This window comes from Nostoc sp. FACHB-133, from assembly GCF_014698055.1.
Lineage (GTDB): Bacteria > Cyanobacteriota > Cyanobacteriia > Cyanobacteriales > Nostocaceae > Nostoc.
In genome coordinates, this window is sequence record NZ_JACJSH010000009.1 from 57,672 (window position 1) to 173,014 (window position 115,343).

Consider the following 115,343-nt stretch of genomic DNA (forward strand, 5'->3'; position numbering starts at 1 on the left):
TAGGGGTTTGCTTTCTAGCAGTGCAAACAGCAGTTATTCATGGCTGGCTCATCGGTTCTCTAGCAAATCGCTGGAACGTGAAAGCAGGGAAATTACCCTACTTTCTGAAAGTAACTATCTTCGCGCTACCGAGTTATGCAATTCTAGGAATCACCCTGAGTATTTTAGTCTTAGCAATTAGTTCACTGCGTCAAGTCGCTTCGCTCCAATTAAAAATTAAAAATTATTAATTAAAAATTGTAAGACGCGACGCTCCTGCGTCGCTAACGCTTCGCTATCGTGAACTCGCTTGCCGCCGTCGCTATCAGTGGGAGCTTGTAATCCAAATTAATTAAAAATTATTATCCTCCTTAATTTTTAATTAAAAATTAAAAAAGGTCAAAAACCAATACAGTTCAGTTAAGCATTTCTTCCTTCTGTTTTTTCTCTTCCTTCGTGTCCTTCGCGTCCTTCTCTAACGAGACGCTGCGCGTAGCTTGCTTCCCCGAAGGGGTATGCGGTTCGTTAAAAAATAACTTTGACAAAAGGTTTTAGCATTAACTGAACCGTATTTGGTCAAAAGCAGATTTTAAAATTTGAACCTTAAAATCCAATACGTTGCAAAGCGCTAGTTGTACAAAATCGTGGGTTTTGAGACGCGATAAATCGCCGTCTCTACAAGTATTTTGGTCTTATCTGAAGTGTATTGCCTTAAAATCTTTACCACTGACAATCCCTGACCATTGAACTTTTTTCTCTTTCTCTCGGCGATAAGAAAAGAAATGCTCTGGAGTTTGGAAAGTACAATAAGGTGCGATCGCAATTTGTTCTGCACTAATTCCCATATTTTCCAGTTGTAAGGTATTCACTCGCCGCACATCCAGCCTTACTTTTCCTGGATCGGGGTCTTCTAGTAAAGGTGAATTTGTTAACTCATGTAATGCACTTACTATTTTTTCTTCGTCTTCATCTGGTATAATGGTAGCCCCGATTTCAGCAGCCACTTCGATAGAGACTTGGTAAACCTCACCAGAGATCGCAGGGCCCAGTGCAATGCGTAAATTATCAAGTTTGCTGCCTTGAGATTGTAATCTAGCGATCGCTAGGGGCACAATTTTCTTGGCAGTCCCTCGCCAACCCGCGTGTAATGCTGCCACCCGTCCAGTTTTCACATCCCCAATCAACACGGGTGTACAATCTGCACTAGCTACCCAAACGGCTTGGAGAGGCTGTTCGCTCATTAAACCATCTGCCGATGCTAAATCATCCTCAGCAGAGCTTAAGAAGCTTTCAACTTCTTGGGGGGTGAGAACAGTATTGCCATGAACCTGCTTTAAGCGATAGACTGATGCCTCTGGTTGCAATACTTCTGTGATAACTTGTGGCGATCGCGGCCAAAACTGCTGGGTAAAGAAGCCGTGATGCCAATGTTCCAGAATACTACAAGTTAGATAAGGCAGTCCTTCCCAATTGCGCCAGTGCCAAGTGTGCATCTTCAACCAAACCTAAACAAAAATCACTCATCAGCCAATCAATGCTAACTTGAACAACGGAATTTGGGTTAACTGCTGTGGGATTTAATCTGCAAAACTTGGAATCAGCCTTGAAAGCAGGGCGTAAGCATACATATTTACCATTTTCCCTCCACTTTTTTGAAAGCGTCTCCTCAACAAACCAAACCCTCTGGAACTTACTCCACCAAGGGGCTATTTCAGGAACAGTAGTCATCGCAACTCAGCAATCTGCTGGGCGAGGACAATGGGGACGCGAGTGGATTTCTCCAGTTGGGGGATTATATGTTTCCGTGGCGATTTCTTTCGACCACAAAATAGAAGCTACTGACAGCTACCAGCTAACTTTCGCTACTGCTTGGGGAATTGCGTCTCAATTGCGCCAATGTGGTATAGATGTTGGGATAAAATGGCCCAATGATTTAGTTTTAAATAGTCGCAAACTAGGCGGCATTTTGACAGAAACCAAAGTAAACAAAGGACAAATCACCCAAGCAGTAATTGGTGTTGGTATTAACTGGACAAATCCAGTACCCGAAACTGGAATTAATCTGGAATCGTGGCAAGCTTCCCAAGATTTCAGACCAATCTCTTGTCTGGAAATACTCACCTCTACAGTCTTACTGGGAATAGAATCCGGTATGGAGTGCCTTCAACAAGAAGGAGTAAGCATACTCTTGTCTCGCTATCTAGACTTGCTTACAAATATGGGCGATCGGGTTTATGTCAATAATCTTTTTGGTACTGTAGTTGGGGTGACACCTCAAGGAAATTTACGAGTTGATTTAGAAACATACAATACAAAGGAACTAATTACACCGGAAATTTATATTGAACCCGGTACAATCAGTTTGGGGTACCATAAATCTTCCGTTTAAATTTGAGGTTTGTTCAAAATTTCGCTCTTTGGGCAAGACAAACCACTAGCATCATCTCTTTAGGCTAATTACACACAACTGAGAGAACAAATGACGCAGCGCAATAATTCTGCCCATCATCGTTTGCATTTATGGCAGCAAGGTCTAACAAAAAAACGTTTTGCCTCAACACTACCAGCTCAGAGCCTCTGTTGGCTGAGTAGCGTCAGCCTCCTTAGCGGCGGCTTTGTGTTTGCCCAAACGGAAACACAAGTAGATAACATCGTTCCCACTGTTGAAACTTCCCAGCCAACAGTAGTTCCAAATCTAGTAAAAAAGCAGGCTGTTGCGCCCGAAGCAGTTCAAGCACAACCGGAATTTTCCCAACGGCGAGCCAGGCTCAAACAGAGACTACGCAAGCCAGAGGTAGCTCAATCAAAAGAACCAGTTAGGCAATCTACACCCAAAATTGAAGCTGCTGAACCTGTTGTTATTATCAGACAGTCAAAACCTAAAGTAGAAACCTCCCAGGTTACTCCTGCAAGGGTGAGACAGGAAAAACCCAATACCCCTGTCCGCTATGCACCTGAAAAACTCCCAGAAGTTGCTCAACCATCGAATAACTCCAACAGTTCTGTTAGTGCAACGCCAGGTAAAACCAAGGATTATAATAACGCCTATATTGATCCTAATAGTTATGACAGTGGTGCTACAGGTACTTATCAAGCACCAAATTCTGTAATTCTCACAGAACGCTCTAGTGGTTGCCGAGCCATTTTGCCTTCAGGACAAAGCGTATTAGGCGGCGTTTGCGCCAAAGTACCCCAAAGGAATGTAGCTGATTCTAATGGTAAAGCAGCACCTAATTGGCTAAGAAGAAGTCAAAACGCACAACTGCCAGTAGTTCCAACCGCGCGGCAAGTTGCAACGACTGGCAACAACAGCAGATGGCGTGCTACTCAAAATGGTTATAGTGGTGACACCAAGACCGCATATCGCCCGAATCGGTTTATCCCGAGTCCCAGCGAGTTCAGCCCCACAAGAGTGAGTGCAACTCCTATCGCACCCAGTGGTGGGACTTTACCGCCACCAATGGCAGATGGCAACATTGCACCCCGTCCAAGTAACGTAGCTTACGACTTCTCACTAGCATCGGTATTGCCACAAATTCCCTACACAGGGGCAGTTGCCTATAATGGGACGGGGATGATGTATCCCTTGTCTATACCCGCTCCCATTACCTCGTTGTTTGGTTGGCGAGTTCATCCAATTACAGGTAATCAACGCTTCCATGCTGGTACAGACTTAGGTGCGCCTACGGGAACACCAGTTCTAGCAGCAGCAGCTGGTCAAGTCGAAACAGCTAACTGGATGGGTGGATATGGTTTAACCGTTATCCTGAATCACAAATCGGCTGAACAAACTCTCTACGGTCACATGTCAGAAATCCTTGTTCAACCCGGTCAATGGGTACAACCTGGAACTCTCATCGGCCGAGTTGGCAGCACCGGGGCATCCACAGGCCCTCACCTGCACTTTGAAGTCCGCCACCTAACACCTAACGGTTGGGTTGCTACTGACCCAGGCGTGGAATTACAAAGTGCCCTCAGCCAGTTAGTACGAGGCTTACAAACCGCTCAGGTTAGTCAAGAACCAGGCAGCTAGAAGAAGCTGAGGGGCAGGGGAGGCAGGGGAAGCAGGGGGGCAGGGGAAGAATAAAAAATTAGCTCTTTCCCCTCTTTCCAATGCCCCATACCCAATGCGCAGTGCCCAATGCCCAATTCCCCATTCCCCATTCACACTTACAAATACCCGTGTTCTGCTAAGAATGCGGGTGTAATGCCATCTAGACTTGTTTCATCATGGGTTGTGGTGTTTGGGTTGCCAGAGTAAAGGAATTTTTCGACGTATTTGCCGAGAATATCCCCTTCTAAATTCACCAAACTCCCAGCAACCAAATAGCGAAGATTTGTCTCGCTGTATGTGAGGGGGATTACCGCCACCTTGAACTGAGAGAGTTCTGAGTCATAAGCGGCTACTGTAAGACTGATGCCGTTGACAGCTATGCTACCTTTGGGGACAATGTATCGTGCGATCGCAACGGAAGCAATAAAGGTCATTTCCCAAGAACTAGCCGTTTGTTCTGCCACTAGCAATCGACCGATGCCATCTACATGACCCATCACAAAATGACCGCCAACTTTGCTCCCCACCTTTAGCGACGCTTCTAAATTGACATATCTCTGTTGTGTTTGCTCACCTCCCAACGTCGTGCGGCGTAGCGTTTCCGGTGAAGCTGTGGCGATAAACCCGTCTTTTAAAACTTTTTCCACTGTCAAGCAAACGCCATCTACTGCAACACTGTCACCATAAGCCAAATCTTGCATAATTACTTCACCAGAATGGCTTACACAAGTAATTTGCCAAGAATCGCCCCCCAAGGGTTCTATCGTTCCTAATGCTTGGATTAATCCTGTAAACACGGCTTTTTTGTCAAACTAACTCTATTTATTGCCTAAATTTGCCTGAAATCAATTAGTAATTGTCACAGAAATGTCGAACATCCAAGTATATTTTCTGACTTTTTTTCGTATAGGAATATTAACACATTAGCATCCTTCACAAGGCATACTTGGGTAAGAAGGTTATTGTCTAAGAAGACCAATTTGACTTACTCTGGTTTTCACCACAAGTTCGGAGTTTAATAGAAGCAATTATAGAGAACGAATGCTTATGTTTATTACTGTCACCAAACCGCCTAAAAAGGGGTACTATTTGTTACACAGCATCCAAGGCTCTCAAAGCATTGTAGAGGCTTAGGCAATGATTGAAATGAAAGTCGCTGGCATAGCATTAGATGCCATAACCCGCAGCCCGATCGTCCTTTTGAAAGATTCTTCAGATCGGCGGGCTTTGCCAATTTACATTGGTCAGGAACAGGCTAGGGCAATTATGGGCGCACTGGAGAATCAAAAGCCTCCCAGACCCTTAACCCACGACCTGATTGTGAATCTTTTAGAGACTTGGAATATGACTCTAGAAAAGGTGATCATTCATTCCCTGCAAAAGGATACATTTTATGCGGCTTTAATTGTCCAGCAAGGCGAGGTTAAAAAAGAAATTGACGCACGTCCTAGCGATGCGATCGCCATTGCTCTCCGTACAAATACCCCCATCTGGGTAATGGAAGAAGTGATTGCCGATGCTTCTATACCTGTTGACCGCGATGCAGATGAAGCCGAACAGCAAGCCTTCCGTGAATTTATTTCCAATCTCCGTCCTGAAGATTTGATCAAGCGCTTTGGTAATGGCGACAGCTAGGAAAGTGCTGAGTGCTGTTAGCGGATAGCTATGGTTTAGCCCGTGCTGAGTACTGAGAAAGAATAGAGAATCTTAAAAATAAATTCTTTATTCTTTCTTTTTCACTTTTTCATTCTTGTACTGACAATATTAATCGTCTTTCTACCCAGCACTCAGCACTCAGCACTCACTACTCAGGACTCAATGTATGCAATACCGACGCTTTGGGAAAACGAATCTGCACCTCTCGGTTTTCTCTCTAGGAACAATGCGCTACCTGGCTTCTTTTGAAAATGCTCAACAGACTATCGAACAAGCCTTAGCGCTAGGAATTAATCATCTAGAAACCGCCAGAGGTTACGGCAAAAGCGAGGAGTATCTTGGTAGGGCATTAAAAGCTGGGTTATCAGTACCCCGAACGAAGCTTTACATCACTACCAAAATCTCAGCCACAGCAGATGCTGACACCATGCGTCGGTGCATCGACGAATCCCTAGAACGATTACAGCTAGATTATTTAGATTGCTTAGGGGTTCATGGCTTGAACACTTGGCAACATTTGGAGTGGGTGCAAGCCAAAAATGGCTGTATGCAAGCCGTAGAGGAAGCTGTTGCTGATGGTCGAGTGCGACACGTGGGTTTTTCCAGCCACGGGTCATTAGAACTAATTCAGGCAGCTATAAGGACAGATTTTTTTGAGTTTGTCAATCTGCATTATTACTATTTTTTTCAACGGCACGCACCAGCAATTCAACTAGCTGCCGAAAAAGATATGGGCATTTTCATTATTTCCCCTGCTGACAAAGGGGGAAAGCTGTATACGCCACCCCAAACCCTAAAAGACTTGTGTCAGCCGTATTCCCCCTTAGAACTAAACTATCGTTTTTTACTTGCTGACAACCGTATTAATACTTTAAGTATAGGGCCAGCCAACCCAGATGAATTAATGAAACCTTTGCAAGTTACTGACCATAATGGAGAGCTAAAATCAGTAGAAATTTCTGCTTTCCAGAGGTTAGAAAATCACCAAAAATTTGCTTTGGGAACTGATAAATGTAGCCAATGTTATGCTTGTTTGCCCTGTCCAGAAAATATCAATATTCCAGAGGTATTGCGGTTACGTAATCTCGCAGTGGCATACGACATGAAAGACTATGGACAATATCGTTACGGAATGTTTGAAAATGCTGGTCACTGGTTCCCTGGAATGAAAGGCGATCGCTGTACAGAATGCGGAGACTGTTTACCTCGGTGTCCAGAAAAGTTAGATATTCCAGCTTTGTTAGAAGATGCTCATGAAAGATTAAGTGGCAAAGCAGGTAGGAGATTGTGGGGTTGACACTCTCCGGTCTAAAGACTTACTGTGTACACACAAGTCGGAAAACCTCATCCACATTGGCTTGAATCTGGTAGGGTGCGTTATGGACTTATATGTATAACGACGTATAACGCCCCTGTTCACCCGCCGCAAGCAACCTCTCGGACTCAACAAAGAGACTCTGTACGGTCGGTGTGCAACGGGATTGTTAGACTGTACCTCAGCGATCGCTGCCAACTAACGCTCCTGTCTTCATTTTATCCAACTTGTTTGGGACGAACTTCAAATTTAGAACGCACACGGAAGAAACAAACATCAAACTCAAAGAAGAAATTAGCTTGCCCCAAGATTAAAGGCACATTGGGTGTTTGTGTCCAAGCAAATGCAAGATTAATGGTGAGGAATGAACTGACTTGAGCATCAACAACGACTGCACGAGCTTCAAATCGAGCCAAGTTCCCTACCAATAGAACTGAGAGAGTTTCATCCTCCCAAATTAAGCCCAGTTGTAAACCCAACTCATAGAGCAAAATATTAACGCTTACACCTGTCTCTAATAAACCTTCAGTGTTCAGAGATTGACCATCAAGACTGAGCGTCAAGGGTAGATATGGCACTCGATCAACCATGCCAAGGCTGCTATCAATGATTTTGTAGGGAAATTTTTGAGTGTCAACCATTCTTCTCTTGCGGCTTCGTCGCCAGAAGATTCATCAAGACATTGGCAGCCTCAGAACAATTGTACGGCGACCAGACTGGATACTCCCGGTTCGCAACAAAGAAGTTTGCATCTTCTTCCTTGACCAGTTCTGTGGCAAGGAACTGCATTAGCCGAAGCTTGTCAATTTTTGGAAGTTCCTGGATTTGTGACATGAGTTCAGCTAATGGCATTTGAGAATCTCCTCGTCTGAGGTCTGGTGAAAGGAAGCGATCGCCCTCTCATTTTAGCCTCGCGATCGCATCCACGGTTGCAGCTTAAAGTGCAATCTGGCTTCTGGTTGTACTGCCAGAGAAAAGTGATGCTGGGTTGACAAAAGGAAACCCAGCCTACAGCGATAGGTGATCGCACTACTTTGACCTGTGCAATTGCACCCTCTGGAGATATATGTATAATGACGTATAACGGTTCAAATCACCGGACGTAAATATCATTTCCGACCCATCAATAGAATTACTTCGTTCCGGTGCAGTGAGGTTGTTAGACCGTGCTGGCAAATGCTCTTTATCAACTCCCCGATCGGATTGGCTCAATGAACCACTCAGCATTTGATTGACCACAAGCGCCCATTACAACAGGGTTATCAACTGCTTTGCTATTGCCAATACTTCCAAGACAAAAGGGGTTCCATCCATTTTTAATTTGCTGCCCACCCCATTGCCAAACAGCATTTGATTGACCACAAGCACCCATTACAGCAGGATTGTCAATCTCTTTACTATTACCAATACTACCAAGACAATTTGGATTCCAGCCGTTTCTGATCTGCTGCCCATCCCATTGCCAGATAGAGTTAGAAGAATCGCAAGTTCCCATCCCAACTCGGTTATCGATGGATTGGCTATTGCCAATGCTGGCTAGGCAGTTTGGATTCCATCTGTTACGAACCCTGAACTTATTAGAGGGTGAACTACTGGAGCCATTTTTGATACTAGCAACCCATGATTCATAGCGTTTTTGCTTATCTTGAGCTTTATTAAAAACCCCAACAGCAACACCACCTTGAACACCAAGATAATAACCAGAAGCTATAGTGTAGCAAGCAGCCAATCTTGCTGGATCAGGTGGTCCATCAACACGTCGAGTTCTCAGCGGATATCTCAGGGTTGGCGCAGGCACATTAAATGAAATTTTTAGATCACGCTCACATGCTGCCCTTAAATCGGAGTAGAGGCGTTCATTACATGTATTCCAATTGGAGCCTACTGTGTAGTAGCACTTGTCGTGTGTATTACAGGCTCCTCGAAAGTCAACAGGTCCCCAAGTATCTCTGATTTCTCCATTACTGTCTGGTCTATTAGTTACGCCACTACAAGCATCAGGAGCTTGAGCATAAGGGTACTCAGCATTCGGAAAATCAGGATTGAATGGAATTCCATTTACGTCGGCATATGCAATGTTGGAAGAACTAAGCGCGCCTATAGTGATGAGAATGCTACTCAAGTGAGTAAATCTACTAACTCCTTGAGCTTTGAAAAAGAACTTTTGCATTAAAAATCCTTACAAGTTAAGAGTATATCCTTACCGAGGAATTGCGGTCTAACTATTTATTATACGGAAAGTTTCCGTATAATCTTTTTCTAAATCCTAATATATCAGGCATTACAGCTACCTTTATATATTTTGCATGAATTTTGAACACCTAAAATGGTACAAAGTTAACACCCTAGTGCGTTAGCCTACGGCATAACACACCCTACAAAACTAGTTTTTAGGTTTCAACTTCGGGGTTTTCAGCCAACATTCTGATAAAAATGTAAAATTTATAAAGATTAATATAGAGTTAGGTAGATCCGCTCAAGCTGGGGTATCTCGCGCAAAGAAATATGAAAATTAAAAAAAAAGAAATATCCTGCGCCAATCACTAACGGTTTTCCGTTACAGTGGACGGGCTGTAAGCTTAGTATGGACTACCAGCCGATCGCTTACCATTCTGCTGGCGAGTTTAACTTTAGTGGCTGGTCTTTTACCGGCGGCGATATCCTACATCAGTAAATTAATCGTTGATGCAGTGGTATTTGCCTCTCAAGTTAATTCACAAAACAATGGTTTTGTCAATATTTATCCTTCCCTATTTTATGTAGGATTAGAAGCGATCGCTGTAATTCTACTAGCAGGTAGTCAACGGGGAATCCTCATTTGTCAGTCTTTATTGCGGGCGCTAATGGGTCAGCGAGTGAATGTACTCATCTTAGAAAAGGCGCTGACTCTGGATCTTAGGCAGTTTGAAGACTCAGAATTTTATGACAAATTGACCAATGCCCGACGAGAAGCATCAGTTCGTCCACTTTCGTTAGTAAACCGCACCTTTGGATTGGTGCAAAATGCCCTTTCCCTGATTACCTACGGTATTTTGCTAGTAAATTTCTCAGCTTGGGCGGTGGTGGTGCTGATTTTGGCAGCGATGCCTGTATTTATTGCCGAAACTAAGTTTGCTGGAGAAGGCTTTCGCCTATTTAGTTGGCGGGCGGCAGAAACTCGTCAACAGCATTACTTAGAAAATCTGCTAGCAAGAGAAGATTTTGTCACAGAAGTCAAACTCTACCAGTTGGGAGAGATGCTGCTAGGGCGTTACCGCAACCTGTTTCATCAACTCTATGGTGAAGACCGCGATTTGACTCTGCGGCGAGGATTGTGGGGCTATCTTCTGGGTTTAGTTAGTACTGGTGCTTTTTACCTAGCTTATGCTTGGATTGTACTAGAAACAGTGCAAGGTAAGATTTCCTTGGGAGATATGACAATGTATCTCACCGTTTTTCGCCAAGGACAATCAACTTTTTCCAATGCCCTCACATCTATTGGAGGGATGTATGAAGACAACCTATATTTATCAAATCTCTACGATTTTTTAGAAGAGGAAGTACCAAAGTCTTGGGGTAAGGCAACTATTGGTTTAAATCCTCAAGATGGTATCCGTTTTGAGAACGTATCATTTACTTATCCAGGAAGTTCTAAGCCAGCCCTGACAAACATTTCACTACACTTGAAACCCAGAGAAAAACTGGCAATTGTGGGTGAAAACGGTTCTGGTAAGACTACTTTAATCAAACTACTTACCCGACTCTACACCCCAGATTCTGGGCGAATTTTCTTAGATGGCTTGGACTTGCAGGAATGGGATGTGGATGTGTTGCGTCGTCGGATTGGTGTGATTTTCCAGAACTTTGTCCGCTATCAGTTTACTGTGGGCGAGAATATCGGCGTGGGTGATGTAGAACATCTCGAAAATAAAAACCGTTGGCAAACTGCTGCTGAAAAAGGCATGGCCCAATCTTTTATTGACCAATTACCCCAAAGCTTCCAGACTCAACTTGGGCGTTGGTTTAAAGGAGGACAGGAACTTTCTGGGGGACAGTGGCAGAAAATTGCCTTGTCTCGTGCTTTTATGCGATCGCAAGCAGATATCTTAGTATTGGATGAACCAACATCAGCAATAGATGCCCAAGCTGAATTTGAGATTTTCAATCATTTTCGCGCTATTACTCAAAATCAGATGGTACTTTTGATTTCCCATCGCTTCTCTACAGTCCGAATGGCTGACAAAATCGTAGTTATAGAAAACGGTGAAGTTATAGAACAGGGAACTCACGAAAAATTGCTACAGCTAAAAGGACGTTATGCCAAGTTGTTTCTGTTACAAGCAGCAGGTTATCAGTAAAACGCTAAAACCACTGTATACTAAGCATTTCAGACTTACGGATAATTCTAATAACGATTTGGAATTATAGCTTTTCCTAATGAAAAGAGTTACATCATAGCCTCCTCCTCCCTTGGAAGTTGGGGGTTCTTCTACCTCACTCAACTGAAAACCGCTATATAAAGAAAACCAGACTTTATTAAACGCTGCCACAAATATCACAATTTTGGAAAATAATAAAGTAAGTCTAGTATCACAAGACTCACTTGATGTCCTCATTTCTTCTAGGAAAATATGACTCATTCTTTCCTTGAACGCCTTCGTAGTCCAGATAGCCCAGTCCTTGTCTTCGACGGGGCGATGGGAACCAACCTGCAAACCCAAAACCTGACTGCTGAAGACTTCGGCGGCCCACAGTATGAAGGTTGTAACGAATACTTAGTCCACACCAAACCCGAAGCTGTTGCTAAGGTTCACCGAGACTTTCTCGCTGCTGGTGCAGATGTGATTGAAACCGATACCTTTGGTAGTACGTCCTTAGTGCTGGCAGAATATGACTTAGCAGACCAAGCGTATTACCTCAGCAAGACAGCCGCAGAATTAGCGAAGCGTGTGGCTGCGGAATTTTCCACGCCAGAAAAACCCCGGTTTGTGGCAGGTTCCATCGGCCCAACAACCAAACTCCCTACTTTGGGACATATTGACTTTGACACCATGAAAGCTACTTTTGCTGAACAAGCAGAGGCGCTATGGGATGGTGGTGTTGATTTATTTCTGGTGGAAACTTGTCAAGACGTGCTGCAAATTAAGGCGGCGCTGAATGGAATTGAAGAAGTGTTTGCCAAAAAAGGCGATCGCCGTCCGTTGATGGTGTCTGTGACAATGGAAAGCATGGGCACAATGTTGGTTGGTTCAGAAATCAGTGCTGTGCTGACAATTTTGGAACCTTACCCAATAGATATTCTCGGTTTAAACTGTGCCACAGGCCCAGACTTGATGAAACCACACATCAAGTATCTGTCAGAACATTCACCTTTCATCGTTTCCTGTATTCCCAACGCGGGTTTACCCGAAAACGTTGGCGGTCAAGCGCACTACCGTCTGACACCGTTAGAATTACGGATGTCGCTGATGCATTTTGTTGAAGATTTGGGTGTCCAAGTGATCGGGGGTTGCTGTGGGACGCGTCCAGAACACATTCAACAATTGGCAGAAGCCGCTAAAGACCTGAAGCCAAAAGTTAGACAGCCAAGTCTAGAACCAGCAGCAGCATCAATTTACACCACTCAGCCCTACGATCAAGATAATTCCTTCTTGATTGTTGGCGAACGTCTCAACGCCAGTGGTTCCAAGAAATGCCGCGATTTGCTAAATGCCGAAGATTGGGATGGACTCGTTTCAATGGCGAGGGCGCAAGTCAAAGAAGGCGCACACATCCTAGATGTTAACGTCGATTATGTGGGACGCGACGGCGTGCGTGATATGCACGAATTAGTTTCACGCATTGTCAATAACGTGACATTGCCTTTAATGCTTGACTCCACCGAATGGGAAAAAATGGAGGCGGGTTTAAAGGTTGCCGGTGGTAAGTGTTTGCTGAACTCCACTAACTACGAAGATGGAGAACCGCGCTTTTTAAAAGTGTTGGAGTTGGCGAAGAAATACGGTGCTGGTATAGTCATTGGTACTATCGATGAAGATGGGATGGCGCGGACAGCAGACAAAAAGTTTGCGATCGCACAACGCGCATACCGTCAAGCTGTAGAATTTGGCATACCACCTACAGAAATATTCTTTGATACCCTAGCGTTACCCATTTCCACCGGGATTGAAGAAGACCGAGAAAACGGTAAAGCCACAATTGAATCTATCCGGCGCATTCGTCAAGAATTACCTGGATGCCATGTGATTTTAGGTGTTTCCAATATTTCCTTTGGGTTGAATCCGGCGTCGCGGATGGTGCTGAACTCAGTATTTTTGCACGAGGCGACAACGGCGGGAATGGATGCAGCCATTGTCAGCGCTAACAAAATTTTACCGCTCTCTAAGATTGAAGAACGCCATCAAGAAATTTGTCGCCAGTTGATTTATGATGAGCGGAAATTTGAGGGTAACGTCTGTGTTTACGATCCCTTGGGAGAGCTTACCACAGTGTTTGCTGGGGTGACAACTAAGCGCGATCGCTCCTTAGATGAAAGTCTCCCCATCCCAGAACGACTTAAACGCCATATCATCGACGGTGAACGCATTGGCTTAGAAGAACATCTGAAAAAAGCCTTAGAAGAACATCCCCCCTTGGAGATTATCAACACCTTCCTGCTAGATGGCATGAAAGTTGTCGGGGAATTATTCGGTTCTGGACAAATGCAGCTACCCTTCGTTTTGCAATCAGCAGAAACCATGAAGGCGGCAGTTGCATTTTTAGAACCCTTCATGGAAAAATCAGAATCAGGCAACAATGCCAAGGGAACCTTTATTATTGCCACAGTCAAAGGCGATGTCCACGACATTGGTAAAAACTTGGTGGATATCATCTTGTCCAACAACGGCTACAAGGTGATTAACCTGGGAATTAAACAGCCAGTAGAAAACATCATCAACGCTTACGAACAGCACAAAGCTGATTGTATAGCTATGAGTGGTTTACTGGTAAAATCCACCGCTTTCATGAAAGAGAACTTGGAGGTATTCAACGAAAAGGGAATTAGTGTTCCCGTAATTTTAGGTGGTGCAGCGCTGACTCCCAAATTTGTGTATGAAGATTGCCAAAAGGCTTATAAAGGTAAAGTCGTTTATGGCAAAGATGCCTTTTCTGACTTGCACTTCATGGATAAATTAATGCCAGCTAAAGCTACTGGTAACTGGGAAGATTTGCAGGGATTTTTGAACGAAATCGAAACGGCTGAAGTTTCGACGAATGGTAACAAAGAACCAAAAGCTAAGACTGCTGAAGAAACATCTGCTGAACCAAAAGTAGTAGATACGAGACGTTCTGATGCTGTGGCGATAGATATTGAACGTCCAACACCGCCTTTCTGGGGAACGCAGTTGTTGCAGCCTAGTGATATTCCCATCGAGGAGATATTCTGGCACTTAGATTTACAAGCTTTGGTTGCTGGACAGTGGCAATTCCGTAAACCAAAGGAACAATCTAAGGAAGAATATCAGGCTTTCTTAGCTGAGAAAGTCTACCCAATTTTAGAAACTTGGAAACAGCGAATTATTGAAGAGAATCTGTTGCATCCCCAGGTGATTTATGGGTATTTCCCTTGTCAAGCTGAGGGGAATTCTCTACATATATATGACTCAGAGAACCAATCACAGCAGGTTGCAACCTTCGAGTTTCCTAGACAAAAGTCATTAAGGCGGCTGTGCATAGCAGATTTCTTTGCACCAAAGGAATCGGGAATTATTGATGTCTTCCCGATGCAGGCGGTGACTGTAGGAGAGATTGCAACAGAGTTCGCCCAAAAGCTGTTTGCGGCTAATCAATACACTGATTATCTGTATTTTCACGGTATGGCGGTGCAGGTTGCAGAGGCTGTTGCTGAGTGGACACACGCCAGAATTCGCCGAGAGTTAGGTTTTACTGCTGAAGAACCTGATAATATCCGGGACATATTGGCACAACGCTATCGTGGCTCACGGTATAGTTTTGGTTATCCAGCTTGCCCGAATATCCAAGACCAATACAAGCAACTGGAGTTATTGCAGACTGACAGAATTAAATTGTATATGGATGAAAGTGAACAACTTTATCCAGAACAGTCAACCACTGCAATTATTACTTACCACCCAGTAGCAAAATACTTTAGCGCTTAATCCATATCGCCTCCCCCTCTCCTTAATCTACGGTGTACACACATCTCTCTACAAAACCAAAATATTGTCGATCCTCCTAAATTCTCCTTAAAAAGTAGGACTTTGAGAGGTTCTTGCCCCCCTTTTTAAGGGGGGTTGGGGGGATCAAAAGCTTATGGGGCAACTCTTAAAGACTTGTGTGTACACCTTAGCTCTCTTTAATAAGGAGAGCAGGGTGGTTTCATACAAAGAAAGAAAGGTTAAAAAACCTATAAAGACGCGAAATTTCGTGTCTTTATCAAGTTTTTTGGGCTTAACTGAACGGTATTGAGGTGAGAATGGGCGATCTAGTTTGTATTGGAGTACAGATATTACTGGGTAATTCACAATACAGCGAATAAAATAGCAAGAGCAGATTTCCTGTCCTGGAGATTCCTCCCGATGAAAGTAATCCAAGCTCTTGCTCGTTATTTTCCAGATAAATGCGGTGGTATTCAAGTAAACCTCAACGATTTACTGCCAGAATTGCGATCGCTCTTAGCGTTGGCAGAGCCTACGCATGATATTGACATCCTGATAGCAGCGGCCAAATTAGGTTCCCCACACGGTGATACTTACAAGTACAACGATGTAGAAGTTTATCGATATCCTGTATTCCCAGTACCTAAAACACAACCGAATCACGGTCAATTTCCTCATGGAAAATTTGAAGATTTTGCTAATTGGCTATCTCACCAAAAAGCAGACATCTACCATCAGCACCATTGGGAAGTATCTTGTGGATTGCCTCATCTACGTTTAGCAAAAGAATTAGGCATGGCAACGGTGGTAACAATCCATTATCCTCTGCCCTTATGCCAACGAACTACTCTGATGTTCAATGGACAACAGGCTTGTGATGGCAAAATAGACGTGGTGCGTTGTTCTCAGTGTGCTGATAGTTTAAGCAGAAAGCTGCCTGCTGCAATGGTCAAAGGTTTTAGCTATCTGCCCGAAGCTGTTGTCGGGAGAGTGCCATTGCCTGTAAGTGCTTATCTTCCTGCCTCAGTAGACAAAGGCAACTTAGGACAGTTTGTGCGTCCTTTTGTGATACCTGGTTATGTTACTGCCCGCAAAAAAAGCCTGCTAGAAATGGCAAAATTTGCTGACCGCATTGTAGCAGTGTGTGATTGGCTTTATGAAGCTCTACTGATTAACGGCATTCCTGAAAAAAAACTCGTCCTCTGCCGACACGGAATTTCTGACGCAACACAAGAAAAATCAACACTGGTATTACAGCAATCTGGCACTTTAAAAGTAGTTTTTTTGGGACGCTGGGATATATATAAAGGTATTGATATCTTAGTCCAAGCAGTAAAAGATTTACCTGCGGTAATTCCCATTGAATTGATAATTCATGGCATAGCGCAAGATGAACGATATCGCAAAACAATTTTTAAACTAATTGACAATGACCCCCGAATTCGCGTAGAGAAACAACTAACTAGAGTTGAACTTCCCCAGGCTCTAGCCAATTATGACATCCTAGCTGTACCTTCCCAATGGTTAGAAACTGGGCCAATAGTAGTCTTAGAAGCTCATGAAGCCGGCCTCCCTGTAATTGGTTCCAATTTGGGGGGTATTGCCGAACTTGTAAAACATGGCATTGATGGTTGGTTAGTAACTGCTAATGATACTAAAGCTTGGACTCAAGCTCTTGAGCGATTAGCAACAGATACTAATTTACTTAATAAATTGCGCCAAGGTATTAAACCTGTTCGCACAGTAAATATGCAGGCAACAGATTTAGCAATCATATATAAAAACCTACAACGGTAGTTTCAAAAATTAAATACTAGTCCTATAGTCTGTGCAAGCAACAGTGTAATTCAGCTATTGACTATTAAACCTAATTACTGCGTATTTGCTTGAAATTATGAATATTTATTCTACCGCCTCCCTACTACAGGGAGATTTTAAGTTTTTTCATATTATTTTGCCCCTAACTGATATTTTTACCTTAACACTTGGGTATTATAACCTTAGTATGCTGACAACATCTTCATAAAGCTAGCTTTGAATGAAATTGATTTCTACAAAGTTAATTTTAAGTCATACTATTTTTCTATGAAAGTGAGCTTAATTAGCTTGGAAATGTAGGTTTTGTTTCTGTGATATCAGTCTTCTATATAAAAATAAATTTTTATCTCTTTAGTAGACATAAATTAAATAATTTCGAGAAGATCAGTATTTTTCGGTATTAACCAAAAAATGAACCTATGATATAAAGTGAATAAATCGTATTAGTTAATTTACTACTACATTTTTAAAAATGTTTAAACAAAGTTAATTTTTAAATAAATCAAAAGTCTCACTTTTAGCTAAAACCTACATAATAGGCTGAATACCTATAAACTCAAATATCCTCACATCCGTAAAAAACACTTGGAAGGGAAGCTTATATGTCTGTAAAACGCAAGTTATTGAAGGCAATAATATTTTATTTAAAAAAACTTGGCAATCAGTTTTTATCCACAATAAAAAAGCAAATAATTTGGTTGCTAAAAACTCTTTTCACAACTAATAGAAGGCGTGATGCGGGAAATGCTGGTTTTGTTCTACCAACGGTAGTAATGGTATCTTTAGTTGTTGTACTGTTAACAACTGCAATTTTATTTCGCTCTTTTGAACGCTCTAAAAATGCTAGTAATGTTCGAGTAAATGAGGCTGCACTCAATGCTGCTACCCCAGCAATCGATCGAGCAAGAGCTAAAATAAATAAGCTATTTCAAGATGGACGACTACCACGAGCCACACCAACAGATGATGCGTTGTATTCTACTTTGAGCAGCAATATCAATGAATATACATTTGGTGATGAAACTCAACTGCAACTCGCTCTAAATACCGATCAAAAAGCAAAAAGAACCGAAGATACTGAAAAGAATAAGACACTAAATACTGCATGGCTATACCCTCTAGATACTGATAACAACGGCAAATTTGATAGCTACACGCTTTATGGCATTTACTTTAGAAATCCTCCCATAAACGCTGGTGTATATAAATATGCCAGAAATCCATTAGAAGCAAGAACTTTACCAATGACTGCTGGTAATGTCAGTGGAGATTGTGGAGATACGCTAGGCACAAGCGCTACCTTAGTAGGTAATACTGGCTGGTTTAAAGTAGGCAATAAGTTGAAAAAAGCCTTTTTTGTCTATACAGCAACCGTTCCTATTACTACTACACCATCTAATACTAAGTACGAACTTTACAAAGGTAATAAAAGCTTTTCTGCTTTAGAGTATCAACAAGAACGTGTCCAAATTCCTGTAGTTAATAATGCTGTTCTTTATGAAGATGATATAGGACTTAGCCCAGGCCCCGCCTTCAGATTAAATGGACGGATTTTTACTAATAGTAATTTTCTCACTGGTTCGCCAGCAAATAGTGTCAAGCTATATCAAGTTAGCAGTAAGGAATCCTGTTTCTACGATAACGATAATGGCAAAATAGTAATTGGTGGAAACTTGGGCGCTGGTGGCTTTACAGATACAAGTGACTTAGGCAATGTCACCAAAGTGCATTTATTTAGAAAAGGAGAAGCTACCGATCCTGTTGAAGTCGATTTTGCAAAATCAACTACTCCAGCATCAAACGAAGCGAATTTCATGGCTTATAACAGCCTTGCCTATACTCAGCGTATCAATCGCCTAGTTAGCGCCCAAATAGCTACTACAAATCCCGATCCCGCAGAAGTTACCAAAGGTATTCAACAACAAAAGGATAAGCTTGCTTTAGCAAGTTACACCACAGCAGAAAACGACGCACTACGCAAACAACAGCTACAGCTTTACTTTCAAAAACGCACCCGGCGCGTACCTTACAAAGAAGTTGCTGCTGGAAGCACTGAATCAGTTGCATTAGGTACATACGCCACAACTACTCCGCTTCAAGGAAGTGGCGATACCCTACGCCCTGTAGATGCTTGGATGTATCCTACCGATCCCACAGATGGGAAAACTGGTACTGGTTACGCTAATTTAACACTAAATATCACCAGTGATAAACTGATACCTGGTGCAACGGAACCCACAAAACTAGAAAAAGACTATGGCGAAAAAGAACAATCCTTGGGTGACAGGGTTGTAATTGGTAACAATCTGCCTCAAATCTGGTGGGACAGCAATCAAAGCCAATTCGTCGGCCCAAATTTCCAAGATACCCAAAATATTAGTGGTGTTAACTGGGATCTACCAACAACACCTTCTACACCTCGCACTCGCCGCTCTCGCGTACAAATACTAGCTGATTTAGGCTCTACAGACCGAGATAAAGATTGGGAACTAGCAGCAGCTCAAGTTCCGAGTACCATACAAGACCCTGTTGGTGGTTTACGAGTGGTAACTGGTGCTGGGATTTATTTGCCTGATAATTACACAGCCGCAAGTACTACCTTCACTTCAGCTGCCAAAGAAATTTGGTCTGATCTGATGCCAGTGCCTCAAGCTCCAGCACCCACACAAAAGACTATTAAGCCATATTGGATGTATGATTACTCTGCTGTAGGCGCAAATAATTACTCTTCAATACAGTATAAATGGCCCGAAATTGCCGATCCAACTAAGACACCATATCTGCGGATGCGAGCTACAGCTGTTTATCACTACAAAGCTACTAGTTACAACCAGCAAAGTCCACAGCCTATAGCTTGTGTAAGCAGCTTTTACGTCCCTACTAATAGCACTACTGCTAAAAATCAAACAGGACTTCCAGCTTGGGCTTCAGATGCTAATAGTTCAGCTACAGGTGGTCTATCCAACAACGGCATAGTTTACGGGCCTCCAACCAAAACAGTTACTGATTATCAGGCCCTACTGACTTATCAATCTCAATTAAAATATCCAAAAGGAGATATAAAAGGAGATCCAAAACGTCCAATAACTGATACAACTAATACAGATTATTTAGCTGGACGTTCTATAGATGATGGACTGCTAGCAAAAGCTTTAGCAAAAACCACAGATCGTACTCTTTCGGAACAATCTACAATTCATGCTGCAATTTGCGCCCTACAAATTTTAGACGGCAGTATTTCTCCAGTAACCACTACACCTCCTATTCCTCACGGTGCAATTCAAGAAACTGCCTTTTTAGATGCAAGACAGGTTAAGGCAAATCAAACAACCACTACAAGTACTGATTACGATCTTGCAACAAAAGACAGACAACCTTTAGAAGTTCGCGCCACAGTATTAGATATCAACTCGCTTCGCACTACTACGTATGGTGCAGCAACTCCAGCGCAAGAATACTTACTGCCAAATAGCGGCATTATCTATGCTACTCGCAATGATGCACTGCCAGATTTGAGTTCAACAAAGACAGATTCAGAGGCGAAAAAACTTGAAAGCCCGGTGGATTATACGCTTGACCCAACGCGCCGTCCTAATGGCATTATGCTCATCAACGGCTCCAAAATCGGTCGCGGCACAAGTAATAATTATCGAGATGTAGAGAAAGGGTTGATTTTAGGTACCAATTTGCCTGTTTACGTTAAGGGTAACTTTAATCTTCACACCCAAGAAGAGTTCACAACAGCGTTGTCAGATGATTGGAGCAATTTCTATACTCGCGCCAAAGCACAGCGCAATCCGAATTTCGCTTGTCGTCCAAATGACACAAGGCTACCAAACTGTACAACTGGTGACGAATGGCGACCTGCATCTGTGTTGGCAGATTCTGTTACTTTACTTTCTAATAACTTTAGATTGGGCTACCGCAATGAGGGAGATTATGGCTGGAGTAATAGCTATGATGCTCCATTCCCGATACCATCTGGATTCTCACAATACAATAGCTTTGTTCCCGTAGCTCGATGGCGTGATACCACTACAGGCATACCCAAAGACCTTGACTCAACTACAACAGGGTTTCAAGGTAGTTCTTACCTCAACAACTTTGTGACACCAATTGCGCTACAAATACCACCAGGGACTTATTTGACGGAAGTTTGTTCTGCAACTAACGTAGCAGATTGTAGTGATCCGACAAAAGCGACAACTGCATGGACAATCCAGACAGCCTGTGGAAATGGAGGAGGTAATACGTTTTATAATGGTCAAATTGTTGGTAAAAATGGAAATCCAAACAATAGTCGATTAAAAACAGGATACATCTTTGATGATCCAGCGACGGATTATTCAGGAGGATGCTTTCCTGTAACCGCTCCTCGGAGAATTGCTTTTGTACGTGATGCAACGACTGGTCAATTAGTTACTCCTCTTAGAGTCTTAGGAGTTGATGGCACCAACCCTGGTGAAGTACGAGAATTTCCTCTAGGATCTACAACATCCACTACGGGGACAACACTATTACCGCCACCAAACGATGCGTTTATGCCCTGGCTGAAGCCTGTTATAACTGCTGGTGCTGTTAGTGGATTTGAACCAGTTCTACAAATTAACCAACCCTTTGCTACTCCTCAAGACCCAGACAACACTAATAATATTGTCTCTGGAACCCACAATAATTGGTTGCAAACAGCTACTGAAACTACCTTTAATTTAATTGCTGTGGCTGGAGATACCCCAGCGCGTCCTACAGAAGACAATGGTGGTCTACACAACTTTGTGCGCTTCATGGAAAACTGGAACCCAACAGGAGGAACAAGCGATGCCATTAAAGCTAGGATTAGTGGCTCTTTCGTCCAGACTAAACGAAGTGCCTATGCCACAGCACCATTCAATACATCTATATCAACTCAATCTGATAATTTTAAATACAAGATTCAAGGCAACAACAGCAGAACTCCTTTCTATCTGGCTCCTACACGGCAATGGGGTTATGATGTAGCGCTGCTATCTCAGTCGCCTGACTTATTAGCCCAAAAATTGGCAACCATACCAGACGATTTGCCAGATGAGTACTTCCGGGAAGTTGGTCGAGATGACGCATGGGTGCAAAGTTTGTTGTGTGCGAAAAAACCCGATACTAGCACTCCTCCTGTATATACTGCTGCAATCGATTCTGATCAACGCCCTAGTAACTGCCCATCTTAAAACTTCATACTACTCTCCTAAACTGTAACTTTAACTTTAGGGGAGTAAAATTTCTCAATTACATTTTTGAATGCAAATTGGTATCAGAAGCTGGTGATAAGTTAATGATTAAGCATAAACTACAGCAACAAATCATCCCTGCTGATGATTCTGGTTTTACGATTATTGAGTCTTTGGTAGCAATAGTTATAGTTGCTATTTTAATGGCAGCGATCACACCTGTGATCGTCATCTCAACAGCAACCCGCGTTCAGTCTCGACGAGTGGAACTTGCAACCCAAGCGACAAAAACATTCATTGATGGCATCAGAACTGGAGCTATTACTACAGTGCCAAGTACACTAGTTACACTTGCAACTCCAACTGCGGCTGCACCTAGAAGGGTTTCAGATGTAGCAGGTACGCCATCTATAACAGGTAGACCACAAGATTATTTAATTAACAATATTACAGATATGCCTACTCCCACATCGGCAACTGGTCTGTATTGTTTCAATAAGAATGGCATCATTAGTAATCCAGATTGTTCAAGCAATACAAACAATCTGTTTTATATTCAAGCTGGTCGAATTGTCCAAAGTACTGGAGTGAACGATGGCTACCGTCTAGGAATTCGGATTTATCGGGCAGATGTTGACTTTAGCAAAACTCTCAAAGCCAGCACAGATACTACTAAAGATAGACAAAAAACATTCACAGGTGGATTGGGCGATCGGCAAGCACCATTAATCGAAATGACAACCGATATTGGCAACACTAACACTACATTTCAGGCTTTATGCCGACGGCTGGGTACCGCAACAAATCAAGCCTGCCAGTAAAAAACTAGGCAGTTTCACATTATGCAATCAATGCTCACTGTGCATTTATCACTAAAGAGAATATTAAAATATGGTGAGTACACTAAAATTTTTACTCAAAAGCCAGCTGACACGTTCTAAAGTGGTTCAGCAAGTTAACGGTTTTACAATGATTGAATTGTTGATTGCCATGATCCTGGCATTCCTCATCATTACACCGTTGCTAGGATTCATGGTTAACATTATGGATACAGACAGAAAGGAGCAAGCAAAGGCAAATTCTGAACAAGAAATTCAAACTGCGCTAGATTATATTTCCCGTGATTTACAACAGGCAATTTATCTTTATGATGCTGACGGAATTGAAGCTATCAAAAATCAATTACCTAATTCGAGCGCAACAGATAGAGTCCCTGTTCTTGTCTTTTGGAAGCGAGAAATAGTTAACCAAGCACTTACAATTACAGGAACCGAAAAAGATGATACGTTTGTGTACTCATTGGTTGCCTACTATTTAATTAAAGACGCTACTTCTAGTTCTACTTGGTCTAATGCAGCTCGTATTGCGAGATGGCAAATTAAGGATGGTGTAACAGCTAGTACTGGTGTTGATTGTACTGGCTACACGGGCAAATATATTAGTGGTAATTGTCCTAGTCCAGGTTTTACCCTATTTAAACTCGATGGAGTAGGCACTATTAATGACAAGATGAATGCTTGGGTAAAAGCCACAGAAACTTATACTGCTGATACTACAGTACTTGTTGACTTTATTGATCAAACCAAAACTGATGATACAACACCAGCACCTGCGGCAACTTGTCCTACTGATAACAACACATGGCAAAAAGTATCACCAAACACTGCTAGCTTTAATACACGTAATGCTGGCAAAATGACTGGTTTCTATGCGTGTATCGATAGGGTTAACACAACAGCACAGGTATTTTTACGAGGCAATGCACTCGCACGTTTACAAAGCAATAACCTTAATTACACAGATACCAACAAAACTTATTTTCCAAATGCAAGTATGCGCGTACAAGGGCGCGGATACTTATTTACTAAATAAGTGCTGAAAATTCAAGGATTAATTAATGGCAGCTAATTATGGGAAAGTTAAGTTTGAAGTTATTTAACCCAAACAGTAAAAATGAAACCAGTAAACAGCGATGTTTAATTCACAGACTACGCTATGCTTCTGGATACACCCAACAAGATGCTGGCTTTAGCTTGCTGGAATTAATTGTAGTGATGGTGATGATTGGAATTTTAGCAGCGATCGCAGCTCCTGGTTGGCTTGCCTTTGTGAATCGGCAGAAAGTGAATAAGGTTAACAACGCTGTTTTAGCCGCACTGCAAGAAGCACAGCGCGAAGCTAAAAACAAAAAACTTAGCTACAGTGTCAGTTTTCAGAAAAATAGCACAACCCAAAATGCAGAGGTTGCTGTTTATAATACCAATGCTGGAAGCCCTACATGGAAACCTTTAGGAGCAGATGTAGGCATCAGCTCTGATAAATTTCTGCTAGGTGCAAATCTCACCAGCCAAAACACTGCTGGTTCATCTGTCTCTTACACTTTAAGTGCGTCAACAAAAATTACCTTTGACTATATGGGGACTTTACCCAATGCAAGCTTTGGAACACCTGTAGCCCCTTCGACAGAGCCACCTGGGTTAAAAATAGTGGTAGCTGTACCAAGCTCTGCAAACTCCACATCGGCTAGTAGCGTCAAGCGATGCGTCATTGTGAAAACTCTCTTAGGCTCAATGCTCACAGCACAAGATGATAAATGCAGTTAAGTAGCTTATGCAGGAATCTTCATTTCAAATTACGTAATAATACTGTATATAAAACTGCACATTGATAGCAAAATTAAAACATCAGGTGCAGTTTTTAATGTTCGATAGATTTATTTAAGAGCCAGTAATAAACTAGCTATTGGTTCAATATACAAAATAAAAAGCGTCTTAATCAAAATATCAAAATGTAAATTTTGTCAAATGACTGAAAACCTTGATATTACTATAGCTATCCCAACTTATAACGGTGAAAGTCGTTTGCCTGAACTACTAGAACGGCTACAAAACCAACTTCACACCGAAAACTTATCTTGGGAAATTATAGTTGTAGACAATAACAGCACTGATAACACAGCTAAAGTTGTTGAAACCTATCAACAGAATTGGCAATGTTCTTACCCTTTGAAGTATTGCTTTGAAGCACAACAGGGGGCAGCCTATGCCCGAAAAAGGGCAGTCGCAGAAGCTAAAGGTAGATTAATAGGTTTTCTAGATGATGACAACTATCCAGTATCAAATTGGGTATATGCAGCTTATGCTTTTGGTGAAAAATACCCCAAAGCGGGAGCTTATGGCAGCCAAATTCACCCTGACTGGGAAGTAGAACCACCAGAAAACTTTCAGAGAATTGCTCCATTCTTAGCAATTACAGAGCGAGGTAATTTACCGTTATTATACGAAGCATCTAAAAAATTGCTACCTCCCTCTGCCGGACTTGTAGTGCGTAAACAAGCGTGGTTAGAAAGCGTGCCAGATAAGGCAATTTTAACTGGGAGAGTTAAGGGTAATATGCTTACCAGTGAAGACTTAGAAATGTTGTCTTATATCCAAAAATCAGGATGGGAAATTTGGTATAACCCAGAAATGGAAATTTCCCATAGAATACCTAGTTTCCGGTTACAAAAAGACTATTTAATTCCCTTTTTTAGAGGAATTGGACTTAGCCGTTATGTAACTAGAATGGTTAATATCAAACAGATATATAGACCAATTGCTCTTGTCTCTTATATGATAAATGATTTACGTAAAATTGCTTTACACTTACTCAAATACCGAACTAGACTCAAACACGATTTGGTAGTTGCTTGCGAAATGGAACTTTTTTTTAGTAGCCTCGTTAGCCCTTTTTATCTTTGGAAAAATGGATATTTTAAAAAATAAATTATCAAAGCATTAAATATTATGGTCAACTTATCAGTTGAAAGTTTAGATATTAGCGTAGCTATCCCTGCCTATAACGGAGCAACCCGTTTACCTAAAGTTTTAGATAAGCTATTAAACCAGATAGGAGTAGAAAAACTTAACTGGGAAATTATTATTGTAGATAACAATAGTTCTGATAACACATCTGAAATAATCCAGAATTACCAAAAAATATATGATATAAATTGTCGGTTAAGATATTTTTTAGAACCCGAACAGGGAGCCGCTTTTGCTCGATTGCGGGCAGTACGTGAAGCAAGAGGTGAGCTAATAGCGTTTTTAGATGATGATAATTTACCTGCTCCTGATTGGTTAGCTCAAGCATATACCTTTGGATTAGAGCATCCTCAAGCAGGTGCTTGGAGCGGACAGATTCATGGGGATTTTGAAGTAAAGCTGCCAGAAAATTTTGAAAGAATTCAAGCTTTTTTAGCAATCAGAGAGCATGGTTCAAATCCGCATTTATTTGATGCAGAGAATTTAAGACTACCTCCTGCGGCAGCGCTTGTTGTTAGAAAACAAGTATGGTGTGAAAATGTACCACAACAACCGACTTTAGGCGGCAAATTACCTGGTATTTTTGTGCAGGGTGATGACTATGAACCATTGCTTTATATACATTATGCAGGCTGGCAAATTTGGTATGACCCTACCATGCATACTTATCATCAAATACCGCATTGGCGGCTGGAAAGAGATTATTTACTGACTTTGGCACGTGGCTGTGGCTTATGTATTTTTCAGCTACGTTTGATAAATGCTAAAAATTGGCAAAAACCAATAATTTTTGTGAAAACTATTTTAGGAAATTTACGTAGAATATTACAGCACCTCATTCAGTATAGAGGGCAATTTAAAACTAATCTAATTGCTCTTTTTGAGCTTAACTTTTACTTAGCTAGTATGATGAGTCCCTTTTATTCTTTAAGATGCAAGTTAGACAAAATCTTGAAAACAAGAAGTGTACAACATGATTAAGTCAACTTTAAATAAAACATTAGTTAGTGTAATTATCCCAGCTTTCAATAGTGAGAAAACTATTAAAGCAACTATTGAATCTGTTTTAAATCAGACTTTTCACAATCTAGAATTAATTGTAATAAATGATGGTTCCCAAGACTCGACTTTAGAAATTATTACAAAAATTCCAGACTCACGAATAAAAGTATTTTCCTATCCCAATGCTGGGGGAAACGTTAGTCGTAACCGAGGGCTACACCATGCTGTTGGAAAATTTGTTAGTTTCTTAGATGCAGATGATATTTGGACATCTGATAAACTTAAATCTCAATTAAATGCTTTGCAAGAAAATATTACCGCAAAAGTCGCTTACAGTTGGACTGATTATATTGACGAAAATGGTGAATTTATACTTTCGGGTAAGCGTGTTAAAGCTAACGGAAATGTTTATGAAAATTTGTTACTAAATAACTTTTTAGAGAATGGTTCCAATCCTTTAATTTGTAGAAAAACTTTAATTGCATTAGGTGGCTTTGACGAATCTCTAGGTGCGGCTCAGGATTGGGATATGTGGCTGCGATTAGCATCTAAGTTTAATTTTATATGTGTCCCATCTGTACAAATTTTATATCGCATAACTCCTAATTCAGTTTCTTGCAATCTTGTCAGACAGGAAAGATCCTGTTTGCAAGTGCTTGAGAGAGCCTATAAAAAAAGACCTTCTCTACGAGACACTACAGGAACGACACTAAAGGATAGTTGGAATCTTTGTCTGGCAAATTTATACAAATACCTGGTTTGCAAAGCTCTACAAAAGCCATTTAACAGAAAAAAAGGTCTAGCAGCGGCTATATTTTTGTGTAAGTATTTTATTTATGACCCTTCAAGACTTCAGAATATAAATTTCACCTTAAAACTGTCACTGAAAATTGTCACAATCCTTATTCTGCCGACTTTGTTAGAGATTATTACTCACCAGCGTCAAGTTAGAAGGCAAGAAACTGAAACATTGCTCAACGGTTGGGTAGTTGAAAAGCGATCAGAAAACAAAAATGGATACCCAGGTGCATTTACCATCTCTAGTTAATGCAAAAAATTTTTTGAAGAAGCACTCCAGTAGTGGTTTTACTCTACCAGAGATGTTAATAGTTATTGTATTAATTACTATATTAGCTACGCTGGGAATATCTAATTGGCTAGCTTTTGTAGAAACTCGCCGTCTAAACACTGCTCAAAATGAAGTTCACCTTGCTATTCATCAAGCCCGAAGCCAAGCCATTAAAGAAAAGTTGACTTGGCAAGCCAGCTTTCGTGAGCAAAACGGCATTATTCAATGGGCGGTTCATCCTGCTACAGTAAATGCATCTGCGGTTAACTGGAATAATATAGATTCCAATGTACGCTTAGATTCTGAGACAACCTTACAACTGTCAGATAACATACGTAAAGTTCAATTTGACTACAGAGGTAATGCTAAAAGCCCTAATGATCTAGGACGGATCACGCTATCCAGTAAGTCTGGTGGTAAAGTCAAGCGTTGTGTTATTGTTTCAACGATTTTAGGGGCAATGCGAACGGCAAAGGAGCATACTACAACCGATAATGACAGGTATTGCTATTAAAATATCTCTTAGTTTATTAAAAAAGGTATTGTGTGCTGAATTTACCAGCAAACCTAAAACAGCACCTGATTATTTTTACTCGCTATCCAGAACCAGGTAAGACAAAAACCCGATTGATACCTGCTTTAGGAAATCTGGGTGCTGCCAATCTTCAACGGGAAATGACTGAATATACAATATTTCAGGTTCAAGAATTGCAAAAAGCCATTGCCATATCTGTGGAAGTGCGATTTGCAGGTGGCGATTTGCAACTCATGCAAGACTGGCTGGGGTTAGATTTGCTTTACCAGTCTCAAGGCGAAGGCGATCTAGGTTCACGGATGACGCGATCGCTTTTCGATGCTTTTCAATCTGGTGCAGAAAAAGTAATTATCATCGGCACAGATTGTCCTGGAGTCAATGCCGAGATTCTAGCAATAGCTTTTGAAAAGTTACACACCTTTGACCTCGTACTTGGGCCTGCGATCGACGGTGGATATTACCTAATTGGTTTGCGCCAAGCTATCCCAGAGTTATTCGTTAACATCGAGTGGGGAACTGCTCAAGTATTCCAGAAAACCGTAGATATTGCCCAAAAGCTTCATTTATCATACGTGAATTTGTCGCCTTTAGCTGATGTTGACCGACCCGAGGATCTGCCGATTTGGGAACAAACCCTTGTGGGTAAGATGGAAGGATAAGGGAGATAAAGGAGATATAGTAATTTTTATATGGATGCACAACCCACTAGGAGCGCACAGATATGCGCCCCTATAAAATACTTATGTTGCAAGCGATTGAGAAATGAAAACAAGAGAAATCGGGTAATTAATGAGTCTTTACTACGTTACGGTTTATACTTAGATTCTAAAATACCACGATTTTCCTGAAGACACTGTACATAACAAATGTTACTGTGGCCTAGTTGAAAACCAAGAGGCAGATAGCCTTTAGCAATATTGAATCTGCTTTGTATTTCTACACAACAGTCACGGTCATGGGCACAATATTCAAGTAACTTGAAATATGAAAATCACTCGTATTCACCGCCAGTTTGAAAAACTATGGTTAACCGTTTTACTTCCGTGAGTACTGCCCTCACCGTTAAGGTAGTTGGAATAATCTGCATTTTGTCCTTTTTTGTGGACTTTTTGATTTTATTGTTACCCTTTCAACCGACTGATCGGGTATGGCAAATCAACTTGGCAACAGCACTAGTTGATCGGGGGATTGTTCCTCTAGTGGGGCTGGGGCTACTGTTCGCTGCCTATTGGATTGAAAACGCTGATGCAGGAAGCGATCGCCCCCAAGGGATCGATTTAAGATTTCCCGCCGTGATTCTCTCAAGTATTTTAGGGTTGATGTTCTTGCTGATTTTTCCCCTGCACCTCAATAACGTCAATCAAGCTAAGACTCAAACACTCAATCGAATCACTCAAGAAGCAGATCAGGCAGAAGCTCAACTCAACACTCGCTTATCGCAATTGCAAGCACAACTGAATACTGAGCAAGGAAAAGCCCAATTAGATCAATTGCGAACCCAAACCAAAGCTCAGTTTAGTGAAATCCTCAAAGACGATCAAAAATACAAGCAAGCGCTTGAAAGCTCTCAAATTCCCCCAAATATCAAAGAGTTACTGAAGAAGGCTAAAACAGATCCCCAAGCACTTGACAAAGCTATCGAACAACAAACAGATATTCAGACACTACGAACTCAACAATTGAGCCAAGTTCGCCAACGCAGAGAAGAAGCAGAACAACAAGCTAAAGATACTGCCTGGAAGTCTGGACTGCGGATTGGGATTAGCAGTTTGTTGTTATCCATTGGTTACATTATCATCGGCTGGACAGGCTTAAAAGGTATGGGTGCTGTACAAGGTGGTAAACCTAAAGCTACCGCCCGCTAATGCACTATTGGCATGGCAGTAACACTTGTACAAAAATTATTCGGTTAATACTGCCATGCGCCTAATAGCTAATAAAAATAAAAAGGCAATTATCACTGAGTAAAATCGCTATAAAACTTGAGTAATGTTCTCAATTTACATACTGACATATAACGAAGAACTAGATATTGCTGCTTGTATCGAATCAGCGATGCTATCGGATGACATTATTGTTGTGGATTCATGCAGTAGCGATCGCACTGTGGAAATTGCCAGTAGCTATCCCATCCGCGTTGTCCAGCACGCTTTTGAAAGCCACGGCCGCCAACGCACCTGGATGTTAGAGTCTATCCCCCCGAAGCACGAATGGGTTTATATTCTCGAAGCTGATGAGCGGATGACACCAGAACTGTTCGCGGAATGCGAAAAGGTAAGTCAGAAACTTGATTACATCGGTTACTACGTGGCTGAACGTGTCATGTTCATGAATCGTTGGATTCGCTACAGCACACAGTATCCCCGTTACCAAATGCGTCTCTTCCGCCACGGAAAGGTGTGGTTTACAGACTATGGTCATACTGAGCGGGAAGTTTGTGAAGGTGCAACCAGCTTTTTAAAAGAAACATACCCCCACTACACTTGTAGCAAAGGTTTGAGCCGTTGGATTGATAAGCATAACCGTTATTCTACAGATGAAGCTCAAGAAACGCTGTATCAGCTAGAACAGGGAAAGGTCAACTGGCAAGATTTATTCTTTGGTAAATCGGAAGTCGAAAAACGCCGCGCCTTGAAAGATTTGTCTTTGCGTTTACCCGCCAGACCTTTGCTACGCTTTGTATATATGTATTTTATGTTAGGCGGATGTTTAGATGGACACGCTGGACTTGCTTGGTGTACATTGCAGGCATTCTACGAATACTTAATTTTGCTCAAAGTTTGGGAAATGAAGTATCTACCAAAACCTAATTTAGACGTAACAGCAATTATGGCACAAGAGAGTCCACAACAGGTACAGTGTGCAGATTCGGAAACTACACAGGCTGATGTGGCGTAAAGGGGACTGGAGATTAGAAGGATTCCCGATAAAATCAACAAGCAGCGATCAGGCGGGTAGGCGATCGCAAAATCAGAATTCAGAAATAGGGTAGCATAGCTAGCTGTGGTACCCTACTGCGCTTTACATTTAAACAAAACCACCATATTAAATTAATATTTATAACAGACCATTTTCATAAAAACCGTTCCCGATCAAACGTGAGTGACTGACCATATAAAATAACTCCTCAGTTTACCTGGTGGTACTTTTACAATCAAAAGCAGCTTTTGATTGAGCGCGATAGATTAGTAATAACTTATGACTTGCAACAATCATTTACAAGTCTTACAAGGAAAGGTGACATTTTCTGAGAATAACCAGCCGCCATCAGATTGGTTGATATCTATGTCTATGCTTGTAGGAGAATAGCTGATTTACAGCAAAAAGCACGTATTCTTGCTGTAGTAGCCAAACTGCTAGCGTTTTGGATAGTTACTTGCGGCAGAAGTTGCTTCAAGTAAAGCCTTTGCTATTTGACGAATTTGCTGGTATGGATACCAATAACAGAAGTTCCTCTAGCTTAAAACAGGAGAATCAGGGCTTGGTAATCGATCGCCTAAAACAGGACTTAAAAAACGACCTGATTGCTGGTTTGTTGGTAGTAATTCCCCTAGCAACCACTATCTGGCTGACAATTACCATTGCTAATTGGGTAATCAACTTCCTCACCCAAATTCCCAAACAACTGAATCCTTTTGATGGGTTAAACCCAATTCTAGTAAATTTACTGAATTTGTTAGTAGGATTAGCTGTACCACTACTATGTATCTTATTGATGGGACTGATGGCTCGCAATATTGCTGGGCGGTGGTTGTTAGATTTTGGTGAGCGATTATTACAGGCAATTCCCTTAGCTGGGCAGGTATACAAAACTCTCAAACAGCTTTTAGAAACAATACTAAAAGATTCTAATGGCAAATTTCGCCGGGTAATTTTGGTAGAGTATCCCCGCCGAGGAATTTGGGCGATCGCCTTTGTCACTGGTGCAATCAGCAGTGATATCCAAGCCCAGATGTCCCGCCCCGTCCTAAGTGTTTTTATCCCCACCACTCCAAATCCAACTACCGGATGGTACGCAGTCGTTCCAGAAGACGAGGTGGTGAACCTCTCTATGTCCATTGAAGACGCTTTTAAAATAGTTGTATCAGGTGGCATTGTCGCCCCTAATACGCCCTTGATTTTCCCTAAAGAATCTACAGTGGAAGTGAAACACGACGAAACCAATCGGCAGGTTATTCCCGTTGAAGAAACTTAAAATCAATCCGGCAAAGTCACAAGCAAATGCGTAATGTTGTTGTTTGACTGTGCCAAAATTGATAGACTTGTAAGTTTGCCCTGCCTAGTTAATCAGTTCTCGCACAATCACCTTTGACTTTTATGCAACCTCGTAAACCCCAGCAAATTGCTCGTGAATTGGCGCTTTTAAGCCTTAGCCAATTGCCAGTTAACCCAAAAAAATTAGATACATTACCAGACGATCAACTAGTATCCAAATTGGTGCTAGGAGCAGTACGCACCCTGACCTCAGAAGTGCAAGATACCCTCGATAATGCCGCAGGTGAACTGCAACGCAGTAACGATCGCCTTTTGAGTAGCCAAACTCGCGCTTCCGACCTCAATTCTGCCAGAACAATGCTTCAAGAAGCGATCGCCTGCACCCAGACAGCAATCAATCAATTGGGTACGGCAGTTGATTTCCCCGAATTGATTCAACTAGCCAATCAGGATAAAGGAGTCCGTAATTACGCTAAAGAGCTTGTGATTACTGTCAACGAAAATCGACACATTATAGATGAACTCCTTTCTACTGCCTTAGTGGATTGGCAAGTAACTCGCCTCGCCCAACTTGACCGCGATATCCTGCAAATCGCTGTGGCAGAAATGAAATTCTTAGGAGTTCCAGATAGTATCGCCATCAACGAAGCTGTGGAGCTAGCCAAACGCTACAGTGGAGACGACGGTCATCGATTTATTAATGGTGTTTTGCGCCGAGTCAGTGAGCAGAAAAAAACAGCATAGTAACACTGCCTAATTCATATACTGCTATGGAGAAAAGTCTGTAGCCACTTCTGCGGCTTCCTCCGAGCGAAATTTTTACCTTGGCGCTAGCTCTCCTTTGGAAGAAGGGGAGACGCTGCGCGAACCGAAGGAAACTGATTCTCCTCAAACTAACTATCAAAGGTGAGGATAACCGGGAAGTTTTCACCCCAAGAAAAAGTGCAAAGTTAAATTAAACTCATAACTTATAACTTATAACTCATATAACTAATACTGCTGCAATGGTTTTTAATTGGTTCCGCCGTCAATATAACGATTCCTCTGAGACTCCCTCTGATAAAAAACAGGAAGAAACTACTCCTGTACAAGAACCCCAACCAGAGGCAGCCCAAACCTCGACTGCTGAAACTGCACCAGACACAACGGCAGACTTGTTGGCGTTTGCTAAAGCTGCTTACAAAAATATTCAGCAAAAACAACAGATTGAGGTAGTAGAAACCCCGCCTGATTCAGAAAATGCCTTAGCAGAACCTGAAACTGTAGAAACGGCAATTGCGGAAATCAATGAATCAGAAGTAACTGAGGAACCTGTTAGTACAACCCTAGAAACAGCACAGCCAGAAATTTTCCAAACTGCTACTGAGGAAGAAAATACAGAAGATTCCTCAGTAGCTGCAATTGCTGAAGATCCCGATGTCGAAAGCCCAGAAATAACCACAAACGAAATTGAACAAACCCCCACGCCAGAGGCAACACAGCCAACAGCACCAGCTAATTTATCCTTCTTAGAACGGGCGGCGGCAGAACGGCAAGCAAAACTGGATCAACTAATAGCCACCGCCATTGAAGTTCCAGAACCGGAGGTATTACAGCCAGTAGCTGCAACCTCAGAGATAGGAGAGGAAATTCCCGGACTGGTATTTGATGATGGGTTTGTCTGGTCAGCGAAAGTTTTAGCAGCTCAAGGTAGAAATCCAGAAGACGTTTCTATTGAAGAAATAACCTGGCTGAAAAAGCTCCGACAAGGGTTAGACAAAACTCGCCGGAGTATTCTCAACCAACTGAAGGCGATCATTGGTCAAGGGCCGCTAAACCAAGCTGCTGTGACGGAAATTGAGGCATTGCTCTTGCAAGCCGATGTGGGTGTAGAGGCGACAGACTTTATTATCAATGCGCTACAAACAAAACTTCGAGAAGAAGTTACTGCACCGGAAGAAGCGATCGCTTATCTGAAAAAAATTCTGCGGGATATGCTGGATGCACCAAGCATTACATCCCACAAAACTAGCTTTACCCCAGAAAAAGAAACCTTGAATATTTGGTTAATCACTGGGGTGAATGGTGCCGGGAAAACCACCACCATTGGCAAAATTGCCCACTTAGGGCAAAAATCTGGCTATAAATGCTTGATTGGGGCAGCAGACACCTTCCGCGCCGCCGCCGTGGAACAGGTGAAGGTTTGGGGTAGTAGAAGTGGTGTAGAAGTAATTGCCAATCCTGGAAAAAATACAGATCCGGCAGCAGTTGTATTTGATGCGATCGCAGCCGCCCAATCGCGGCAAACAGAATTACTTCTGGTAGACACTGCTGGGCGACTACAAAACAAGAAAAACTTAATGGACGAACTCGGTAAAATTCGGCGCATTATCGACAAAAAAGCTCCCAATGCCAAAGTGGAATCGCTATTGGTTCTAGATGCTACTTTAGGTCAAAATGGACTACGACAAGCCGAAGTTTTCTCCCAAGCGGCCCAACTGAGTGGCGTTGTCTTAACCAAGCTAGATGGCACTGCTAAAGGCGGTGTTGCCCTAGCTGTTGTGCAACAGCTAGGTTTACCGATTCGCTTTATTGGTGCTGGTGAAGGAATTGAAGACTTACGACCCTTTTCGAGCTATGAGTTTGTTGAAGCTCTCTTGAGTAGCTAATAGAAAAATTGGGAGTTAAAAATTTTTCTTGACAAACTGAGAAATTTAGGGATAACTGAATCTGGTATTATCACTTGAACTAACTAAAAACAGTTAAAATCCTAAAATCATAAATTTGTCACAATAAATGGGTGACTTTTGCTAAAATCTCAAGCTAATGAACTTTTTCACCCCTTTAAGGGCTTTTTCAGTGGAGTAGCAAGACATTTAGTTGCTACACACAAAAGCCCGTAAACTTACATTTTGTAAAAACTTAAAGGGTAGACAAGATACTCACCCCCACAAATACAACTATTGTGGTGTGGGATGGACAGCAGTCTAAGCGGTGAGTAGTAAATTAGAGAGTCAACGTGGGTGAGTCAAAGACTGCGGTATTTTCCCTCCGCAGTTAACTCATATTGCCTATGGCAACTTGTACAAGCTATGCGTAGCATCACCAACAGGCGAAGCGACTGCATTAGCAAGTCGGGAGAACTGCACGCTGCACGTAACTTACTTAAAAGTTAGATTACGAACTTCAGCTGTTTGCCCAATGCTTGCCAAAAAGACGACTTCCGACCATCAGAAATTCGGAAATCGTCCACTGTGGACTCAAAAAGTGAATTGGTGTAAGTAAGCTGTTTCAACACTCACAGGTGTATTTTCAGCTCCTAATTACGAAAGAATCTACAAATATTTTTGTAGTAAATCGAGAGATTTGAATTCTGATGATAAAACGACAACATTGTTTCTGGCTTTTGACTTAAAGTTTTGGGAGGAGATTTTTTCTAGATTTAGTATCATCCTTGGCGATTATCACGGTAATTATGGTATACAGATTAAGTATTTAAAGACTTATTTACATATTCTCAGCTTTGGGAATGAATGTAAGTATGTTTGTTACCAAACTAAGCTCGATTGGAGCGCTTATTGAGGTTTTCGCTCAAAAGACTTCTAATTTTCTAGTTTCCTATACCCAAATAATTACTCTGAAAGCGTTATAAATTATTCTTTGAATAAAATATTTTTCTGACTTTAGAGATATGCTTTGGGAATTAAGTTATGCAAAAAGGAAAAGATTTCTGAACTATCACCAAAACTATAGGGCTTCTCGTTTTGATGCAATACACTTTGATCTTTCTTCGAAAAGGCTACGGTGTACACACATCTCTCTACAAGGGTCGGGGTTAGGTTTATATTCCATACAATTGAGAACATATAGTAATTTTTACGGGTTGGATTTTGACTAAAAATACATGATTTTCAATGACTAAGATTCCATCAAAAATACAATAAGCAAATAAAATACTGATAAAAGTTGCCTGTTACGTCTTTATACTCTTGCTAAAGTGACAAGTCTTGTCTAATTATGGTTTAGCAATACGAAAGCCAAAAAGCTTATAAGTAATCTAAAATCTGCCAATATAAAGTGCAATAATACCTGTGCCTGTGTCTCAACTGCCCTCTCAACCCACTGACAACAATAGTAGTGCCGCGACTGATGTCACCCCAGTCGTGGCACTCAAAGAACTCGTGGCAAGGTTGCACCGGGAACAGAACAAAATTCAAGATTTGCTCAGTTCTTTAGGATTTGCCCTGAGAAGTTTCAATAATTTGAATCAGTTTTTGGAACTGATTCCGCTAATGGCAACAAGAGTGACAGATGCAGACGGCAGCGCCCTGTTTCTCTACAAACCTAATGGTCAAGTCAGGTTAGAACAGTTACATTGGCAAGATAGTGGACAGCGTAAAAATATCCGCAAAGCGCTAGAAATAGCCAGCAGTCAAATCACGCTTTTGCCAAATACTGCCCCTCTAGCGAATGCGACGGGGATTTTGGATGACCAGATGCATCGTTATTTGGGGCCAGATGTGCAAATCTTTGGTACGGCGATTCTGGTAAAGCATACAGAAAGGGGATGGCTCTACGTATTGAGCCGCGATCCAGAATACAGTTGGACAGAAACTAGGCAAAAGTTAGTTAGGTTAGTGGCAGACCAAACAGCAGTAGCGATCGAAAACGATGAACTAGCTGTAGAACTTAGAAAAAAAGAACGGTTAGACCAAGAGCTAGAAATTGGTGCAGAAATTCAACGGCGACTTCTACCACGTCAATGTCCCACAATACCTGGTGCAGTCCTAGCGGCCCGTTGTAAACCTGCAAATCGTGTCGGCGGTGACTACTACGACTTTATTGCTACTAATCAGAATAAAATTCGGTCTAAGACTAAAGGCGACACCGAGACTGGTCGCTGGGGTTTAGTTATTGGAGATGTCATGGGCAAAGGTGTCCCTGCTGGTCTGATTATGACGATGATGCGAGGAATGCTAAGGGGAGAAGTGCTACATGGGAATTCCCCAGCAAAAATTCTGCAAAACTTGAATAGAGTTATGTATGCGGATTTGGAAAATTCTCACCGTTTCGTAACACTATTTTATTCAGAATATAATCCTCACAGTCGAATTTTGTCTTATAGCAATGCGGCACACAATCCTCCCTTGTGGTGGCACGCAGCCACGAAAACTGTCAGCCGTTTAGATACTCTAGGAATGCTAATCGGTTTGGATGCTAACAGCCAATATGAAGATGCTCAGGTACAGTTAGAGCCTGGGGATACAATTATTTACTATACAGATGGCTTGACCGATGCAGCGGCGGCTGGTGGCGATCGCTTCGATGAAGATAACTTTGTTGCTGGCTTCAATACTGCTTGCAAGTACTGTAATGGGCCAGAGGAGATTGTGGATTATTTATTTGACCAAGTTCAGCAATTCATTGGTGATGATAAGCAAAACACTGATGATATGACACTAGTTGTTCTGCAAATTTTATAGTCATTAACCATTTTTCTTGGTCAAGTCATGAATAAATACCTAATTTCATGGCAACTGGTTATGGCAACTGGATATTTACCACGCCAAATTTAATTTTTAATTTATTTTTTCTTTAAATTTCCGTAGAGATCGCTCAAATAATCGCAAATTAACCTTTTTTCAGGACTTGTTTGTATTTAGTCATTAGGATAATACATAAAAAATGATCCTTAGAATACATTTCTGTTTAAGCAAAAACTATATATTTTGCACATCTAGCACAGTAGGAAACGTCAAGGAGGAGAGCAGGTAAAAGGTAAAATGTACAAGGCAAAAAGTAAATTTACTTCTTCATTTTTGCTTTTTTCTATCCTTGTTACGCAAGCATTTAGCCTGTTCCCTCTTGGCGTTTTAATTTTTCTTTTCTCCGCCGTAGCAAGTTCACAACAGTTACGACGGAGTTTTGCTTTCTCTGTTTCTTAGGTCTAAACTTGGCCGTTTTCAACTTACTTTGTCTTTAAGTTAATAACCTTCATTTAATCATTTGTCAAGATATTTCTAAAAAGATTTTAGTTGAAAAATTCAGAATTAAAATAGCTATTCTTGCGCTCCAGCTTTTTGCAGACTCCGCACTACGTTTTTATAACCATTAAATTCTGCAATCATCAAAGCAGTATAACCACCACGGTTTTTTAAATTCACATCTGCCCCAGCTTGGAGTAATAACTGCACAATTTCGCCATAACCTGCTGAGGCAGCCCACATCAATGATGTTGCCCTCGCTGAGTCTTGAAAATTCACATCTGCCCCTTTTGCCAGCAGCAAATGTATGATCTCTGTGTGCTTGCGTTCGGTTGCTTTAATTAAAGCAGTTTTGCCATCGTCCCCCAGAGTGTTGGCATCAGCACCATAGTCTAACAACACTTTCACTGTTTGAGTGTGTCCTTGTGATATAGCCAACGTCAAAGGCACTTCACCAAGATTTTTCCCATTAATATCTCCCCCAGAACACAGTAGGGCCTCGACAATTTTGCTATGTCCCTGCAATGCTGCTACAAGCAGTGGTGTATCACCTAGACGGTTCCTAATTTGGACATCTGCACCCCTGTTAAGTAATACTTGCACGACATCAATGTAGCCTTCCACAACGGCAAGATGTAGGGCAGTTTCACCATCTTGGTCTTGGAGATTAATTTCAGCACCTCGATCCAGTAAAGCTGCTGCGATCGCACTATGTCCCCCTGCTGCTGCTGCCAATAATGCAGTTCCACCATCAGCGTTTTTCGCATTCACATCAGCCCCTGCTGCTAGCAGTGCTTCCACAACCTCCAGATGCCCCAAGTCTGCGGCTAATGTTAAGAGTGTCTCACCCTCTTGATCTGGGATATTGACATCAACACCAGTTTGGAGAATTGCTTGTAAAATTTCTATGTTTCCCTGCTTAATGGCGAGTTTCAAGGCAGTATCATCATCTTTATCGGCAATATTCGCCTCCGCACCAGCAGCCAATAAGATTCGTACTACATCGATATGACCTTTGAGGACTGCGGCCATTAAAGCTGTGCTGCCATCTTCATTAGTGGCATTGACATCAGCACCTTTGGATACTAAAAGTTTCAAAATGTCAAGTTGTTTGGCACTAGCTGCTAACATCAAAGCCGTCAAACCATAGAGTTTTCTGGGCAAGTTGATATTTGCCCCAGCATCCAGCAGCGATCGCACAATTTCGGTGTAGCCTAAATTGGCAGCAAACATTAACGCCGTAGTACCTTGGCGATCGCACGCATCTACCCTCGCACCAGCAACCAGTAGCGTACACAGTCCCTTAATATCACCACTTTTAGCAGCTTTTAGCAGCAAAGTATCGTTGTTTTCAGTCATGAATGAGATCCCACACAGGGGTTTTGTTCGTCTACCCTCAAAACTCAGTCTGAGATTGTTTATGCACTTTGGCAAGAGGGCAAAGGAAAATAGCAAAATCTTCCTTATTATCTTTTAAGTTGGGCAACTTGAAGCATAGAGAATAGAGTTATGCTAATTTTTATGAAGATTTAATAATTAGGCGAGAACACTATGAGCTTGGAACTTTCTGCGTCGGTGAAATATTGGCTGAATTTCTTACATCCGGTACTGATGTGGGCGCTATTAGTACTCTCAATTTATGCTGCCTACTTGGGGCTGCAATTACAGCGTACCAGAAATGCTCAGGGGGAAGAAAAGAAAGAACTGATTAAAGGTAGATATAACGTCAGACACTACCAAATCGGGTCTATACTTTTAGGTTTGATGATAGCAGGTGCAATTGGAGGGATGGGTGTGACTTACATCAATAATGGCAAGTTATTTGTCGGCCCTCACCTGCTGGCAGGACTGGGTATGACGGGTCTGATTGCATTTTCTGCTGCTTTGTCCCCTTATATGCAGAAAGGGGCAAACTGGGCACGCGCAACCCATATTTTGCTAAATTTCACGCTTTTGGGACTTTTTGCTTGGCAGGCTGTTACTGGCGTGCAAATTGTCCAAAGAATTCTTACTAAAGCTTAGTCATTTGTTCTCTCTTACAAAGTTCTGATCGGAGGAGACCTCCGCTCAGACTTTTCGCTTTGTCCTTTGTCATTAGTGTATGAGAAATGACAAAGGACTGTTGACTTAGCGCTTTAGTTTGGAATTCCCAGAAAAGGGTATTTCCAAAGATTTCTGAAAATCTTGCTGAACTTTGCATGTTAAGCGACGAGAAACTTGGCGGACGATTTGGTTAAGTAAGCGATCGCCTGTAGATTGAATTATAGACTTTGGTAATCGCTGAATAAACCGGGGAAAGTGCAAATCAACTATTAAATCCAATTCCCATTCAACTCTCGTAACCTCGCCGCTACTGCAAGCATCGTTTTCTATTAGCTGTAGAGAGGCCCGATAGTCTACGTCATAACCAGGCGATTGGTAATCAGGAATGGGGATTGTACGGATGCGGTAAATACCTTCCTCTGGGGGCAACAATTCTAAACCAATTTTCGGTTCTACTTCATAACCGAAAGCACCAAAACGACCAATTACTAAAGCATAGCCATTTTCCCCAAGTAATTGCACTTTCATGGGTTCAGCACAACGAGAAAACCATAAGGCATGAGCATTAAGATATTCAGCAACCTTCTCTGCTGGGGCAGGCATTTCCATAAAATCTTGATAACGACCGTAAAATTTTGTAATCGTCGCTACATTTATGTCTGTTAATGTGTCCTTCGCTTCTTCTTGGTTGGACGCTACAGGTAAAACTGCTTCTGTTATTTCCCAGGATTTATATTCGCCGTTTGTTGAAAGCATAAATGCATTACTGTATATTTTGGCGTTCTTCTATACTAATAATTCCCCACATTCCTGGGTCATTTCGCATCAATATCCCATTTTGACCAAAACCTCATTAATCTGCCATCAACTCCATAGAATTACTAAAATAAAGAACTGAACAAGCACACAATAGTTTTCCAGGATAGCATTTCTCATGAAAGCATTTGTAGCAGGGGCAACCGGTGAAACAGGTCGCCGGATTGTGCAAGAGTTGATAGCGCGGAATATTCCCGTCCGAGCTTTGGTGCGGGATATAGAGAAAGCTAGAGGTATTCTATCTCCTGAAGCTGAGTTAGTTGTAGGCGATGTGTTACAACCAGAAAGTTTGAATGCTGCGTTGGGAGATAGTACAGTTTTGTTCGTCGCGACTGGTGCAAAACCTAGTTTTGACCCCACAGGGCCTTATAAAGTAGATTTTGAAGGGACTAAAAATTTAGTAGAAGCTGCCAAAGCAAAGGGGATTGAGCATCTTGTCTTAATTTCTTCTTTGTGTACTTCGCAATTACTCCATCCACTGAACTTGTTTTGGCTGATTTTGGTGTGGAAAAAGCAAGCTGAAGAGTATATCCAGAAAAGTGGTCTGACTTATACGATTGTGCGACCTGGTGGGTTGAAGAATGAAGATAACCTCGACGCGATCGTGATGCAGAGTGCTGATACACTCTTTGACGGTAGCATCCCCAGGCAGAAAGTCGCCCAAGTTGCTGTTGAGGCGCTGTTTGAAGCAGATGCACGCAATAAAATTGTCGAAATTGTTGCCAAACCTGAAGCAGCCTCAAAAAGTTTTGGAGAATTATTTGCTAACGTTGCGTAATTAAGCAGTTTAACCGCTGTAGAAATCTTGCTTTGATACAACAAGCATTTTGGGCACAGTACTACTGTGCCCTTACAAAAATACTGTATTGGATGGAAGTGAACTTAGTCAGAATGAACTCGTCAATCATTGTTGAGAGCAAATTTGAAGGAGTTAGACTCTGAAAGGCTTTGAATTCAAAGGTGTTGAAAAACTTATTGGGCCAATAGCTGCGCTTCTTGGCTTTGTGTATTTGTTGCAATGGTATATTGGAGACTTGCGATCGCCTTCCGATCCCATCTTTGCAGATAAACAGCCGCCCTTGGTGATGAAACAGGGCGATCCCTATATCCGCGCTTTAATGCGAACCATCTCGGCGAGTGAAGCGAGTGGAAACCGTCCCTATTCGCTGTTGTATGGTGGACAACAAGTTAATGACCTTAGCAGACACCCTGAGATATGCGTCACAATTATCACAGGCCCTAACACAGGTAATTGTTCTACTGCTGCTGGCAGATATCAAATTATCAACATTACTTGGTATCGTTTAGCCCCACGTTATCACCCAAAGCCGATGCAGATGATGTTTTGGACTGCTTATAGTTTTGAAGCAGAATATCAAGATATAGTAGTTTACCGTTGGTTAACTGATTCTAAAGTTTGGGGAACTGATCTTTCTCAATTGCTGCGTCAGGGAAAGTTAAATGATGTTTTGCGGCGACTTTCTCCGACTTGGACGAGTCTAGGATATGGTATAGAAACTAATTCTGTTAGTAGCTCTTTGCCTAAAGTTTATCAGAAAATGTTGCAAGAGGAATTAACCACAGCTAATCAACCAACTGTCCAGAATTTGACACCATCGCCAACTCCTTCTAGGAAGCCAGTAAAGAAGCCGTGAGATTATCTTAGTTTCTAACTTGCTGTAGACAGGAAATATTTGATATTTTCCACAAATGCCAAGGTATTTTCCAAGTGAATATTATGTCCAGCATTTTTAATTATTTTTAGCTGTGCAAATTCACATAGTTTAGCCATTTCTGTATTAATAAATATAAATTTTTCATCATATTCACCAGCTAGTAAGAGTATATGAATTTTATTCTCTTGTAGCTTTTCCCACAAAGAAGGTTGACATCCATTCCCCATGAAGCGCAATGATTTATCTAATTCCTGCGGATTGTTTTCCAAGCGACTTTCTATCATGCGATCGTATTCTGGATGATTTTTTATATAACCAAAAATTGGTTGATTGTACCAATTGGACAAAAAAGTCGCAAAATCACTTTGAATAATACTTCTGCTTAATTTCCTAGCTATTTGAGCATCACGCCTAACTCGTTCTAATCGTTCTGCTTTTGTTGCTAAACCTGGGGAAGCTGATTCTAATACAACTTTAATAAAACGTTCTGGGAAATTTAGAGTTAGGTATAAACCTAGTCTTCCACCCATTGAATAACCAATTAAGTGGCATTTATCTATTTTTAATTCATCCAATAAATTAATTATTCCTTGAGCGGTGGATTCCATTCCATAGTATTCATCACCTCCTACAACTTCGGTTTTCCCGTGTCCTGGTAAATCAAGGATAAGATAAGAAAAATCTTCTCCTAGAAATTTTATAGCTTCATCAAATTCATTAATATTTCCCATGAAGCCATGTAACAAAAGAATTATAGGTTTGTTAGTATTTATATTTATAGAATAGTTAAATTTATATTTATTTAAAATCATTCTTGGAAGATATCTATAAAATCCAAATGCAAAAACTTCCCTACCGTACTCTAATATAATTTCAAGGGTATAAGTTATCGCCTTATGACTGCTTTGGAACTAACCAGACTATCAACTATGACTGTGAAACACTTATGCTAATTTTGGCATAAAAACCCTTTGTCTGAGTCAATACACCAAATATTACATCTCTACCAAATGTCTTGTAGTGCTAGTCAATTTCTGATTTTTCTAATTTTTAAGGTAAAAATCGATCTAAAGCAGCTTTTAACTGTTTAATTTCAACGTCAATATTACCCTCTTGTGCAGCTCTCGCAATACATTCAGTTAAATGTTCATCCAAAACAATTCGCGCTACCTTATCCAATGCGCCCCGGACTGCGGCAATTTGCAGTAGAACATCAGGACAAGGGCTATTTTGCTGCACCATTGTTTTAATACCACGAACATGGCCTTCTATACGCGATAATCGGTTGGCAATTCGCCGTAATGACTCTTCGCTATGGATGTGAGGATGAGCAGGCTCTCCAGTCCCATGAGTATGATCTGTATGCTCGTGGTCTGCATCGTGATGCTGGGAATGTTCTGCTTGTTGGGATATTGGCAAGGTTTTGTTGCCTAATCGATTTGATCCATTCATGGGTTATCACAGGACTGGTAATACTAAAATCCTAGCCTAGAGGGTAATGGTTAATCGTTAATTAGTTTACGCCCATACGTATCAATGGCAAATTCAATTCGTGGAGTTAATGGGCACATTAAAATAGGTGAAGCTTTTCCGCAGGGTAGCCTACCTGTGTGGGCTAATAGAAAACAAGGGTATTTTGCCCCTTGTTTTAACCCTTAGAGACGGATAAAGCCTCGTGTGATTGCGGTTTATAACGGCCATTTAACTACTGGCGATTGACTCTTTCTTGGGGAATAATTTCTGTTACTACCCTACCGCTAGAACTGCCACCTTTGACAACAATATTTTCTGTTTGCAGATTACCAACTGCTGTTTCACCCATAAAATTTAACGGTGGGTCAACTTGTCGATAAACCACATTTCCTTGAGCTTCAACTAACTTATTGTCTAAATACCAAGTTAATGTATTGGATTTCAAAGACTGGCGACGCTGACCAATGGCGTTGACATTACCTGTTAAATAAACCGTTTTTTGGGGTATTTTCATTTCACCTTGATTGGCGGTTACAGTAAGATTTTCAACACGCTGGAACATCCGCACGGGAGAATTTGTAGTAACAGTTTCTGCGTTCATGTTCCATGTCATAGAGTTACTAGCTATTTGCACTGGTGGGTCTAGTAAATCTAATTGAGCATTCTGTTGAATAGTGGCAATTTTTGTTTTTAAGTTGACTTCAGCAGAATTTCCCTTACCGCGATCGCTAATTTTATTATCTTTGTAGCGGTCAATTTGTATAGGGCGATCGCCAATCAGTTTTTCTTCTTTAATATTCCAGATTAAATGCTCGGTTCTTACTTGTAATTGGGGATCAGCAGAATTTGCTACGACTCGTCCAGAAAATTCCATACGCTGTTCGCGGGTTTTAACTCGCGCTTCTTGCGCTACAGCTTGTAGTTGTTTGTGAGTACCGTTAATTTGGTTACGGACAATCAATAAATCTTCTTTGGGCCGCCATTCTAACTCATTGCCTTGCAATACAATTCCATTACTAGGGTCTGTGGCAAATATCTTACCTTTAAGAAACAACTGCTTCCCATCTTGTTCAATATCTGCAACATCTGCCTTGATTTGGTAAACTACTTTACCATCTTGATATAGTTCACCATAAGGACTTTCAGCTTGACCAATTTGTTTTTCTTTGGTGTATTTTGCTTGTTTAGCCCTGACTTTCCAAATTGGTCTTCCCACTTCATCTGCCTGTTCTAGGGTGACATCAAAGAACGTTAAATTGCTATCTTGCTTAGATGAAGCCGCAGGATTTTCTTGAGACGCTGGAGGGGATTTACCCCCACAACTTACTAAACCAAATATCAAGAAAAAAATCAAAGGTAAAAAAAGGAAGGAGGGAGTGGGGGAGTTATTTTGAATTTTTCTCTCCCCCTGTCTCCCTCTTTTATGAAATTGATACGCCATTATTCTTGGATTTCTAGGTGTCCATCACTAGTTCTTGGGTCTTCCAAAAAGCCGATACCAGATAACGGCCGGTATGGATAGCTTTGGCGAGGGGTTTTTTGAATATCTTCTTTGATGGCTTCTAAATCGATGTAGCGATCGCTTACATTAATTAAGCTGTCACTGGTCATCGAACGCAAACTTACTACTTCTACCCGCACGCCGCGATAGCTGACTGAATTGACTGCATAAGCCAAATCCCCATCACCGCTCACTAAAACTGCGGTATCATAAGAATCGACTAGCGCCATCATGTCTACTGCTATTTCTACATCCAGGTTAGCTTTTTTAGAGCCATCTGGTAGCTGGACTAAATCTTTAGCAATGACTCGATAGCCATTGCGACGCATCCACAGCAGGAACCCCTGTTGCTTCTCGTTTGTCCGGTCTACACCAGTGTAGAAAAAAGACCGCAGGAGTCTAGAACCTCCAGTCAATCGACACAATAGCTTCGTGTAATCGATCTCAATCCCTAGTTGCAGTGCAGCGTAAAATAGATTTGAGCCGTCAATAAATATGGCGACCCTACCCCGATTCTCCAAAACTTGTTCTGGCGTAAATATTGAATCGGTTTCAAAATTATTCAACATCATTGTGATACCTCGATTTTTATCCCTGTTATTTTTGATACAAATTACGAACTTTTAGATGCTAGTCACAGCGGCTTATGATAATGTTCCGGGGTTAATATAAATTAAGCCCCGATAAATTTTTTGAGAGAATAAGAAATTGAACAAAATCAGAATTTGATAAGGACTAATCGTTTTTCGGGGGTTCTATTCGCTTAAAAACTGGTTGGAATGTACCCAACTGTTGTTTACTAGATAGTATCCCCCATGTCGCATGGGTGGCAAAAGGAGCGCTAACTGAACTTTGTATTTGATCGTTAAAGTCTATTCCAAAGCCCAGTTGTTGATAAATATCGCTACTGATGTTTGGAATAATTGGGGAAAGCAGATAAGCTGCCAGTCTAACTGATTCTAGAACTGCGTAGAGAACTTTTTCTACGGACTCTTGCTGTCCCTGTTTATATAATGACCAAGGAGCTTGTTCATCAATAAACTTATTACTGGCTTGTGCCAGTGAAAGGATAGCGCCGCAGGCTTGACTGAAAGCTAGTTCCTTGTATGCTTCTTGCACCTGTTCCCCTAGACGTAAACCAATTGTTTTCAAAGGATTTTCGTCAGGAATTCCTTCATTGCCGATTGATGGAACATTATTGTCAACGCAGTATTTCTTCACCATGCTCAAGGTGCGATTGAGCAAATTACCTAAATCATTTGCCAAATCTGCATTCAGAACATTAATGAACCTTACTTCATTAAAATCTCCATCTTTGCCAAATTCGATTTCCTTAAGGAAGTAATAACGAACGGCATCACTACCATAGCGTTGAACTAACGCAATAGGATCAAGGGTATTACCCAGACTTTTACCCATCTTTTGACCATCTTTAGTCAAAAAGCCATGCCCAAATACTCTTTCTGGCAAGGGTAAGCCAGCTGACAACAACATTGCCGGCCAATAAACTGCATGGAAGCGCAAAATATCTTTACCTATTAGGTGCAGGTTGATTGGCCACCATCTTTCTAAAGCATTTGCTAAAGTTGGTTCTGCATCTGGTTCGAGTAATGCCGTGACATAACCTAGCAGCGCGTCAAACCAAACATAAAGGGTGTGTTTGGGATCAACTGGTACAGGAAAACCCCAATCTAGATTTACCCGTGAAATAGAAAAGTCTTGCAGCCCTTGATTGACAAAGCTGAGGACTTCATTGCGTCGACTTTCTGGTTGAATAAAATCGGGTTTGGATTGATAAAATTCTGTCAGCTTATTTTGATATTTAGATAAGCGGAAAAAATAGTTTTGCTCGTCTCGCCACTCAACTTCTTTGTTAGTATGAATCGGACAACGATGTCCTTCTAGCAGATCCCGTTCTTCTTTGAATTCTTCGCAAGATACGCAATACCAACCTTGTTGTTGTCCTTGATAGATATCACCAGATTCCCAAACTCGCTCAAAAAATTCTTTGACGATCGCTTCATGACGAGGTGCAGTAGTCCGACTAAAGCGATCGTATTTAATGTCTAGTAACTGCCACAAACTAATAAAACTAGGGACAACTTCATCGCAGAACTCTTGTGGCGCTTTGCCTAAACTTTCTGCCGATCGCTGAATTTTTTGTCCGTGTTCATCTGTACCTGTAATTAGTAATACCTGATGCCCTAGCAGCCTGTGAAATCGTGCCACTACATCTGCTGCGATCGTCGTATAAGCACTGCCTATATGGGGGACATCGTTTACATAATATAGTGGTGTTGTCAGTGCAAATGTTTTTTCTGTTTTATTCACTAGATTCATACAAAATAAAAATTAACTTATTAAAACCTTTTGCTTCTTACTTTTGTGGGAAAAACCACGTAATTATACAATAATATTTCCATTTTTTCCAATAACACCTTAATAGTAGCAAATTTATCAGGTCAAAAATTGTTTTGTAATATGTATCTATTCAAATCATTTTTGCCTATCTGAGGAAAAGTAACTAATCATAATTTTTTTGAATACTTTCTATTAGAAATTATTGTGATCGAGAATACATAATGCAGAATGCAGAAAACTTAGCTGGTTTTGTAGATCAGATATTTCTATCTTAAGACGGTCATGGCAGTAGTAAAGAAATGTAAAAATTAAGTTAAGATAAACCGCCATATTTACCGGAATATATTGATGATTAGGTATGAGTCGAAATAGCCCCCTAGAGATTTCTCGCGCTTTGGTGGCGGCACTCTCAACACAAATGTTTCGCTATTATGAGGATCGCATTCCCCAGGATGCTAGCGTTTTGGTAGTCAGCAATCACCGCAGCTTCATGGATGCACTGATATTAATGGCGGCGTTATCAAATCCGATTCGCTTTGCTTGCCATCACTATATGGGACAAGTGCCAGTAATGCGGGAGATTGTCACCGATCAATTGGGGTGTTTTCCTTTGGAGGAAACTCAAAACCGCCAACAAAGCTTTTTTTCGCAATCGCAGTTCCTATTGCAGTCTAAGCAGATGGTGGGAGTATTTCCAGAAGGGACTGCACCAATGGTGAAATTTACTCAGCCAAACCAGGTGGGTGAGTTTCAACGGGGATTTGCCCATTTAGCATTGCGAGCTGATGTGCAGGATTTAGCAATTTTGCCGATCGCGATCGCTTCCTTAGAAGAGGTAAACACGAATGGTTTTCCCTTAAGGCTTTTGAGTGTATTTGACCCTTCAGAACCTTTATTTAATCAAGCTGGTTGGCATCCTTTGGTAATTTATCGTCGGGTTGCGGTGTTAATCGGTCGCCCTTATTGGATAACACCCCAACATCAAAAAAAATATCACGGGAAGCAAGCCAGAACTGTTGTGGCTGAACTGACAGAACACTGTCATAGTGAAATTAGCCATTTACTGCGTCAAGGTTGCTATTAAAGCTATTCGATTTTAGACTTCGGCTCCGCTCAGTCGAACAATTTTGGATTGTCGGAACAATTAACAGTTCAAAAGTTTTATACCATTGACTAATGACCATTGACCAATGACCAATGACTATCTCTGAAGTTGAGTTAAAGCCTTGTTTCCTGACTCCTAAACGAGTACAGCCAGAGTATCCGCTATTGGTATATTTACCGGGAATGGATGGAACAGGTCAATTATTGCGATCGCAGACTGCTGGATTAGAAACTGGCTTTGATGTCCGTTCTTTGGCACTCCCCCGCAAAGACCTTAACACTTGGGATGTGCTAACAAAGAGTGTATTAGACTTAATCGACGCTGAATTACAAAAAAGCTCTCACAGGTCAGTTTACTTGTGTGGTGAGTCTTTTGGTGGTTGCTTGGCAATGAAAGTAGCGATCCAAGCACCGCATTTATTTAAGCGAACTATCTTAATTAACCCAGCTTCGTCCTTTCGTCTTCGCCCTTGGTTGAGTTGGGCATCTCAACTTACTTACCTAGTGCCATCAGAATTGTATGATATTGGCGCACTGGGATTGTTGCCGTTTTTGGCATCTTTGCCCCGCATTTCTCGGAGCGATCGCCATGAACTGCTGAAAACCATGCGTTCTGTACCAGCAGAAACCGTTCTGTGGCGATTGTCTTTATTGCGAGAGTTTGAAGTTGATGAGGAAAAATTAAGTCGCTTAACTCAACCAGTTTTGTTGATTGCTGGTGGTAGCGATCGCCTTTTGCCTTCTGTTACAGAAGTGAAGCGGATAGGGAATATCTTACCAAATAACAAGATTGTGGTGCTGCCTGAGTGCGGACACGCTTGCTTGCTAGAGCAAGATATTAATCTCTATGAAATTCTTAAAGATAACGACTTTTTAGAAAATAATGCTGATATAAGTACAAGGCTAGAGGTGAGAAAATAGGGTGAGCGCCCTGCTCCTAAAAAGAAGTTAATAATAAACAAACTGCTTTTTCTACGCCGGAATTATTTCTCATCTGGAAACAGACTGGAGACTCAAATGACCCCAGCAGCCATCGCTATACCCCGTCAGGAATCACCCCTGTTGTTTGAGGGACTGACCTGGAGAGAATTCAAAGCAGTTGAGCAGTTACTAGACCGTCCAGGATATAGGCTCTCTTTCCTGAATGGAGTTTTGGAGATCCGAAGAATGCCTGGAGAACCACACGAAACCGTTAAGAAAAGAATTGCGGCATTAGTGGAACTGTACTTGCTTGCGGCTGAGTTTGACTTTATTCCCACTGGCTCAATGACCTTGGAAAGTGAAGTGGGTGCTGTCAAGCGTGAGGTGGATGAATCTTATAAACTGGCTCCAGGTCGAGTGCGTCCCGATCTGGTTATTGAAGTGGTGTTTACGAGTGGCGGTATCGACAAACTAGAGGCATATAAGCGCCTCTTGATTCCAGAAGTGTGGTTCTGGGAAGATGGTGTGTTAGAAGTTTATCACCTGCGGAAAGAGGACGAGGCACTTCACTATGAGAGGGTTTCCAGTAGTGAGGAGGTCAAAGGAATCGATCTGGATTTGTTGTTACGTTGCATTCTTATGGTGAATCATGTGGATGCCATCAAGACTTTTCAGCAGGCGCTGCAAAAATAGCTGGCGATCTGCTTTAATTTCTAATTGTGTGATGCCTGCGGCAACCCAGAAAATAGTTAATCTTCAACTGATATTTACGTTTATAGAGAGATGTAGAGCCGCTCATAATTCGCTACAAGTTTAGAAAGAGGCTTTACAGCATGGTGTCAAGTAATGGCAGACAAATCCCAACAAGAAATAGTAGTGAATAAATCAGTTAATTCACCTAATGAAACTTCAGAAATAAAAATCCAGGCTCAATCATCAGTAGAAAATGAACCGTCTGTATTAGAGTCTTTTGTTCAAAGTGTTGCTCAGACTGGCAAAGCAGTTTTAGACACAGCATTAGAGGTGGGAGAAGCCACGGCAAAAGAAACACACAAGTTTATTGAGCAAACAACTCAAACCAGTGGTCAGGTTGTGAATCGCCTCAGCGAAAATTGGTTGATTAGAAAACTATCTGGAGTATTAAATCTCAATTGGCTAATTGGTACTACTGATGCTGTTGATTTGGAAAAAGCAGAAGCTGCGGTAAACAAGCTCAAACAAAAGTATCCAAATGAATCACCCAGCCAGATTGCTCACCGAATCATGGTGGAAAAAGCGACTCAAGCAGGCACTGTTGGACTAGCCACTAGTATTTTGCCAGGAGTAGCAATTGCATTGTTGGCAATTGATTTAACAGCAACAACAAAATTGCAGTCAGAAATGCTTTATCAAATTGCATTTGACTACGGACTAGATTTAAAAGATCCTGCCCGTAAAGGAGAAGTCTTAGCAATTTTTGGTCTGGCTTTGGGTGGAGGTCGTCTTTTGAAAGCTGCGGGATTAGGATTACTGCGAAATGTGCCTTTAGCGGGTGCTGCGATCGCAGCTAGTTCAAATGCAACAATGATCTATTCATTGGGTTATGCTGCTTGTCGATTTTACGAAGCCAAGCTAGATGAATCAACTTCCCTAGCATCGCCACAGACTCTAGCAACATTAAAAGCAGAAAGTGAAAAGTATCTCGAAAGTGCGATCGCTCAAGAAGCCGTCATGGATCAAATCTTAGTTCACATGATTCTGGCTAGCCATCCAGATAAGACTTTAGAAGAAATTTTGCCAGAACTACAAGCATTAAAACTCAGTCCTACCTCGTTGGATGCCATTGCCCAAAATATCAAATCACCTAAGTCTTTAGATATACTGCTCAATCAGCTGAATCGTGATTTTGCTATACCCTTACTCGTTCAGTGTAAAAAAATTGCCCAGCTTGACAATAAGACTACACCACTTGAGCAAGAAATAATCGCAGCGATCGCCAGAAAATTTAACATTGATCCAACAATTGGGGCATAGGGAATGGGGAATGGGGAATGGGAAATGGGAAAAGAAGGAGGACGTAAAAGAATCTGATTTTTCACGGTATCTGGAAAACCTCTCTCTAAATCTCTCTCCTAAAAGGAGAGAGACTTTGAATTTTCAGCCTTCTCGCGTTGGGAAGGGGGTTAGGGGGTTAGGTTTTTGGTGGACTTTTCCACATAACGCGAAAAGTCAGGTAAAAGAATGGAGATCATAGCTTCATTAACGAGGATAAAAGACTCGTTAACGGAGTTCTGAGGTGGATTCATGAGTATAAAAGCCTCGTTAACGGAGTTCTGAGGTGGATTCATGAGTATCAAAGACTCGTTAACGGAGTTCTGAGGTGGATTCACGAGTATCAAAGACTCGTTAACGGAGTTCTGATGTGGATTCACGAGTATCAAAGACTCGTTAATGAGTACTACTTCCACTAATTCACTAAATTATAGCTACCGATCCCTGCTCCGCAATGCCCAATACCCTATACCCATTCCCCTCATCCTGAAACAAGAATTTTGAGCAATACTGGTACAAGAAGGAATATTTACACAAAATCCCAAAATGACAATTCAACCTAGTGATAAGCCTTTGCTAGAGTGGGCAGGCGATAGTTTGGCAATAGGATTATTTGAAGATGCAGTAGAGTTAACCGGAGAACTAGCAACTTTAGATCAAAAGTTTTCCGGGGTCTTAAAAGAACTAATTGCGGAAGAAGAATTTAAAGGTAAAGCCAACAGTACAATTTTCACTCGTGTGAATCCTGGTAGCCCAGTACGTAAATTGATTCTGGTAGGATTGGGTAAACCAGATACACTAAAACTCGACACTTTGAGACGCGCTGCTGCTGCGGTAGCCAGAGTCGCAAAAAAGCAGAAAAGCAAAATTTTGGGATTTAGTTTTCCATTATGGAATAATGATCCAGCCGCAAGCGCCCAAGCGATCGCAGAAGGTGTTGAATTAGCACTTTATCAAGATATTCGTTTTAAATCAGAACCAGAAGATAAAGGATCGCCAATAGAAACCATCGATTTATTAGGTTTCGGTGGACAAGAAGCAGCCATAACCCTCGCCAATCAAATCGTTTCCGGGGTAAATTTGGCACGGCAGTTAGTGGCAGCACCAGCCAATGCGGTAACACCAATTACTTTAGCCGAAACTGCCCAAGCGATCGCTAAAGACCACGGTTTACAAGTAGAAATTCTCGAAAAAGAAGACTGTGAAAAGTTGGGTATGGGTGCTTTTTTGGGAGTAGCGCAAGCTTCCGAGTTGCCACCTAAATTCATTCACCTGACTTACAAACCAGAAGGTACACCGAAAAAGAAACTAGCAATTATTGGCAAAGGTGTAACCTTTGATTCCGGCGGACTCAATATTAAAGGTGCTGGTAGCGGCATCGAAACTATGAAAATGGATATGGGCGGTGCAGCTGCTACCTTGGGGGCGGCAAAAGCAATTGCTCAAATTAAGCCAGATGTTGAAGTTCACTTTATCTCGGCGGTAGCTGAAAACATGATTAGCGGTCGCGCCATGCACCCTGGAGACATTCTCACAGCGTCAAACGGCAAAACAATCGAAGTGAACAACACCGACGCAGAAGGACGTTTAACCCTTGCAGATGCTTTGGTGTATGCTGACAAATTGGGATTAGATGCGATCGTGGATTTAGCCACACTAACCGGTGCTAACGTCATTGCCTTGGGTGATGATATTGCAGGTTTGTACACTCCCGATGATGACGTAGCTTCCCAGATCGAGAAAGCTGCCCAAACTTCAGGGGAAAAGATTTGGCGGATGCCAATGGAAGAAAAATATTTTGAAGGGCTAAAGTCTGGGATTGCGGACATGAAAAATACAGGGCCTCGTCCAGGTGGTGCCATTACTGCTGCTCTTTTCCTCAAGCAATTTGTCAAAGAAACCCCTTGGGCGCACATAGATATTGCTGGCCCAGTGTGGACAGATAAAGAAAATGGCTACAACGGCGCAGGAGCAACCGGCTACGGCGTTCGGACGCTAGTTAACTGGGTATTGGGGATTGAAGAATAGGGAATAGGAGGCAGGGGGGCAGGGGGCAAGGGAGCAAAAAGGGGATTCGACCCCTCCCTTGAGAACCAATACTTTTCGGGTTTTGGGGGAAAGGGGAAAGGGAAAAGGTTTGAATTTCCCTTTCCCCATTACCCTTTAACCTTTCCCCAGACCAAAAGAGAGATTATTGGGTTTAACCGAAAAGTATTGCCTTGAGAACCACTTACTAGAAGTGGGGGAATCAGATCCATGTTCCGCAAAGCTTGTTGGCTCAAAGCTTAGGTCATTTCCCCCTGCCCCATTCCCCATTCCCCATTCCCCATTCCCCATTCCCCAATTCGTGCTATCTTGAGCTTGCCAGCAAAAATTGTTGCAATAGTAACAGAAGTAATTTGGCGGTCAGAAAGTTAAGCTTTTTCGGCAAAGCCATCTGGTAAAATTTATAAGGTTTCTAAAAGCTCTGAGCAATGGGATCGACTCGCGTACGGATCGCAATTGACGCAATGGGAGGGGATCACGCACCCGGTGAAATCGTTGCTGGCGCACTGCGAGCAAAGGAAGAATTGGGTGTAGAGATATTACTTGTTGGTGATCCCCAACAAATAGAAGCTGCCTTGCCGCCAAAAACGAATTTAGCGCAGGTGGAGATCGTTCCTGCTGAGGAAGCGATCGCAATGGATGAGGAGCCTTTAAATGCGGTTAGACGCAAACGCAAGGCTTCTATCAATGTGGCGATGGATTTAGTCAAGCATCAAAAGGCAGATGCCGTATTTTCTGCCGGTCACTCTGGGGCAGCTATGGCATCGGCTTTGCTTCGCTTAGGGCGATTGCCGGGAATTGATCGTCCAGCAATCGGGACTGTTTTTCCGACAATTGTTGCTGGTAAGCCAGTGTTAGTTCTTGATGTTGGCGCAAATGTAGATTGCCGCCCGAAGTTTTTAGAGCAGTTTGCCGTCATGGGATCGGCTTACAGTCAGTATGTCTTAGGTACAACTGAACCGAAAGTGGGTTTGTTGAATATCGGTGAAGAAGACTCTAAAGGCAATGATGCAGCCGTCCGTGCCCACCAACTGCTCCGCGAAAATTCTCAAATTAATTTTATTGGCAATGCCGAAGGGCGGGATGTGCTTTCCGGTCACTTCGATGTAATTGTCTGCGATGGGTTTGTGGGCAATGTACTGTTAAAATTTGCCGAAGCAGTTGGAGAAGTGATTCTGCAAATTCTGCGGGAAGAATTACCCCAAGGATTGCATGGTCAAATTGGTTCAGCATTCTTAAAACCAAACCTGAAGCGAGTTAAACAACGCATGGATCATGCAGAACATGGTGGTGCTTTGTTGTTAGGCGTGGCAGGAGTTTGTTTTATCGGTCACGGTAGCTCACAAGCACCTTCAATTTTCAATGCTATTCGTATGGCTAAAGAAGCTGTTGACAACCAGGTGCTACAACGAATTCAGTCCCAATATATCCTAGAGCGCGAAAGCGGTTAGTCATTAGTCATTAGTCATTTGTCATTTGTCAAAGACAAAGGACAACTGACAACTGACACAGGACAAATGACAAAGGACAAATGACAAAGGACAAAAGCTGATAGCTTGGGAGATTAGGAGTGGAAAACTTAGGCATAGCAATTACCGGAAGTGGCTCGGCAGTACCAGCAACTTCCCTACACAACCAGACATTAACTGAACTAGTTGAAACATCAGACGAGTGGATTGCCACAAGAACGGGAATTCGTCAACGACGATTAGCGGTGTCATCTGAGTCCTTAAGTGGGCTAGCTACTGCCGCCAGTAGTCGCGCGATCGCAGCTTCAGGAATTAGACCAGAAGACCTAGACCTGATTTTGCTAGCGACTTCCACCCCTGATGATTTGTTTGGTAGTGCTTGTCAAGTACAGGCTCAATTAGGAGCTACCAACGCAGTCGCCTTTGACTTGACAGCAGCCTGCTCTGGCTTTGTGTTTGGTCTGGTTACAGCAGCCCAATACATTAGAACAGGTGTCTATAAAAATGTACTGTTGATAGGGGCAGATATCCTCTCTCGCTGGGTAGATTGGCAAGATCGTCGGACTTGTGTATTGTTCGGCGATGGTGCAGGAGCAGTAGTATTGCAGGCTTCTAAAAGCGATCGCTTATTAGGATTTGCCCTTAAAAGTGATGGTACTCAAAACTATCACCTCAACCTTGCTTATGCAGCAAGTTCCCAAGAATTACTCCCTGGTGTAAATATCACTAAAGGCACTTATCAACCTATTACTATGAACGGCAAAGAAGTCTACCGCTTTGCTGTGCAAAAAGTCCCAGAAATCATAGATAAAGCCTTATTTCAAGCTAACCTTAAGGTTGACCAAATAGATTGGCTAGTGTTACATCAAGCTAATCAGCGCATTATTGATGCCGTTGCTCAACGCCTAAATATCCCAGAACATAAAATCATAAGTAATCTCGCCCAGTATGGTAATACCTCTGCTGCTTCCATTCCCTTAGCTTTGGATGAAGCAGTGCGACAAGGTAAAATTAAACCCAATGACATCGTTGCGACATCCGGCTTTGGTGCCGGTCTTACCTGGGGCGCGGCAATTTTCCAATGGGGAAGATAAATATTTTGTCATTAGTCATTCGTCCTTTCTGAATGACCAATGACAAATGACAAATGACCGATGACCACTGACTATTGACAAATGACAAAAACTGCATGGGTGTTTCCCGGACAAGGTTCCCAAGCGCTGGGAATGGGAATGGATTTATTAGATATACCGTCCGCTAAAGACAAGCTTGCCAAAGCTGAGGATATTTTGGGTTGGTCTGTAACTGAAATTTGTCAAACTCAAGAAGAGAAGTTATCACAGACGCTATATACTCAGCCAAGTCTTTATGTGATAGAAAGCATTCTTGCTGACCTGCTTCGAGAACGAGGACACCAGCCAGATTTAGTTGCTGGTCACAGTTTAGGAGAATATTCTGCCCTTTATGTAGCGGGTGTCTTTGAGTGGTCGGCTGGTTTATATCTAGTAAAGCGTCGTGCAGAACTCATGGATAATGCCGTCGGTGGGATGATGGCAGCTTTGATGAACTTTGACCGCGAACAGTTGGAAAAAGTCATTGCCCAAACGCCTGATGTGGTTCTAGCAAACGATAATAGTTCGGCTCAGGTGGTAATTTCAGGCACGACTGAGGCTGTACAAGCAGTGATGACTCAAGTTAAAGCCAAGCGTGCTATTCCCCTAAAAGTTTCTGGAGCATTTCACTCACATTTAATCGCACCAGCAGCTGCGGAATTCCAAGACATTTTAGAATCTGTGGAATTTCAACCAGCTACTGTGCCAGTCTTATCTAATGTAGAACCAATTCCGTCTATTGATGCCGAGATTTTAAAGCAGCGCCTCAACAAACAAATGACCGGTTCTGTAAGGTGGCGAGAAATTTCTTTGCAATTACCAGCTAACGGTATCCAGCGAGTAGTAGAAGTTGGCCCAGGTAAAGTCTTAACTGGCTTGATTAAACGTAGTAGCCCTGATTTGATTTTACAAAATATCCAGAGTGCTACTGATTTACCTGTTGCTGTTGAATCTTTTTAGCTTTTAAAGGTAGGGTGACAACAAATTCTGCACCCTTTCCTAGTGTGGAATTACAATTAAGTTTATCTTGATGTAGTTCAGTAACAATTTGATAGCTGATAGTTAAACCTAATCCAGATCCTTTACCCACATTTTTAGTTGTAAAAAAGGGGTCAAATAACCTTTTTATAATTGTGTCTGGAACTCCAAGACCATTATCTGCAATGGAAATTTTGATTTGGTTTTCAGATACCAAGCAAGTATGAATCCAAATTATGTTGGGATGTAAATCAATTTCTGTAGGCGTGCGCTGCTGATTTGCATCTTCTAACGCATCAATAGCATTAGACAGAATATTCATAAATACCTGATTGAGTTGTCCAGGGTAGCAGATCGCCGGAGGCAATTTACCTTTGTTTCTTTCGCCCTTCCCGCAGGTGAGCCTTCCTTGGAGACTCACGTTAATTTAACTTGTTAGGTTTCGCGATTAATTAGAATATTGGCGGGTTTGATATCTTTATGAATAATCCGTTCGCGGTAGAGTATATCTAAGGTATTGCACAGTGCGATCGCAATTCGTAAAAACTAACCTTGTATCCAGGAATACTGACTGTAGTGTGAAACATACTATTAAATTCTAAGGATTTCTAGATTTAGTGTTCCCCGATGGGTGAAGTAATACATATCTATAGCTTTTTTGCGTTTGATCTGGGTGTTGCGATCGCTTATGCTAAATTCAGTTTGATTTGCATTATCTTCTGTGGACAAAAACCGCGAACCGTTTATCAGTCTGGCACTTTACCACGCCTTTAAATGGTCAGTCGTCAGCCCCATGCTTCACGCTTACTTTCGGGGCCAGATTCATGGTACGGAAAATGTCCCTCAATCAGGGCCGTTATTAATAGTAAGTAATCACGCTAGTTACTTTGACCCGCCGATTGTCTCTAATTGTGTACGTCGTCCTGTGGCGTACATGGCTAAGGAAGAGTTATTTAAAATCCCAGTTTTGGCGCAAGCGATTAAACTGTATGGTGCTTACCCGGTGAGTCGAGGAAGTGCTGATCGCAATGCTATCCGTTCCGCCCTAGAATATCTCAATAAAGGTTGGGCTGTTGGTGTTTTCTTGGAAGGTACTCGCACCCCAGATGGTCGAATTACAGACCCCAAAAGAGGCGCACTGCTGCTAGCTGCGAAAGCAAAAGCCCCAATATTACCAGTAAGTGTCTGGGGTACTGAGAAGATTTTGCAAAAAGGCTCGTCTCTACCTCACGCAGTTCCCATCACTGTGAGAATTGGTAGCTTGATTGATGCTCCCACTTCCACTAATAAAGAGGAATTGGAGGCGTTGACACAAAAGTGTGCCACGGTAATTAACGAAATGCATGATTTAGGACGATAAGCTAGACAAGCTCAGATAACGCAGTTTCCAAATGAAGAAAGGGAAAGAGGAAAAGGGGAAAGGGGAAAGGGAACCAGTAACTTAAAAGCAGGGGTTTCAAATATGGACACTGATTTTTATCGCACTGCGTGTCTTAAAAATCTTCTTTTTTATTCGACCTATTTAAAAATAGGGGCTTTATACCTTGTGGGGAAAAGTTTTTTATCCTTTCCTTTCCCCCTTACCCTTTCCCTTTTTCCCCTTTTTGGTAAATAAGGTATAAAATGCGGGACTAAAAATCATATATAAAGAGTTTCTGCCCCTGCCTCCAAACCAGTAGCTTCGTACTTCATACGAAAGAAAACTGCTGTATATGCTTTAGGGAGGTAGCGATCGCCCCTTAACCTCTGTATGTTTAAGGTCAATCTGCTCTAGCAATGACATCAGACTTTGTGCTTAAATGCAACTGCTAGGCAAATCTACCAGCAATTTCACCCTAAACAGCATTATGAGCGGCTTTGAAGCCAAGAATTTTTGGGAGCGATTAAATAATCTGGCATTAGTCCGCTTTTTACTTTTAGTTGCTTCTGGCTGGGCAATTGTACAGCTTTTAGCTTACTTTGAAGCAGTCATTGTTATTTTTACATTTGCGGCAATTTTGGCTTTTTTACTCAGCTACCCTGTACAAGGGCTGCGGCGTTTTTTGCCCCACGGTGTAGCTGTTGGCTTAGTTTTCTTACTCAGTATTGTGATTATAGGCGGTCTGATAATTACCGTGGGCTTAACGGTTTTATCTCAAGGACAAGAATTAATTGATAGTATCACTGTATTTTTAAATTCTTTAGTACCTTTATTAGAAGGACTAGAAGCATTTTTGCGAAGCCGGAATTTACAAATAGATTTAAGTTTCATTGAAGAACAATTGCGTAATCAAGCTGTATCAAGCCTTGTGACTAGTTTGGCTATCTTACAAGGTTTCATGACGAATTTTGTGACTTTTATCTTGATTGCAGTTGTGGCTTTCTTCATGCTATTGGATGGAGACAAATTGTGGAATTTTATTTTAAAAATAGTCCCCAAACATCGCCGCAATAGATTTACAAATATAATCAGGCGGTCTTTTTTAGGATTTTTTAGAGGACAGTTATTATTAAGTGCATTTCTCACAAGTACAACTTTTCTAGTTTTCTTAATATTAAAAGTACCTTTTGCTTTGATATTATCAATAATAGTCGGTTTCCTTGATATTATTCCTGGTATTGGAGCGACATTAGGAGTAAGCACAGTGACTTTATTTGTGTTGTCTCAAGGTGTTTGGTTAGCATTGAAAGTCTTGATAGCTTGTATTGTCCTCCAGCAGATACAAGACAATTTGATTTCGCCTCGAATTATGCAAGATGCGCTGAATCTTAATCCTGTAGTGATATTTTTTGCTTTGCTAGTAGGTGCTAGAGTAGCAGGATTATTAGGTGTTTTTATATCTATTCCAATCGCAGGAGTAATTGTATCTTTATTTGAAATTGATGAAATGAAATCTGAAGTTTAGAGACGCGATTCATCGCGTCTGTACAAAAGGTGGGAGTAGAGATGCAATGAATCGCGTCTGTAGTAATTAATGTAAAATAATTTGTTAGACAATACAAATTGATGAATGATGTCGGATTTAAGAGCGGAATTAACAGAAATTTTGGATGAGGCAGAGTGGGAGTGGCTAATTCCTCATGTACAACGAGATGCAGTAATTTTGGTAGCACCAGAGTTAAACTTGGTGGATGTTGGAGTAGCGATAGCCAGTGATAACATTCCATCAGTAGAACAGTGGATTGATGAGCAATTAATTACCAAACCCACAACGGTACAGGTGGGAGAATGGAATCTTGAGCGCAGTAAGCGATTTAATACTCTCATCGTTCAGCCTTACGTTTTGGTGAAGGAAATAGTTGCTACTTAAATTAGTTTCTGTATTGTTTTTGATGACAGTTTGTGTTGGGGTAGTTTCTCAGGAAAGATAGCTTGACCTTTTTTTTAATTAAAAATTAAAAATTAAAAGTTAAAAATTAAGGAGGATAATAATTTTTAATTAATTAATTTGGGGTACAAGCCCCCACTGAATCAAAGATTTCAGTTGTCTACAAGACGCTCGAATACTCGCTAAGGCTGCGTTAGCGAGTATTCGAGCGTCGCGTCTTGCAATTTTTAATTAATAATTTTTAATTCTTAATTGGAGCGTTCGCGCAGCGTCTCGTAGAGAAGCGACTTGACGTGCTATTTACTACTTGGTGATTACCACACACTATCCGGCTGATTTGAATAAAGCGAAATTTTCTCCTTTAAGATTTAGCCATCTAGGAGCTAGAATTGTTACGATAATTTCAGATTAGATGTTGAAACCTTGATCCAATCTGAAACCTTAGAATTATTAGAATGGCATCGCCTCTGCCAGCACCTTGCCACCTTCGCGGCAACTAAGCTGGGGGCGACAGCTGCGCGTCATCTGAAAATACCCGATTCTCAGACCCAAAGCGAACAGTTGTTAGAGCAAACCAAAGAAGTCTACCAACTGGAAAGTCGCCTGACTACGGGACTGTCATTTGAGGGAATTCAAGATATTGGCGATTCCTTAGAACGAGCAGAACGCAGTGGAGTTTTGGCAGGAGAGGAACTGTTAGCGATCGCCACCACCCTCGCAGGTGCTAGAAGTTTGCGCCGTGTCATCGACAATCAGGAAGATTTGCCAATACTGACTGAGTTAGTTGCCGATTTACGGACTTATCCAGAACTAGAACAAGAAATTCACCGATGTATTGATGAACGGGCCCAGGTAACTGACCGCGCGAGTCAAAAACTGGGAGAAATTCGCACAGATTTGCGGCGATTACGCAGCCAAATTACCCAAAAGCTGCAAAATATCTTACAGGCAAAATCTGGGGCAGTTCAAGAACAGCTAATTACGCAACGCAGCGATCGCTTTGTCATCCCCGTAAAAGCACCGCAAAAAGATGCTATCCCCGGTATAGTTCACGATACTTCTACCAGTGGTGCAACTCTTTACGTAGAACCTAATTCGGTAGTGCCTCTAGGCAACCAACTGCGGCAAATCATCCGAAGAGAGCAAGCGGAAGAAGAAGCGATTCGCCGTATTTTGACGGAACAAGTAGCCGCAGTCAAACCAGATTTAGAGAGATTGTTAGCGATCGCCACCACTTTGGATATGGCAACTGCTAGATCGAGATATAGTTTCTGGCTAGGAGCGAATCCCCCGCGATTTATCCGGCGTGAAGACAAGGAAATCATTACCTTACGGAACTTACGACATCCTTTGTTAGTGTGGCAACAACAACACGAACAAGGGCAACCAGTAGTTCCTGTAGATTTGCTGATCAACCCGCTAATTCGGGTTGTAACCATTACCGGGCCAAATACTGGTGGTAAAACTGTAACCTTAAAAACCTTGGGGTTAGCAGCATTGATGGCCAAAGTGGGTTTATTTGTCCCCGCCCGCGAACCAGTGGAAATTCCTTGGTTTGACAAAGTGTTAGCAGATATTGGCGATGAACAATCCTTGCAGCAAAGTTTATCCACATTCTCTGGACACATCCGCCGGATTAGTCGGATTTTAGAAGCATTGGGAGATGAGGGAGAGTCCAATGCCCCATGCCCCATGCCCAATTCCCTAGTTTTACTCGATGAAGTCGGCGCAGGAACCGATCCGGTTGAAGGAAGTGCCTTAGCGATCGCCTTGTTGCAGTATCTCGCTAATCATGCCCAACTAACCATCGCCACCACTCACTTCGGGGAACTAAAAGCCCTGAAATACGAAGACGAGCGGTTTGAAAATGCCTCTGTAGAATTTGACGAAAGTACTCTCTCGCCTACTTACCGTCTGCTGTGGGGCATCCCCGGACGTTCTAATGCCTTAACCATTGCCTTACGCTTGGGATTAAAACCAGAAGTGGTCGAAGAGGCAAAAATCCAAGTGGGAGAGGCCACAGATGAAGTCAACCAAGTGATTGCTGGCTTAGAAGCCCAACGCCGCCGCCAGGAAACCAAAGCAGCCGAAGCCCAAAGTTTGTTGCAGCAAGCGGAACGTTTATACAAAGAAGTATCCGCAAAAGCCTCAAGTTTGGAAGAGAGGGAAAGTAGTTTGCGGGCTTCACAGGAAATAGCAGTCCAACAAGCGATCGCTCAAGCAAAAGGTGAAATTGCCCAAGTGATTCGGCGCTTGCAAAAAGGTACGCCCACAGCCCAAGAAGCCCAGCAAGCCACCAATGCTTTGAATCAAATTGGCCAGCAATATCAGCCAGCAACGCCAGCAAAACCAAAAGCTGGGTTTATGCCCAAAGTAGGCGATCGCGTCCGCATTCCAAAATTGGGACAGATAGCAGATGTAATCACTGCCCCCGATGAAGATGGAGAGTTAAGCGTTCGCTTTGGGCTAATGAAGATGACAGTGAAGTTGCAAGATGTAGAATCTCTAGATGGTCAAAAACCCGAACCAGTTGTCAAAGCCAAACCAGCCCCAGCAGCAGTAACCCCGCCACCACAAAATGTCCCAGAAATTCGGACTTCCCAAAATACCATCGATTTGCGTGGTAAACGGGTAGCTGATGCCGAATATATTTTAGATAAAGCTATTTCGGAAGCTACAGGCCCAATCTGGATTATTCACGGGTACGGCACTGGTAAGCTACGACAAGGAGTTCACGCTTTTTTGCAACAGCATTCCAGAGTAAATAACTACGAACCAGCAGAACAAGCAGATGGCGGTACTGGTGTTACCATTGCTCACATCAAAAAGTAGCAATCAATGTGAAAGTAGGGGCGCAAGGCATTGCGCCCCTACTTAACGCCGTGTGCAACTTTCTCTCAGACCTAACCCCCTACCCCTTCCCTTGTAGGGAAGGGGAGCAATAATCAAAGCCTCTCGACCTTTCGGGGAGAGGAATGGAAGTGGGGTTTTAAGAATAAGTCGCACATCGCATTACTTAGGCAGACAATGGCCGAAAAGAAAGATTTTCATCTTAGGGCAATTCATAAATTGACCCTACCGCGTGTAGTTTTGCGTAAGTCCTAATTAGTTTCAAGAAGTTATCAATCATCCTGATGTTACCCACGATGTCATGAAATCAAACGCTACACGATGTCATGAAATCAAACGCTACACATAGATGGGATGATGGAAAGGGAAAGCAGTAAGAAGCGCCTTTAGCAAACAGGTAAAAGATTTGTATAGTAATTATGTATACATTAAGAACAAGTAATAAACATCAAGAAATTTCAAAATCTCAAACCGCAAATAAATGTAGGAGGTATTCTACATAATTAGCAGTTAGCATTCAAAACAATAGTTTATTTATACTCTTGTACGGAATTAGCAGTGAAAGTCAGGTAAACCTTAATTAGAATTGATACTTTTCTACTTTGTTGAAAATAAATTTTCATCTAGAGTAGGACAAAGATACATGCTGTTTACCACATAGAAAAATCTAGCTGAAGTCTCTGGCTCATAGCTATGGGAAACCAAGTTTGATGCTTGAGAGTCTGGTTTCAAAATGGGTAACAGCAACATCCCCTATCAGCTTGATCACCTATGCTAAAAGTTATGCACTCGGCCGCCAACTCAGCCACGCCAAATTCTCAGTGGGAGGATTTAATCAAGCTTCCAGCCCCAAACACAGTTCAATGGGACAATATCAAAACCCAATTAGACTTGGTGCTGTTGGCGCTAGAAACCTTAACTGGGATTGGTTCAGAGGCTATGCTTTCGGCGGCAACTGATCTGAATTTAGAGTCAAGAGTGCCAGACCGCGTAGCTTTATGGCGATTGCGCCAATCAAATCCCCTACGCAAAGGTCAAGGAGGGCGGAAAAAGCTAGATGTCGAAGAAGCGCGATCGCTTGTTCTGATCATCTGCTACTTAGCCAAACAGCACCAGGAATTGATTCGCCGCGCTGTCGGTCTGTTGGAACAAATGGCAGAAAATAACCGGGAACCTCACCAAGCTGCCTTACTTGGAGACTATATTGATGCTTTTTGCAACACCTACCAAGAGCGGATGGAAGAGGATGAGAAAATCTCAACAGATTTGCTTACCAACCTGGCACTAAAACTGCTTGTAGATTTACTTTTTTACAGCGCCCCTGGTGGACATCGCCGTCTCTGGCTAGCACTTATAGACGGTTCGACAAAATTTTAGATTTGAAATTTGAAATTCCTCAATCAAAATTTGCTTGTGATTTGTTTGCTAGATCGGGAAACTCTTTTGATCGTCATTAGCTCTTGAGCGATGCACTATCAGCAATGCTTCCTCCTAGTACAAGACTACATAACGAAAGAAACCTGACCAACTTCCTTCACTCAGAAGGAATCCACCGTTTAACTTTTCTTTGCAAGCAACTGGCTTAACTTTTTGCAAAATCCCAAATAGTCTTCCTCGCAGTTCCTGCCATGCCTCTATCAAATTCTGTAATTCGTCGCTACACACCACCTACTTGTACGCTAGAAGTATTCGCCCAAAGCTCGCCTCTATCCCGTTGGATGGGGAAAACTGTCCTCAAACACCTAAGCTTTGAACTACGCTTTGATGATCCCCGACTCCCAGAAGAACACAGAGTTCCAATTCGGGGCGATCGCGAGCAACTTGAAGCTTTATGTGATGCAGTCACAAACTACGTACAGCAATTCCTTCAACAGTCTCCAGAAAGCTTTTGGGTAAGTTTCTCCGGTACCCAGGAATCAAGCACAGCAATGGGTGAGCCGGAATTAAAGTCCTCAACAAAAACATTAAATTCCTTTAGCACCCAGTTTCCTGGGGCAAATATCCGCTTAGAACCAAGCAGCTATTTAACTCACAACTTATTTCTCGGTTCTCTTACCAACCACTCATCTGGCCCCGTAATTAAACTCACTCTGCTGCAATTATTCGATTTGGCAAGTGCTTTAGATGAATACTCAACTGATGTTATGGCACTTCCAACTCTCAACAGCACGAGTTCGACTCTGAGGTTCCCTGCCTGGGCACCTGTTGCCGCAGTATTAGTGTTAGGTATAGGATTCTTACCAGTTACTTGGCAATATGCTAACAGCATTAGGGGAAAGGAACAGCAGACAGCCAAAACATCAGATCCAGCAGCAGTAAAGACTGCCTTAGAACCTTCAACCTCACTAAACTTTCCTACGCCTGAACCTGGAATTATCCCTCCATCGGATAATTTGCTAGGTTCCACTCCTCCACTTTCCACATCTACTTTGCCCCAAGCACCTTTAACAGCCCCTAGTTCTAGTTTTTCTGCACCGCAACCTCTATTTCCCAATAATGCACTGACAACAACCCAGGGCAAGACTGCAACCCTTCCTAGTAATCGAGCGATGACTTCTCTGCGAGACGCTACGCGAACGGCGAGCCTTGCTAACTCACCATCAAGTAAAATCCCAGGGCAGGAAGTAGCCATAGTACCAAATCTTGCACAGAACCCTACAGGGTCAAATCCCCAAGGTGGAACTCTCCCTCAGTTGCGGAATTTGCCACCCAGACTATCTTCTAACCCAGGCAGCTTACCAACTAATGTCTCACCAGTTCTCCCTCCGTCTCTTGAGAGCATACCCAATAATAATCGTGGCAATACCTCTGCACTAAACTCACAACAGCTAGACGAAAGAATCAATTCCCTACAGCAACCTTCTACTGGAGAAAAACCCGCTTCACAACTTCCTTCGTCTAGAACTGCGGAGAACAATCCATTCATCGACCAATTAGGAGATGCACGTAAAACCCCTAAATCCAGAGAAGTGGCTACTGGTACATTATTTGATACACCTCAAGTAGCAGAAGCTAGAGAATACCTAAAAAAGCGTTGGCAACCACCTACTGGGCTAGGACAAACATTAGAGTACAGTCTGATAGTCAGTGTTGACGGCACAGTTGAACGAATTTTTCCTCTTAATAAGGCAGCAAGAGAATTCGTTGATAGCACTGGGATGCCTGAAGTTGGTAAACCTTTTGTTTCCGCCAATACACGCGGACAAGATGTCAGAATTCGAGTTGTTCTCAGTCCTGATGGCAAGGTACAGACTTTTCCAGATGAATAAGTAAATACCGAAAAGCTGTCATAAATTAGCTATATTACGAAAAGCAAAAGGACTGGATATACCCAGTCCTTTATTATATTGATTCAATGTTTTTTGTTAATAACGAGATCTTTTTGTCTTTAACTTTTGCTTTTTACGGCGATGTTCGCTAGCAGCAACGGCCTGTTCTACCGGATAACCCACTACGGGAATTACTTGATATTTGCGCTCTGCTTCTAAGTTTTTCAATTCAGTGTAATCAACCCAGTGAATACAATCAACTGGGCAAGTATCAATTGCTTCTTGGATAATTTCTTCAGCGTCTCCATCTTGTCGAACCACGCGCGATCGCCCGTAATCTGGTTCAATATAAAAGGTGTTACGTGCAACATGAGCGCAATGCTTGCAACCAATACAGGTGATTTCATCAACATAAACACCATTTTGGCGCAACAAACCGCCCAATTCCGGTTCTAAACCAGAACGTTCTGGGGCATCCCGTAAAAAACCCCCTAATTCTGGTTCTAAACCGGAACGGTTATCTTCTTGTTCTTCCGGCGACGGTAGAAAATCAGCCATTACGCACTCCAGCGCTGTACTACCAGGCGAATGGAACCATCTTCATTTTTTTGTTGTTCAGAGACTTGAAAACCAACACGAGCGGTTTCTTTCACAACTGTTTGGTAAGCATAGCGCTGTGTTACCTGGCGCAAAAATCCATCCACAGAAAGGTCTTGCTGCCAATATTGCAAATCAGCTACTAATTCATATTCCTTACCATTCCATCTAAAGCCGATATCATAGCCATTTTCCTGCTCAATACTAACTTCCGCAGGATGGGTTTGACCGCGATAGCCACGGACTTCGCGTGGGCCGGGTTTCCAGTCTACGCCCAATTCAGTCAAAGCATCTTTCAAAGAATCAAGGTTACGGATTTGAGTCTTAATTTGGCTAAAGTGTGACATGGTGGTTGTGAATTAATAACACTAAACTACTGTGAAAACTTACCAATCGCTGTAAGTGGTGTGCGTATTCGCCACATTAGATTGCTGCAACTTCGCGGCGAAATATTCTGAGGTTGGCTCATGATTAAGTACTTGCCCCAATTGCGCCTCTATTGCTGCTGTAACCTCAGCGCAAGAAGCACCCACAATACCAGTGACTTTCTCTTGTACCCGACCGTCTGGATAGATTATGAACTCTAATGTCTCCATGCTCTTGGACAACCAGGATAAGTACGCTTAAAATTGTACTGCCTTAGCAGAAGGCTATAAATATAGCCGTAGGAACATTTTTACTTAGATACAAACTTGCCATTTGTTAAATAATGTTCCATCTTTCAACATATATATCTCAGAATCTTTACAAAATTTATTAAATTTATAAGCAGTCACATCAGTATTTAGTTAGTCTCTCTTAACCTCATCGATTAGTCAAGGTAACAACCGGGCCTGCCAATTAAGCGGCAAAAGTCCTAGAAATAAGCATTAGACGTAGTATAGCCAGCTAGTTGAGTTACAAAAATATAAAAATTCTTGAAAAACTTTATCATTACCATTCGGTTGGACTTATTTTAAGCAAGGGTTTTCACTTAGGTTGGATGCAGCGCAGTGTATCTGAAAGCTCACTCGCTGCCCTACACCTCTTGAGCATGTAGTGGCAAGTAAACTCTAATCATTAAGTGAAAACACTCCTTTAGATTTATGAACTTATAGAAGGAGCTAGTTGCCAAACCCTTGAATAATCTCTAATAACCTCCCTCGCCTGAGAAGAAATAAATATTGTAGCTTTTTGGACAGCAATCTTTGCGGCATCTCGGCGACGTTGAAACTCACCCCCTTCCCTGTGATATTCTTTGGCTAAATATGCCATTTCTCTAGTAACATAGTGCTTATTAATTAAGTGAAAATTGCAACCTAATAACATTATCAAAATAGCAAGATTGCCCGCTACTTCTTGTTCTATATCTTCAAACCTGGTGAAAACTTGATATGAATAAATAGTTGCATGGGATACGTTACACAATGCTCCCCAAAGAATTTTTAACTCTTTAAGTTCTGGTGTAACAATTTTCTTCAAAATTGCATTTGAAAAATAAATTGTTTCTCCAGCTATCCACTTCGAGATAAGATTATCGCTTTTTCGTATGGAAGCGAACTTTGCAATCATTAAAGCTTCATAGACTGATCGTAGTAAAGCTAAACCTGATCCGTGTAAACCGTCTAAAGTCAGTATTAGACTTGAGTAAAGAGCAATTTCATTTTTAATTACTGCTGAAAATATTGGTTTTTCTGCATCACCGTGCTGCGTAAGGTGACGATGTTGAAGCAAACCGAAAAATAATTCAATATATTCATGCTGTGTATCAATACAATTTTTTATAACTGATATGCGTTCAGTAAAACTTTCTTGAGCAAGAATTCGGTTGCGTTGACGTTCTTTTTCTAATTCATCGAATCGCATATCTCAACTAACAGTTACATCACTTCCTATTTAAACACTTTTCCTGTTTGATTTTACTTCAAGCAATGAAAAATATTTCGCAAAATTATGTTTCAAACAAACACAGCGATGTCCGGTACTCCTGAACGCCCAACATCATTTTTAACAAATTAACAAGTTTTGTAGTGAGGTCTTCAGCCCTCAAGGTAGGGTTAAATTCTTCACTACGAACTAATTTAAATATGTTTTACATTATTTCATATAGTGTGAGTTGTGCTCGCCGACTTACTTAAGCTTATGCTGCTGATGGTTAAGAGTTACTTGGTAACGAATATGTGAAAATAACCATGATTTATACCCATATTCTTAATTTTGGTAGTCGGGGTGTTTGCAATCCTTTATATTTTTGATGCTATTTTGCGTGAAAATTTGCTCAAGCCTAAATCAATCAGCAAGAATTTCTGGTAAAAAAACTGATTTGGTTGGCGAACAAACCAGGATAATGAAGCATAATTAACCTTTATAGCTAAAAGCTGTCAGCCATCAGCCACAAGCTGAGATGGTAAAGTTTGAAGGCTTGTGATTCAACTTCAGTAATTGACTATGAGTACAGCAAATATCTTGTCAGCGATACGTATAGGAGTACTAGGTTTCGGTGGACTCGGACAAGCCGCCGCCAAAGTACTTGCTGCTAAACAGGAAATGATTTTAGTCGCAGCCGCAGATCAAAAAGGTTACGCTTATGCTGCTGAAGGTTTAAATACTCAAGAATGCATTGCAACTTACCAGTCTCAAGGTTCGGTAGGTTATTTGGAACCAGTTGGTACATTAACAAATCAAAGTATTCAGGATGTAATTGCAATAGCTCAACCAGTGGATGGGTATTTTCTGGCTTTACCCAACCTACCAAACGATTTTATCCCCTCTGTAGCGAAAGAGTTTATTAAATCTGGTTGGCGTGGAGTGCTAGTGGATGCAATTAAGCGCACCACTGCTGTAGAACAATTACTGGCGATGAAAGAAGAACTGCAAACAGCCGGGATTACCTATATGACAGGCTGTGGTGCAACACCCGGATTGTTAACTGCCGCAGCCGCATTAGCAGCCCAAAGCTACGCCGAAATTCATCAAGTCGAAATTACCTTTGGAGTGGGAATTGCCAACTGGGAAGCTTACCGCGCCACTGTTCGGGAAGATATTGGGCACATGCCTGGTTACACAGTGGAAACTGCTAGGGCAATGACTGACGCAGAAGTAGAAACACTACTAGATAAAACTAATGGCGTGCTTACCTTGAAGAATATGGAACACGCTGATGATGTGATGCTAGAGGTAGCGGGAATTTGCGATCGCGATCGCGTTACTGTTGGTGGTGTAGTCGATACTCGCAATCCGAAAAAGCCCCTCAGCACCAACGTTAAGGTAACAGGACGCACCTTTGAAGGTAAGATTTCCACCCATACCTTTACTCTAGGAGATGAAACTAGCATGGCAGCTAATGTCTGCGGCCCTGCATTTGGCTATCTCAAAGCTGGTAGACAATTGCACCAACGTGGCATTTATGGAATATTCACTGCTGCTGAAATTATGCCTCAATTTGTGAGGTAATAATTAGGAGAGACGCGGTTAATCGTGTCTGTATAGGAGTTAGGAGTTAAAAAACTAAACTTGAGACTTAAAAATCTCTGGTTTTGTTTAAAAGTTGCAATTGAAAACTCTTAACTCCTAATTTTTTCTAAGCTGGTGGGATTTCTGGACAAAAAATATCTGTCACATCCTCTTCCAGCAGCGAATCTGGTGTTTGTATAATAAATGGAAGTTCGGCCCCTACGAGTCCTCGTTGGATACGTTCTAAAGTATCACTAAACACAACGAACAAAGGATATATAATATTAGCGCCCTCGCTCAAAATATGACTGTGACGGAGAGGCATTAACCATTCATAATCATTGTCCAGGAAAACTTGAGTTTGTCGCCAACGTCCTAACAAATCAGAAAAGTCTTCGTGAGCGCGATGAATAAAGACTAAAATTTCGGCTCCAGTTTTGATCTTCCACTCTGGATCGCACATCAAAATTGCTACATCACAGGGTAAGCAGATTGTTTGTGGAATTGTTGTCGCAGTATTGCGAAGACGGACAATTGGCAAGGGGATAGTGATAACACTTTCATCTGGACGGCGCAGGCTGGGAATCATCTCTAAGTATGGCCGATATTGCTTTAGTAAGGCGATCGCAGCTAGATGATTGCTGTACTCCGCCAAACTCGCTTCGTAGTGAGATTTTTGCACAGTCATAGTTGATTAAATAGTGAGGAGTTAGGAGTTAAGAATAAAATTAATCAGTTAGAAGCTAAAAGTAGAAATAAAATGTTTCTATTCCTAACTCATAACTTCTAACTCTTAACTATTAATCCTTTATCCCAGCTTTTCAAATACCGCAAACATAGGCAGATACATCGCTAGCAAAATGGTTCCAACCATTCCCCCTAGAACTACAATCATCACTGGTTCCAAAATACTGGTCATTGCTTTTACTGCTTGCTCGACTTCATCTTCATAGAAATCGGCAACTTTCATCAACATTGCATCTAATTCTCCAGTTTCTTCTCCGATACTAATCATTTGAATTGCCATAGCTGGAAAAACGGCATCTTTTTGTAAAGCAATGCTAATCATGCCCCCTTGTTGAATCTCCATACGAGCTGCGTCTATGGCATTAGCAATCACTTGGTTTCCTGATGTATCTCGGACAATTTCTAAGCAAGTTAAAATTGGTACACCTGAACGAGTCAAAGAACCAAAAGTCCGGCTAAAGCGGGCAACTGAAGATTTTTGAATTAAGTCACCAAATAATGGCAGTTTGAGGGAAAAACGATCAATTGTGATGCGACCAACAGGAGTTTTACCGTATTGTGTAAAAGCAAATTTCAGTCCTATAAGAGAAGCAAGAAGGACGATAGCACCCGGACTTCTCAAAAACTTACTAGCATCCATCAAGAATTGTGTTAAAGGTGGTAATGTGATTCCAAGTTGTACAAAAATTGTGGCAAAAATCGGAATCAGAAAAATAGTCATACCGAGAAAAATAGCAACTGCGATAAAACCCACAACCGTCGGATAAGACATTGCTGATTTAATTTGGTTTTGTAATCGGGCAACATCTTCTAACAACTTAGCTAAACGATTCAATACTTCGTCTAGAACACCACCAACTTCGCCAGCTTGAATCATACTCACATATAATCCATCAAAACAGTCAGGATGCTTCCGCATTGCCTCTGAAAGATTCATTCCGCTTTGAACATCGGTGCTAATGTCTACAAGAGCTTGTTTCAATTTAGTATTACTACACTGTTCGGAAAGCACCCCCAGACTTCTAACGATCGCAACTCCCGCATTCATCAAAACGGCAAATTGACGCGAAAAAACGGCTTTGTCTTTCACAGAAACCTTAACTAAGGAATTCTGGAAGTTTTTGAAGGCAACATCTGGCTGAAATCCCTGAGATTGCTTGAGTTCTTGGATTACAAAACCTTGATCTCTGAGATTAGTACGAGCTTGTACCAAGGATTCAGCAACAATTTTTTCTGTTCGAGATTTTCCTTGCGAATCCCGAACACGGGCAACGAAGTTTGGCATAAATAAATTCAAAATTCAAAATTCAAAATACTCAAGGGGATGAAATATTCTTCATCTCCCCTATCCCCAATTCTTTTAATGTGCTTTGGCAGCCGCACCGGGTTTTGCACCAGCGCCTGCTTGTGGTGTAGAATTCCCGATGAGACGTTGGATTTCATCTGGCTTAGAAGTTTTAGACATCGCTGCTTCAAAGGAAATCGTTCCTGCTTTGTAAAAATCAGCTAAAACTTTCTCCAGAGTTTGCATCCCCAATTTGCCTCCAGTTTGAATAGCTGAGTAAATTTGAGATGTTTTGCCTTCTCGAATCAAGTTGGAAATAGCGGGAGTGACTATCAGAATTTCTTGAGCCATCACCCGACCATATTCACCGGGTTTCGGGTTTTTCTTGGATACCAAAGTCTGGCTAAATACTCCTACTAATGAGTTAGACAACTGCACCCGTACCTGGGTTTGTCTTTCATGGGGGAAAACGTCAATAATTCGGTCAACAGTTTGGGCGGCAGAACTAGTGTGGAGAGTACCAAATACTAAGTGTCCTGTTTCTGCTGCGGAAATCGCCAAAGAAATCGTTTCTAAATCGCGCATTTCTCCTACCAGAATAATATCTGGATCTTCCCGCAAAGCTGCTTTCAAGGCATTCGCAAAGCTCTTAGTATCTTCACCCAGTTGTCGTTGGTGAACCAAACTTTTAATAGGTTCGTAAACAAATTCAATTGGGTCTTCCACCGTTAAAATATGCTCTGCCTTGGTGCGGTTAATCAAGTCGATCATTGCCGCTAGGGTAGTTGTTTTTCCGGAACCTGTAGGACCTGTCACGAGAATAAGTCCTCTGGGCTTATCGCACATTTCCCGCACTATATCTGGTAGACCTAACTTTTCAAAGTTAGGAATCTTAGAACTTAATGCCCGTAAGCAAGCGGCATAAGCACCACGTTCTTTATAAACATTCACCCGAAAGCGAGCCAAACCCTTAACACCATAAGAACAATCTAATTCCCAGGTCTGCTCTAAGGTTTTACGCTGGGTGTTATTGAGCATACTAAAAATCAGCCTTTGACATTGATCGGCTGTCAATATATGCTCCCCGATGGGAGTGAGTTTGCCACTGATGCGGAAGTAAGGAGGCAAACCTGCGGATAAATGCATATCCGAGCCACCCAGTTCAATCAACTGTTCCATCAAATCTTCAATCATCATTTCCATAGTTCTGCTTCCTTTTAATGTTTATTGTTTGTCCTTGTCTTTTGTCATTTGTTTAAAGTTACTAAGCATCAACTAATGACTAATGACCAATGACTAATGACTAGTCTCAAAATCGAGATGTCATACAGTAAGGACAATCCAGCCATTCTTGTTTCAATGTGGCATCACAACTGCGGCAGGTAAGGCCAGTCTTGCGTTTGGCTTTTAACTCGGCTTCCAAACCAGTATCAGTAAACGTCACTCGTTCTACTTCTTCTAAAGTGGTAGAACCCTCGCGCACTAAGTCCAAGCTGTAAGCCAGCAAAGTTTTCATGCCCTCTTCTATTGCCACTTCCTTGATGCGTTCTGTGGGTGCATCTTCGTTGATGAGAGTTTGCAGGGTTTCGGTGACTCGCATGACTTCATAAACACCACAACGACCTTTGTAGCCAACACCATTACATTTTGAGCAAAGCTGATTTTTGCCTTTGGCTTCGGCGATCGCATCTAATGTCAAGGTGTTAGCCTTATAAAAGGTGACTCCGACATCAGAAGAAGCTGATAGACCATAACGAGCCAGTTCCTCGGTTGTAGGAGTGTAGGGAATGCGACATTCAGAACATACACGCCGCACCAAACGTTGAGCTAGAACGCCAATTAGCGAACTAGAAACCATGAAAGGCTCAATTCCCATTTCTCCCAAACGAGCGATCGCACCTGGGGCATCATTGGTATGTAAAGTAGTTAATACCAAGTGACCGGTCAAGGCAGCCTCAATTGCTGTTTTTGCCGTTTCCTTATCCCGCGTTTCACCCACCAGCAGCACATCTGGATCTTGTCGCAAGAAAGCCCGCAGAGCGGTAGCAAAATCCAGCCCTTTTTCCCGAATCACCTGTACTTGAGTAATCCCTGGAAGACTGTACTCAATTGGGTCTTCCACAGTACTGATATTAATTCCGGGATCATTCTTTTCTGAGAGTGCAGAATACAGCGAGGTTGTTTTCCCGGAACCAGTTGGCCCAGTTACCAGAATTAGCCCAAAGGGACGGCTAACCATATCCTTGACAATATCTAAAGTCTCTTGATCGGTAATTAACTTATTCAATCCCAGTTGGGTTGAAGAGTTATCCAAAATCCGCAGCACGACCTTTTCCCCGTAGCGACTGGGTAAGGTATTTACACGAAAATCTACTTTGCGTCCCTCAAACATCCGCCGGATGCGTCCATCTTGGGGTAAACGGCGTTCGGCAATGTCTAGATTCGAGATGATTTTAAATCGGGCTGTCACTGCCGGGATGATTTTTTTCGGTAGGGGATCGAAAGCTTCACGGAGTACCCCATCCTTCCGAAAGCGAATGCGTAAGTTTTCTTCTTGCGGTTCTATATGAATGTCAGAAACGCCCTCATGCAAAGCTTTAGCCAGGATTCTGTTGACTAGGTTAATGACTGGGGCATCCTCTGCACCCTTCATCGCTGCTCCTAAATCAGCCTCCATTTCTTCAGGAGCATCTGCAAGATCAAGATTTCCGAGGTTTTCTAAATCCTGATTAATATCTGTAAACTTTTCTTGTTCCAGGTGCTTTTGCCGAACAGCCATTTCATCCAGATATTGGTTGATTAGCTGCTGGTAGTCTTCCTGTGTGATCACCATGCGCTGTAATGCCAGCCCTTGGGGACGCAAGATGCGGTTCAGGTCATCGGAAGCTTCTAGATTATCTGGAGCGACCATCGCCACTAAAACTGAGGGCGGGGTTTGGTCTTCGTGTTTCGATAGTGGTACTAAACGATGGCGACGGCAGATATCCACTGGGATGAGGGTTTCAATCAGGTTCCCCATCATCGTGTTGCCAATGGAGTTGACTTCCGGATCGAGGAATTCAACACCGTATAGTATTTTAAGTTCAAATAGCTGCTGTTTTTTGTATTGCCTGAGCAACTCAGGTGATAGTTGTTGCCCAGTAATTGACTCTAGTACTTCCGTTAAGGGTCGGCCAGATTTGCGGCTTTCAATTAGTGCCTGCCTCATCTGTTCGGTATTGACATAGCCAGATTGTACTAGCTTGTTGCCAAAGGGCGAAAACTCTGTTCTGGTAGTTAGAGCGGTACTGCGCCGTTGTGGTGACGAGTAAGTCATAAATGAGCGAATGAGTAGGGGAACCTCTGCTTAAAGTATTCCCAGCCTGTGAGATAGAATTCTCATTTCCCAAAAAAGTCCTGAGTCAAGTCGCTTGCTTTACCAAAGGAGTACGCTCAGAATTCAAAATGACGCTTTCTATGAGACGCTAAAAGCGTAACTTGCAACTCTTACAGAGTATGCGCGCTAACTAATGCTGCGCTAACAAAATTAAAGATACTGCCTCTTGCCACTCTTCCAAATTACTTACTCCTAGAGGTAGACTATTCGTTCGGGTTCCCGCCTTAATAGTGCCTACGCGAACGTGTTCACCATTTGTCACAATAAGAAAATGGTTACATCACTTCCAGAAACTTGTCGGCAACAAAATCAGCCTCAGTTGCAAGTCGTGGATGACGACGGTTGCAAGCAATGGAGATACACTGCCATAAATAGCAAGCATCTGGAATGAGTGGACAATGATGGATGAAAATAAACAGATAAACAATACTAGCCAGCAATTGGGTGAACCAACAGAGGTAAAGCAAGCAATGAAGAGTGACTTCCCAGCCCAAATTAATTTCAATGAATCTGGTAGCGAGGAGACAGAGCAAGTGTCAGCCCCAACTAATGTATCGGGAGATGCAGCTACTTTCAATCCAGAAACTGGTGTTGCTGCAACCGAGAACACTGGAGTGGAAACGGCAGCTCTGGCAGAACTGACTCAACAAATTGAGTCTCTCAAAACACAGCTAGAAGAGCGTAGTACTCAATATATGCGGATTGCTGCTGATTTTGAGAATTATCGGAAACGCACTAGCAAAGAAAAAGAAGAGCTAGAGACGCAGATGAAGCGGAACACGATTCTAGAATTGCTGCCAGTGGTTGATAATTTTGAGCGGGCGCGATCGCACCTCAAACCTCAATCTGATGGCGAAATGACTATGCACAAAAGCTACCAAGGCGTTTACAAACAATTAGTAGATAGCTTGAAGCGGTTGGGTGTTTCACCAATGCGTCCTGAAGGTCAAGAATTTGATCCTAACCTGCACGAAGCAGTAATGCGGGAACCTACGGATGAACATCCTGAAGGAACAGTGTTAGAAGAGTTAGTGCGCGGATATTACTTGGGCGAACGTGTGCTACGCCATGCAATGGTCAAAGTAGCTGCTCCAAAGGAAGATACACCTTCTACGGAGGAAGATCAGTCGAGTCAAGCCTTCAGTTAAGCTGTAGTCGCTCGTCTCGCTGACCAAAAGTGCCTGGGTTCTAGCAAGGACGAGCATCGCGTACCAAAACTTGGACAAGGCTTTGGATAACTTTCTGTGTTTCAACTTCCTCTTGCTACCAGCAAAATGGGTTCCACAGACGTTATCCGCTAGCCTTAGTTCGGAGCTAAAAAGTTAGTCCGCGACATATTACAGCAGGAAGACTCAGTAAAAATACTGGCGAATATGGGAAAAGTTATTGGAATCGACTTAGGCACTACTAATAGTTGCGTCGCAGTTTTGGAGGGCGGTCAACCACTGGTGATCTCCAATTCTGAAGGTGGACGAACTACTCCAAGTATTGTGGGATTTGGCAAGAGTGGCGATCGCTTGGTTGGTCAATTGGCAAAGCGTCAAGCCGTAACCAATGCCGAAAACACAATTTACAGTATTAAACGATTCATCGGGCGGCGTTGGGAAGAGACTGATATAGAACGCGATCGCGTCCCCTACAACTGTGTCAAAGGTCGAGACGATACCGTTGATGTCCAAATCCGCTCAAAAAATTATACGCCACAAGAACTATCCGCCATGATCCTGCAAAAGCTTAAGCAGGATGCGGAAAACTTCTTGGGTGAAGAAGTCACTCAGGCAGTGATCACCGTACCTGCATATTTTACAGATGCTCAAAGACAAGCTACTAAAGATGCAGGCACAATTGCAGGATTAGAAGTTCTGCGAATCATCAATGAACCAACAGCAGCGGCTTTAGCTTTCGGATTGGAAAAGCAAGACCAAGAGCAGCTAATTTTAGTATTCGACTTAGGAGGCGGTACTTTTGATGTATCGATCCTGCAACTTGGGGATGGCGTTTTTGAAGTTAAGGCGACTTGTGGTAACAACCACTTAGGTGGAGACGACTTTGATAATGCGATCGTGCTTTGGCTGATGGAACGCTTTCAGCAAGACGAAAAAATCAATCTTTCCCAAGATAAGATGGCACTGCAACGCCTACGGGAAGCAGCAGAAAAGGCGAAAATTGAACTCTCCAGCATGGTTAATACCTCCATTAACCTGCCGTTTATCACATCTGATGAAACCGGTCCAAAGCATCTGGAAATGGAACTCAGCCGCTCTAAATTTGAAGAGCTTGCAGGACAATTAATTGAAGCCACCATCGAACCAATGATCCAAGCACTCAAAGATGCGGATCTCAAACCATCAGCCATAGATCGGATTATTTTAGTAGGTGGTTCTACCCGAATTCCCGCAGTCCAAAACGCGCTGATTAAGTTTTTCAATGGCAAAGCTCCCGATCGCTCTATCAACCCTGACGAAGCGGTAGCATTGGGAGCAGCTATCCAAGCAGGGGTGTTGGGTGGCGAAGTCGATAATCTCTTACTTTTGGATGTCACCCCCCTGTCTCTAGGAATTGAAACCTTGGGTGAAGTATTCACCAAAATTATTGAACGCAACACCACAATTCCTACTAGTAAGTCACAAATTTTTTCCACAGCAGTTGATGGGCAAACCTCGGTAGAAATTCATATTCTCCAAGGTGAACGGGCAATGTCACGGGATAACAAGAGTCTTGGCAAGTTTCTGCTAGCAGGAATTCCCCCATCGCCCCGTGGTGTGCCACAAATTGAAGTATCTTTTGAAATTGATGTCAACGGCATCCTGAAGGTTTCTGCCCAAGACAAAGGCACAGGTAGAGAACAGAGTATCAGGATTACCAATACAGGTGGCTTGAGTACTAACGAAGTCGAACGGATGCGCCAAGAGGCCGAACTATTTTCTGAAGAAGATAGAAGACGTAAAGAACTGGTTGAACTCAAAAACCAAGCAGATAATCTGTTGTTCAGTTACGAATCTACGATTAAGGATAATAGCAACTTTATCGGCGAGCAGATGAAGACTTTGGCTAGTGAAAAAGCTTTACAACTCCAAGCTGCAATGATTGACTCCGGTATCTCGACTGTGGAGTTTAAGCAGCGCTTAGACGACTTCCAACAAACACTGTTTGCAATTGGTGCTGATGTCTATAACCGAGCTAACAGCCAAACAGATGAGATTGAGGAGGCTTCAGCTAGTCTCTTTACCTCAGAAGTAGACTCACCAATGAACGGTACACTAATACCACAATTCAACTTTGATTTTGACGAAGAAAGTACCGCACAGGTTGATTATGAGGCGATAGATTAAGGATTGGGTAATGGGTAATGGGGAACGGGTAAAAAGGGGACAAAGGGGACAAGGTGACTTGAGTGAAAACTTACAACAAGTCTTTCTCCTTGTCCCCTCTTCCCAATTCCCCATTCCCAATATTCTAAGTTGCAGATTTTTATTAAGACATTTTAATATATCTAATATTGATTGTAGGTTTAGCTAAGTTTCACAAGACCCCTGGGGTTTGCTAGATTGTAGAAGCAAATTACTGCTAGGCAGTATGCCGATTCAGATGCACTTCCATTGCATAAGGGTGGTTTTCCACACCGAATGGTGCGGCTAGCACCTCTGGTTAATGGGCGGGGTTTTCCTCTCCTACGTAGCACAATTGTAAAAGAGACAACCGACTCGGCAGTGATGAAGTCTGAGCAGTGGCTTCCCCTGATCATAACTTCTATAGCTTTTGTCGTCTCCCACGAGGAAAGCACCTGTTGCTCAAGATTTGTCGGTGATTTTTGTAAAAGGTAAAGGTTAAAATCAGTTATTAACAAAAATTAATTTTACCTTCTGCCTACCTCCGGCAAATCGCCCTTTAAAGGACAAGTGTGTTGCTCTTACATATTCTGTAAAGCAAAACGCCTTACCGTAAAGTAGCAAGTGACCGTGAGTGACGTTCTGCTGACTTCTGCTTTCTTCCTTCTAACTTTTACCTTTGCTATATGGCCCGCGACTATTATGAAATCCTGGGTGTCTCTCGTGACACCGACAAAGAAGAACTCAAGCAAGCTTATCGCCGTTTAGCCCGGAAGTATCACCCAGATGTGAACAAAGAGCCGGGGGCGGAGGATCGATTTAAAGAAATTAACCGCGCTTATGAGGTACTCTCGGAACCAGAAACCCGCGCTCGTTACGATCGCTTTGGGCCAGAGGGTGTGTCAGGTGCTGGCGCTGGCTTCCAAGATGTCGGCGATATGGGTGGTTTTGCCGATATTTTTGAAAGCATTTTTAGTGGCTTTGCTGGCGGTATGGGTAGTCCCACGCAACAAAGACGGCGCAGTGGGCCTGCGAGGGGCGATGATCTGCGACTAGACCTGAAGTTAGACTTTCGGGAAGCGGTATTTGGTGGCGAAAAAGAAATTCGTATTTCACATTTAGAAAATTGTGAAGTCTGTAGCGGTTCTGGTGCTAAACCTGGAACCCGCCCCCGGACTTGTTCGACTTGTAGCGGATCGGGTCAAGTCCGCCGTGTCACTAGAACACCCTTTGGCAGTTTCACCCAAGTCTCGACTTGTCCCACCTGTAATGGGACAGGGATGGTAATCGAAGACAAGTGTGATGCCTGTGATGGGAAGGGCGCAAATCAAGTCACCAAGAAACTCAAAATTACCATTCCAGCAGGGGTGGATAATGGTACTCGCTTGCGGATTTCTAGTGAAGGAGATGCCGGTCAACGTGGTGGCCCTCCTGGGGATTTATACGTTTACTTGTTCGTAAATGAAGACGAAGAATTCCAACGGGATGGGATTAATATTCTTTCGGAAATCAAAGTTAGCTACCTACAAGCGATTTTAGGTTGTCGGTTAGAGGTAGATACAGTAGATGGCCCTGTAGAACTGATTATTCCAGCTGGAACTCAGCCAAATACGGTAATGAAGTTAGAAAATCGCGGCGTACCTCGCTTGGGTAATCCTGTCAGTCGTGGGGATCACATGCTGAACGTATTAATTGATATTCCCAACAAAGTAACCCCAGAGGAGAGGGAACTTTTGGAAAAGCTGGCTAAAATTAAGGGAGATCGTACTGGTGAAGGCGGTCTAGGAGGATTTTTGGGAAATTTATTTAAGTAATGATGCCCTCTTCTCTGTTAACTCCCGATGCTCAACTTGATTTACGTGGCACTCCTTGCCCAATTAATTTTGTCCGGACAAAACTACGTCTGGAAAAAATGCCATTGGGAGGTTTGCTAGAAGTCTGGCTAGACCCAGGTGAGCCAATTGAGCAGGTTCCCGATAGCCTGATAATGGCAGGTTATGTGGTGGAACAAATTACAGACTGTAATAATTATTTTTCTCTGTTAGTGCGTCGTCCAGTTGCTGGCCAATGACAGGGGAAAATTTTGCTGAAACTGGACAGTTATTGGGTACGGTGCTTGCTGTACAGGCTAATTTTTACCGAGTACAGCTGGATCAAGAGCAGGGGGAGATGAGGGAGATGGGGGATCAAGATTCTCATCTTCCTTATCCCCCTCTCCTCCTCTGTACTCGCCGAACACGGCTGAAAAAAATCGGACAACAGGTGATGGTAGGCGATCGCGTTGTGGTTGAAGAGCCAGATTGGGCCGGAGGACGGGGAGCGATCGCTGATGTCTTACCCCGTCACAGCGAATTAGATCGTCCTGCGATCGCCAATGTCAACCAAATTTTATTGGTATTTGCCGTTGCCGATCCACCTTTGGAACCTTATCAACTGAGTCGGTTTCTCATTAAGGCTGAGTCTACTGGCTTAGATGTGCTTTTATGCTTGAATAAAAGTGATTTAATTTCACCACAGGAACAGCAGCAAGTTAGCGAGCGCCTACTCGGTTGGGGCTATCAACCAATATTTATTAGTGTCAAAGATGTTATAAATACTGAGCAAGCAGGCAGATATTTAAGCAATAAAATTACTGTCATTGCTGGGCCTTCCGGCGTTGGTAAATCTAGCTTGATTAATACGCTAATTGACTCGGCGAAGTTGCGAGTAGGAGAAGTTTCTGGCAAACTAGCTCGTGGTCGTCACACCACTCGCCATACAGAATTATTTGAGTTAGCTAGCGGTGGAATGCTTGCTGACACTCCCGGCTTTAATCAGCCGGATATGGATTGTATCCCAGAAGAATTAATCCATTATTTCCCAGAAGCAAGAAAACGGTTAGCAGTTGCTAGCTGTCGGTTTAGTGATTGTCTGCACCGAGACGAGCCTGAATGTGTGGTGCGGGGAGACTGGGAACGATATGAACATTATTTAGAATTTTTGGATGCTGCGATCGCTCATCAAACTCAGCTACACCAACAAGCCGATCCAGAGTCCACCATGAAGTTAAAAAGCAAAAGCAAAGGCAAAGGGGAGAGTCAATACGAACCCAAGCTAGAAAGTAAAAAATATCGCCGAATTTCCCGCAAGACTCAGTTACAGGACTTGCAAGAATTATATCGGGATGAGGAATAAGGAGTGCGATGTCTACGATGGGATGCGCCTAGCCTACACACTTCTATATAAAGGAAGACTTTACTTTGTCGGCTTTTTGGGCGATCGGTACAACACTCATCTGGCTGCAAGTCTTGATCCAATATGTAATTGTTCGGGTTTCTAGGTTGCGGGAATCACAGGTTTGCGAGTTTAAAGGCTGACTGGCAAACTTTGGGTTAGCACTTACCCGCAGTATCCCTCTTTTGTCACTTTCCGGAAGGGCGATTGCCAGAAGCCTCATGAGGCAATCAATACAAGCTATCCTATTAGAAAAAAATGGGTCTTGTATTTGTGATTAGAAAATAATCGTGCGTAGGCGTAGCCCGTCGTATACATCGCATGCTATGCAAAAGCTCTAGAATTCAGCAATAGCAAATATATAAAAATTATTATTGCAAGATTATCTCATCAGATTTGGATTTATGATTTGCGATCGCATAGCGTAAAGCCTTCTCTTCTCCTTCTCCTGTCGGAGACGCTGCGCGAACAGAGACGCTAACCTGTAGCTTGTTTCCACGAAGTGGTAGGAGAGGTTTGTCTACGATACTTTTAAGCACTATTACTTATTGACAAATTGTTCGTGATCCTAAATTGTCACTGATGCTCTTGAAGTAAACTCTTCCAGGAGGAGACACCAAAAGCGATCGGTAAGAACTGCCTCTGTTGGTAAACCTGAGTAAATATTTTCAGTACAGGCTTATACAATAAGCAAATAGGAAGGTTTTACAACTAGTTAACAACAACATGCAGTAGGTGCATAACGGCATAACATTGTTGTGTACGTACACACACTATCTTTAACTCAATTGAAAACTATTCTTACGATCCCCATAAAGTCTTAAAATATTGTTAATTTCAGCCAAACCTCTTGACCTTCAACTTACAAGTATCACCCCAAAATCACTATGTCTATCGGCTACGTCGCGCTTGTACTCCACGCACATCTGCCCTTCGTTCGTCACCCGGAAAGTGACTACGTGCTGGAGGAAGAATGGCTCTATGAAGCCATCACAGAAACCTATATTCCATTATTGAAAGTATTTGAAGGCTTAAAGCGAGACGGTATCGACTTTAAAATCACGATGAGCATGACACCTCCTCTCGTGTCAATGCTTCGCGATCCTCTGCTTCAAGAACGCTATGAAGCACACTTAGCCCAACTAGAAGAACTTATAGCACTAGAAGCAGAACATAATGTCAACAACGGGCATCTTCGTTATTTAGCCGAACATTACGCTACTGAGTTTAGTGAAGCGCGTCAGCTATGGGAACGCTACAACGGTGACTTGGTAACAGCTTTTAAGAAATTCCAAGACAGTAACAACCTGGAAATCATCACTTGTGGCGCTACTCACGGCTATTTGCCCTTGATGAAAATGTATCCAGAGGCGGTGTGGGCGCAAATCCAGGTAGCTTGCGAGCATTACGAACAAAACTTTGGACAAGCACCCAGAGGTATTTGGTTGCCGGAATGTGCCTACTATGAAGGTTTAGACCGGATGCTAGCCGATGCGGGGTTACGCTACTTCCTCACAGATGGGCATGGCATTCTTTACGCCCGTCCCCGTCCGCGCTTTGGCACTTATGCGCCAATTTATACAGAAACTGGTGTTGCTGTTTTTGGTCGAGATCATGAATCTTCCCAACAGGTATGGTCTTCTGAAGTGGGCTATCCTGGGGCGGCGGAATATCGAGAATTTTACAAAGATTTGGGCTGGGAAGCAGAATATGAGTACATCAAGCCCTACATCATGCCCAATGGCCAACGGAAAAACACGGGCATTAAGTATCACAAAATTACAGGGCGTGGCTTAGGTCTATCAGATAAGGCACTCTACGATCCTTATTGGGCTAGGGAAAAGGCAGCAGAACACGCTGATAATTTTATGTATAACCGAGAGCGGCAATCTGAGCATCTCTATGGTATAATGCAGCGCCCGCCAATTATCGTTTCGCCTTATGACGCAGAGTTATTTGGACATTGGTGGTATGAAGGCCCTTGGTTCATTGATTACCTATTCCGTAAATCTTGGTATGACCAAAAAACATATCAAATGACCCATTTAGCAGACTATTTGCGAGATCAGCCAACGCAGCAAGTCTGTCGTCCTTCACAGTCGAGTTGGGGTTTCAAGGGTTTCCACGAATATTGGTTGAACGAAACAAATGCGTGGATTTATCCACATTTGCACAAAGCTGCTGAACGGATGATTGAAATCTCGCACCTGGAACCAGAGGATGAATTGCAGTGGAAAGCGCTTAACCAAGCGGCGCGGGAATTGCTATTAGCACAATCTTCTGACTGGGCATTTATTATGCGGACGGGAACAATGGTACCCTATGCAATTAGACGGACGCGATCGCACCTGATGCGCTTCAATAAGCTCTATGAAGATGTGAAAGTTGGTAAAGTTGACAGTGGTTGGCTGGAAAAAGTCGAGTTAATGGATAATATCTTCCCCGAAATCAACTATCGCGTCTATCGTCCACTATAGTCTCACAAAAAATAATCAACAGCAGTAGGGTGGGCATTGCTCACCCTATATTATTAGCTAAAGGCTATCTGGATCAATATTTAATTCTCGAAGTTTAGCAGCTAATCTTTGCGCTTTCTCTTCTGCGGCTTGTCGTGCTGCTGCTTCCTCTTCATGAGTTAAGAGTATTTGACCCGTAGCTGGATTGTAAAAACGTAGTTTTCCCGCCTCTAAACGCAATTCTAGCCCCAAAACTTCACTGGAGAGGGATACTGTACCATCTGGCAAGATATTGGTTGCCACTGGGAAATAATTTCCATCAACCAACTGTAAACCCTGAAGTTGGGGATTGAGATAATCGCCTGTGGGGTCATATTGAAAATATTCACGCACTCCCAGAAAGGCGTAAATTCCTTTCTTTGCACCTTGGTCTTTGCTGCGGGTGGTTTTTGAGGTAATCTCTAGAACAAAATTTGGGGTTTGATTATTTTCTTCCCAAGTTTTGTAAGAGCGTCTGTCACGGTTTTCCACTCCAAAGACTACAAATACATCTGGTGCGACAACCGATTCTGGATAACCTTTTTCGTAGTAAATAAATAGATTACCAGCGACGTATACATCTGGGTGATTTTGAAAATAAATCTGTAGTGCATTTATTGTATAAGCCAAGTAACTGAACTGGATATCACCTTCAGCCATTGGCTTACCATCCTCATCTGGGTACTCAATCGGGGTAACGGGGATATACTCTACTGAGGCTGTCATGGGCAAATCCCTCAACTCAACTAGGGCTAGATTCAATACTATCGCTCAAAATGCGATCGCCATGACTTGAGGGCTGTAAAATCACCAAAAATTCCAAATTACAGTCGCTTTCATTGAGCATCTGATGAGGAACATTAGGCGGAATTTCTACACCTTCATGTAGAGAAAGTACTTGATGGAAACCATCGATTTCTAAAGTTGCCTTTCTAGATAAGATCAAGAAAAACTGGACTTAGGAGTTTTTATTTTCGTTTTAATACGCGATCGCCACTCTTGAAATTTTATGAATAAAAAAGGAAAAGATTTATCTGCTAGTCAGCTTTGGTCGGAATTTTCGCAAAACTATAAAACTGAAGCTATCGCATTAGCTGAAGCTATCAGATTACTAAATAAATGGTTTAAAACTACCGAATTAAATAGAAATCTTAAACGACAAGTATATCTTATCAAAGATGAATGGATTCAAAAGCATGAGCAATACTTAACCGAATTTTATATTTCTAGTATTAGTGGTTATTCAGAAAATTTTCAACAGTTGTATGCTTATACATTTTGTATTGATGGAGAGTTTTTTTGTTTTCACAGTTATTTACGGTTAAAACAAAATACAAAAGTTTATATTACTCATCATGGCAGTAGCAAGGAACTTTTAGAGGAACAGATTAGGTTATTAGAAACTGAATTGCCTTTGTTTATACGTATGGTTAAACATCAACTTCAGTCCATACAGCCAGTGAAAGATTAGTTATATAATTTCTGGCTAGTGACATTCTAATAAGATTCATTTATCGACATTTTCAAAGTCTACTAGCAGTTAATTCCCAAATTTGCATGTTTCGTGTAAATAGAGTAAAAAAAGACAGGCAAGATGCCTGTCCTACAAAGAATGATTTAGCAAAGAATTTAGAAATTCATTTCAGCAGCTTGAACTTTCTCAACCTGCTTCTTCTTCAGCACAAGCATAACTTGAGCCAACATTACAAGAGCGACGAACGCAATCATCCATTTGACTCTAGAGGAATCTTGCAGTACGATTTCTGCATCTATTTGACCGAATCCACCGACGTTCGGGTTGTTGGTCAAAGCATCACCAGTCTTAACTGCTTGCCCTTCGGAAACAATCAGGTCTGGCCCTAAAGGAACCGTATCAACAACAACATCACCAGATTCAGGTTGGATGTTTACTAGATATTTGACGTTACCATCTCCATCTTCCTCTTTGGCAATCTTGGTAATTGTGCCAGTCGCGGAAGCGTTGTAAACAGAGTTGTTGCTCTTTTCGCCAGTAGGATAAACTTGTCCGCGTCCCCGATTACCACCTACGTGAACTGAATATTTACCGAAGTGGATGTTTTTGTCGGTTGCGGGATTGGGAGAAAGAACTGGGAAAATGATTTCCTGATACTGTTCACCAGGTAAGGGGCCGACGATGACGACATTTTCTTTGTCTTCGCTGTAGGGTTGGAAGGCAGTGTCGCCAATTTCTTCTTTAAGTTCCTCAGAAATACGGTCTTCAGGAGCAATCTTAAAACCTTCAGGTAGCATCAGTACAGCACCGACGTTCAAGCCAACCTTAGAACCATCAGCACCAACTTGCTGGGCACTGAGATCGTAAGGGATTTTCACCACAGCTTTGAATACAGTGTCAGGTAGAACCGATTGAGGAACTTCTACTTCTGTAACTTTGGCGGCTAGGTGACAGTTGGCACAAACAATCCGCCCGGTTGGTTCGCGGGGGGTTTCGGGATAGGTTTGCTGTGCCCAAAATGGATAGGCGGCAGCTGATTGGGGAAGGGCTAGATCGCTGGTGAAGTAAAATGTCACAGTGGCGATCGCTATGAGCAATGTTTTTACGATCGCTCTAGCACTGCGAGTTAACCTCGCTGTTCGGAAAACATTTCTCATCTCTAATAAGGGCAACGATTGAATTTGTCATTAGTCATTGGTCATTAGTCATTAGTCATTAAGCCCTGAACAAAGGACGAATGACTAAGAACTAAGGACAAAATTATTAACTCCACCAAGGTGCATCACCGGTGCGGAAGTCGGTTTCAGTCCAAGGGGTCAAAACAATTTTGTCGTCGCTTACATTGGTATGGGCTAAAGCCAAAGACAGTGGTGCTGGGCCCCGAACAACCTTACCAGTTTCGTCATACTGGGAACCATGACAAGGACATTTAAATTTGTTCTCAGCAACGTTCCAAGGGACGACACAACCTAAGTGGGTGCAGATGGCGTTAATGCCATAATCTTTGATCGCCTCTTTGCTATCTACCACAATATAGGTAGGATCTCCCTTAAGTCCTTGGACTAGGTTGCGATCGCCTGCATTCCGGTTTTCTAGAAATTTGGTGACGCTAACATCGTTACCTAACTCATCTTTTGCCGTTGTACCGCCACCAGCACCACCAGCAGCTGGTGGAATAAAGTAGTTGACAACGGGATACAATGCACCCAGAGCTACTCCAGTGACAGTCCCAAAAGTGAGCAGATTCATGAACTGACGACGACCCATATCGGGCACGTCTGCTGATTCAGAAAATTGAGCCATAATCTACGCGCTCTTTGTGTATTTTGTTAAGCATTTTGACAAAAGTACTGTACTTGAGGAACTCTTGTCTAAGTCGAAATGCTAGCGCTCACAACGATGCCATACTTCTTTGTTCCAAGATATAAAAAGCATCTTTTCTGTTAGCATTACATTTCTTTATATCCTTATCATACTGGAGTCACGGAACTTAACATCATAACTAAATGTAAAATCTGATTGAGAAAAGCTATGACAGGACAGGAATTACGTCAGATGTTGCTTGATAAGTGGGGATATTCTTATGATGTCCAGTTCCGGCGGGCACAGGGAAAGATATTTTTGCAAGTAATGTGGAAATATCTGGAGCAAGCTTCTTTTCCCTTGAGTGAGGCAGAGTACCAAGAGCATCTTGACAGCATTGCTAATTATCTCCATGCTTTGGGCGGGTCAACGCAAGTACAAACATTTATTGCCCAAACACGCGATCGCCCCCGGCTTGGTAAAGCTGTTAGCATTCCTCTAGATTTGGGTGAGCGTTCTTCGGAATGGATATTATGACCCGTTATTGCATTAACATTAATAATTTCTTGGGTAATCACAGTGTTTTTTATACAAAAAAACCATAATGTTTTATAAAACTCTTTTGCCCACCGCTACGTCTCTATCAGGCTGAATTAATACAACTTCTCCATCATCTAAAACCACTCCCAAGACTAAAACTTCAGAGATGAAATTGGCTATTTGACGGGGTGGAAAGTTAGTCACAGCTAATATTAATCTGTTGATTAATTTCTCTTGATCATAAAGTTTAGTAATTTGGGCACTAGATTTTTTAATGCCCAAATCGCCAAAATCTATCCACAATTTATAAGCTGGTTTTTTTGCTTGAGGAAATTCTTCGACTTTAATGACTTTGCCAACATGAATCTCGATTTTTTCAAAATCACTATAGCTAATAAACATTTGCTCAAAAACTCAGCATTAAAATCTTTTTACCTATTTTCTATGTTATTTACCTGTAAGCTTCACCAGCCCAACACCACCGAAATAAAGCCCTAAAACGGCTCCTGCTAAAAGACTTTGAGTTAGAGGATCAGTTGAAGGTGTAAGCACGGCTCCTAAAACTACTGCTCCCATAATCACGTAACGCCAACCAGAAACCATCCGTTCAGACGAGACAATATTCAAATTACCAAGCAACAATTGGATTATGGGGATTTGAAATGCTAAACCAGTGCTGAATAAAAGTAGCAGCACAAATTCAAAATATTTATCTATTGACCAAAGTTGTTCAACTACATCTGCTCCGTAGCTGATGAAAAATTTCAAAGCTGCGGGGATAAGGAGTAAATAAGCAAATGCTAAACCCGCGCCAAACAGTACACTTGAACCCAAAACCACAGGCCCCAGTAAACGGCGTTCGCGGCGAGTCAATCCTGGAAGCACAAACTGGATAATTTGGTAAAGAATGAAAGGACTAGAAAGTACTAAACCAGTGTAGGCTGCAACTTTGAAGGAGACAAAGAAATATTCTCCGGGTGCAAGTTGGAGAAATTTTACTCCTTGCGCTGGAACCTCAAGCAGCTGGACAATCGGCTTAACGGCAAAGAAACAGCCAATAATACCTATCGCTACGGCAATCAGCGAATAGAAAATGCGCTGTCGTAACTCTTCTAGGTGGTCGAAAAGGGACATTTCGACTTCATCGGGCAACTCATTAAGAGGATCTGTGTCTGAATTGCCATATCCTTCTGGATCGATGTTGGGAACGTTTACAGTATCTACGTCTTGTAAAGGCGGCATGAGTCAGCTAGTAGGCAACATTTATAACTGAGTGCTAAGTAATAAGCAAGATTTTTCACTTAGGACTTGGAACTCAGCACTCTTCATTATTTTATCCGGGGAATGCAGTCACCAAGATATGTTTTTGGATGCTGTGGGTTTTTTGTCCTGTTTTTTAGGGTTGCATCTGCATAAGTTAGTAGGAAGCCATCTTGTAGGCAATGCCTAACCTAAAAAAGGGTGGAACTGATAATTTAGAAATCACGTCTCTGCGGCTAGTAGTCTGTCTAACTTGTTTTGATGGTTTGTAGTAAGCATTTTAGTGCAAGAATAAGGGCTAAAATCCTTGCTCAGAGATTGTTTACCCATCAATTTCAAGTTGATACACGACTAGTAGTGCTGGGTAAATTCACACAACATCAACATATAATACTCAGTTTTAAAAATCCGGTTCATCAAGGTGGCATCTATACATACATAGCGCAATCGGAAATTTTTAGCTGAGGTTGAGTATGAAACGGACAATTTGCATTGTCATGATGGCATTGCCTATTTATTTATACAATGTTGGACTAAGTAATAGTCTTAGTAGTGATGTGACAATTGTCAAAAACCAGCCTCCGATAATAGCTGCTCTAATTGCTTACAGTACAAATGCTCCGTCACGCATATTACCTTGGCAAATATCAGCTAGAGATGACCAAACTGAAGATTGTCTTCGGTTTGGTACTTGCAAAGATTGATACTAATTGGGAATCCCTTCGGCTTCGCTCAGGGCAAGTGGGAATTGGGAACTTGTACTGAGCGCAGTCGAAGTATGGGGAATTGGGAATTGGTAGTCCAAATTATAAAAAAAGAAAATTAATGGTTTTAGAACATCAACGTACAGTGGTGGTTACGGGAGCATCAACAGGAATTGGCCAAGCGTGTGCTTTGCTTTTAGACCAGTTGGGCTTCTCTGTTTTTGCTGGCGTGCGTCAAGATATTGATGCTCAAACACTTAAGCAGAAAGGATCACCAAGACTCATTCCAATTTTTTTAGATGTTACTGATGCTGAATCGATCGCAGCTGCGGTTGATAAGGTAACAAATGAAGTTGGTGGTACTGGAATTTTAGGTTTAGTGAATAATGCCGGAATTGCTATCCCTGGGCCTTTAGAATTATTAGCGATCGCAGAATTTCAACACCAGATGCAGGTTAATGTCACCGGACAATTAGCAGTGACACAAGCATTTCTTGGTCTTTTACGTCAAAGTCGGGGCCGAATTGTCAATATGGGTTCCATTGCTGGTAGGAGTCCTACGCCGTTCTTAGGAGCTTACAATGCTTCTAAGTTTGCCTTGGAAGCACTCACTGATGTCATGCGGATGGAATTACGTCCTTGGGGAATCTCGGTTTCAATTATTGAACCTGGTTCCATTGCTACCCCAATTTGGGAAAAGTCCCTAAGTCAATCGGAAGTAGCACAGCATGATTTACCACAATCGGCACAAAATCTCTACGGTCAAGCAATGAATATTGTCCGCAAGAAAATGCAGATTCTCGCATCTAAGGGAATTTCTGCGGATATTGTCGCTCAGACTGTTGTTCATGCGCTGACTGCAAAGCAACCCAAGACGCGCTATCTGGTTGGCTCAGATGCCAAACTCGGAGCGGTGCTAAAGCATATTTTGCCTGATAAGCTACATGACCAGATAATTTTATACTCGATGGGATTGTAGATTAGCGATCGTTAATACTTCAGGGGTAGTCACTCTGAATTCAAAAGCTGTCATGAACAAAAGCATGGTTTTCATCAATAAAATCATGCTTTTCATCAACAAAATCGTTTTAGTCATCAACAAAATCGTTCTGGTCATCAACAAAATCGTTCTGGTCATCAACAAAATCGTTCTGGTCATCAACAAAATCGTTCTGGTCATCAATAAAATCGTTTTGGTCATCAATAAAATCGTTTTGGTCATCAACAAAATCGTTATTTTTGTAACTAGAAGCAGGAATCTAGTCAAAAATTAACTCTAAATTGAAGTTGTAATTAACCAACGCTTTTGCTAAAAGTCTTATGTTGCAAGGATTGTAGATCATTCTCTCGCAAAAGTGACAAAAGCTCTTTAATAACTCAAGCTGATGATGGGTTCAAGAGAGCTACAAAACTGTACTTAACAGTACCTTTTTTTGTACCGGATATTTTTAGTATTGATAAGAGTAGCTTATTTAATATTAAATATTTTTGCTATTTGTACTTATAGTAGTATTTTTGCTTACTTTAACTAAAATCTCAGCATTACTATGTGCTACATCTAACTTATGTATAAACAATTATCCGAAATTCTGCTAGTTTAGTTAGTAGTTTGATTAAAATAAAGCATAAATTCCCTAAAATCAATATATTTATTCAGTGAATTTTGTCATCCCCATTCTTGAGTGAACTTGATTAGTTATGCTCCTAGATTTAGAAAGATTTTATCAGGCTTGCAATCCGAGCAGACCTCTAATCATAGGAAACGCCAGCGATCGCAGGTACTATATTGATTTTGCTGCGGTGCGGGGTGGCAAAATTATCGAAGCTTTGCAGCGCACGATCGCTAAAATATCGCCCGACGAACCAACTTGTCAGCTATTTACAGGACATCTCGGCTGTGGAAAATCAACGGAATTGTTGCGATTGAAAGCTGAGTTAGAAGCGCAGCAATTTCATGTAGTTTACTTTGAGTCTACCCATGTCTTAGAAATGGCAGATGTGGATGTGACTGATATTTTGTTGGCGATCGCAGGCCAAGTAAGTGAAAGCCTAGAAGCCATGAAAATCAGGCTCAAATCTACTTACTTTAGCAAGTTGTTTGGTGAAATCGTAGATTTTTTGCAAACGCCAATTGACCTTGGAGTAGAAGCAGAATTGTCTGTAGGCATTGCCAAAATTACAGCTAAAACTAAAGAAAGTCCCCAATTGCGGCGGCGGTTAAGAGATTATCTAGAACCGCGAACAGCAAACATTTTACAGTCAATTAATCAGGAATTGCTAGAACGTGCCACCAAGGAACTAAAAACTAGAGGTAAAAAAGGACTGGTGGTTATTGTTGATAACCTGGATAGAGTTGCAATTCGACCTTTACCATCGGGGCGATCGCTGCCAGAATACTTATTTATTCAGCGTGGTGAACAGTTACGCAAACTAAATTGCCATGTAGTCTACACTATTCCTTTAGCTCTGACTTTCTCCAACGATAGCGCCGAACTTCAACATCGTTTGGGGGGAGGAGTCGCACCAAAAATGTTACCGATGATACCTGTACGTCTGCGCTCTGGAGAGATTTTTCCTCAAGGGCTAGCAATGTTGCGGCAAATGGTACTAGCTAGAGCTTTCCCAGACATTTTACCTAGCGATCGGTTAGGCTTAATTACAGAGGTGTTTGATAGTCTGGAAACCTTAGATCGGTTGTGCTTGATTAGTGGTGGTCATGTCCGCGACTTGCTGGGGTTACTGTTTGACTGTCTGCGAGAACAAGATCCACCTTTTGAGCGGGAGTGTGTTGATTTGGTGATTCAAAGACAGCGAGATTACCGAGCTAACGCTATCGATCCTCATGAGTGGGAACTAATCTTTCAGGTGGTGCAACAGCAAAGAGTTAGAGGTGATATAGAATACCACACTTTATTGCGAAGTTTATTTGTATTTGAATACCGAGATCATCAGGGAGCTTGGTTTGCCGTCAACCCAGTTTTAGCAGAGACGGAAAAATTTAAATCATGGTTGAACGACACCCACAAGCAGATATAAGAGCAGCTAATGAGCGGGCTTTACGGAGTTTGGGGAGAGCAATTGCCCTTTCTAGTGGTCAATTCTCTCTGGTTTTGGTGTGCTGCAATTATCGAGTTTTGCAAGAACTTATGCTGCAACGACTCGAAGAACTCTCTTCAGGAGTACACCATATTCAAAAGGTGATTCTGCCGCATAATGCTAGAAGTCTTTACACAAGTATTCATTTACAACTGGTAACTGAAGAGAATCCGCCATCGGCGTTGATGATTTTGGGTTTGGAGTCAGTAGATGGAATCGACGATTTACTGAGGTCTATCAATCATATTCGTGATGAATTTCGCAAACGCCACCCATTCCCGATGATTATGTGGGTGAATGAAGAAGTGTTGCAAAAGGTAGTCCGTTTAGCACCAGATTTTGCAAGTTGGGCGGCTACACCGATTCGGTTTGAGATGACAACTCAATCATTACGGCAATTTTTGCAACAGGAAACGGACGCTTTATTTGCCACGGTGTTACCAAGCGATGCTGGACAACACCAACCTCCTCAAGTTGCCAAGCATTATTTCACTGTGGAGCAAGTCTGGAAAAATAGCTATGAACTCCACTTTGCTATTGAAGAGTTGCACAATCGTGGGATTACCTTAGAGCCAGAATTACACGCTAGTTTAGAGTTTGTTTTTGGTCTAGATAATTATATTAGCGATCGCATCAATACAGCTTTAAGCCATTTTCAGCAAAGCTTGCAAGTTTGGCAAAAGTTGGAGGAAATAGGGGGAGCAGGAGAGCGGGGGAGCGGGGGAGCAGGGGAGCAGGGGAGCAGGGGAGCAGGGGGAGTATTTTCTTACCCTGCGCCTCCTAGTCGCCCATCTCCTCTACTTCTGCGACAGGGAGTCTTGCTGTTTTATATTGGGCTGTGTTATTGCCGTTTAGCAGAGCAAAATCAAATAGAAAACCGTCGTCATTGGTACACAGCTAAATTTTATTTTCAGCAATGTTTGAATGTTTTACAGGTGGCTGGGCGTTTAGATGTAGTTGCTGGGTTTATTAGTCAACTCGCTGAAGTTTTGCAATATCTGCAAGAGTGGGAAGAATTGCAGACTGTTGCCCAAAAGTCTCTGGAGTTGCATCAAACTTATGGTAGTCAAATTCAATTAGCTTGTGACTACGGTTTTTTGGCACAAGTGGCTGTGCAGCAGTCTCGGTGGGTACAGGCGAGTATACTAGCCCATGTATCGCTGTTGAAATTAGGTGAAGCGCAAAAGCACAACGATCCTTATAACTGCTTATTTCCCTTACTGTTAGCGCAAATTTACTATTTAGTGTTGGCGAAAGCCCAACGAAATTTGGGTGAGCTAGTAATCGCTCATGAATACTTAGAAAAAGCAACAAAAGAATTGTCAGCAGCTTTAGAAAGCAGTGCCCATCAATACGATGCCCATCGTTATATTCGCTTATTGCGGACACTGCGATCGCTATACTTTGAAGAAGGGCGCTATCTGGAAGCCTATTATATTCGGCAGAAACGGCGTTCTGTTGAGCAGCAGTATGGTTTTCGGGCTTTTATTGGTGCAGGGCGCTTGCAACCCCAAAGACAGGCGACAAACCCAGCATTGATGTCACATTCTGGGAGTAGCAGCGTTGCTTTAGAAATTGCGGCTTCTGGTCGGGAGCGTGATATTAATAACTTAATTGGGAGAATAAGCCGCGCCGATCAAAAGCTGACGGTGATTCACGGTCAATCGGGGGTAGGTAAGAGTTCTATTGTCACTGCTGGTTTAGTTCCGGCACTGCAAAATCGAGCTATTGGCGATCAAATCGCTGTGCCTGTAGTACTGCAAGTTTATACCGATTGGGCGCGGGAATTAGAGAAATCTTTAAGTGAAGCGATGTTTAGCGACGCATCCCTTGCCGTCTACGCTGATATTAAGCTAGAAGCAACCATAGAAGCGGTGGAGGTTTTGCCCTACTCTCCTACACCCATCACCATCGTCAGAATTTTACAACAACTCAAACAAAATGCTGATAACCACCTGATTACAGTTTTAATTTTTGACCAATTTGAAGAATTTTTCTTTGGTTATAGCGATCGCAAGCAGAAGCAAGAATTTGATAAATTTATTAGTGATTGTCTGAATATCCCCTTTGTCAAAGTTATCCTTTCCTTGCGAGAAGATTACTTACATCGTTTGTTAGATTTTAAACATCTTTCGGCACTAGAAGCGATTAATAATAATATTCTCGACAAGCATATTCGCTACCAGTTGAATAATTTTTCACCAGAATATGCCAAAGCAATTATCCAAAAATTGACCGAGCGATCGCAGTTTAATTTAGAACCTGCTTTAATCGATGCCTTAATCGAAGATTTATCCACAGAATTTGGAGAAGTCCGCCCCATTGAATTGCAAGTTGTGGGAGCGCAAATTCAAGATGAGCGAATCACTACTCTAGAAGAATATCAGCCATATAGACCCAACAAACTCATCGAGCGATATCTTAAAGAACTGATTAAAGACTGCGGCCCAGAAAATGAACGAGCCGCGTTACTCGTCTTATACTTATTAACAGATGAAAGTAATAATCGACCTTTTAAAACTCGTGCTGAGTTAGCGGCGCAATTAGCAGAATTAGAAGATGCTAGCAAATTAGAGTTAGTATTAGATATTTTAGTACGCTCTGGTTTGGTAGTACTTTTCCCTGATGTACCAGAACGCTATCAATTAATTCACGATTATTTAGTAGACTTAATTCGCTACCTACAGCAACAAGAATCAAGTTTACAGGTACAACTAAATCAGTTGCGCCATAAAGTAGAACAAAGTAAAGCTGAAATTGACCGACTTAAGAGCGAACTTAGCCAAAAAACGCAGCGTTCCACATTAGTAGATTCTTATCCTCAACAGGGATTAGATTTATTAACGGAATTGCGAGAATTACACAAGCGAGAAGAATTAAGTCAGTTACAAATTGAGCAATTACGAGCTGAACTAAAAGAAAAAGAATTAACAGCAAAACTTGCAGAAAGTCAAAAGAAACAAAGACTTAGTGAAGCTCAATTAAATCGTTCGTTGAAAATTGCTCTAACTGCTTCCGTTCTCGCCATATTGGGATTAAGTGTTTCCATCGTCACAGCAGTAGATAGTGAAATTAAAACCCTCAGTGCATCCAGTGAAGCCCTCTTTGCATCGCAAAAAGGTATTGATTCTTTAAAAGAAGCTTTAAGGGCAGGAAGAAAATTACAACAAATAGTTTGGGTAGATTCCTATACCAGAGAGCAAGTACAGACGGCGCTTTATCAAGCTGTTTCTGGGTTAAGAGAATATAACCGCTTGGAGGGGCACCTATCTGGAGTAAATAATGCTACATTCAGTCCTGACCGTTCTTTAATTGCCTCAGCCAGCGCGGATACTACAATTAAACTTTGGCTTCCCGATGGTAGTTTGTTCAAAACTTTATCAGGGCATGAAGATGTAGTTAATAGCGTCAGTTTCAGCCCCGATGGTCAAATTATTGCTTCCGCTAGTCAAGATAAGACGGTGAAACTCTGGAGTCGAGAGGGTGTACTACTTGTTACTCTATTAGGTCATCAAGGTGTAGTGAATAGTGCCAGTTTTAGCCCAGATGGACAGATTATTGCTTCTGCAAGTACAGACAAGACAGTAAAACTATGGAGTCGGGATGGAAAACTGCTCAAAACCTTGCCAGGACATGATGGTGCAGTTTTGAGCGTTGCTTGGTCAACCGATGGACAGACCATTGCTTCTGGGAGTTCTGACAAGACAGTGAAATTGTGGAGTCGGGATGGTAAGCTGCTCAAAACCTTACAGGGACATGATGATGCAGTTAAAAGTGTAGCTTGGTCAACCGATGGGAAAGCGATCGCTTCAGCTAGTCTAGACCAGACAATCAAACTGTGGAATCTAGAGGGTAAATTACTGCGAACCCTATCAGGGCATAGTGCTGGAGTTACCAGCGTCAGTTTTAGCCGTGATGGTAACACTATCGCTTCTGCAAGTACCGACGAGACAATCAAACTCTGGAGTTTTGAAGGTGTGCTGCTAGGAACCCTGAAGGGACATAATAATTGGGTTAACAGCGTCAGTTTCAGCCCAGACGGTCGCACCCTAGCTTCTGCAAGTCGGGACAAAACTATTAAACTCTGGCATTGGGATGATGTGTTATTGCGAAAACCCAAAGCCGATAATGATGACTGGATAACTAGCATCAGTTTCAGCCCAGACGATCGCACCTTAGCAGCAGGGAGTCGAGACAAAACTGTAAAACTATTCAGTCGAGAAGGGAGATTACTCCGTACTTTCACTGGGCATGAAGGTCAAGTTTGGGGAGTTAGTTTCAGTCCAGATGGTCAAGTAATTGCCTCAGCTAGTAAAGATAAAACAGTGAAGCTTTGGAGTGCTGACGGTAAACAGCTCAACGCCTTACAAGGTCATAATAGTACCGTCTTGAGTGTAGCTTGGTCGCCTAATAGTCAAGTAATCGCCTCGGCTAGTAAAGATAAAACAGTAAAGCTTTGGAGTCGAGATGGTAAACTGCTCAACACCTTGCAAGGACATAAAGATGCAGTGAATTGGGTAAGTTTTAGCCCAGATGGTAAATTGCTAGCCTCAGCCAGTGATGACAAAACATTAAAAATCTGGAGTTTAGAGGGTAAGTTGCTATATACCTTAATTGGTCATAGCCGCCGAGTAAATGGGGTTGCTTGGTCGCCTGATAGTCAAGCGATCGCTTCAGTTAGTATTGATAGCACCGTTAAGATTTGGAACCGAGATGGTCATCTGCTAAGTAATTTTGCGGGGGATGGTGATAGTTTTATTAGTGTAAGTTTTAGCCCTGATGGTAAGACTTTGGCAGCTAGCAGTGACGACAAAGTGAGGATTTGGAACCGCGAAGGGACATTGCTGATTGCTTTGAAAGGTGATAAGCAAGAGTTAACCAGCGTCAGTTTTAGTAATGACGGTAAGACTTTGGCTGCGGGTAGTGGTAATGGTACAGTGATTTTCCAAAATTTGGCAGATATCCAACTGGAAAAATTACTAGCACGGGGTTGTTATTTGCTCCATGATTATTTGCAGACTAATCAGAAGGTGATGAAGAGCGATGGTTTTACCAACACCAGGGGCGAACGCGCCTTGTGTTCTAGTAGGTGATAGCGTATTTATTTATCAAATTTACTTTTTAGTTTTACTTTTGCCTTGTTCTACTAATATGTTTACTAGTTCAATTTAATGTCTACTATTTAAAAACTAACTTTACAACATTCGCTAATTTACATTCATACTTTCTTCTAAAATTTTACTTATAAGTTGACCGCGAACATTACGTCCTTTTCTACTAGCAGTACCTTGATGTGTATAATAATAATATTGAGCAAACATATTTTTAGATACATCTTCTTTTTTATTTATATGTAGTTCTTCTTCTAAAAATTTTAAAGCATGAGCTAAAGTTTGCTCTTGAGGTAAATAACCATACTTGTTTTTAATTTTGATTAATTCAACCATTAAAGTAAACAAACTAGACTTCTTTATCCACAAACTATCTGGAGGGAGATTAGACTCAATAATTAATTTAGATGCTTTGTTAAAATTATTAGACATTAACTCTTTATTTGGATATTCATTATTATATTTTTCTACATAGGTCTTTACCTCTTTATCACTAGTAAAATAACCACCTTCTTCTATTGTTGACATAATTAGCAATACATATTCCAGGTCTTTCATACGAGAAGATTCACCTTCACTAAAGACCTCTAAACTAGTAAAAAGAGCATTATTTTCTAGAATATTTTTAGCAGTTGTGATGAACTCCCCTTCATATAATGAGTTGCTAATTTCTATTGCATTTAGTGCGTATTGTACAGAGTTGATTCTCTTAAAAACTTCTCTAATTTCACTTTCAGGAATTCTTCCTAAATCTCTAACGACAACTGTATAATCAAAAAAATCTGTTTTTTCTTGTTTAGACAATTTTTCAAACTTACTGATATTTTTGATAGTGAATTCTGGTGATGCTGTGACATATTGGTAGATTGTGCTTAATCTTTGTTGACCATCTACGACAAGTGTTTTTGATGTTTGAATATCAAGATCGATTTCACCATCAGCTAGATATATTTCAGGGAAAGGAAGTTTTAATAAAATTGTTTCTATAAATTTTTCTTTATGTGCATTATTCCATACGAGCTTTCTTTGAAAAGATGGAGCAAGTATTAAAGTACCAGTTTTCATCATGTTGAATAAATCTAAAACTTTTTTATTAGTTGCAATACCATTTTTGCTCATTTTAAACATCCTCCTGTCTCAGTTTTTTGATATTCTGCATGTGATATTTTTCAAAGAGAGCGGAATTATAATAAATACCCCCTGCTATTTTTTGGGGTGTATATTTATAAGAGATTGATTTAAAATACTCAAACCACTCATTTGTACGAGAATATTTAAATGGAAATAAATCTGGTCTTAGCCATCCTTTAAAAAAATATTTTAAAAATTTTTTATACCTTTGTTCTTCTTTATCAGTTCTAGATACTAAACTTATGTCGAAATCATATAATTCTGACCAAAATTTTTCAAAAATTTCTCTAGATATAATAGCTATATCTATATCTGATTCTTCAGAGAACAAATTCCATAATTGACTTGGAGCTATACTAAATCCTAATTTAGCTGAACCAACCATCAATACACATTCTGGTCTTTCTTCAAAATAAGTAGCAATTTCATGTTTGAGGTCAAAATATTTACCTTCATCATCTTTAAAAACATAAGGTGTACCATGTATTATATTTTTGAACAATTAATTTCTCTGTTAGAGAGTAATCACGTAATGCTGCTTTGAACATATCAATCTTTTGATTAATATGGCTTTGGTCAATTATTAAAGTCTGCCACATAGAGTATTTTATTTAATCAACATAACTTGAACCAAGTTTTTATAGCTAAAAATACATATACTAAATGCTAAAAATTACTAAGTCAATAAGTGTATATACTTCAATAAATGGTGATTTGATTTTTTAGCTTTGTTAATCCGAACAAAAGACAACAGAAGTTACAAACTGTTAATAGTCACAGAATACAATCGGATAATTAAAATAGGTATTTTCACAAAAAGGCGATCGCACTACATTACCAATTGCGATCAGATCGCCTTCCATTAAACAACCTCAAGCTGTTGTTTCAGAACTACGGCAGGAAAATCAGCCAGGACTTATAGACAAAGCTGTACATCTTGGTAGCATTGAGTGAAGTACCCGTCAGCAAGGGAGCGAGGGCGATGTATGCAACCGTCACACAACCACTGACTTTTGAAGAGTTTCTTGCCTGGGACGATGGTTCAGGCAGACAGTTTGAGCTATTGGATGGGATTCCCGTGCCATTATCAGAACCAAATGCAAATCATGAGGATTTGATCCAGCGACTGTGTGCCTATTTAGAAAATCACTGCCAAGAAAATGACCTGCCTTATGTGTCGCGACAGTCCAAGCAGGTTCGGCTCAAAACAGCACCAGGAGAAAAGGAAAAAAGCCGGAAAGCAGATATTGTCATATTTGCAAGAGTTGAATGGCAGAGGATGAAAACGATCTCTAGTTCTGCTGCTGCATATATTCCACCACCTGGAATCATTGAGGTCGTTAGCAACAACTGGAAGGACGACTATCTGACAAAACTTGCTGAATATGAGGACTTGGGCGTTTTCTAGTACATCATTGTAGACTATGCTGCTTTTGGTGGTATTCGGTTCATTGGCTCTCCCAAGCAGCCAACTATTACAATCTACCAACTTGAAGATGCAGAGTATTTACCCCCAAAGGTGTTTCGAGGAGAGGATCGAATTGATTCTAGATTGTTTCCCAACATTCCCTTAACGGCTGAACAGATTTTTGAAATGAGTCGCTGATTAGCAATGAAGAAATTTCTTCTAGTCGTCTTCTTGCCACTAGTTTGATGCGCGATCGCTCTTAGCATTGGTGGAGCGATCGCTGGCTTAACTCAAGAGACTTTTCTCCTTACGAATGGATAATCAGTATCTACGAATTTTTTAATTTTTACTTGTTATGCATAAGTAGAGTAGCCAATGTTTCGCAGACTCATTCCGTTTGGGACAAATTAAGGTCTGGGTGCAACATTTGGATGTTTACCTGCGTAGTAGACAACGACTTTCAAAAGTTCTTCATCAGGAACATAAAATACTCTGTCCCCTTTTGTCACCTCGTATTCCCATGCGCCTTTGTAGAGTTTGCCCTTCACGTTCTATTAAGGCTTTCCAGTCCCGATTAACCCGACGATTTTTAGCTACTACTAACCAAGTGCTTTCTGTCTCAGATAATGTTGGAGCCGTCAGTTTAACTTCTGGCGGCTCCACATTTTCTATTATTGGAACTTCTGGAGAATTTTCTGACATCACTCAAATTCATACAATACTTTGAGCAGATGGCTTAGTTAATGGTACTTCGTCAATCTCGGTACTAAAAGCTGCTGCCAATTCAGGACTAGTGATCGCAATAGCACTCTCATGCCATTCATGGATAATCGCATCAATCATATCCCATGCCTGACTAGAGAGATCAATCAACCGAAAAGCTTCACTCAGATCCTTGATAAAGTCTTGTAAATCATCGGAATCAAACACACTTAGCCATCCATAAGGATGTTCAAAGCCGATTTCTTTGCCAAGTAATAAAGAATAAGCAACGGTTAATACTTCAAAAACAGCTTTACTGTGTGTTGCTGCTTGAACAAGAAAAGTTACTTCCTCACGGCGCAACAAAGCAAAAGACTGATCATTGCGAGTAATTGTGATTGGATGTTCTAAAGCTTTATCTAGAACTCGCCCAGGTTGACGATTCAACTCAGTGGCTGTAATCAGCTCATCTGAGTAGATATTACCAAAATTACCAATAGACATAAAATATGCGTTTTCAAGAAACGCCGATTCAATAAAATTCAATTAGATGAATTATGTGTATACGTATAATTTTACGTACTATTAATATGGTGTCAATAGGGATTTTTTGGAGACATGACTGAGCAAAATTGTTATGCAGTACTCTTTTCCAGCTACTACGGTAAAAATAAAATCCCTATTACCTGCTATTCGTCAAGGTCTTAGGGATTTTTTTGCTTACGGGACTGGTGCGGCTCGAACGCACGACCTGACGCTTAGGAGGCGTCCGCTCTATCCAACTGAGCTACAACCCCAACTATGAAGCACATATAATTATAGCAGTAGTTTTACCGAGACTGCCAAACATTATCCCAAGAGCCGCCGCCTACTTCTAAACCACAAAGAAAACTTTCTGCTTTTAGGATTATTTTAGATTTTCTGCCATTTATTTCTCGTAACTCTAAAGTTAACTTTCCTTGCATAGTGTCTCGGCAACAGTATCTTAAACCATCCTCTGTGGGCGCACGCAGAGGTGTACCAGCTAAATCTGTGGTTCCAGTCAATTCAATTTCATAATTAGAATTTGTCGCTTTCATTTGCCATCTACCCCAAGGCTGAATTTCCCAGTCTACTTGGGAATTCCAGGGAACAAATTCATAAAACTTGCCTTGATAGTGCAACCCAATCATCGCTACAGATTCCATCCACCACAGCACACCCCGCCGTCCACCGCCAGCAGTTAATGCTAAATCGGGTTCGCCCTCGAAGCAATTACAATTTATCCAAAACCATTTTTGAGGAAAAGCACCACCCCAATTCTTCTCTCCATAAGCTGGGGCGTTGGTGAATTCGTAGATTTTGCCATTCCAGTCAATCTTCCCACTGGCTAAACCGTGAGCCATCAAAATTTGCCATCCTGGTTCAAAAATCTGCGAGAATGAGAGCCAGCCTGCGGTTGATTGCTGAATGCTATTTTTATTACCCCAACCGTATACTGGTTGAATTTCATACTCCCAACGGCAATAATTATTAGTGGCGCGTTCGCCCTTGGCGTTGGCTTTGCCATCGCTAATTATTCCCTGATTCAAGGTGGCTGTAGCTTGATACCCCTCTTGAACATGATGCTCAAACTCTTCTGGGAGAAGGTACAGAGGAGCAATTTGCAAATCTGTTTTACCCCAATGACCTAAACCCAAAACATCCCGACTACCCCAAAATTTATTCACATCAGGAAAAGTACGGCATAAATACTCATCATCCGGGCCGAGAACTTGGGCTGCACCGCCACTGTGGGGTTTACCGCCGATGGGGTCTTCGATGGAGTACATAAAGGCGAATGTTTGCCCAATTTCCGGTAAAGTGATGCGGTAATACCAGCCTTCAAAGAAGCGGCGACTACCGCCATCCCAGTGATAACCAGAATGGGGCGTTTGGGTTGATTGGAGGAAATTGAGGGGAATAGTTAACATAGTATATAGTTGCCGATTTTTTCAGTATGCGCGATGTCTAACGACAAGCCGAAACGTCTACGCTTCGATATCAATGATGCTTATGAAATTCTTGGGCTAGAACCCGGTGCGTCTCAAGCACAGGTGAAGCGAACTTACCGTAAACTGGTAAAAATTTGGCATCCCGATCGCTTTTTTGATCCCAAGCAAAAACAGGAAGCTGAGGAAAAAATCAAATTAATTAACGTAGCTTACAACAAGCTCAAATCAGAAAGTCCATCCGAGCCTCCCATTTCAGAAAATCCCTCTTCATCTTCGCCTAAAAATCCCACAAAAATATCTGTCAATCGTTGGGATGCAGAAGCTTTCTATACTTTAGGCGTAGAGAATGCCACTGAAGGGAGATATGAGGATGCGATCGCAGATTTTACTCATGCAATTCGTCTCAATCCTCACTATGTTGACGCATATAAATATCGTGGGCTAGTTTGCTCCCAACTAGGATATGAATATAGAGCCGCTTCAGATTTAAATAAAGCTGCACAAATAGAACAAGGGTTAAAAAATCCTGGTGCTACAAGGAGAGTGCGATCGCCTAGATATGTATCAAAGCCCAGACCTCTGGTAGAAAGATTTTGTCAGGGGATTAAAAAGATTTTGCGGCTAAATCGGCGTTGGAAATGATAGATGATTTCAGTGAATTACTATATTTCTGATCATAAAATTTAGGAGTCAGAATGGGCTAAACGCCCTACCACGGCTAACAGAATTGAATTCTGTAAGATGGTTACGGAGCTTTTCTAAGTATTGGGTAATGGAATTGGTTTAAAACCTTCTTTTGGTGGTCACTGAGCTTTGCTGAAATGTGGGTGAAACAAAATTAAAATATTAATCAAAAAGTTAATACTTCATCCCTTTATGGGCGGAGTATTCTAAATTCTCAATTCTAACTCCTGGTATCAATCCATCACCTGACAGTTTAATAACATCCATCTTTGGGATACTCTTTCTCTAGATTAAGTATTCACTTCCTATAGATAGAGCCACTTGTCCGATCTCAGAGGTTATTCTGGCATTAACCAACAGTTGGGTAATAAATAAAACTCAATATTTATCAGCAACATAGATTTTTAAACTCATTAAAACCTCTTTCTCTTACAAAGCTTTAGTTTGTCAACATCATATCAAGGAGTGAAATCAATAGTTATGTCTATTCCCAATGAACGCGAAAGCAAAAACAGTGAAATTAAGCAAGAATCTTACACTGATACTAATGGTAATATTCACACTGACTTGACGCGAACTACAGAAACAGTCAAGAACAGCACAGCTAATCCCAACTCTTACACTAACGGTTATGTACAAGGTCGAAATACCCAGCGTAGTTACCAGCAAGCTGATTTAGCCGAGCGTGACAATGAAAATGCTAGCCGTGGTTTGCTGTTGGGTATTATTGTTACTTCTCTAGTTGGTTTGATTGTAGGCGGGGTCTGGTACTTCAACCAACGCAATAACGCTGCGGTTGACACTACTGTGCCGGTCTTGGTTCCTGTACCGAGTAATAGTAGTCCAACTCCTAGTGCTTCTCCTCAACCACAAACGAAGATAATCGAAAGAATTAGAGAAGTACCTGTTCCTGTCCCTGTTCCACAACAGCAGGTTACACCTCAATCTGCACCTCGCCAACCGGATATTAATATTACTATTCCACCCCAACAGTCTGCGGCAGAAAAAGCACCTTCTATAACTCAGCCAGCCCCGAAAGCAACACAAAGTCCGGCGACGAGTCCAACTACTAATACTCCTACTTCGCAGAACGAGGGTGGTACTTCTACTAATACCGCCACTCCAGGTACGAAAGGTGATACCACTAAAACCACTTCACCTCAAGGAGTAGACCAGTCAAACAGTACATCTAATAATGGTTCTTCTACCGCAAATGATTCTACAACAGGCGGTTCTGCTCAATAACGGCTTCTAAACTTCTAGCCCACTTGATAATGCTGGCACTAACACCAACATCTAACAAGTGGGAATATTCTTAAGAAAGATTTCGGAATTGTTGCGATAAATTAATGGTGTTCAAGTTTGGTAAACGTGTCTTGTAGCTAAACAAACACGATGCTAGATTAAGAGCAAGGTACAAACAGGTTAAAAGTTAATAAAAACTTTCAAGTTAGAGCCTGTACCTCCTGCTCTAATGTTCTTGCGATCGCTCTGAAGTTGTGACATCCATTGAATGTATTTTGCTTTAAGTTCAATGAGTTCTTTTGGAGGTTTGAAAACGCACTGCCAGAAAATGCCTGCCTAGTTGAAATTTTAGGATGTGCAATTCTGAGTATAGCGATCGCAAATACTGTCCACCTTAGTTGAGTTACTTACTTCTGAATTCTCTAATCTTCAAGAAACCGCCCCAAGCTGCTGATATTTATCCATCGTAGCTTCCGGCGGTTTCTGCTTTGAGTGTTATGCATTTTTGTCCTTTGTCATTTGTCCTTTGTTATTTATCTCTTTTTTTAGGAGAGGGTTATTTAGACCAATGACCAATGACCAATGACCAATGACTAATGACTAATAACTAACTAACGTAATTACAGTCACTTCTGGCGGACAAAATAAACGTCCTGGTTTATAAGTTCCTAAACCCCGGTTGACATATAGTTGATTTTCTTGCACCTTGTGAAACCCTTGCGCCCACTCCCAATACCGGACGACTTTAGAACAGTCTCCTAGTAAAAACGTTACCCAACACCTTAATTTTTTGGGAATTTTTTTGAGTAGCTTTTTATAATGGAATACTAAAGGCCCAATGCCAGGGATTACGATGTGACCGCCGTGGGTATGACCCGATAGTTGCAAATCTACACGCCATTGTTGCAGTATCTTGGCTGTATCTGGATTATGGGATAAAACGATGCGGGGTGTAACAGAGTCTAGTTGATTCATCACAGGTGCAGGATAGAATTCCCGCGACCAATAATCAGCTAGTCCTACAAATGGTAATTCTTTTCCTAGTGGATAGGCGATTTCATTCCAAAGCACATGCACCCCAATGCTAGTTAACGCCTGTGTAACTTCTGCTTTTGAATGACTGTAGTAGATATCATGATTACCCAGTACAGCGTAGATACCACAGCGACTTTGCAAATGTTTGAGTCGATGTACCAATTGGTGAATTGGTGTCGGATCATCCGTTACATAGTCACCAGTTAATAGAATCAAATCCGGTTCGGCTTCGTTAGTAAGTGCGATCGCTTTTTCTAACATATCTTCCGACAAGCGCAAACCATCGTAGTGAAAATCTGACAACTGCACTAGCGTTGTACCTTGTAAAGATGCTGGAAGTTCCGCAATCTTAACCGTGATTTTATCTACTCTTAAATGTCCCGTAAACAACCAATGCATAAGGCAACCGATACTCCTCATACCAGCGCTTACAGCTTACCAAATATCAAAATGTAACTTGAGAAACTGCAATAATTTATGTCACATACTCAAGATAAAATTAACGAATTGATTTAAATCCTGAGACTAAACTAAGCAGGACTCACTCGAATTTACAGGTACTGATTAGCCAGAATACCTGCTGTGATTCCGTTGTGGAATTTAGAAATTTGGATTACTTACTCACCCTGTAGCGTGATTATAGTAACTTCTGGGCGGCAAAATAAGCGTCCTGGGAGGTAAGTTCCCAAACCACGATTGACATATAGCTGATTTTTTCCCAGCTGATGGAAACCCTGTGCCCATTCCCAATGTTTGACTACAGAAACATTTTCTTGCAACAATGGAAATCGACGCTGCACTTTTTTAGGTATTTTTTTTGCAAGCTTTTCGTAAAAAAACATTGCAGGGCCAATTCCGGGAATCACGATTTGACCACCGTGAGTATGACCAGATAATTGTAAGTCAACTCGCCATGCTTGCAGCATTTCCGCAGTATCTGGGTTGTGGGATAAAACGATGCGGGGTGTGTCGGGATTTAGTTGATTCATCACAGGTGCAGGGTAGAATTCCCGTGACCAATAATCAGCTAGTCCTACCAATGGTAATTCTTTTCCTAGTGGATAGGCTATTTCGTTCCAAAGGGCGTGGATTCCAATGCTAGTAAAGGCATCGGTAACTTCTGTTTTTGCGTTTTTGTAATGTATATCGTGATTGCCAAGAATAGCATAGATACCACTGTGACTTTGCAGATGTTTGAGTCTAAGTATCAGTTGGTGAATCGGTGTCGGATCGTCAGTTATGTAGTCACCAGTTAATAAAATTAAATCTGGTTTAGCTTCATTAGTAACTGCGATCGCTTTTTCTAGCATCTCTTCCGACAGCCGCAAACCATCGTAATGAAAATCTGACAACTGCACCAGCTTCTTACCTTGTAATGATGCAGGCAACCCTACAATCTTAACCGTCAATTCTTCTCTACTCAACGGCCCAGATAATAACCAGTGCATAAGACGTTCAATAAACTCTAATCATAGCGCTTACAGCTTAACGAAACATCATCGTTTTGTGTGTAGTGACCAGTGCAACTTATTGAAAATTTCATGAAATCTGTAGATTTGAACGTATTTATACTTATTTAAATCAAAAATCAATTTACTAACCAATTTTTGTCAAAAATACTACTTATCCTAGATTAGGCATAGGCCAGTGTTTGCGTAACGTCTCAGAGAAGATATCTATAACTCAATACGGTTCAGTTACAGCAGTTTCTCATGGGCGAAAACTGCCTCTTCTGCGGATTGCTTCACCGTAATGCACTGGTTCACCTGCAAAACAGCATATTTTTTTGAATGGCAAGTCTCTAATATGCGATGCTAACAGCGATCGCACACCATTAAAATCCTACAAATTTTGATTGCTCAAAAAATAAAAAATAGCACCAACCTGTGATTAGGCTAGTGCTATTTTTTTGATTTAATTCACGATAGTTAAATAAATTTGCTAAATTACCTTCAGTTATTGTCAGCAATTATGCTTTTATACCGCACTGCGATTTGTTAATAAATTCCACAGGAAAACCGCAACTATTGCACCAAGAACTGCTACTGCAATACCCGGAATGCTGAGAGTCGGTGCTGCTAAACTTAACGTTCCTGTACTGAAAAACACTCCTAGACTACCACCAACAAAAGCGCCGATAATTCCTAATAAAATTGTTCCTAGAATACCGCCACCTTGATGACCGGGGTAGATAGCTTTAGCGATCGCACCAGCAATTAGACCTAAAACAATCCAAGCAAGAATATTCATTGTTATTAATTCGGTAAAGGTTTTTTTACTCAACGAATACATATTATCAATCTTGATCTTTTGAATCCATCTACCATCAGAATCAATCATTAATATCCATAAGGAATAGTTTAATCGCAACTGCGCTTTTCTATATATACCGCCCCTACAGGTAGATAATCACTTAAAAAATATCAATTAAAAAAAGCTCCTAATAGGTCTTTAATTAGGAGCCAATCAAACTATTGCTTGGTAATTGCAGTATATGGCTTTTTAATTAGCTCTCTCCTCTACTAGAAGAATTAAGCTGAGTTTTCAAAGACTGTCTCTAAAGTAATGTAAAGGAGCAAAATCAGGCAATTTCTACTACAAGCGTAGTTTTAGCAACTTTATTACCAGCATTCCACACTGGGCATCACCAGGATACCCGTAACATCGCATCTCTTCGGGATGGAGGCTTTAATAGTTAGGACTTATGGATGAGTTACGGAAGACCAAAAGCATAGCGTCGAACAAGTTGGACATTGCCTACCCAAAGGAAAGGGACTGCCTTCCCGTTGTCGCATCTGGCGCGACACAGAGGAATAAGAGTACAAAAATGTAACTAATATTATGAAGCAATCTAGAAAAACTTAGACTATTTTTTGATACTATTTAAGACCGGACTCTTGAAATATTAATTTACGTATGAGCAAAGGTACCCTGTTTGATAAAGTTTGGGACTTACACACCGTTGGTACACTTCCCTCTGGGCTGACGCAACTATTTATCGGGCTTCACCTAATTCATGAAGTCACCAGTCCCCAGGCCTTTGCTATGTTACGCGAGAGGGGTCTAAAAGTACTGTTTCCAGAGCGGACTGTCGCCACAGTCGATCATATTGTGCCGACAGAAAACCAGGCACGTCCTTTTGTTGATAGTTTGGCAGAAGAGATGATTCAGGCGCTCGAAAATAACTGCCAAGAAAATAACATAACTTTTTACAATATCGGTTCTGGTAGTCAGGGTATAGTTCATGTCATCGCTCCAGAACTGGGACTGACTCAACCAGGAATGACGATCGCTTGTGGAGATAGCCACACTTCGAGTCATGGGGCATTTGGTGCGATCGCATTTGGTATCGGTACTAGCCAAGTCCGGGATGTTCTCGCTTCCCAAACCCTCGCCCTCTCAAAACTAAAAGTCCGCAAAATTGAAGTTAACGGCAACCTGAACCCAGGAGTTTACGCCAAAGATGTCATCCTGCATATCATCCGCACCCTTGGCGTTAAAGGCGGTGTGGGCTATGGCTACGAATTTGCAGGTACGACATTTGAACAAATGAATATGGAAGAGAGGATGACTGTCTGTAATATGGCGATCGAAGGCGGTGCTAGATGCGGCTATGTCAATCCAGATCAAGTCACCTACGATTACCTCAAAGGCAGAGATTTTGCACCAAAAGGAGCAGATTGGGATAAAGCAGTGGCTTGGTGGAATTCTATCAAGAGCGATGCTGATGCCCAGTACGATGATGTAGTCGTATTCGAAGCTGCGGAAATTTCTCCCACTGTCACCTGGGGAATTACTCCCGGTCAAGGTATCGGTGTCAACCAGTTAGTGCCTCAACCAGAAGAACTGCTCGAAGAAGACCGATTTATTGCCGAAGAAGCTTACCGCTACATGGATTTATATCCCGGTCAACCTATCAAGGGTACCAAAATAGATGTCTGCTTTATTGGTAGTTGCACCAACGGCAGAATTAGTGATTTGCGGGAAGCTGCGAAAATCGCCAAAGGTCGCCATGTTGCCGAGGGAATCAAAGCCTTTGTTGTCCCCGGTTCTGAAAGGGTAAAACAAGAGGCGGAAACTGAAGGACTGGATAAAATCTTTCAGGAAGCTGGATTTGAATGGCGTGAACCGGGATGTTCCATGTGTCTGGCCATGAACCCTGATAAGCTGCAAGGAAGACAAATTAGCGCCTCCTCATCTAACCGCAACTTTAAAGGCAGACAAGGTTCATCCTCCGGTCGGACATTGTTAATGAGTCCGGCGATGGTTGCCACAGCTGCGATTAAAGGCGAAGTCTCTGATGTGCGCGAGTTACTGTAATTTTTTGGTCATTTGTCATTTGTCATTGGTCATTTGTAGAAATTAACAAGCTGTCATTGAAATGATAGGTAAATAAAAATTATGGTGAGTGAAGTTAAAAGAGTTTCAGGGCGCGGTATACCTTTAGTGGGCAATGATATAGATACCGATCGCATCATTCCCGCGCGATATTTAAAAGCCGTTACTTTTGATGGCTTAGGCGAAGGTGCGTTTATTGATGACCGGACAGCACTTAAAGGTGAACATGCCTTTGACCAACCCCAATACAAAGGCGCGAATATTTTAATAGTCAACCGTAACTTTGGCTGTGGTTCATCACGGGAACACGCACCCCAAGCGATCGCAAAATGGGGAATCCAAGCTTTAATAGGTGAAAGCTTCGCAGAAATCTTTTTCGGTAACTGTGTCGCAATGGGTATACCTTGTCTGACAGCCGACGCTGCTACTGTTAAACAACTGCAAGAGTTAGTAGCTGCCAATCCTCAAGCCGCCGTGACAGTAAATCTGGAAACTTTGCAAGTACAAATTGATGATTATACTGCCCCAGTTGCGATCGGTGAAGGTACAAGAAGCACATTTATTTCTGGGACTTGGGATGCTTGCGGTCAATTGGTGGCGAATGCTAGCCAAGTTCGGACAACAGCTGCAAAATTACCCTACATAGGTTGGGGCAATATAGCCGCAAGTTAGTTTTCTCTCATTCTCTGCTTATCAGGCAGGGAATGAGAAAATGGCAAAAATTTTATAACCACTCGATAAAACATCAAGATTGGGTGGGCGATGCCCACCCAAAATTGTTATCCAATTACCTCAGCAGTCTTCTTCTTATCTAACTTGAGAATCAACACACCCAAAGGTGGCAAACACAAATCTAGCGAATAGGGACGACTGTGCAAAGACCAATCATCCGTCCACTTCCCGCCTAAGTTACCCATGTTACTGCCACCATATTGACGTGCATCACTATTGAATAACTCAGTATAAAATCCCTTTTGCGGTACACCGATGCGGTAGTGAGAATGGGGTTGCGGTGTAAAATTGCAAACCACGATCGCAAAATCATCAGAATCTTTGTCACGACGGATGAAGGAAACTACACTATGGCGATTATCACTACAATCAATCCACTCAAACCCCGGTTCAGCAAAATCCTGAGTGTACAAAACAGGCTCAGAACGGTAGAGATGGTTCAATTCCCGGAAAAACGTTTTTAACTGTTGGTGGGCTTCATGCTGCAATAAATGCCACTCTAAATCTGCCCAAGCATTCCACTCACTCCACTGCCCAAATTCCATGCTCATAAACATGGTTTTCTTACCTGGGTGAGCAAACATATAGCTAAATAAACAACGGATATTAGCTAACTTCTGCCATGTATCCCCCGGCATTTTACCGATGATATTGCTCTTGCCATGCACCACTTCATCGTGGGATAGAGCCAGCATGAAGTTCTCACTGTGGTTGTACCACATACTAAAGGTGATATTGTTTTGGTGGAACTGGCGGAACCAAGGGTCCATGCTGAAGTAATCCAGCATATCGTGCATCCAGCCCATATTCCATTTCAAGTTAAAACCCAGTCCACCTGTGTAGGTGGGCCAAGATACCATTGGCCAGGAAGTAGATTCTTCAGCAATCGAGAGAATACCGGGGAAATAGCTGAAGATAATGTGATTGACCTGACGCAGAAAATCTGCTGCTTCTAGGTTTTCTCTGCCGCCATACTGGTTGGGCAACCATTCTCCTGGTTTGCGGCAATAGTCGTTATAGAGCATCGAGGCAACAGCATCCACACGAATCCCGTCAATGTGATACTTGTCGAACCAGAAGAGGGCATTGGCTGCTAGAAAATTACTAACTTCATGGCGACCATAATTGAACACCAAAGTACCCCATTCTTTGTGTTCACCTTTGCGGGGGTCAGCGTGTTCGTAGAGGTGGCTACCATCAAAGAAAGCTAAACCATGTCCATCTTTGGGGAAGTGACCCGGAACCCAATCCACAATTACCCCTATATCATTTTGGTGACATTTGTCAACAAAATACATGAAATCTTCGGGGGTGCCAAAACGGGAAGTGGGAGCATAGTACCCAGTTACTTGATAACCCCAAGAACCATCAAAGGGATGCTCCGCAATGGGCAGCATTTCTATATGGGTGTATCCCAATTCTTTGACATAAGGAATCAGTCGGTCAGCTAGTTCCCGGTATGTAAGGAAACGTGCGCCCGGCTTAAGTTCCGAAACGATAACTACCGGTTCAGTTTCACCATTTGGCAGTTTAGCTGGTTCGGCACTCGAAGCGTGTAACCAAGACCCTAAATGCACTTCATAAACTGAGACAGGCTGGGTAAGGGGGTCAGTGTGTCGCCGCTTTTCCATCCAGCCTTCGTCATCCCAACTGTAAGCATCTAAATCAGTGACAATAGATGCCGTTTTCGGGCGGGGTTCTTGCTGGAAACCGTAGGGATCGGATTTTTCGTAAATGTGTCCTTCAAAATTTTTGATTTCATATTTGTAATGCTCTCCCACACCGATTTCAGGAATAAACAATTCCCAAACCCCGGTTGGCCCTTTACGCATTTGGTGTTTGCGCCCATCCCAGAGGTTGAAATCTCCCAACAATGAAACGTTGCGAGCATTGGGTGCCCAAACTGCAAAATAAACGCCCTTAA

General features: G+C 41.9%; 98 protein-coding genes, 1 tRNA gene and 1 pseudogene (2 of these 100 cut by a window edge). 58 read left to right on the forward strand and 42 right to left on the reverse strand.

The annotated features are described in order from the left end of the window. Positions 1–230, forward strand: the final stretch of a protein-coding gene (locus H6G86_RS09885) for a glycosyltransferase family 87 protein (protein ID WP_190934173.1). Its footprint begins 1,240 nt before the window's first position; the window shows 230 of its 1,470 coding nt (coding positions 1,241–1,470); its start codon lies off the left edge, out of view; its stop codon occupies positions 228–230. 441 nt (positions 231–671) lie between these two features. Here the strand turns inward: H6G86_RS09885 and pgeF are convergent, their stop codons facing one another. Then, a complete protein-coding gene (pgeF, locus tag H6G86_RS09890) occupies positions 672–1,472 on the reverse strand; it encodes a peptidoglycan editing factor PgeF (RefSeq protein ID WP_190934174.1) in 801 nt (266 codons plus the stop codon). 77 nt (positions 1,473–1,549) lie between these two features. Here pgeF and H6G86_RS09895 point away from each other — a divergent pair, with 77 nt between their 5' ends. Both H6G86_RS09895 and H6G86_RS09900 read left to right on the forward strand, forming a co-directional pair. Further along, positions 1,550–2,368, forward strand: a complete 819-nt coding sequence (locus H6G86_RS09895; protein WP_179071194.1) for a biotin--[acetyl-CoA-carboxylase] ligase — start codon at positions 1,550–1,552, stop codon at positions 2,366–2,368. Positions 2,369–2,458: 90 nt separating this feature from the next. After that, positions 2,459–4,012 carry a M23 family metallopeptidase gene (locus H6G86_RS09900; RefSeq protein WP_190934175.1) on the forward strand — a complete coding sequence of 518 codons (1,554 nt, stop codon included), beginning with the start codon at positions 2,459–2,461 and terminating at the stop codon, positions 4,010–4,012. A 137-nt stretch (positions 4,013–4,149) separates the two neighbouring features. Here H6G86_RS09900 and H6G86_RS09905 read toward each other — a convergent pair whose 3' ends face one another. After that, complete coding sequence (locus H6G86_RS09905) at positions 4,150–4,830, reverse strand: riboflavin synthase (protein ID WP_190934176.1); 681 nt, start codon at positions 4,828–4,830, stop codon at positions 4,150–4,152. 340 nt (positions 4,831–5,170) lie between these two features. On the opposite strand from H6G86_RS09905, the gene H6G86_RS09910 reads away from it, so the two are divergent. Both H6G86_RS09910 and H6G86_RS09915 read left to right on the forward strand, forming a co-directional pair. Further along, positions 5,171–5,668 (forward strand): bifunctional nuclease family protein, encoded by a 498-nt coding sequence (locus H6G86_RS09910; protein ID WP_012406891.1) that lies wholly within the window; start codon positions 5,171–5,173, stop codon positions 5,666–5,668. A 187-nt stretch (positions 5,669–5,855) separates the two neighbouring features. After that, a complete protein-coding gene (locus tag H6G86_RS09915) occupies positions 5,856–6,986 on the forward strand; it encodes an aldo/keto reductase (RefSeq protein ID WP_190934177.1) in 1,131 nt (376 codons plus the stop codon). 236 nt (positions 6,987–7,222) lie between these two features. Here H6G86_RS09915 and H6G86_RS09920 read toward each other — a convergent pair whose 3' ends face one another. The 4 genes from H6G86_RS09920 to H6G86_RS09935 form a co-directional block, all read right to left on the reverse strand. After that, on the reverse strand, positions 7,223–7,645 hold the full coding sequence (locus tag H6G86_RS09920; RefSeq protein WP_190934178.1) for a hypothetical protein: 423 nt from the start codon (positions 7,643–7,645) through the stop codon (positions 7,223–7,225). Then, positions 7,638–7,856: a hypothetical protein gene (locus H6G86_RS09925; protein ID WP_190934179.1), complete on the reverse strand. Its 219-nt coding sequence runs from the start codon at positions 7,854–7,856 to the stop codon at positions 7,638–7,640. The genes H6G86_RS09920 and H6G86_RS09925 overlap by 8 nt, the downstream gene beginning before the upstream one ends. Then, positions 7,843–8,034 (reverse strand): hypothetical protein, encoded by a 192-nt coding sequence (locus H6G86_RS09930; RefSeq protein WP_190934180.1) that lies wholly within the window; start codon positions 8,032–8,034, stop codon positions 7,843–7,845. Before H6G86_RS09930 ends, H6G86_RS09925 begins: the two co-directional genes overlap by 14 nt. Before the next feature lie 156 nt (positions 8,035–8,190). Further along, positions 8,191–9,174: a DNA-directed RNA polymerase subunit beta family protein gene (locus H6G86_RS09935; RefSeq protein WP_190934181.1), complete on the reverse strand. Its 984-nt coding sequence runs from the start codon at positions 9,172–9,174 to the stop codon at positions 8,191–8,193. A gap of 358 nt (positions 9,175–9,532) precedes the next feature. Between H6G86_RS09935 and H6G86_RS09940 the strand changes: the two genes are divergently transcribed. The 18 genes from H6G86_RS09940 (at position 9,533) to H6G86_RS10025 (ending at position 38,250) form a co-directional block, all read left to right on the forward strand. Further along, the gene (locus H6G86_RS09940) at positions 9,533–11,341 is read left to right on the forward strand and encodes an ABC transporter ATP-binding protein (protein ID WP_190934272.1); all 1,809 of its coding nucleotides are present in this window, start codon (positions 9,533–9,535) and stop codon (positions 11,339–11,341) included. 273 nt (positions 11,342–11,614) lie between these two features. Beyond that, positions 11,615–15,142, forward strand: a complete 3,528-nt coding sequence (gene metH / locus H6G86_RS09945; protein WP_190934182.1) for a methionine synthase — start codon at positions 11,615–11,617, stop codon at positions 15,140–15,142. A gap of 420 nt (positions 15,143–15,562) precedes the next feature. Continuing rightward, complete coding sequence (locus tag H6G86_RS09950; protein ID WP_190934183.1) at positions 15,563–16,939, forward strand: glycosyltransferase; 1,377 nt, start codon at positions 15,563–15,565, stop codon at positions 16,937–16,939. Between the two features lie 623 nt (positions 16,940–17,562). After that, positions 17,563–22,164 carry a hormogonium polysaccharide biosynthesis protein HpsA gene (hpsA, locus tag H6G86_RS09955; protein ID WP_190934184.1) on the forward strand — a complete coding sequence of 1,534 codons (4,602 nt, stop codon included), beginning with the start codon at positions 17,563–17,565 and terminating at the stop codon, positions 22,162–22,164. A 104-nt stretch (positions 22,165–22,268) separates the two neighbouring features. Beyond that, positions 22,269–22,985 carry a hormogonium polysaccharide secretion pseudopilin HpsB gene (hpsB, locus tag H6G86_RS09960; protein WP_190934185.1) on the forward strand — a complete coding sequence of 239 codons (717 nt, stop codon included), beginning with the start codon at positions 22,269–22,271 and terminating at the stop codon, positions 22,983–22,985. A gap of 70 nt (positions 22,986–23,055) precedes the next feature. Next, positions 23,056–24,036 carry a hormogonium polysaccharide secretion pseudopilin HpsC gene (gene hpsC, locus H6G86_RS09965; RefSeq protein ID WP_199338223.1) on the forward strand — a complete coding sequence of 327 codons (981 nt, stop codon included), beginning with the start codon at positions 23,056–23,058 and terminating at the stop codon, positions 24,034–24,036. 38 nt (positions 24,037–24,074) lie between these two features. Continuing rightward, on the forward strand, positions 24,075–24,767 hold the full coding sequence (locus H6G86_RS09970; protein WP_190934186.1) for a pilus assembly FimT family protein: 693 nt from the start codon (positions 24,075–24,077) through the stop codon (positions 24,765–24,767). 201 nt (positions 24,768–24,968) lie between these two features. Next, positions 24,969–25,928: a hormogonium polysaccharide biosynthesis glycosyltransferase HpsE gene (gene hpsE, locus H6G86_RS09975; RefSeq protein ID WP_190934187.1), complete on the forward strand. Its 960-nt coding sequence runs from the start codon at positions 24,969–24,971 to the stop codon at positions 25,926–25,928. Between the two features lie 21 nt (positions 25,929–25,949). Further along, positions 25,950–26,948 (forward strand): hormogonium polysaccharide biosynthesis glycosyltransferase HpsE, encoded by a 999-nt coding sequence (hpsE, locus tag H6G86_RS09980; RefSeq protein ID WP_190934188.1) that lies wholly within the window; start codon positions 25,950–25,952, stop codon positions 26,946–26,948. Continuing rightward, positions 26,941–28,017 carry a glycosyltransferase gene (locus H6G86_RS09985; RefSeq protein WP_190934189.1) on the forward strand — a complete coding sequence of 359 codons (1,077 nt, stop codon included), beginning with the start codon at positions 26,941–26,943 and terminating at the stop codon, positions 28,015–28,017. The genes hpsE (H6G86_RS09980) and H6G86_RS09985 overlap by 8 nt, the downstream gene beginning before the upstream one ends. After that, positions 27,983–28,552: a GspH/FimT family pseudopilin gene (locus tag H6G86_RS09990; RefSeq protein ID WP_190934190.1), complete on the forward strand. Its 570-nt coding sequence runs from the start codon at positions 27,983–27,985 to the stop codon at positions 28,550–28,552. Before H6G86_RS09985 ends, H6G86_RS09990 begins: the two co-directional genes overlap by 35 nt. A 32-nt stretch (positions 28,553–28,584) precedes the next feature. Next, complete coding sequence (locus H6G86_RS09995) at positions 28,585–29,232, forward strand: TIGR04282 family arsenosugar biosynthesis glycosyltransferase (protein WP_190934191.1); 648 nt, start codon at positions 28,585–28,587, stop codon at positions 29,230–29,232. A 363-nt stretch (positions 29,233–29,595) separates the two neighbouring features. Beyond that, positions 29,596–30,438 (forward strand): hormogonium polysaccharide biosynthesis protein HpsJ, encoded by an 843-nt coding sequence (gene hpsJ-B / locus H6G86_RS10000; RefSeq protein ID WP_012406907.1) that lies wholly within the window; start codon positions 29,596–29,598, stop codon positions 30,436–30,438. A gap of 124 nt (positions 30,439–30,562) precedes the next feature. Next, entirely contained in the window at positions 30,563–31,471 is a 909-nt protein-coding gene (locus H6G86_RS10005) for a glycosyltransferase family 2 protein (protein ID WP_190934192.1), read from the forward strand. A gap of 532 nt (positions 31,472–32,003) precedes the next feature. After that, a complete protein-coding gene (locus tag H6G86_RS10010) occupies positions 32,004–32,768 on the forward strand; it encodes a DUF502 domain-containing protein (protein ID WP_190934274.1) in 765 nt (254 codons plus the stop codon). A 122-nt stretch (positions 32,769–32,890) separates the two neighbouring features. Continuing rightward, the gene (gene nusB / locus H6G86_RS10015) at positions 32,891–33,532 is read left to right on the forward strand and encodes a transcription antitermination factor NusB (RefSeq protein WP_190934193.1); all 642 of its coding nucleotides are present in this window, start codon (positions 32,891–32,893) and stop codon (positions 33,530–33,532) included. Positions 33,533–33,792: 260 nt separating this feature from the next. Further along, positions 33,793–35,436 carry a signal recognition particle-docking protein FtsY gene (gene ftsY / locus H6G86_RS10020; protein ID WP_190934194.1) on the forward strand — a complete coding sequence of 548 codons (1,644 nt, stop codon included), beginning with the start codon at positions 33,793–33,795 and terminating at the stop codon, positions 35,434–35,436. A 1,422-nt stretch (positions 35,437–36,858) separates the two neighbouring features. Next, positions 36,859–38,250, forward strand: coding sequence for a PP2C family protein-serine/threonine phosphatase (locus H6G86_RS10025; protein ID WP_163927339.1), 1,392 nt, complete (start codon positions 36,859–36,861; stop codon positions 38,248–38,250). A gap of 576 nt (positions 38,251–38,826) precedes the next feature. Here the strand turns inward: H6G86_RS10025 and H6G86_RS10030 are convergent. After that, entirely contained in the window at positions 38,827–40,110 is a 1,284-nt protein-coding gene (locus H6G86_RS10030) for an ankyrin repeat domain-containing protein (protein WP_190934195.1), read from the reverse strand. Positions 40,111–40,302: 192 nt separating this feature from the next. On the opposite strand from H6G86_RS10030, the gene H6G86_RS10035 reads away from it, so the two are divergent. Further along, positions 40,303–40,773: a DUF4079 domain-containing protein gene (locus H6G86_RS10035; RefSeq protein ID WP_190934196.1), complete on the forward strand. Its 471-nt coding sequence runs from the start codon at positions 40,303–40,305 to the stop codon at positions 40,771–40,773. A 105-nt stretch (positions 40,774–40,878) separates the two neighbouring features. Here H6G86_RS10035 and H6G86_RS10040 read toward each other — a convergent pair whose 3' ends face one another. Beyond that, the gene (locus H6G86_RS10040) at positions 40,879–41,550 is read right to left on the reverse strand and encodes a DUF1997 domain-containing protein (RefSeq protein ID WP_190934197.1); all 672 of its coding nucleotides are present in this window, start codon (positions 41,548–41,550) and stop codon (positions 40,879–40,881) included. A gap of 178 nt (positions 41,551–41,728) precedes the next feature. On the opposite strand from H6G86_RS10040, the gene H6G86_RS10045 reads away from it, so the two are divergent. Then, positions 41,729–42,388 carry an NAD(P)H-binding protein gene (locus H6G86_RS10045; RefSeq protein ID WP_190934198.1) on the forward strand — a complete coding sequence of 220 codons (660 nt, stop codon included), beginning with the start codon at positions 41,729–41,731 and terminating at the stop codon, positions 42,386–42,388. A gap of 226 nt (positions 42,389–42,614) precedes the next feature. After that, the gene (locus tag H6G86_RS10050; protein ID WP_313930802.1) at positions 42,615–43,265 is read left to right on the forward strand and encodes a glycoside hydrolase family 24 protein; all 651 of its coding nucleotides are present in this window, start codon (positions 42,615–42,617) and stop codon (positions 43,263–43,265) included. 14 nt (positions 43,266–43,279) lie between these two features. Here H6G86_RS10050 and menH read toward each other — a convergent pair whose 3' ends face one another. From menH to metG, 5 genes are all read right to left on the reverse strand, one after another. Beyond that, entirely contained in the window at positions 43,280–44,098 is an 819-nt protein-coding gene (gene menH, locus H6G86_RS10055) for a 2-succinyl-6-hydroxy-2,4-cyclohexadiene-1-carboxylate synthase (RefSeq protein WP_190934199.1), read from the reverse strand. Positions 44,099–44,336: 238 nt separating this feature from the next. Beyond that, positions 44,337–44,738, reverse strand: a complete 402-nt coding sequence (locus tag H6G86_RS10060) for a metal-sensing transcriptional repressor (RefSeq protein ID WP_190934200.1) — start codon at positions 44,736–44,738, stop codon at positions 44,337–44,339. 253 nt (positions 44,739–44,991) lie between these two features. Next, positions 44,992–46,200: an LPS export ABC transporter periplasmic protein LptC gene (lptC, locus tag H6G86_RS10065; RefSeq protein WP_190934201.1), complete on the reverse strand. Its 1,209-nt coding sequence runs from the start codon at positions 46,198–46,200 to the stop codon at positions 44,992–44,994. Beyond that, positions 46,200–46,829, reverse strand: coding sequence for a LabA-like NYN domain-containing protein (locus H6G86_RS10070; protein WP_041565095.1), 630 nt, complete (start codon positions 46,827–46,829; stop codon positions 46,200–46,202). Before H6G86_RS10070 ends, lptC begins: the two co-directional genes overlap by 1 nt. 166 nt (positions 46,830–46,995) lie before the next feature. Beyond that, positions 46,996–48,600, reverse strand: coding sequence for a methionine--tRNA ligase (gene metG / locus H6G86_RS10075; protein ID WP_190934202.1), 1,605 nt, complete (start codon positions 48,598–48,600; stop codon positions 46,996–46,998). A 379-nt stretch (positions 48,601–48,979) separates the two neighbouring features. Here metG and H6G86_RS10080 point away from each other — a divergent pair, with 379 nt between their 5' ends. The 8 genes from H6G86_RS10080 to fabD all read left to right on the forward strand — a co-directional run bounded on the left by H6G86_RS10080 (position 48,980) and on the right by fabD (position 58,264). Continuing rightward, a complete protein-coding gene (locus H6G86_RS10080; RefSeq protein WP_190934203.1) occupies positions 48,980–49,705 on the forward strand; it encodes a lysophospholipid acyltransferase family protein in 726 nt (241 codons plus the stop codon). Between the two features lie 113 nt (positions 49,706–49,818). Then, positions 49,819–50,646: an alpha/beta fold hydrolase gene (locus H6G86_RS10085; RefSeq protein ID WP_190934204.1), complete on the forward strand. Its 828-nt coding sequence runs from the start codon at positions 49,819–49,821 to the stop codon at positions 50,644–50,646. Positions 50,647–50,742: 96 nt separating this feature from the next. Then, a complete protein-coding gene (locus tag H6G86_RS10090) occupies positions 50,743–51,339 on the forward strand; it encodes a Uma2 family endonuclease (protein ID WP_190934205.1) in 597 nt (198 codons plus the stop codon). Positions 51,340–51,492: 153 nt separating this feature from the next. Beyond that, positions 51,493–52,659: an EcsC family protein gene (locus tag H6G86_RS10095; RefSeq protein ID WP_190934206.1), complete on the forward strand. Its 1,167-nt coding sequence runs from the start codon at positions 51,493–51,495 to the stop codon at positions 52,657–52,659. Between the two features lie 564 nt (positions 52,660–53,223). Beyond that, complete coding sequence (locus H6G86_RS10100) at positions 53,224–54,705, forward strand: leucyl aminopeptidase (RefSeq protein ID WP_190934207.1); 1,482 nt, start codon at positions 53,224–53,226, stop codon at positions 54,703–54,705. Between the two features lie 446 nt (positions 54,706–55,151). Further along, positions 55,152–56,174 (forward strand): phosphate acyltransferase PlsX, encoded by a 1,023-nt coding sequence (gene plsX / locus H6G86_RS10105; RefSeq protein WP_190934208.1) that lies wholly within the window; start codon positions 55,152–55,154, stop codon positions 56,172–56,174. Positions 56,175–56,293: 119 nt separating this feature from the next. Continuing rightward, on the forward strand, positions 56,294–57,286 hold the full coding sequence (locus H6G86_RS10110; protein WP_190934209.1) for a beta-ketoacyl-ACP synthase 3: 993 nt from the start codon (positions 56,294–56,296) through the stop codon (positions 57,284–57,286). Positions 57,287–57,367: 81 nt separating this feature from the next. Beyond that, positions 57,368–58,264, forward strand: a complete 897-nt coding sequence (gene fabD / locus H6G86_RS10115) for an ACP S-malonyltransferase (protein WP_163928106.1) — start codon at positions 57,368–57,370, stop codon at positions 58,262–58,264. Here the strand turns inward: fabD and H6G86_RS10120 are convergent. After that, positions 58,230–58,703: a sensor histidine kinase gene (locus H6G86_RS10120; protein WP_313930803.1), complete on the reverse strand. Its 474-nt coding sequence runs from the start codon at positions 58,701–58,703 to the stop codon at positions 58,230–58,232. The two genes, fabD and H6G86_RS10120, sit on opposite strands and share 35 nt — an antisense overlap. Positions 58,704–59,003: 300 nt before the next feature. Between H6G86_RS10120 and H6G86_RS10125 the strand changes: the two genes are divergently transcribed. From H6G86_RS10125 to H6G86_RS10150, 6 genes are all read left to right on the forward strand, one after another. Continuing rightward, complete coding sequence (locus H6G86_RS10125) at positions 59,004–59,642, forward strand: lysophospholipid acyltransferase family protein (protein WP_190934210.1); 639 nt, start codon at positions 59,004–59,006, stop codon at positions 59,640–59,642. Between the two features lie 487 nt (positions 59,643–60,129). Further along, entirely contained in the window at positions 60,130–61,167 is a 1,038-nt protein-coding gene (locus tag H6G86_RS10130) for an AI-2E family transporter (RefSeq protein ID WP_163928115.1), read from the forward strand. A 108-nt stretch (positions 61,168–61,275) separates the two neighbouring features. After that, positions 61,276–61,572 carry a DUF2288 domain-containing protein gene (locus tag H6G86_RS10135; RefSeq protein WP_190934277.1) on the forward strand — a complete coding sequence of 99 codons (297 nt, stop codon included), beginning with the start codon at positions 61,276–61,278 and terminating at the stop codon, positions 61,570–61,572. A 441-nt stretch (positions 61,573–62,013) separates the two neighbouring features. Then, positions 62,014–64,422, forward strand: coding sequence for an endonuclease MutS2 (locus tag H6G86_RS10140; protein ID WP_190934211.1), 2,409 nt, complete (start codon positions 62,014–62,016; stop codon positions 64,420–64,422). 789 nt (positions 64,423–65,211) lie between these two features. After that, positions 65,212–65,817, forward strand: a complete 606-nt coding sequence (locus H6G86_RS10145; protein WP_114080213.1) for a DUF3038 domain-containing protein — start codon at positions 65,212–65,214, stop codon at positions 65,815–65,817. Positions 65,818–66,068: 251 nt separating this feature from the next. Next, on the forward strand, positions 66,069–67,709 hold the full coding sequence (locus H6G86_RS10150) for a DUF4335 domain-containing protein (protein ID WP_190934212.1): 1,641 nt from the start codon (positions 66,069–66,071) through the stop codon (positions 67,707–67,709). Between the two features lie 96 nt (positions 67,710–67,805). On the opposite strand, the gene H6G86_RS10155 is transcribed toward H6G86_RS10150, so the two are convergent. The 4 genes from H6G86_RS10155 to H6G86_RS10170 form a co-directional block, all read right to left on the reverse strand. Continuing rightward, positions 67,806–68,267: a ferredoxin gene (locus H6G86_RS10155; RefSeq protein ID WP_190934213.1), complete on the reverse strand. Its 462-nt coding sequence runs from the start codon at positions 68,265–68,267 to the stop codon at positions 67,806–67,808. Beyond that, a complete protein-coding gene (locus H6G86_RS10160; RefSeq protein WP_012406942.1) occupies positions 68,267–68,653 on the reverse strand; it encodes a DUF1257 domain-containing protein in 387 nt (128 codons plus the stop codon). Before H6G86_RS10160 ends, H6G86_RS10155 begins: the two co-directional genes overlap by 1 nt. Positions 68,654–68,692: 39 nt before the next feature. Next, complete coding sequence (locus H6G86_RS10165) at positions 68,693–68,902, reverse strand: DUF2997 domain-containing protein (protein ID WP_163928123.1); 210 nt, start codon at positions 68,900–68,902, stop codon at positions 68,693–68,695. Between the two features lie 487 nt (positions 68,903–69,389). Next, positions 69,390–70,151 (reverse strand): hypothetical protein, encoded by a 762-nt coding sequence (locus H6G86_RS10170; RefSeq protein WP_190934214.1) that lies wholly within the window; start codon positions 70,149–70,151, stop codon positions 69,390–69,392. Between the two features lie 582 nt (positions 70,152–70,733). Here H6G86_RS10170 and bioU point away from each other — a divergent pair. Further along, positions 70,734–71,738 carry a (S)-8-amino-7-oxononanoate synthase BioU gene (gene bioU / locus H6G86_RS10175; protein ID WP_190934215.1) on the forward strand — a complete coding sequence of 335 codons (1,005 nt, stop codon included), beginning with the start codon at positions 70,734–70,736 and terminating at the stop codon, positions 71,736–71,738. A 127-nt stretch (positions 71,739–71,865) separates the two neighbouring features. On the opposite strand, the gene H6G86_RS10180 is transcribed toward bioU, so the two are convergent. The 5 genes and pseudogenes from H6G86_RS10180 to H6G86_RS39470 all read right to left on the reverse strand — a co-directional run bounded on the left by H6G86_RS10180 (position 71,866) and on the right by H6G86_RS39470 (position 77,408). Beyond that, on the reverse strand, positions 71,866–72,426 hold the full coding sequence (locus H6G86_RS10180; RefSeq protein ID WP_190934216.1) for a hypothetical protein: 561 nt from the start codon (positions 72,424–72,426) through the stop codon (positions 71,866–71,868). Positions 72,427–72,546: 120 nt separating this feature from the next. After that, positions 72,547–73,770 (reverse strand): type II secretion system F family protein, encoded by a 1,224-nt coding sequence (locus H6G86_RS10185; protein ID WP_190934217.1) that lies wholly within the window; start codon positions 73,768–73,770, stop codon positions 72,547–72,549. A gap of 75 nt (positions 73,771–73,845) precedes the next feature. Further along, positions 73,846–74,976: pseudogene (locus H6G86_RS10190) on the reverse strand (type IV pilus twitching motility protein PilT); the annotation flags it as partial. A gap of 103 nt (positions 74,977–75,079) precedes the next feature. Further along, entirely contained in the window at positions 75,080–77,086 is a 2,007-nt protein-coding gene (locus H6G86_RS10195; protein ID WP_190934219.1) for a GspE/PulE family protein, read from the reverse strand. Positions 77,087–77,276: 190 nt separating this feature from the next. Continuing rightward, positions 77,277–77,408, reverse strand: a complete 132-nt coding sequence (locus H6G86_RS39470; protein WP_277883567.1) for a hypothetical protein — start codon at positions 77,406–77,408, stop codon at positions 77,277–77,279. 136 nt (positions 77,409–77,544) lie between these two features. Between H6G86_RS39470 and grpE the strand changes: the two genes are divergently transcribed. From grpE to rsgA, 5 genes are all read left to right on the forward strand, one after another. Further along, a complete protein-coding gene (gene grpE / locus H6G86_RS10200; RefSeq protein WP_190934220.1) occupies positions 77,545–78,294 on the forward strand; it encodes a nucleotide exchange factor GrpE in 750 nt (249 codons plus the stop codon). Between the two features lie 225 nt (positions 78,295–78,519). Beyond that, a complete protein-coding gene (dnaK, locus tag H6G86_RS10205) occupies positions 78,520–80,478 on the forward strand; it encodes a molecular chaperone DnaK (RefSeq protein WP_190934221.1) in 1,959 nt (652 codons plus the stop codon). Between the two features lie 683 nt (positions 80,479–81,161). Next, on the forward strand, positions 81,162–82,289 hold the full coding sequence (dnaJ, locus tag H6G86_RS10210; protein ID WP_114080201.1) for a molecular chaperone DnaJ: 1,128 nt from the start codon (positions 81,162–81,164) through the stop codon (positions 82,287–82,289). Then, positions 82,289–82,546, forward strand: a complete 258-nt coding sequence (locus H6G86_RS10215) for a sulfurtransferase TusA family protein (protein WP_190934222.1) — start codon at positions 82,289–82,291, stop codon at positions 82,544–82,546. Before dnaJ ends, H6G86_RS10215 begins: the two co-directional genes overlap by 1 nt. Further along, on the forward strand, positions 82,543–83,649 hold the full coding sequence (rsgA, locus tag H6G86_RS10220; RefSeq protein ID WP_190934223.1) for a small ribosomal subunit biogenesis GTPase RsgA: 1,107 nt from the start codon (positions 82,543–82,545) through the stop codon (positions 83,647–83,649). Before H6G86_RS10215 ends, rsgA begins: the two co-directional genes overlap by 4 nt. A gap of 43 nt (positions 83,650–83,692) precedes the next feature. Here the strand turns inward: rsgA and H6G86_RS10225 are convergent, their stop codons facing one another. Then, positions 83,693–83,911, reverse strand: a complete 219-nt coding sequence (locus H6G86_RS10225; RefSeq protein WP_190934224.1) for a hypothetical protein — start codon at positions 83,909–83,911, stop codon at positions 83,693–83,695. Between the two features lie 148 nt (positions 83,912–84,059). Then, positions 84,060–84,227, reverse strand: coding sequence for a hypothetical protein (locus tag H6G86_RS10230; RefSeq protein ID WP_190934225.1), 168 nt, complete (start codon positions 84,225–84,227; stop codon positions 84,060–84,062). A gap of 348 nt (positions 84,228–84,575) precedes the next feature. On the opposite strand from H6G86_RS10230, the gene H6G86_RS10235 reads away from it, so the two are divergent. After that, on the forward strand, positions 84,576–86,165 hold the full coding sequence (locus H6G86_RS10235; protein ID WP_163928151.1) for a glycoside hydrolase family 57 protein: 1,590 nt from the start codon (positions 84,576–84,578) through the stop codon (positions 86,163–86,165). Between the two features lie 57 nt (positions 86,166–86,222). Here the strand turns inward: H6G86_RS10235 and H6G86_RS10240 are convergent, their stop codons facing one another. Both H6G86_RS10240 and H6G86_RS10245 read right to left on the reverse strand, forming a co-directional pair. Then, positions 86,223–86,909 (reverse strand): Uma2 family endonuclease, encoded by a 687-nt coding sequence (locus tag H6G86_RS10240; protein WP_190934226.1) that lies wholly within the window; start codon positions 86,907–86,909, stop codon positions 86,223–86,225. A 16-nt stretch (positions 86,910–86,925) separates the two neighbouring features. Continuing rightward, positions 86,926–87,129, reverse strand: a complete 204-nt coding sequence (locus tag H6G86_RS10245; protein ID WP_190934227.1) for a cupin domain-containing protein — start codon at positions 87,127–87,129, stop codon at positions 86,926–86,928. Positions 87,130–87,192: 63 nt separating this feature from the next. Here H6G86_RS10245 and H6G86_RS10250 point away from each other — a divergent pair, with 63 nt between their 5' ends. Continuing rightward, the gene (locus tag H6G86_RS10250; protein WP_190934228.1) at positions 87,193–87,654 is read left to right on the forward strand and encodes a hypothetical protein; all 462 of its coding nucleotides are present in this window, start codon (positions 87,193–87,195) and stop codon (positions 87,652–87,654) included. A 158-nt stretch (positions 87,655–87,812) separates the two neighbouring features. On the opposite strand, the gene petA is transcribed toward H6G86_RS10250, so the two are convergent. Together petA and petC are read right to left on the reverse strand one after the other, a co-directional pair. Then, positions 87,813–88,814 (reverse strand): cytochrome f, encoded by a 1,002-nt coding sequence (gene petA, locus H6G86_RS10255; RefSeq protein ID WP_190934229.1) that lies wholly within the window; start codon positions 88,812–88,814, stop codon positions 87,813–87,815. 106 nt (positions 88,815–88,920) lie between these two features. Then, positions 88,921–89,460, reverse strand: coding sequence for a cytochrome b6-f complex iron-sulfur subunit (gene petC / locus H6G86_RS10260; protein ID WP_114080194.1), 540 nt, complete (start codon positions 89,458–89,460; stop codon positions 88,921–88,923). Positions 89,461–89,688: 228 nt separating this feature from the next. Here petC and H6G86_RS10265 point away from each other — a divergent pair, with 228 nt between their 5' ends. Continuing rightward, entirely contained in the window at positions 89,689–89,997 is a 309-nt protein-coding gene (locus H6G86_RS10265; RefSeq protein WP_012406962.1) for a DUF3067 family protein, read from the forward strand. A 72-nt stretch (positions 89,998–90,069) separates the two neighbouring features. On the opposite strand, the gene H6G86_RS10270 is transcribed toward H6G86_RS10265, so the two are convergent. Continuing rightward, on the reverse strand, positions 90,070–90,402 hold the full coding sequence (locus H6G86_RS10270) for a tRNA-binding protein (protein ID WP_179071238.1): 333 nt from the start codon (positions 90,400–90,402) through the stop codon (positions 90,070–90,072). Positions 90,403–90,447: 45 nt separating this feature from the next. Continuing rightward, complete coding sequence (gene tatC, locus H6G86_RS10275) at positions 90,448–91,242, reverse strand: twin-arginine translocase subunit TatC (protein ID WP_114080191.1); 795 nt, start codon at positions 91,240–91,242, stop codon at positions 90,448–90,450. Positions 91,243–91,733: 491 nt separating this feature from the next. Between tatC and H6G86_RS10280 the strand changes: the two genes are divergently transcribed. Both H6G86_RS10280 and H6G86_RS10285 read left to right on the forward strand, forming a co-directional pair. Beyond that, positions 91,734–91,964, forward strand: coding sequence for a hypothetical protein (locus tag H6G86_RS10280; RefSeq protein ID WP_190934230.1), 231 nt, complete (start codon positions 91,734–91,736; stop codon positions 91,962–91,964). 121 nt (positions 91,965–92,085) lie between these two features. After that, on the forward strand, positions 92,086–92,943 hold the full coding sequence (locus H6G86_RS10285) for an SDR family oxidoreductase (protein ID WP_163928166.1): 858 nt from the start codon (positions 92,086–92,088) through the stop codon (positions 92,941–92,943). Here the strand turns inward: H6G86_RS10285 and H6G86_RS10290 are convergent. Continuing rightward, a complete protein-coding gene (locus tag H6G86_RS10290) occupies positions 92,923–93,165 on the reverse strand; it encodes a hypothetical protein (protein ID WP_190934231.1) in 243 nt (80 codons plus the stop codon). The two genes, H6G86_RS10285 and H6G86_RS10290, sit on opposite strands and share 21 nt — an antisense overlap. A gap of 497 nt (positions 93,166–93,662) precedes the next feature. On the opposite strand from H6G86_RS10290, the gene H6G86_RS10295 reads away from it, so the two are divergent. Both H6G86_RS10295 and H6G86_RS10300 read left to right on the forward strand, forming a co-directional pair. Next, positions 93,663–95,000, forward strand: coding sequence for a P-loop NTPase fold protein (locus H6G86_RS10295; RefSeq protein ID WP_190934232.1), 1,338 nt, complete (start codon positions 93,663–93,665; stop codon positions 94,998–95,000). After that, positions 94,970–100,153: a WD40 repeat domain-containing protein gene (locus H6G86_RS10300; protein ID WP_190934233.1), complete on the forward strand. Its 5,184-nt coding sequence runs from the start codon at positions 94,970–94,972 to the stop codon at positions 100,151–100,153. The genes H6G86_RS10295 and H6G86_RS10300 overlap by 31 nt, the downstream gene beginning before the upstream one ends. 114 nt (positions 100,154–100,267) lie before the next feature. Here the strand turns inward: H6G86_RS10300 and H6G86_RS10305 are convergent, their stop codons facing one another. Together H6G86_RS10305 and H6G86_RS10310 are read right to left on the reverse strand one after the other, a co-directional pair. Further along, positions 100,268–101,290, reverse strand: coding sequence for a DUF262 domain-containing protein (locus tag H6G86_RS10305; protein WP_190934234.1), 1,023 nt, complete (start codon positions 101,288–101,290; stop codon positions 100,268–100,270). A gap of 1 nt (position 101,291) precedes the next feature. Beyond that, positions 101,292–101,804: a hypothetical protein gene (locus tag H6G86_RS10310; protein WP_190934235.1), complete on the reverse strand. Its 513-nt coding sequence runs from the start codon at positions 101,802–101,804 to the stop codon at positions 101,292–101,294. Positions 101,805–102,284: 480 nt separating this feature from the next. Between H6G86_RS10310 and H6G86_RS10315 the strand changes: the two genes are divergently transcribed. Continuing rightward, on the forward strand, positions 102,285–102,710 hold the full coding sequence (locus H6G86_RS10315) for a Uma2 family endonuclease (RefSeq protein ID WP_313930814.1): 426 nt from the start codon (positions 102,285–102,287) through the stop codon (positions 102,708–102,710). Between the two features lie 474 nt (positions 102,711–103,184). Here H6G86_RS10315 and H6G86_RS10320 read toward each other — a convergent pair whose 3' ends face one another. The 4 genes from H6G86_RS10320 to H6G86_RS10335 form a co-directional block, all read right to left on the reverse strand. Next, positions 103,185–103,412, reverse strand: coding sequence for a hypothetical protein (locus H6G86_RS10320; RefSeq protein WP_242064764.1), 228 nt, complete (start codon positions 103,410–103,412; stop codon positions 103,185–103,187). A 9-nt stretch (positions 103,413–103,421) separates the two neighbouring features. Next, positions 103,422–103,916, reverse strand: a complete 495-nt coding sequence (locus tag H6G86_RS10325) for a hypothetical protein (RefSeq protein WP_190934236.1) — start codon at positions 103,914–103,916, stop codon at positions 103,422–103,424. A 219-nt stretch (positions 103,917–104,135) separates the two neighbouring features. Continuing rightward, positions 104,136–104,209 (reverse strand) — tRNA-Arg (locus H6G86_RS10330). Between the two features lie 33 nt (positions 104,210–104,242). Then, the gene (locus H6G86_RS10335) at positions 104,243–105,364 is read right to left on the reverse strand and encodes a tocopherol cyclase family protein (RefSeq protein WP_190934237.1); all 1,122 of its coding nucleotides are present in this window, start codon (positions 105,362–105,364) and stop codon (positions 104,243–104,245) included. A 33-nt stretch (positions 105,365–105,397) separates the two neighbouring features. Here H6G86_RS10335 and H6G86_RS10340 point away from each other — a divergent pair, with 33 nt between their 5' ends. Both H6G86_RS10340 and H6G86_RS10345 read left to right on the forward strand, forming a co-directional pair. Continuing rightward, the gene (locus H6G86_RS10340; RefSeq protein ID WP_190934238.1) at positions 105,398–106,027 is read left to right on the forward strand and encodes a J domain-containing protein; all 630 of its coding nucleotides are present in this window, start codon (positions 105,398–105,400) and stop codon (positions 106,025–106,027) included. A gap of 522 nt (positions 106,028–106,549) precedes the next feature. Then, a complete protein-coding gene (locus tag H6G86_RS10345; RefSeq protein ID WP_190934239.1) occupies positions 106,550–107,314 on the forward strand; it encodes a hypothetical protein in 765 nt (254 codons plus the stop codon). A 600-nt stretch (positions 107,315–107,914) separates the two neighbouring features. Here H6G86_RS10345 and H6G86_RS10350 read toward each other — a convergent pair. From H6G86_RS10350 to H6G86_RS10360, 3 genes are all read right to left on the reverse strand, one after another. Then, on the reverse strand, positions 107,915–108,748 hold the full coding sequence (locus H6G86_RS10350) for a metallophosphoesterase (RefSeq protein ID WP_190934240.1): 834 nt from the start codon (positions 108,746–108,748) through the stop codon (positions 107,915–107,917). Positions 108,749–108,966: 218 nt separating this feature from the next. Beyond that, positions 108,967–109,797, reverse strand: a complete 831-nt coding sequence (locus tag H6G86_RS10355; protein ID WP_190934241.1) for a metallophosphoesterase — start codon at positions 109,795–109,797, stop codon at positions 108,967–108,969. Positions 109,798–110,326: 529 nt separating this feature from the next. Beyond that, positions 110,327–110,599: a GlsB/YeaQ/YmgE family stress response membrane protein gene (locus H6G86_RS10360; protein ID WP_012406985.1), complete on the reverse strand. Its 273-nt coding sequence runs from the start codon at positions 110,597–110,599 to the stop codon at positions 110,327–110,329. Positions 110,600–111,265: 666 nt separating this feature from the next. Between H6G86_RS10360 and leuC the strand changes: the two genes are divergently transcribed. Further along, complete coding sequence (leuC, locus tag H6G86_RS10365) at positions 111,266–112,669, forward strand: 3-isopropylmalate dehydratase large subunit (protein WP_190934242.1); 1,404 nt, start codon at positions 111,266–111,268, stop codon at positions 112,667–112,669. Positions 112,670–112,750: 81 nt separating this feature from the next. Continuing rightward, complete coding sequence (leuD, locus tag H6G86_RS10370) at positions 112,751–113,359, forward strand: 3-isopropylmalate dehydratase small subunit (RefSeq protein WP_190934243.1); 609 nt, start codon at positions 112,751–112,753, stop codon at positions 113,357–113,359. 107 nt (positions 113,360–113,466) lie between these two features. Here leuD and glgB read toward each other — a convergent pair whose 3' ends face one another. Next, on the reverse strand, positions 113,467–115,343 hold the 3' portion of the coding sequence (gene glgB / locus H6G86_RS10375) for a 1,4-alpha-glucan branching enzyme (RefSeq protein WP_190934244.1). Its footprint extends 415 nt past the window's final position; 1,877 of the gene's 2,292 nt are visible here — the last part of the coding sequence; its start codon lies off the right edge, out of view; the stop codon is at positions 113,467–113,469.

What these genes read in the sequence shown, in the direction of transcription:
- pgeF (WP_190934174.1), bottom strand. Translation starts at nt 1,472, where the DNA reads ATGCACACTTGGCACTGGCGCAATTGGGAAGGACTGCCTTATCTAACT.
- H6G86_RS09900 (WP_190934175.1), top strand. Translation starts at nt 2,459, where the DNA reads ATGACGCAGCGCAATAATTCTGCCCATCATCGTTTGCATTTATGGCAG.
- H6G86_RS09910 (WP_012406891.1), top strand. Translation starts at nt 5,171, where the DNA reads ATGATTGAAATGAAAGTCGCTGGCATAGCATTAGATGCCATAACCCGC.
- H6G86_RS09915 (WP_190934177.1), top strand. Translation starts at nt 5,856, where the DNA reads ATGCAATACCGACGCTTTGGGAAAACGAATCTGCACCTCTCGGTTTTC.
- H6G86_RS09920 (WP_190934178.1), bottom strand. Translation starts at nt 7,645, where the DNA reads ATGGTTGACACTCAAAAATTTCCCTACAAAATCATTGATAGCAGCCTT.
- H6G86_RS09925 (WP_190934179.1), bottom strand. Translation starts at nt 7,856, where the DNA reads ATGCCATTAGCTGAACTCATGTCACAAATCCAGGAACTTCCAAAAATT.
- H6G86_RS09935 (WP_190934181.1), bottom strand. Translation starts at nt 9,174, where the DNA reads ATGCAAAAGTTCTTTTTCAAAGCTCAAGGAGTTAGTAGATTTACTCAC.
- metH (WP_190934182.1), top strand. Translation starts at nt 11,615, where the DNA reads ATGACTCATTCTTTCCTTGAACGCCTTCGTAGTCCAGATAGCCCAGTC.
- H6G86_RS09950 (WP_190934183.1), top strand. Translation starts at nt 15,563, where the DNA reads ATGAAAGTAATCCAAGCTCTTGCTCGTTATTTTCCAGATAAATGCGGT.
- hpsA (WP_190934184.1), top strand. Translation starts at nt 17,563, where the DNA reads ATGTCTGTAAAACGCAAGTTATTGAAGGCAATAATATTTTATTTAAAA.
- hpsB (WP_190934185.1), top strand. Translation starts at nt 22,269, where the DNA reads ATGATTAAGCATAAACTACAGCAACAAATCATCCCTGCTGATGATTCT.
- hpsC (WP_199338223.1), top strand. Translation starts at nt 23,056, where the DNA reads ATGGTGAGTACACTAAAATTTTTACTCAAAAGCCAGCTGACACGTTCT.
- H6G86_RS09970 (WP_190934186.1), top strand. Translation starts at nt 24,075, where the DNA reads ATGGGAAAGTTAAGTTTGAAGTTATTTAACCCAAACAGTAAAAATGAA.
- hpsE (WP_190934187.1), top strand. Translation starts at nt 24,969, where the DNA reads ATGACTGAAAACCTTGATATTACTATAGCTATCCCAACTTATAACGGT.
- hpsE (WP_190934188.1), top strand. Translation starts at nt 25,950, where the DNA reads ATGGTCAACTTATCAGTTGAAAGTTTAGATATTAGCGTAGCTATCCCT.
- H6G86_RS09985 (WP_190934189.1), top strand. Translation starts at nt 26,941, where the DNA reads ATGATTAAGTCAACTTTAAATAAAACATTAGTTAGTGTAATTATCCCA.
- H6G86_RS09990 (WP_190934190.1), top strand. Translation starts at nt 27,983, where the DNA reads ATGGATACCCAGGTGCATTTACCATCTCTAGTTAATGCAAAAAATTTT.
- hpsJ-B (WP_012406907.1), top strand. Translation starts at nt 29,596, where the DNA reads ATGGTTAACCGTTTTACTTCCGTGAGTACTGCCCTCACCGTTAAGGTA.
- H6G86_RS10005 (WP_190934192.1), top strand. Translation starts at nt 30,563, where the DNA reads ATGTTCTCAATTTACATACTGACATATAACGAAGAACTAGATATTGCT.
- H6G86_RS10010 (WP_190934274.1), top strand. Translation starts at nt 32,004, where the DNA reads ATGGATACCAATAACAGAAGTTCCTCTAGCTTAAAACAGGAGAATCAG.
- nusB (WP_190934193.1), top strand. Translation starts at nt 32,891, where the DNA reads ATGCAACCTCGTAAACCCCAGCAAATTGCTCGTGAATTGGCGCTTTTA.
- ftsY (WP_190934194.1), top strand. Translation starts at nt 33,793, where the DNA reads ATGGTTTTTAATTGGTTCCGCCGTCAATATAACGATTCCTCTGAGACT.
- H6G86_RS10030 (WP_190934195.1), bottom strand. Translation starts at nt 40,110, where the DNA reads ATGACTGAAAACAACGATACTTTGCTGCTAAAAGCTGCTAAAAGTGGT.
- H6G86_RS10035 (WP_190934196.1), top strand. Translation starts at nt 40,303, where the DNA reads ATGAGCTTGGAACTTTCTGCGTCGGTGAAATATTGGCTGAATTTCTTA.
- H6G86_RS10040 (WP_190934197.1), bottom strand. Translation starts at nt 41,550, where the DNA reads ATGCTTTCAACAAACGGCGAATATAAATCCTGGGAAATAACAGAAGCA.
- H6G86_RS10045 (WP_190934198.1), top strand. Translation starts at nt 41,729, where the DNA reads ATGAAAGCATTTGTAGCAGGGGCAACCGGTGAAACAGGTCGCCGGATT.
- menH (WP_190934199.1), bottom strand. Translation starts at nt 44,098, where the DNA reads ATGATTTTAAATAAATATAAATTTAACTATTCTATAAATATAAATACT.
- H6G86_RS10060 (WP_190934200.1), bottom strand. Translation starts at nt 44,738, where the DNA reads ATGAATGGATCAAATCGATTAGGCAACAAAACCTTGCCAATATCCCAA.
- lptC (WP_190934201.1), bottom strand. Translation starts at nt 46,200, where the DNA reads ATGGCGTATCAATTTCATAAAAGAGGGAGACAGGGGGAGAGAAAAATT.
- H6G86_RS10070 (WP_041565095.1), bottom strand. Translation starts at nt 46,829, where the DNA reads ATGTTGAATAATTTTGAAACCGATTCAATATTTACGCCAGAACAAGTT.
- metG (WP_190934202.1), bottom strand. Translation starts at nt 48,600, where the DNA reads ATGAATCTAGTGAATAAAACAGAAAAAACATTTGCACTGACAACACCA.
- H6G86_RS10080 (WP_190934203.1), top strand. Translation starts at nt 48,980, where the DNA reads ATGAGTCGAAATAGCCCCCTAGAGATTTCTCGCGCTTTGGTGGCGGCA.
- H6G86_RS10085 (WP_190934204.1), top strand. Translation starts at nt 49,819, where the DNA reads ATGACTATCTCTGAAGTTGAGTTAAAGCCTTGTTTCCTGACTCCTAAA.
- H6G86_RS10090 (WP_190934205.1), top strand. Translation starts at nt 50,743, where the DNA reads ATGACCCCAGCAGCCATCGCTATACCCCGTCAGGAATCACCCCTGTTG.
- H6G86_RS10095 (WP_190934206.1), top strand. Translation starts at nt 51,493, where the DNA reads ATGGCAGACAAATCCCAACAAGAAATAGTAGTGAATAAATCAGTTAAT.
- H6G86_RS10100 (WP_190934207.1), top strand. Translation starts at nt 53,224, where the DNA reads ATGACAATTCAACCTAGTGATAAGCCTTTGCTAGAGTGGGCAGGCGAT.
- plsX (WP_190934208.1), top strand. Translation starts at nt 55,152, where the DNA reads ATGGGATCGACTCGCGTACGGATCGCAATTGACGCAATGGGAGGGGAT.
- fabD (WP_163928106.1), top strand. Translation starts at nt 57,368, where the DNA reads ATGACAAAAACTGCATGGGTGTTTCCCGGACAAGGTTCCCAAGCGCTG.
- H6G86_RS10130 (WP_163928115.1), top strand. Translation starts at nt 60,130, where the DNA reads ATGAGCGGCTTTGAAGCCAAGAATTTTTGGGAGCGATTAAATAATCTG.
- H6G86_RS10135 (WP_190934277.1), top strand. Translation starts at nt 61,276, where the DNA reads ATGTCGGATTTAAGAGCGGAATTAACAGAAATTTTGGATGAGGCAGAG.
- H6G86_RS10145 (WP_114080213.1), top strand. Translation starts at nt 65,212, where the DNA reads ATGCTAAAAGTTATGCACTCGGCCGCCAACTCAGCCACGCCAAATTCT.
- H6G86_RS10150 (WP_190934212.1), top strand. Translation starts at nt 66,069, where the DNA reads ATGCCTCTATCAAATTCTGTAATTCGTCGCTACACACCACCTACTTGT.
- H6G86_RS10155 (WP_190934213.1), bottom strand. Translation starts at nt 68,267, where the DNA reads ATGGCTGATTTTCTACCGTCGCCGGAAGAACAAGAAGATAACCGTTCC.
- H6G86_RS10160 (WP_012406942.1), bottom strand. Translation starts at nt 68,653, where the DNA reads ATGTCACACTTTAGCCAAATTAAGACTCAAATCCGTAACCTTGATTCT.
- H6G86_RS10165 (WP_163928123.1), bottom strand. Translation starts at nt 68,902, where the DNA reads ATGGAGACATTAGAGTTCATAATCTATCCAGACGGTCGGGTACAAGAG.
- H6G86_RS10170 (WP_190934214.1), bottom strand. Translation starts at nt 70,151, where the DNA reads ATGCGATTCGATGAATTAGAAAAAGAACGTCAACGCAACCGAATTCTT.
- bioU (WP_190934215.1), top strand. Translation starts at nt 70,734, where the DNA reads ATGAGTACAGCAAATATCTTGTCAGCGATACGTATAGGAGTACTAGGT.
- H6G86_RS10180 (WP_190934216.1), bottom strand. Translation starts at nt 72,426, where the DNA reads ATGACTGTGCAAAAATCTCACTACGAAGCGAGTTTGGCGGAGTACAGC.
- H6G86_RS10185 (WP_190934217.1), bottom strand. Translation starts at nt 73,770, where the DNA reads ATGCCAAACTTCGTTGCCCGTGTTCGGGATTCGCAAGGAAAATCTCGA.
- H6G86_RS10195 (WP_190934219.1), bottom strand. Translation starts at nt 77,086, where the DNA reads ATGACTTACTCGTCACCACAACGGCGCAGTACCGCTCTAACTACCAGA.
- grpE (WP_190934220.1), top strand. Translation starts at nt 77,545, where the DNA reads ATGATGGATGAAAATAAACAGATAAACAATACTAGCCAGCAATTGGGT.
- dnaK (WP_190934221.1), top strand. Translation starts at nt 78,520, where the DNA reads ATGGGAAAAGTTATTGGAATCGACTTAGGCACTACTAATAGTTGCGTC.
- dnaJ (WP_114080201.1), top strand. Translation starts at nt 81,162, where the DNA reads ATGGCCCGCGACTATTATGAAATCCTGGGTGTCTCTCGTGACACCGAC.
- H6G86_RS10215 (WP_190934222.1), top strand. Translation starts at nt 82,289, where the DNA reads ATGATGCCCTCTTCTCTGTTAACTCCCGATGCTCAACTTGATTTACGT.
- rsgA (WP_190934223.1), top strand. Translation starts at nt 82,543, where the DNA reads ATGACAGGGGAAAATTTTGCTGAAACTGGACAGTTATTGGGTACGGTG.
- H6G86_RS10225 (WP_190934224.1), bottom strand. Translation starts at nt 83,911, where the DNA reads ATGAGGCTTCTGGCAATCGCCCTTCCGGAAAGTGACAAAAGAGGGATA.
- H6G86_RS10235 (WP_163928151.1), top strand. Translation starts at nt 84,576, where the DNA reads ATGTCTATCGGCTACGTCGCGCTTGTACTCCACGCACATCTGCCCTTC.
- H6G86_RS10240 (WP_190934226.1), bottom strand. Translation starts at nt 86,909, where the DNA reads ATGACAGCCTCAGTAGAGTATATCCCCGTTACCCCGATTGAGTACCCA.
- H6G86_RS10250 (WP_190934228.1), top strand. Translation starts at nt 87,193, where the DNA reads ATGAATAAAAAAGGAAAAGATTTATCTGCTAGTCAGCTTTGGTCGGAA.
- petA (WP_190934229.1), bottom strand. Translation starts at nt 88,814, where the DNA reads ATGAGAAATGTTTTCCGAACAGCGAGGTTAACTCGCAGTGCTAGAGCG.
- petC (WP_114080194.1), bottom strand. Translation starts at nt 89,460, where the DNA reads ATGGCTCAATTTTCTGAATCAGCAGACGTGCCCGATATGGGTCGTCGT.
- H6G86_RS10265 (WP_012406962.1), top strand. Translation starts at nt 89,689, where the DNA reads ATGACAGGACAGGAATTACGTCAGATGTTGCTTGATAAGTGGGGATAT.
- H6G86_RS10270 (WP_179071238.1), bottom strand. Translation starts at nt 90,402, where the DNA reads ATGTTTATTAGCTATAGTGATTTTGAAAAAATCGAGATTCATGTTGGC.
- tatC (WP_114080191.1), bottom strand. Translation starts at nt 91,242, where the DNA reads ATGCCGCCTTTACAAGACGTAGATACTGTAAACGTTCCCAACATCGAT.
- H6G86_RS10280 (WP_190934230.1), top strand. Translation starts at nt 91,734, where the DNA reads ATGAAACGGACAATTTGCATTGTCATGATGGCATTGCCTATTTATTTA.
- H6G86_RS10285 (WP_163928166.1), top strand. Translation starts at nt 92,086, where the DNA reads ATGGTTTTAGAACATCAACGTACAGTGGTGGTTACGGGAGCATCAACA.
- H6G86_RS10290 (WP_190934231.1), bottom strand. Translation starts at nt 93,165, where the DNA reads ATGACCAAAACGATTTTATTGATGACCAGAACGATTTTGTTGATGACC.
- H6G86_RS10295 (WP_190934232.1), top strand. Translation starts at nt 93,663, where the DNA reads ATGCTCCTAGATTTAGAAAGATTTTATCAGGCTTGCAATCCGAGCAGA.
- H6G86_RS10300 (WP_190934233.1), top strand. Translation starts at nt 94,970, where the DNA reads ATGGTTGAACGACACCCACAAGCAGATATAAGAGCAGCTAATGAGCGG.
- H6G86_RS10305 (WP_190934234.1), bottom strand. Translation starts at nt 101,290, where the DNA reads ATGAGCAAAAATGGTATTGCAACTAATAAAAAAGTTTTAGATTTATTC.
- H6G86_RS10315 (WP_313930814.1), top strand. Translation starts at nt 102,285, where the DNA reads ATGTATGCAACCGTCACACAACCACTGACTTTTGAAGAGTTTCTTGCC.
- H6G86_RS10320 (WP_242064764.1), bottom strand. Translation starts at nt 103,412, where the DNA reads ATGTCAGAAAATTCTCCAGAAGTTCCAATAATAGAAAATGTGGAGCCG.
- H6G86_RS10325 (WP_190934236.1), bottom strand. Translation starts at nt 103,916, where the DNA reads ATGTCTATTGGTAATTTTGGTAATATCTACTCAGATGAGCTGATTACA.
- H6G86_RS10335 (WP_190934237.1), bottom strand. Translation starts at nt 105,364, where the DNA reads ATGTTAACTATTCCCCTCAATTTCCTCCAATCAACCCAAACGCCCCAT.
- H6G86_RS10340 (WP_190934238.1), top strand. Translation starts at nt 105,398, where the DNA reads ATGTCTAACGACAAGCCGAAACGTCTACGCTTCGATATCAATGATGCT.
- H6G86_RS10345 (WP_190934239.1), top strand. Translation starts at nt 106,550, where the DNA reads ATGTCTATTCCCAATGAACGCGAAAGCAAAAACAGTGAAATTAAGCAA.
- H6G86_RS10350 (WP_190934240.1), bottom strand. Translation starts at nt 108,748, where the DNA reads ATGCATTGGTTGTTTACGGGACATTTAAGAGTAGATAAAATCACGGTT.
- H6G86_RS10355 (WP_190934241.1), bottom strand. Translation starts at nt 109,797, where the DNA reads ATGCACTGGTTATTATCTGGGCCGTTGAGTAGAGAAGAATTGACGGTT.
- H6G86_RS10360 (WP_012406985.1), bottom strand. Translation starts at nt 110,599, where the DNA reads ATGAATATTCTTGCTTGGATTGTTTTAGGTCTAATTGCTGGTGCGATC.
- leuC (WP_190934242.1), top strand. Translation starts at nt 111,266, where the DNA reads ATGAGCAAAGGTACCCTGTTTGATAAAGTTTGGGACTTACACACCGTT.
- leuD (WP_190934243.1), top strand. Translation starts at nt 112,751, where the DNA reads ATGGTGAGTGAAGTTAAAAGAGTTTCAGGGCGCGGTATACCTTTAGTG.